The 97,004-nt window shown below is 71.2% G+C and carries 90 protein-coding genes, 2 tRNA genes and 2 pseudogenes (1 of these 94 running past the window's edge); 65 read left to right on the top strand and 29 right to left on the bottom strand.

The annotated features are described in order from the left end of the window. From ACFQ9V_RS02245 to ACFQ9V_RS02225, 5 genes and pseudogenes are all read left to right on the top strand, one after another. Positions 1–380 (top strand): annotated as a pseudogene (locus ACFQ9V_RS02245) (TetR/AcrR family transcriptional regulator); the annotation flags it as partial. Between the two features lie 179 nt (positions 381–559). Beyond that, positions 560–1,471 (top strand): ABC transporter ATP-binding protein, encoded by a 912-nt coding sequence (locus ACFQ9V_RS02240; RefSeq protein ID WP_382457543.1) that lies wholly within the window; start codon positions 560–562, stop codon positions 1,469–1,471. Then, entirely contained in the window at positions 1,468–2,157 is a 690-nt protein-coding gene (locus tag ACFQ9V_RS02235; RefSeq protein WP_382457542.1) for an ABC transporter permease, read from the top strand. The genes ACFQ9V_RS02240 and ACFQ9V_RS02235 overlap by 4 nt, the downstream gene beginning before the upstream one ends. Further along, positions 2,154–2,897, top strand: a complete 744-nt coding sequence (locus ACFQ9V_RS02230; protein WP_382457541.1) for an ABC transporter permease — start codon at positions 2,154–2,156, stop codon at positions 2,895–2,897. The genes ACFQ9V_RS02235 and ACFQ9V_RS02230 overlap by 4 nt, the downstream gene beginning before the upstream one ends. A 79-nt stretch (positions 2,898–2,976) precedes the next feature. Beyond that, complete coding sequence (locus ACFQ9V_RS02225; RefSeq protein ID WP_382457540.1) at positions 2,977–3,918, top strand: ABC transporter substrate-binding protein; 942 nt, start codon at positions 2,977–2,979, stop codon at positions 3,916–3,918. Positions 3,919–4,023: 105 nt separating this feature from the next. Here the strand turns inward: ACFQ9V_RS02225 and ACFQ9V_RS02220 are convergent, their stop codons facing one another. From ACFQ9V_RS02220 to ACFQ9V_RS02210, 3 genes are read right to left on the bottom strand one after another with little or no spacing between them, the layout of a single operon-like run. Further along, positions 4,024–4,605 carry a TetR/AcrR family transcriptional regulator gene (locus ACFQ9V_RS02220; RefSeq protein WP_382457539.1) on the bottom strand — a complete coding sequence of 194 codons (582 nt, stop codon included), beginning with the start codon at positions 4,603–4,605 and terminating at the stop codon, positions 4,024–4,026. Between the two features lie 27 nt (positions 4,606–4,632). Beyond that, the gene (locus ACFQ9V_RS02215; RefSeq protein ID WP_382457538.1) at positions 4,633–5,574 is read right to left on the bottom strand and encodes a M56 family metallopeptidase; all 942 of its coding nucleotides are present in this window, start codon (positions 5,572–5,574) and stop codon (positions 4,633–4,635) included. 5 nt (positions 5,575–5,579) lie between these two features. Beyond that, complete coding sequence (locus ACFQ9V_RS02210) at positions 5,580–5,945, bottom strand: BlaI/MecI/CopY family transcriptional regulator (RefSeq protein ID WP_345835012.1); 366 nt, start codon at positions 5,943–5,945, stop codon at positions 5,580–5,582. A 95-nt stretch (positions 5,946–6,040) separates the two neighbouring features. Here ACFQ9V_RS02210 and ACFQ9V_RS02205 point away from each other — a divergent pair, with 95 nt between their 5' ends. The 4 genes from ACFQ9V_RS02205 to cydC are packed head-to-tail and all read left to right on the top strand — an operon-like array spanning position 6,041 to position 11,829. Further along, complete coding sequence (locus tag ACFQ9V_RS02205) at positions 6,041–7,453, top strand: cytochrome ubiquinol oxidase subunit I (protein WP_382457537.1); 1,413 nt, start codon at positions 6,041–6,043, stop codon at positions 7,451–7,453. 12 nt (positions 7,454–7,465) lie between these two features. After that, positions 7,466–8,500 carry a cytochrome d ubiquinol oxidase subunit II gene (gene cydB, locus ACFQ9V_RS02200; RefSeq protein ID WP_382457536.1) on the top strand — a complete coding sequence of 345 codons (1,035 nt, stop codon included), beginning with the start codon at positions 7,466–7,468 and terminating at the stop codon, positions 8,498–8,500. Between the two features lies 1 nt (position 8,501). Continuing rightward, complete coding sequence (cydD, locus tag ACFQ9V_RS02195) at positions 8,502–10,127, top strand: thiol reductant ABC exporter subunit CydD (RefSeq protein ID WP_382457535.1); 1,626 nt, start codon at positions 8,502–8,504, stop codon at positions 10,125–10,127. Further along, positions 10,114–11,829 (top strand): thiol reductant ABC exporter subunit CydC, encoded by a 1,716-nt coding sequence (gene cydC / locus ACFQ9V_RS02190; protein ID WP_382457534.1) that lies wholly within the window; start codon positions 10,114–10,116, stop codon positions 11,827–11,829. The genes cydD and cydC overlap by 14 nt, the downstream gene beginning before the upstream one ends. Before the next feature lie 27 nt (positions 11,830–11,856). On the opposite strand, the gene ACFQ9V_RS02185 is transcribed toward cydC, so the two are convergent. After that, positions 11,857–12,642, bottom strand: coding sequence for an aminotransferase class IV (locus ACFQ9V_RS02185; protein ID WP_382457533.1), 786 nt, complete (start codon positions 12,640–12,642; stop codon positions 11,857–11,859). Positions 12,643–12,695: 53 nt separating this feature from the next. On the opposite strand from ACFQ9V_RS02185, the gene pabB reads away from it, so the two are divergent. From pabB to holA, 5 genes and pseudogenes are all read left to right on the top strand, one after another. After that, positions 12,696–14,063, top strand: coding sequence for an aminodeoxychorismate synthase component I (gene pabB, locus ACFQ9V_RS02180; RefSeq protein ID WP_382457532.1), 1,368 nt, complete (start codon positions 12,696–12,698; stop codon positions 14,061–14,063). 84 nt (positions 14,064–14,147) lie between these two features. Beyond that, the gene (gene leuS, locus ACFQ9V_RS02175; RefSeq protein WP_382457531.1) at positions 14,148–16,736 is read left to right on the top strand and encodes a leucine--tRNA ligase; all 2,589 of its coding nucleotides are present in this window, start codon (positions 14,148–14,150) and stop codon (positions 16,734–16,736) included. Positions 16,737–16,854: 118 nt separating this feature from the next. Further along, positions 16,855–17,496: a helix-hairpin-helix domain-containing protein gene (locus ACFQ9V_RS02170; protein WP_382457530.1), complete on the top strand. Its 642-nt coding sequence runs from the start codon at positions 16,855–16,857 to the stop codon at positions 17,494–17,496. Further along, positions 17,496–19,358 (top strand): annotated as a pseudogene (locus ACFQ9V_RS02165) (ComEC/Rec2 family competence protein); the annotation flags it as partial. The gene ACFQ9V_RS02170 and the pseudogene ACFQ9V_RS02165, both read left to right, overlap by 1 nt. 686 nt (positions 19,359–20,044) lie before the next feature. After that, entirely contained in the window at positions 20,045–21,025 is a 981-nt protein-coding gene (gene holA / locus ACFQ9V_RS02160; protein WP_382457554.1) for a DNA polymerase III subunit delta, read from the top strand. Between the two features lie 91 nt (positions 21,026–21,116). On the opposite strand, the gene rpsT is transcribed toward holA, so the two are convergent. Both rpsT and ACFQ9V_RS02150 read right to left on the bottom strand, forming a co-directional pair. Then, positions 21,117–21,377: a 30S ribosomal protein S20 gene (gene rpsT, locus ACFQ9V_RS02155; protein ID WP_370053339.1), complete on the bottom strand. Its 261-nt coding sequence runs from the start codon at positions 21,375–21,377 to the stop codon at positions 21,117–21,119. A gap of 161 nt (positions 21,378–21,538) precedes the next feature. Then, entirely contained in the window at positions 21,539–22,423 is an 885-nt protein-coding gene (locus tag ACFQ9V_RS02150; protein WP_382457529.1) for an NAD-dependent epimerase/dehydratase family protein, read from the bottom strand. A gap of 77 nt (positions 22,424–22,500) precedes the next feature. Here ACFQ9V_RS02150 and ACFQ9V_RS02145 point away from each other — a divergent pair, with 77 nt between their 5' ends. The 4 genes from ACFQ9V_RS02145 (at position 22,501) to hemW (ending at position 27,620) form a co-directional block, all read left to right on the top strand. Next, complete coding sequence (locus ACFQ9V_RS02145; protein ID WP_382457528.1) at positions 22,501–23,712, top strand: amidohydrolase; 1,212 nt, start codon at positions 22,501–22,503, stop codon at positions 23,710–23,712. Positions 23,713–23,836: 124 nt separating this feature from the next. Next, positions 23,837–25,687 carry a translation elongation factor 4 gene (gene lepA, locus ACFQ9V_RS02140; RefSeq protein WP_382457527.1) on the top strand — a complete coding sequence of 617 codons (1,851 nt, stop codon included), beginning with the start codon at positions 23,837–23,839 and terminating at the stop codon, positions 25,685–25,687. Between the two features lie 56 nt (positions 25,688–25,743). Continuing rightward, positions 25,744–26,391, top strand: coding sequence for a DUF1990 family protein (locus tag ACFQ9V_RS02135; protein WP_382457526.1), 648 nt, complete (start codon positions 25,744–25,746; stop codon positions 26,389–26,391). Then, positions 26,391–27,620 carry a radical SAM family heme chaperone HemW gene (hemW, locus tag ACFQ9V_RS02130; protein ID WP_382457525.1) on the top strand — a complete coding sequence of 410 codons (1,230 nt, stop codon included), beginning with the start codon at positions 26,391–26,393 and terminating at the stop codon, positions 27,618–27,620. The genes ACFQ9V_RS02135 and hemW overlap by 1 nt, the downstream gene beginning before the upstream one ends. Before the next feature lie 8 nt (positions 27,621–27,628). On the opposite strand, the gene ACFQ9V_RS02125 is transcribed toward hemW, so the two are convergent. Together ACFQ9V_RS02125 and ACFQ9V_RS02120 are read right to left on the bottom strand one after the other, a co-directional pair. Next, entirely contained in the window at positions 27,629–28,027 is a 399-nt protein-coding gene (locus ACFQ9V_RS02125; RefSeq protein ID WP_382457524.1) for a DUF4870 domain-containing protein, read from the bottom strand. Positions 28,028–28,149: 122 nt separating this feature from the next. After that, the gene (locus tag ACFQ9V_RS02120) at positions 28,150–28,761 is read right to left on the bottom strand and encodes a DUF4870 domain-containing protein (protein ID WP_382457523.1); all 612 of its coding nucleotides are present in this window, start codon (positions 28,759–28,761) and stop codon (positions 28,150–28,152) included. Positions 28,762–28,980: 219 nt separating this feature from the next. Between ACFQ9V_RS02120 and hrcA the strand changes: the two genes are divergently transcribed. The 8 genes from hrcA to era are packed head-to-tail and all read left to right on the top strand — an operon-like array spanning position 28,981 to position 36,140. After that, entirely contained in the window at positions 28,981–29,997 is a 1,017-nt protein-coding gene (hrcA, locus tag ACFQ9V_RS02115) for a heat-inducible transcriptional repressor HrcA (protein ID WP_370053325.1), read from the top strand. A gap of 49 nt (positions 29,998–30,046) precedes the next feature. Further along, positions 30,047–31,165, top strand: coding sequence for a molecular chaperone DnaJ (gene dnaJ, locus ACFQ9V_RS02110; RefSeq protein ID WP_382457522.1), 1,119 nt, complete (start codon positions 30,047–30,049; stop codon positions 31,163–31,165). Positions 31,166–31,175: 10 nt separating this feature from the next. Further along, positions 31,176–31,904, top strand: a complete 729-nt coding sequence (locus ACFQ9V_RS02105) for a 16S rRNA (uracil(1498)-N(3))-methyltransferase (protein WP_382457521.1) — start codon at positions 31,176–31,178, stop codon at positions 31,902–31,904. Between the two features lie 39 nt (positions 31,905–31,943). Next, positions 31,944–32,309 carry a histidine triad nucleotide-binding protein gene (locus ACFQ9V_RS02100; protein WP_382457520.1) on the top strand — a complete coding sequence of 122 codons (366 nt, stop codon included), beginning with the start codon at positions 31,944–31,946 and terminating at the stop codon, positions 32,307–32,309. After that, the gene (locus tag ACFQ9V_RS02095; protein ID WP_382457519.1) at positions 32,296–33,405 is read left to right on the top strand and encodes a PhoH family protein; all 1,110 of its coding nucleotides are present in this window, start codon (positions 32,296–32,298) and stop codon (positions 33,403–33,405) included. The genes ACFQ9V_RS02100 and ACFQ9V_RS02095 overlap by 14 nt, the downstream gene beginning before the upstream one ends. Beyond that, positions 33,402–33,863 carry an rRNA maturation RNase YbeY gene (ybeY, locus tag ACFQ9V_RS02090; protein WP_345835035.1) on the top strand — a complete coding sequence of 154 codons (462 nt, stop codon included), beginning with the start codon at positions 33,402–33,404 and terminating at the stop codon, positions 33,861–33,863. Before ACFQ9V_RS02095 ends, ybeY begins: the two co-directional genes overlap by 4 nt. 7 nt (positions 33,864–33,870) lie before the next feature. Continuing rightward, entirely contained in the window at positions 33,871–35,250 is a 1,380-nt protein-coding gene (locus ACFQ9V_RS02085; RefSeq protein WP_382457518.1) for a hemolysin family protein, read from the top strand. Beyond that, positions 35,247–36,140 (top strand): GTPase Era, encoded by an 894-nt coding sequence (era, locus tag ACFQ9V_RS02080; protein ID WP_382457517.1) that lies wholly within the window; start codon positions 35,247–35,249, stop codon positions 36,138–36,140. Before ACFQ9V_RS02085 ends, era begins: the two co-directional genes overlap by 4 nt. Before the next feature lie 12 nt (positions 36,141–36,152). On the opposite strand, the gene ACFQ9V_RS02075 is transcribed toward era, so the two are convergent. Together ACFQ9V_RS02075 and ACFQ9V_RS02070 are read right to left on the bottom strand one after the other, a co-directional pair. Beyond that, positions 36,153–36,509: a hypothetical protein gene (locus tag ACFQ9V_RS02075; RefSeq protein WP_382457516.1), complete on the bottom strand. Its 357-nt coding sequence runs from the start codon at positions 36,507–36,509 to the stop codon at positions 36,153–36,155. 149 nt (positions 36,510–36,658) lie between these two features. After that, positions 36,659–37,114 carry a Panacea domain-containing protein gene (locus ACFQ9V_RS02070; protein WP_382457515.1) on the bottom strand — a complete coding sequence of 152 codons (456 nt, stop codon included), beginning with the start codon at positions 37,112–37,114 and terminating at the stop codon, positions 36,659–36,661. A 181-nt stretch (positions 37,115–37,295) separates the two neighbouring features. Here ACFQ9V_RS02070 and ACFQ9V_RS02065 point away from each other — a divergent pair, with 181 nt between their 5' ends. The 7 genes from ACFQ9V_RS02065 to leuA all read left to right on the top strand — a co-directional run bounded on the left by ACFQ9V_RS02065 (position 37,296) and on the right by leuA (position 48,180). Beyond that, entirely contained in the window at positions 37,296–39,167 is a 1,872-nt protein-coding gene (locus tag ACFQ9V_RS02065) for a sensor histidine kinase (protein WP_382457514.1), read from the top strand. Then, on the top strand, positions 39,164–39,868 hold the full coding sequence (locus ACFQ9V_RS02060) for a response regulator (RefSeq protein WP_382457513.1): 705 nt from the start codon (positions 39,164–39,166) through the stop codon (positions 39,866–39,868). Before ACFQ9V_RS02065 ends, ACFQ9V_RS02060 begins: the two co-directional genes overlap by 4 nt. Before the next feature lie 97 nt (positions 39,869–39,965). Continuing rightward, positions 39,966–40,793 (top strand): ABC transporter ATP-binding protein, encoded by an 828-nt coding sequence (locus ACFQ9V_RS02055; RefSeq protein WP_382457512.1) that lies wholly within the window; start codon positions 39,966–39,968, stop codon positions 40,791–40,793. Then, on the top strand, positions 40,790–42,121 hold the full coding sequence (locus ACFQ9V_RS02050; protein WP_382457511.1) for an FtsX-like permease family protein: 1,332 nt from the start codon (positions 40,790–40,792) through the stop codon (positions 42,119–42,121). Before ACFQ9V_RS02055 ends, ACFQ9V_RS02050 begins: the two co-directional genes overlap by 4 nt. 259 nt (positions 42,122–42,380) lie before the next feature. Next, positions 42,381–43,661: an alpha/beta hydrolase gene (locus ACFQ9V_RS02045; RefSeq protein ID WP_382457510.1), complete on the top strand. Its 1,281-nt coding sequence runs from the start codon at positions 42,381–42,383 to the stop codon at positions 43,659–43,661. Continuing rightward, complete coding sequence (locus ACFQ9V_RS02040) at positions 43,658–46,264, top strand: bifunctional lysylphosphatidylglycerol flippase/synthetase MprF (protein ID WP_382457509.1); 2,607 nt, start codon at positions 43,658–43,660, stop codon at positions 46,262–46,264. Before ACFQ9V_RS02045 ends, ACFQ9V_RS02040 begins: the two co-directional genes overlap by 4 nt. A gap of 137 nt (positions 46,265–46,401) precedes the next feature. Further along, on the top strand, positions 46,402–48,180 hold the full coding sequence (leuA, locus tag ACFQ9V_RS02035; RefSeq protein ID WP_382457508.1) for a 2-isopropylmalate synthase: 1,779 nt from the start codon (positions 46,402–46,404) through the stop codon (positions 48,178–48,180). Positions 48,181–48,250: 70 nt separating this feature from the next. Here leuA and ACFQ9V_RS02030 read toward each other — a convergent pair whose 3' ends face one another. Then, positions 48,251–49,030: a trimeric intracellular cation channel family protein gene (locus ACFQ9V_RS02030; protein ID WP_382457507.1), complete on the bottom strand. Its 780-nt coding sequence runs from the start codon at positions 49,028–49,030 to the stop codon at positions 48,251–48,253. Positions 49,031–49,062: 32 nt separating this feature from the next. On the opposite strand from ACFQ9V_RS02030, the gene recO reads away from it, so the two are divergent. The 3 genes from recO to ACFQ9V_RS02015 are packed head-to-tail and all read left to right on the top strand — an operon-like array spanning position 49,063 to position 51,337. Further along, complete coding sequence (gene recO / locus ACFQ9V_RS02025; RefSeq protein WP_382457506.1) at positions 49,063–49,803, top strand: DNA repair protein RecO; 741 nt, start codon at positions 49,063–49,065, stop codon at positions 49,801–49,803. After that, complete coding sequence (locus ACFQ9V_RS02020) at positions 49,800–50,612, top strand: isoprenyl transferase (protein ID WP_370053296.1); 813 nt, start codon at positions 49,800–49,802, stop codon at positions 50,610–50,612. Before recO ends, ACFQ9V_RS02020 begins: the two co-directional genes overlap by 4 nt. Positions 50,613–50,653: 41 nt before the next feature. After that, a complete protein-coding gene (locus ACFQ9V_RS02015) occupies positions 50,654–51,337 on the top strand; it encodes a DsbA family protein (protein ID WP_382457505.1) in 684 nt (227 codons plus the stop codon). 167 nt (positions 51,338–51,504) lie between these two features. Here the strand turns inward: ACFQ9V_RS02015 and ACFQ9V_RS02010 are convergent, their stop codons facing one another. After that, positions 51,505–52,350 carry an endonuclease domain-containing protein gene (locus ACFQ9V_RS02010; RefSeq protein ID WP_382457504.1) on the bottom strand — a complete coding sequence of 282 codons (846 nt, stop codon included), beginning with the start codon at positions 52,348–52,350 and terminating at the stop codon, positions 51,505–51,507. Between the two features lie 167 nt (positions 52,351–52,517). After that, positions 52,518–53,015, bottom strand: a complete 498-nt coding sequence (locus ACFQ9V_RS02005; protein WP_382457503.1) for an aminoacyl-tRNA deacylase — start codon at positions 53,013–53,015, stop codon at positions 52,518–52,520. Between the two features lie 33 nt (positions 53,016–53,048). Here ACFQ9V_RS02005 and dusB point away from each other — a divergent pair, with 33 nt between their 5' ends. From dusB to ACFQ9V_RS01950, 11 genes are all read left to right on the top strand, one after another. Next, positions 53,049–54,251 (top strand): tRNA dihydrouridine synthase DusB, encoded by a 1,203-nt coding sequence (gene dusB, locus ACFQ9V_RS02000; RefSeq protein WP_382457502.1) that lies wholly within the window; start codon positions 53,049–53,051, stop codon positions 54,249–54,251. After that, on the top strand, positions 54,241–55,521 hold the full coding sequence (locus ACFQ9V_RS01995; protein WP_382457501.1) for a deoxyguanosinetriphosphate triphosphohydrolase: 1,281 nt from the start codon (positions 54,241–54,243) through the stop codon (positions 55,519–55,521). Before dusB ends, ACFQ9V_RS01995 begins: the two co-directional genes overlap by 11 nt. A 77-nt stretch (positions 55,522–55,598) precedes the next feature. Further along, on the top strand, positions 55,599–56,609 hold the full coding sequence (locus ACFQ9V_RS01990; protein ID WP_382457500.1) for a DUF4282 domain-containing protein: 1,011 nt from the start codon (positions 55,599–55,601) through the stop codon (positions 56,607–56,609). 28 nt (positions 56,610–56,637) lie between these two features. After that, a complete protein-coding gene (gene dnaG, locus ACFQ9V_RS01985; protein ID WP_382457499.1) occupies positions 56,638–58,545 on the top strand; it encodes a DNA primase in 1,908 nt (635 codons plus the stop codon). Positions 58,546–58,769: 224 nt separating this feature from the next. Continuing rightward, positions 58,770–60,401, top strand: coding sequence for an ABC transporter substrate-binding protein (locus ACFQ9V_RS01980; RefSeq protein ID WP_382457498.1), 1,632 nt, complete (start codon positions 58,770–58,772; stop codon positions 60,399–60,401). Between the two features lie 81 nt (positions 60,402–60,482). Further along, entirely contained in the window at positions 60,483–61,577 is a 1,095-nt protein-coding gene (locus ACFQ9V_RS01975; protein WP_382457497.1) for an ABC transporter permease, read from the top strand. 1 nt (position 61,578) lies between these two features. After that, positions 61,579–62,634, top strand: a complete 1,056-nt coding sequence (locus ACFQ9V_RS01970; protein WP_382457496.1) for an ABC transporter permease — start codon at positions 61,579–61,581, stop codon at positions 62,632–62,634. Beyond that, positions 62,631–64,319: a dipeptide ABC transporter ATP-binding protein gene (locus ACFQ9V_RS01965; RefSeq protein ID WP_382457495.1), complete on the top strand. Its 1,689-nt coding sequence runs from the start codon at positions 62,631–62,633 to the stop codon at positions 64,317–64,319. The genes ACFQ9V_RS01970 and ACFQ9V_RS01965 overlap by 4 nt, the downstream gene beginning before the upstream one ends. Before the next feature lie 10 nt (positions 64,320–64,329). After that, on the top strand, positions 64,330–65,178 hold the full coding sequence (locus ACFQ9V_RS01960; protein ID WP_382457494.1) for an ATP-binding cassette domain-containing protein: 849 nt from the start codon (positions 64,330–64,332) through the stop codon (positions 65,176–65,178). Between the two features lie 25 nt (positions 65,179–65,203). After that, positions 65,204–66,205: a D-isomer specific 2-hydroxyacid dehydrogenase family protein gene (locus ACFQ9V_RS01955; RefSeq protein ID WP_382457493.1), complete on the top strand. Its 1,002-nt coding sequence runs from the start codon at positions 65,204–65,206 to the stop codon at positions 66,203–66,205. Between the two features lie 78 nt (positions 66,206–66,283). Continuing rightward, positions 66,284–66,356, top strand: a tRNA-Asn gene (locus tag ACFQ9V_RS01950). On the opposite strand, the gene ACFQ9V_RS01945 is transcribed toward ACFQ9V_RS01950, so the two are convergent. Beyond that, positions 66,318–67,655 (bottom strand): acyltransferase family protein, encoded by a 1,338-nt coding sequence (locus tag ACFQ9V_RS01945; RefSeq protein WP_382457553.1) that lies wholly within the window; start codon positions 67,653–67,655, stop codon positions 66,318–66,320. The genes ACFQ9V_RS01950 and ACFQ9V_RS01945 overlap by 39 nt on opposite strands. Positions 67,656–67,759: 104 nt before the next feature. On the opposite strand from ACFQ9V_RS01945, the gene ACFQ9V_RS01940 reads away from it, so the two are divergent. The 8 genes from ACFQ9V_RS01940 to ACFQ9V_RS01905 all read left to right on the top strand — a co-directional run bounded on the left by ACFQ9V_RS01940 (position 67,760) and on the right by ACFQ9V_RS01905 (position 73,897). Further along, positions 67,760–67,960, top strand: coding sequence for a hypothetical protein (locus ACFQ9V_RS01940; RefSeq protein ID WP_382457492.1), 201 nt, complete (start codon positions 67,760–67,762; stop codon positions 67,958–67,960). A gap of 85 nt (positions 67,961–68,045) precedes the next feature. Further along, on the top strand, positions 68,046–69,236 hold the full coding sequence (locus ACFQ9V_RS01935) for a histidine kinase (RefSeq protein WP_382457491.1): 1,191 nt from the start codon (positions 68,046–68,048) through the stop codon (positions 69,234–69,236). Beyond that, positions 69,233–69,910: a response regulator gene (locus ACFQ9V_RS01930; RefSeq protein ID WP_382457490.1), complete on the top strand. Its 678-nt coding sequence runs from the start codon at positions 69,233–69,235 to the stop codon at positions 69,908–69,910. The genes ACFQ9V_RS01935 and ACFQ9V_RS01930 overlap by 4 nt, the downstream gene beginning before the upstream one ends. A gap of 137 nt (positions 69,911–70,047) precedes the next feature. Next, positions 70,048–70,365 (top strand): hypothetical protein, encoded by a 318-nt coding sequence (locus ACFQ9V_RS01925; RefSeq protein WP_382457489.1) that lies wholly within the window; start codon positions 70,048–70,050, stop codon positions 70,363–70,365. 85 nt (positions 70,366–70,450) lie between these two features. Beyond that, positions 70,451–71,326 (top strand): sensor histidine kinase, encoded by an 876-nt coding sequence (locus ACFQ9V_RS01920; protein WP_382457488.1) that lies wholly within the window; start codon positions 70,451–70,453, stop codon positions 71,324–71,326. A 56-nt stretch (positions 71,327–71,382) separates the two neighbouring features. After that, entirely contained in the window at positions 71,383–71,700 is a 318-nt protein-coding gene (locus ACFQ9V_RS01915) for a hypothetical protein (RefSeq protein WP_382457487.1), read from the top strand. A 14-nt stretch (positions 71,701–71,714) separates the two neighbouring features. Beyond that, positions 71,715–73,382, top strand: a complete 1,668-nt coding sequence (locus ACFQ9V_RS01910; protein ID WP_382457486.1) for an alpha/beta hydrolase — start codon at positions 71,715–71,717, stop codon at positions 73,380–73,382. A gap of 98 nt (positions 73,383–73,480) precedes the next feature. Beyond that, positions 73,481–73,897 (top strand): hypothetical protein, encoded by a 417-nt coding sequence (locus tag ACFQ9V_RS01905; protein ID WP_382457485.1) that lies wholly within the window; start codon positions 73,481–73,483, stop codon positions 73,895–73,897. A 25-nt stretch (positions 73,898–73,922) separates the two neighbouring features. On the opposite strand, the gene def is transcribed toward ACFQ9V_RS01905, so the two are convergent. After that, a complete protein-coding gene (def, locus tag ACFQ9V_RS01900) occupies positions 73,923–74,489 on the bottom strand; it encodes a peptide deformylase (protein WP_382457484.1) in 567 nt (188 codons plus the stop codon). Between the two features lie 40 nt (positions 74,490–74,529). On the opposite strand from def, the gene ACFQ9V_RS01895 reads away from it, so the two are divergent. From ACFQ9V_RS01895 to ACFQ9V_RS01880, 4 genes are all read left to right on the top strand, one after another. Next, the gene (locus ACFQ9V_RS01895; protein WP_382457483.1) at positions 74,530–75,495 is read left to right on the top strand and encodes a DMT family transporter; all 966 of its coding nucleotides are present in this window, start codon (positions 74,530–74,532) and stop codon (positions 75,493–75,495) included. An 89-nt stretch (positions 75,496–75,584) separates the two neighbouring features. Further along, positions 75,585–76,838 (top strand): glycosyltransferase, encoded by a 1,254-nt coding sequence (locus tag ACFQ9V_RS01890; protein ID WP_382457482.1) that lies wholly within the window; start codon positions 75,585–75,587, stop codon positions 76,836–76,838. Positions 76,839–76,854: 16 nt separating this feature from the next. Continuing rightward, a tRNA-Ile gene (locus ACFQ9V_RS01885) sits at positions 76,855–76,928 on the top strand. Positions 76,929–76,985: 57 nt separating this feature from the next. Further along, on the top strand, positions 76,986–77,252 hold the full coding sequence (locus ACFQ9V_RS01880) for a type II toxin-antitoxin system Phd/YefM family antitoxin (protein ID WP_382457481.1): 267 nt from the start codon (positions 76,986–76,988) through the stop codon (positions 77,250–77,252). A gap of 181 nt (positions 77,253–77,433) precedes the next feature. Here ACFQ9V_RS01880 and ACFQ9V_RS01875 read toward each other — a convergent pair whose 3' ends face one another. Continuing rightward, entirely contained in the window at positions 77,434–77,961 is a 528-nt protein-coding gene (locus ACFQ9V_RS01875; RefSeq protein WP_382457480.1) for an AAA family ATPase, read from the bottom strand. Between the two features lie 4 nt (positions 77,962–77,965). Then, the gene (locus ACFQ9V_RS01870; RefSeq protein WP_382457479.1) at positions 77,966–78,991 is read right to left on the bottom strand and encodes an aldo/keto reductase; all 1,026 of its coding nucleotides are present in this window, start codon (positions 78,989–78,991) and stop codon (positions 77,966–77,968) included. A gap of 184 nt (positions 78,992–79,175) precedes the next feature. Between ACFQ9V_RS01870 and ACFQ9V_RS01865 the strand changes: the two genes are divergently transcribed. After that, entirely contained in the window at positions 79,176–79,790 is a 615-nt protein-coding gene (locus tag ACFQ9V_RS01865) for a TetR/AcrR family transcriptional regulator (RefSeq protein WP_382457478.1), read from the top strand. On the opposite strand, the gene ACFQ9V_RS01860 is transcribed toward ACFQ9V_RS01865, so the two are convergent. Beyond that, on the bottom strand, positions 79,787–80,803 hold the full coding sequence (locus tag ACFQ9V_RS01860) for a hypothetical protein (protein ID WP_382457477.1): 1,017 nt from the start codon (positions 80,801–80,803) through the stop codon (positions 79,787–79,789). The two genes, ACFQ9V_RS01865 and ACFQ9V_RS01860, sit on opposite strands and share 4 nt — an antisense overlap. A 153-nt stretch (positions 80,804–80,956) precedes the next feature. Here ACFQ9V_RS01860 and ACFQ9V_RS01855 point away from each other — a divergent pair, with 153 nt between their 5' ends. Then, positions 80,957–81,478, top strand: coding sequence for a hypothetical protein (locus ACFQ9V_RS01855; RefSeq protein ID WP_382457476.1), 522 nt, complete (start codon positions 80,957–80,959; stop codon positions 81,476–81,478). An 18-nt stretch (positions 81,479–81,496) separates the two neighbouring features. Here ACFQ9V_RS01855 and ACFQ9V_RS01850 read toward each other — a convergent pair whose 3' ends face one another. The 5 genes from ACFQ9V_RS01850 to ACFQ9V_RS01830 all read right to left on the bottom strand — a co-directional run bounded on the left by ACFQ9V_RS01850 (position 81,497) and on the right by ACFQ9V_RS01830 (position 88,464). Then, the gene (locus tag ACFQ9V_RS01850) at positions 81,497–82,828 is read right to left on the bottom strand and encodes a M1 family metallopeptidase (RefSeq protein WP_382457475.1); all 1,332 of its coding nucleotides are present in this window, start codon (positions 82,826–82,828) and stop codon (positions 81,497–81,499) included. Next, on the bottom strand, positions 82,825–86,784 hold the full coding sequence (locus tag ACFQ9V_RS01845; protein ID WP_382457474.1) for a Pls/PosA family non-ribosomal peptide synthetase: 3,960 nt from the start codon (positions 86,782–86,784) through the stop codon (positions 82,825–82,827). Before ACFQ9V_RS01845 ends, ACFQ9V_RS01850 begins: the two co-directional genes overlap by 4 nt. A gap of 41 nt (positions 86,785–86,825) precedes the next feature. Next, positions 86,826–87,212 carry a hypothetical protein gene (locus ACFQ9V_RS01840; protein ID WP_382457473.1) on the bottom strand — a complete coding sequence of 129 codons (387 nt, stop codon included), beginning with the start codon at positions 87,210–87,212 and terminating at the stop codon, positions 86,826–86,828. 65 nt (positions 87,213–87,277) lie between these two features. Beyond that, positions 87,278–87,754, bottom strand: coding sequence for an NUDIX domain-containing protein (locus ACFQ9V_RS01835; RefSeq protein WP_382457472.1), 477 nt, complete (start codon positions 87,752–87,754; stop codon positions 87,278–87,280). Beyond that, positions 87,754–88,464 carry a potassium channel family protein gene (locus ACFQ9V_RS01830; RefSeq protein ID WP_382457471.1) on the bottom strand — a complete coding sequence of 237 codons (711 nt, stop codon included), beginning with the start codon at positions 88,462–88,464 and terminating at the stop codon, positions 87,754–87,756. The genes ACFQ9V_RS01835 and ACFQ9V_RS01830 overlap by 1 nt, the downstream gene beginning before the upstream one ends. 75 nt (positions 88,465–88,539) lie before the next feature. Here ACFQ9V_RS01830 and ACFQ9V_RS01825 point away from each other — a divergent pair, with 75 nt between their 5' ends. Beyond that, the gene (locus ACFQ9V_RS01825; RefSeq protein WP_382457470.1) at positions 88,540–88,998 is read left to right on the top strand and encodes an NUDIX domain-containing protein; all 459 of its coding nucleotides are present in this window, start codon (positions 88,540–88,542) and stop codon (positions 88,996–88,998) included. Between the two features lie 19 nt (positions 88,999–89,017). On the opposite strand, the gene ACFQ9V_RS01820 is transcribed toward ACFQ9V_RS01825, so the two are convergent. Further along, a complete protein-coding gene (locus ACFQ9V_RS01820) occupies positions 89,018–89,353 on the bottom strand; it encodes a hypothetical protein (protein WP_370053237.1) in 336 nt (111 codons plus the stop codon). An 88-nt stretch (positions 89,354–89,441) separates the two neighbouring features. On the opposite strand from ACFQ9V_RS01820, the gene ACFQ9V_RS01815 reads away from it, so the two are divergent. Continuing rightward, positions 89,442–91,115 carry a bifunctional 3'-5' exonuclease/DNA polymerase gene (locus ACFQ9V_RS01815; protein ID WP_382457469.1) on the top strand — a complete coding sequence of 558 codons (1,674 nt, stop codon included), beginning with the start codon at positions 89,442–89,444 and terminating at the stop codon, positions 91,113–91,115. Between the two features lie 79 nt (positions 91,116–91,194). Then, a complete protein-coding gene (locus tag ACFQ9V_RS01810) occupies positions 91,195–92,037 on the top strand; it encodes a DUF1684 domain-containing protein (RefSeq protein WP_382457468.1) in 843 nt (280 codons plus the stop codon). An 80-nt stretch (positions 92,038–92,117) separates the two neighbouring features. Here ACFQ9V_RS01810 and ACFQ9V_RS01805 read toward each other — a convergent pair whose 3' ends face one another. Continuing rightward, the gene (locus ACFQ9V_RS01805) at positions 92,118–92,684 is read right to left on the bottom strand and encodes a PadR family transcriptional regulator (protein ID WP_382457467.1); all 567 of its coding nucleotides are present in this window, start codon (positions 92,682–92,684) and stop codon (positions 92,118–92,120) included. Between the two features lie 167 nt (positions 92,685–92,851). Between ACFQ9V_RS01805 and ACFQ9V_RS01800 the strand changes: the two genes are divergently transcribed. Beyond that, a complete protein-coding gene (locus ACFQ9V_RS01800) occupies positions 92,852–93,355 on the top strand; it encodes a DUF3145 domain-containing protein (RefSeq protein WP_382457466.1) in 504 nt (167 codons plus the stop codon). A 93-nt stretch (positions 93,356–93,448) separates the two neighbouring features. Here ACFQ9V_RS01800 and ACFQ9V_RS01795 read toward each other — a convergent pair whose 3' ends face one another. The 4 genes from ACFQ9V_RS01795 to ACFQ9V_RS01780 all read right to left on the bottom strand — a co-directional run. Next, positions 93,449–94,684 carry a beta-ketoacyl-[acyl-carrier-protein] synthase family protein gene (locus ACFQ9V_RS01795; protein WP_382457465.1) on the bottom strand — a complete coding sequence of 412 codons (1,236 nt, stop codon included), beginning with the start codon at positions 94,682–94,684 and terminating at the stop codon, positions 93,449–93,451. Positions 94,685–94,798: 114 nt separating this feature from the next. Continuing rightward, complete coding sequence (locus tag ACFQ9V_RS01790; RefSeq protein ID WP_021765217.1) at positions 94,799–95,050, bottom strand: acyl carrier protein; 252 nt, start codon at positions 95,048–95,050, stop codon at positions 94,799–94,801. Between the two features lie 54 nt (positions 95,051–95,104). Beyond that, entirely contained in the window at positions 95,105–96,109 is a 1,005-nt protein-coding gene (locus ACFQ9V_RS01785; protein WP_382457464.1) for a beta-ketoacyl-ACP synthase III, read from the bottom strand. Between the two features lie 14 nt (positions 96,110–96,123). After that, positions 96,124–97,004: the 3' portion of an ACP S-malonyltransferase gene (locus ACFQ9V_RS01780; RefSeq protein ID WP_382457463.1), read on the bottom strand. 40 nt of this gene lie beyond the right edge of the window; 881 of the gene's 921 nt are visible here — the last part of the coding sequence; its start codon lies off the right edge, out of view — the gene reads right to left on this strand; it ends in the stop codon at positions 96,124–96,126.

The raw sequence follows: 97,004 nt of genomic DNA, 5'->3' as shown, positions 1-97,004 counted from the left end.
CCGCGATCCACGCCGAGAGCCCCGAGCACTGGTGGAACGCCGTGGAGTGCGCGATCGACGCGTTCGTCGCGATGTTCCGCACCGAGCCGGGCTTCCGGATCATCCGCTTCACCGACGCCGAGCGTGCAGGTCTTCCGGGTGAGGAGGAGCCGGAGCAGGCCGTGTCGTTCGCGTCGCAGTTCGCCTCCATCCTGTCCGAGGAGTACGGCCTCCCCGCCGGCGAGGAGCTGGGTTTCCGCCTCGAGATCGTCGTGGAGATCATGGACGGCCTGATCAACCGGGCCTTCCGCGACGACCCGATGGGAGACGCCCGCTACATCGACGAGGCGCGCGTCGTGGCCCGCGAGTACCTGGAGCGGCGGTACGACCCGAAGAGCTGAGGCTCTTCGGGGAATGTCGGCGGTAGGGGACAGTGTTGTCTCATGGTGTCTGCGTTTCCTGCCACAAACCGACTCAATTTAATGCATTCATTGCGAATTGGTCGAAACGCTGTTTGGGTGGAAGCGATGGCCATGCACACCGTGACCACGATGTTCCGCCGACCGAGAGCTGAGGACCGATGATCGAGTTCCGTTCGGTCACGAAACGGTTCCCTGACGGGACGGTGGCGGTCGACGATTTCTCGCTCGTCGTCCCGTCCCGCAAGATCACCGTGCTCGTCGGGTCGTCCGGCAGCGGCAAGACGACGATCCTGCGCATGGTGAACCGCATGGTCGACCCGACCAGCGGCACCGTCTCCATCGACGGCGAGGACGTGCAGAGCCTCAAGCCCGTGCACCTGCGCCGCCGCATCGGCTACGTCATGCAGAACTCCGGACTGCTGCCGCACCGCAAGGTCGTGGACAACATCGCCACCGTCCCGCTGCTCACCGGGGTGAAGAAGAAGGCTGCGCACGACCGTGCGCTCGAGCTGATGGACACGGTCGGGTTGGAGCGGTCGCTTGCCGACAAGTACCCCAGCCAGCTCTCCGGAGGCCAGCAGCAGCGCGTCGGCGTCGCCCGCGGCCTTGCGGTCGACCCGAACATCCTGCTGATGGACGAGCCGTTCGGCGCCGTCGACCCGATCGTGCGCGACGACCTCCAGAACGAGCTGCTGCGCCTGCAGCGCGACCTCGGCAAGACCGTGCTCTTCGTGACGCACGACATCGACGAGGCGTTCCGGCTGGGCGACCAGGTGGTCATCTTCCGCAAGGGCGGCATCGTCGCGCAGCAGGGCACGCCGGCCGACATCCTCGCGTCGCCCGCCGACGAGTTCGTCGCGAGCTTCGTCGGCGCCGACCGCGGCAAGCGGGCATTGCACATCGAACGGACCGAGACCGGTTCCGTGCTCGTCGACAGCGAAGGGCGCACTGCGGGCGTCCTCAGCGACGAGCGCCCCCTAACCGAAGAATCAAAGGCCGCGACGGTGTCCGTCGCGGGTGGTGCGGACGCCGTAACGCAGGGTGGCGCCCCTCCACGGCTGCCGCAGTGAACTTCCTGTGGTCGAACCTCGGCCTGGTCTGGACCCTCACGATCTCGCACGTGTGGCTGAGCGCCATCCCCATCGTGGTCGGGTTCGTGGTGTCGCTGCCGATCGGCTGGGTGGCGAACCGGTACAAGGTGAGCCGGCCGGTGCTGCTGACGATCGGCGGCATCCTCTACACGATCCCGTCGCTTCCGCTGTTCTTCGCGATGCCGGCGCTGATCGGCACCAAGATCCTCGATCCGGCGAACGTCGTCGTCGCGCTGAGCATCTACGCCGTGGCGCTGCTCGTGCGCACCACGACCGACGCCCTCGCGTCGGTGCCGGGTGACGTGGTGCAGTCCGCGACGGCGATCGGCTTCTCGGGCTGGCGGCGGTTCTGGGCGGTGGAGCTCCCGCTGGCCGGCCCCGTGCTACTCGCCGGGCTGCGCGTGGTGTCCGTGTCGACCGTGAGCCTGGTGAGCGTCGGCGCCCTGCTGGGCGTCCCGAACCTGGGCCAGCTGTTCACCGACGGCCTCAACCGGTCCTACACGGAGGAGGTCGCGGTGGGCATCATCCTCATCATGGTCGTCGCGCTCGTGTTCGACCTCGTCCTCGTGCTGCTCGGCCGCCTGCTGCTGCCGTGGTCGCGGCTCGACAAGCGAACGGGCCGGCTGCGCCGCTCCGCGGCGATGAAGGCGGTGACCGGCCCATGACCGATTTCGCGGCCGCCTTCGCCTGGCTCTTCGACCCGGTGAACTGGGTGGGGCCGGGCGGCATCCCCGTGCGCACAGGGGAGCACCTGCTGTACACGCTGCTGACCCTCCTGATCGCCTGCGCGATCGCGCTGCCGATCGGATTCGCGATCGGGCACAGCGGGCGCTTCCGCGGCCTCGCGGTCGCCGTCTCCGGCGCGCTGCGCGCCCTGCCGACGCTGGGACTGGTCGTCTACCTCGCGCTCATCATGTCGAACATCACGATCGTGCCGCCGCTGATCGCGCTGACCATCCTCGCCATCCCGCCGCTGCTCGCCGGCGCGTATTCGGGGCTGGAGTCGGTCAACCGCAGCACGATCGACGCCGCACGCGCGGTCGGGATGACCGAGTGGCAGATCTTCGCCAAGGTGGAGCTGCCGCTCTCACTCCCGCTCGTCATCGGCGGCATCCGCTCCGGCGCGCTGCAGGTGATCGCGACCTGGACGGTGGCCGCGATCCTCCCGGTCGGCGGCCTCGGGCGGTACCTGTTCGACGGGCTGTCGGTGCAGAACTACCCGGAGATGCTCGGCGGCTCGATCATCGTCGTCGTGCTCGCCCTGGTGGTCGACGGCCTGTTCGCGCTGACTCAGAAGCTCGTCGTGCCGCGCGGCGTCACGGCCGGCAAGGTCCGCGCGGACGTGGCCACAACGCCGCGGCGCACGATCGGCGCCCCGGTACCCGGGCGGCAGCCCGCTCCCTGACCTTCGATCCCTGGCTTTCCCCTCCTGGGGCTTCCCGATTCACCCGAGTCCCAACGCACACAGTAGAAAGAGAAATCACATGTTCGGATCAAAGAAAGGCCGCATCGCGGCCGGTGTGCTCGCGGCGGGGGCGCTCATCGCCCTCAGCGCCTGCTCGTCCGGCGGCGGCGGCGCGTTCAGTACCAGCAGCAGCGGCGGCAGCGGCTCCTCGAGCGACACCGTCACCGTCGGCTCCGCCGCGTTCGGCGAGTCCGAGATCCTGATGCAGATCTACGGCCAGGCCCTCGCGGCCAACGGCGTCAAGGTCAGCTACAAGCCGAGCATCGGCCAGCGCGACGTCTACCTGAAGGCGCTGCAGGACGGCTCGATCGACCTCGTCCCGGAGTACTCCGGCAACCTGCTGCAGTTCTACAACAAGACCAGCACGGCCTCCTCGAGCGCCGACGTCTACGCCGCGCTCAACGACGCCCTCCCCAAGGGCTTCGAGGTGCTCGACCAGGCCAAGGCGGAGGACGCCGACGCCTACAACGTCACCAAGGAGTTCTCCGACAAGTACAAGGTCACCAGCCTGGAGGACCTCAAGAAGGTCACCGTGCCGCTGACCGTGGGCGCGAACCCCGAGTTCGCCACCCGGCCGTACGGCATCCCGGGCCTCAAGTCGACCTACGGCGTGACGGCGACGCTCACCCCGATCAGCGACTCGGGCGGCCCGCTGACCGTCTCGGCGCTGAAGAACGGCAGCGTCCAGCTCGCGGACATCTACACCACGACCCCGGCCATCAAGGACAACGGCTTCGTCGTGCTGAAGGACCCGAAGAACCTGATCGCCGCGCAGAACATCGTGCCGCTGATCAACACCAAGAAGGCCTCCGACAAGGTGAAGTCGGTGCTCAACAAGGTCTCGGCCCTGCTGACCACGGACGACCTGATCACCATGAACAGCGAGAACCAGGGCGCCAGCAAGACCCAGCCGGACGCCGTGGCGAAGAAGTGGCTGCAGGAGCACCCGATCAAGGGGTGACGTCACTGACGGGAGGGTGACCTCCTGGCGGACACCGCGTGCGGCGGCTCGGGCGACCGGGCCGCCGCCTCCGACTGTGCTGGCTACTACTGCTGTGCGGGCTGCTTACTGCGTGCGGAGCAGCGACCAGAACGCCTCGATCGCGTCGCCCATGTCGGCGGACGGGTCGAGCATCCACTGCACCTGCATGCCGTCCGCCGCGGCCACGGCGAGGCGCGCGAGCATGCGCGCGTCGATGCCGTCGCGCACCCGGCCGGCCTCCTGCTCCGAGCGGATGTAGCCTTCCAGGCCGGCGACGATCTGCTGGTAGCGCGACACGAAGTACTCGTGACCGGGATGGTCGGGGTCGGCCGCCTCCGCGGAGATGGTCGCATAGAGCTGGACGAGCCCCGGCACCTCGGCGTTGTGCCGCACGATGCGGACCAGGCCGTCGGCCGCCTCCGTCCAGTCCCCGCCGAGCTCGCCGCCGGCGGAGTCCACCTCGTCGCGCTTGCGCAGCACCTCGGCGAACAGCTCCTCCTTCGACGAGAAGTGGTGCAGGAGGCCGGCCTGGCTGAGCCCGACCGACTCCGCGATCTCGCGCAGCGACGCCTTGCGGTAGCCCTTGTCGGCGAACACCTCCAGGGCGCGGGCGAGGATCTCCTCGCGTTTGGCGATTCCCTTGGCGTATCCCCGCTTCTCCGGCATGATTCCAGGCTAGTGGGCGACGGCCGGTCAGCTCGTCAGCACGAGTACCGGCGGCACCACGACGAGCAGGGCAGCGGCGACCACCACCAGGAGCCGGACCCCCGGGCCGACTGTGCGGTGGCCGGAGGTGAGGCGCTCCTCGCGAGCCACCAGGGCGGAGCGGCGCTGCTCTGGCGTGCGCGGGTCCTTCGGAGCGCCGAGGGCGGCGCCGGCAGACCCGGTCGCGTCCACGATGCGGATGGCCTCCGCGAGCACCGTGTCGCCGGACGTGCGCCGTGCGGTGTCGTCGGCGAGCATCTCGACCAGGAGCGCCACGGCGTCCTGCGCGCGCGTCGCGATCGGGAACCACGGCAGCGCCCGCTTCCATGACCGGAAGGCATCGAGCAAGAGGTGGTGCTTCTGGCGCAGGTGGGCGCGCTCATGGGCGATCACGGCCTCGAGTTGCTCGGCGGTGAGCAGCTCGATCATCCCCTCGGACAGCACGGTGACGCTGCGCGCGCCGGGGAGACAGTAGGCGGCGGGCGCCGGGTGGTCGATGATCCGGGTGGCCGGCTCGTCGGGCAGCGGCGAGCTGAGCAGCCGGAGCAGCTCCATGTGCCTGTGCCGCTGACGGCGGCTGCGGACCGAGGTGAGGGCGAGGTTCAGGACGAGGTGCGCCGTCAGCAGCACGGCGGCGCTGAGGAAGAAGGTGTGCAGCAGCGACACGCCGGCGGGGAGCGGTCCGCTGAAGAGTGTGGCGGCCGCGCCGGAGATGCGGCTCGGGAGGTCATAGCCGAACGGCTCCAGCCCGGCGAGCAGCAGCGACCCGATCATCGAGATGCCGCCGGCCAGCGCGATCGACTGCCAGAGCGCCAGCGCGAGCCCGGGCGCGGCGGGCGGCCACTTCGCGCGCGCCAGCAGCAGCGGCACGGGCCAGGCGAGGGCGACCGCCAGGACGCCGAGCAGGACGGCGGTCGGGTCGACGGCCATCGGTGTCAGCTGCGCGCGTCGAGCAGCCGGCGGAGCATCGCCGCCTCTGACTCGTCGACCGAGCCGACGAAGTAGGCGAGGGCCTCCGTGCGGTCGGTGGAGGTCTCCAGGACTTCGCGCATCAGGTCCGCGACGTGGTTGGCCCGCGTGAGGGAGGCGAAGTAGAGGTGGGGGCGCGCGTCGCGGTCGCGGTCGACGAACCCCTTCTGCTCCAGGCGGGAGAGCACCGTGAGCACGGTGGTGAGCGCCGGGGTCTTTCCGCCGTCCCTGGTGGCCGCTAGCTTGTCGCGCAACTCGTTGGCGGTGATCGGGGCGTCGCCCGACCAGAGGGCGTCCATCACCGCGCGTTCGAGTTCTCCGAGATTGGCCACGGATCCAGGGTAGCGCGAGAAGGCTGTGAATGTTCTACACTCTGTAGAAGTAGTCTTCTACACGCTGTAGAACAACGACCGGAAGGGTGGACTTCGTGCACGAGCTCCTCGATCCGCTGCTGCTGTCACGCTGGCAGTTCGGACTGACGACGATCTACCACTTCCTGTTCGTCCCGCTCACCATCGGCCTCGTCACGGTCGTCGCGATCTTCCAGACCGCGTGGTACCGCAGCGGCAAGGTCCACTACCTCCAGCTCACGCACTTCTTCGGCAAGCTCTTCCTGATCAACTTCGCGATGGGCGTCGTGACCGGCATCGTGCAGGAGTTCCAGTTCGGCATGAACTGGTCGAACTACTCCCGGTTCGTCGGCGACGTCTTCGGGGCGCCACTCGCGCTGGAGGGCCTGCTCGCGTTCTTCCTGGAGGCCACCTTCATCGGGCTGTGGATCTTCGGCTGGGACAAGCTGCCGCGCGGCCTCCACCTCGCCTGCATCTGGATCGTGGCCGTCGGCTCCATCCTGTCGGCGTACTTCATCCTCGCGGCCAACGCGTTCATGCAGCACCCGGTCGGCTACACGCTCAACCACGCGCGCGGCCGGGCCGAGCTCACCGATCTGTGGGCGGTGCTGACGAACAAGGTCGCACTTGCCGCGTTCCCGCACACGATCTTCGGCTGCTTCATGGTCTCGGCCGGCCTCATCATCGCGGTCGCCGCCTGGCACCTCTCGCGCACCAGGAACCTGGAGACCATGCGTCCCGCCCTCAAGTTCGGGCTCTGGATGATGGTCGTCGCCGGCATCGGCAGCGTCATCAGCGGCGACCAGCTCGGCCTCGCAATGGTGCAGACCCAGCCGATGAAGATGGCCGCGGCGGAGGCGCTCTACAAGACCTCCACCGGTGCGGACGCGTCGTTCTCGATCTTCACGCTCGGCACGCCGGACGGCGTCCACGAGCTGTTCTCGATCCGCATCCCGTACCTGCTGTCGTTCCTCTCGACGCACACGCTCACCGGCACGGTCGAGGGCATCAACGACCTCAACGCGCAATACCAGCAGCTCTACGGCCCCGGCGACTACACCCCGGTCATCTGGGTCACCTACTGGGCGTTCCGCTGGATGATCGGCCTCGGCCTCCTGCACGTCCTGATCGCCGTCGTCGGGCTCTGGTTCACCCGCAAGGGCCGGACGCCGCCGTGGGCGTGGATGTGGAAGGTCGCGATCTGGGCCATGCCGCTCTCGCTCGGCGCCATGATCGTCGGCTGGATCTTCACCGAGATGGGCAGGCAGCCCTGGCTGGTGTTCGGCCTGATGAAGACGCAGGACGGCGTCTCGCCCGGGACGACGGGGCTGGAGGTCCTGATCTCGCTGCTCGCCTTCACCGCGATCTACGGCACGCTCGCCGTGGTCGAGTTCAAGCTCATCAAGCGCGCGGCCCAGAAGGGACCGGCCCCCGCCGAGGAGCACCTCGACGACGAGGGCAACCACGTCCCGGTCGCCACGGTCTACTAGGAGAACATCGACATGGATCTCGCAGTCCTCTGGTTCGGCATCATCGCCTTCTTCTTCATCGGCTACTTCGTGCTCGACGGGTTCGACTTCGGCGTCGGGATGTCGCTGCCGTTCCTCGGCAGGGACGACACCGACCGCCGCGTGCTCATCAACACCATCGGCCCGGTCTGGGACCTCAACGAGACCTGGCTGATCGTCGGTGGCGCCGCGCTCTTCGCGGCGTTCCCGGACTGGTACGCGACGCTGTTCAGCGGCTTCTACCTGGCGCTGCTGCTCATCCTGCTCGCGCTGATCGTGCGCGGGGTGTCGTTCGAGTACCGGCATCAGCGCCCGGAGTCGCAGTGGAAGCGCTGGTTCGACGGGATGATCGTCGTCGGCTCTGCCGTGCCGGCCTTCCTGTGGGGCGTCGCCTTCGCGAACATCGTGCAGGGCGTCGCGCTCGACCACGGCCACAACTACACCGGGACGCTGTTCGACCTCCTGAACGGGTACGCGCTGCTCGGCGGCCTGACCACGCTGCTGCTGTTCTTCACGCACGGCGTCGTCTTCGTGTCGCTCAAGACGGACGGGGAGATCCGGGTGCGGGCGCGGAGGCTCGCGACACGCTCCGGCGTCCTCGCGATCGTCGTGGCCGCGGCCTTCCTGAGCTGGACCGTGATCGCGCACTTCTCGGTGGCGCTGCTGGTGCTCGCGGCGCTGGCCGCGGTCGCGCTCGTCGTGTCGTGGGTGCTGAATCTGCGCGGGGCGGAGGGCTGGTCGTTCGCGTTCATGGCCGTCACGATCGCCCTCGCGGTGGTGTCGCTGTTCGTCGCGCTGTTCCCGAACGTGATGCCGTCGTCGCCGAACCCGCAGAACAGCCTGACCATCGCCAACGCCTCCAGCACGGTGACCACCCTGACGATCATGACCTGGGTGGCGGTGATCTCGCTGCCGCTGATCCTGGCGTACCAGGCGTTCACCTACTGGGTGTTCCGCAAGCGGGTGACGCGCGCGAGCATCCCGGGGGAGCCCGCGGAGCCCGTCGATCCCGAACCGGTGGCCGCCTGACGTGCGCCCGCTCGATCCCCGCCTCCTCCGCTACGCGGCCGCGACCCGCATCACCCTCGCGACCGGCGCGCTCGTCACGGTGCTGCAGACCGCGGCCGTGGTGGCGTTCGCCTGGCTGGTCACCCGGCTCGTCGTCCGCGCGATCGCGGGGGCGCCGTTCGCCGAGCTGAGCGCGCTCTTCGCCGGGCTCGTGCTCGTGGTGATCGTGCGCGGCGTGCTGCTCTGGCTGGCCGAGTCCGTCGCGGCGCGCGGCGGGGCGACGGTCGTCGGACAGCTCCGCGAGCAGCTCGTCGACGCCTACGGCCGCCTCGGGCCGCAGGGCCTCGCCGGACGGAGCAGCGCGGACCTGACGCTCGTCGCCGGCCGGGGGATGGACGCGCTCGACGGCTACTTCGCCAAATACCTCCCGCAGCTCATCGGCACGGCGGTCGCCATGCCGCTGCTCGTGCTGGTGATCGGCTGGCAGGACCTCACCAGCGGCATCATCCTCGTGCTCACCCTCCCGCTCATCCCGCTGTTCATGGTGCTGGTCGGCTGGGCGACGCAGGCGGCGCAGAAGAAGCAGTGGGCGGCGCTCTCGACGCTCTCGCGCGGCTTCCTCGACGTCGTCGCCGGCCTCCCGACCCTCACGCTCTTCGGCCGGCAGCACCGGCAGGAGGCGCGGATCCGGCAGGTGAGCGAGGAGTACCGGGCCCGCACGATGGCGGTGCTGCGGATGTCGTTCCTCTCCGGGTTCGTGCTGGAGCTCGCGGCCAGCCTCTCCGTCGCCCTGATCGCCGTCGCCATCGGCCTGCGGCTGCTCGGCGGCTCGCTCGACCTGTCGGTCGGGCTGTTCGTGCTGCTGCTGGCGCCGGAGGCGTTCCTGCCGCTGCGGAACGTCGGCGCCAGCTACCACGCGGCGACCGAGGGGATGGAGGCCGCGTCGAAGGCGTTCGCGGTGCTGGACGCGGCGCAGGACGTCGTGCCGGAGCCGGCCGTCGCCGCGGCGGCCACCGGGCTGGTGTTCTCGGAGGTCGCCGTGTCGTACGACGGTCGCGCCGTGGTCGGGCCGTTCTCGGCTGCGGTGCGGCCGGGCGCGCTCGTGGTGCTGAGCGCGCCGAGCGGCGCAGGGAAGTCCAGCGTTGTCGCGGCGGCGCTGGGGTTCGCGGCGCACAGCGGGACGATCGCGGCGGGAGGCCGCGCCGACGCCGTGGGGCGACGGGAGGCCATCGCCTGGGCGGGTCAGAAGCCGGGCCTGCGCGCGGGCACGATCGCGGAGAACGTCGCGCTGGGCGACCCGGCGCCGGACCGTGAGCTCGTCGTCACGTCGCTGCGCGCGGCCGCCGCGCCCGAGCTCGACCCGGACCTCCCGGTCGGGGCCGGCGGCACTGGACTGTCGGGCGGCCAGGCGCAGCGGGTCGCCGTCGCGCGGGCGCTGTACCGGCTGCGGGCGCGGTCGTGCCGGGTGCTGATCCTGGACGAGCCGACCTCCGCCCTCGACGCGTCGACGGAGCGGGAGTTGCTGGAGTCGCTGCGCGCGGTCGCGGACGACGGAGCGGCCGTGCTGGTGGTCAGCCACCGGGAGGCGGTCGTGGCTGCTGCCGATGATGTGCTGGCGCTGGAGGTGCTGTCCGATGTCCGTCTCTGACGCTGTGCCGGCCGACCGGGACCGGACCCGCCGCATCCTTCGCCTGGCCCTGCCGCCTGCGCGGCGGCTGTGGGCGGCGATCGCCCTCGGCGCGCTGAGCGGCGGAAGCGCCGTGGCCCTGCTCGGCGTCTCGGCAGGGCTGATCACGCGCGCCTCCGAGCAGCCGGCGCTGCTGTACATCTCGGCGGCCGTTGTCGGCGTGCGCGCCTTCGCGCTCGGGCGCGCCTTCTTCCGCTACCTGGAGCGGCTCGCCGGCCACGACGCCGCCTTCCGCCGGCTCGGCGACATCCGCGCCGACCTGTTCGCGCGTCTGGTGCCGCTCGGTCCGGACGGGGTAGGCCCTGGCGACCGCGGCTCCGGGAAGGCCCGCGGCGGCGAGCTGCTCGCGCGGCTGGCGGACGATGTGGACGAGCTCCCCGACTTCGCGCTGCGGGTCGTCCAGCCGCTGGTGTCCGGAGGCATCGTCGTGCTGGCGAGCGCGGTGGCCGCGTTCGTGCTGCTGCCCGCCGCCGGGATCATACTGCTGCTGACGCTCGCCGCGGCCTTCGTCGTCGGCACGCTGGTCAACCGCTGGGCGGCCGGCTCGGCCGAGCGCCGGATCGCCCCGTTGCGCGCTGCGCTCGCCACCGCACTGCACGAGCTGGTGACCGGCCTGGACCTCCTGATCGCGTTCGACGCACTGCCCCAGGCGCGCGAGCGCCTCCGGGCGGCGAGCGCGCGACTCACCGCGGCGGCGCGCACCCGGGCGGCCGGGCTCGGCCTGACCGCGGGCGCCGTCTCGCTCCTCGCGGGCGTCGCGACCGTACTGGCGCTCGCGACCGGCATCCCCGCGCTGGAGGCCGGCCATCTGGACGCGCCGACCCTCGCGGTCGTCGCGCTGCTGCCGCTGGCGGTGTTCGAGGTGTTCGGCACCCTCCCGCTGGCCTTCGGCGCGCTGCGGCGGGTGCGCGCGAGCGCCGAGCGGATCGCGGACACCGTGCCCGCGACGATTCCGGACGGCGTGCCAGTGGACGCGCCCGCCGCGGCGTCGCTGACCGTGACGTCGGTGCCCGACGTGGCCCTGAGCCTCCGCACGGCGCACTGGCCGGGGGAGGACGCCCCGGTCCTGCGGTCCATCGACCTCGTGCTGCACGCCGGGGAGCGCGTGGTGCTCACCGGCCCGACCGGCGCGGGCAAGACGGCGCTCGCCCACGTGCTGACCCGGTTCCTCGACCTCGACGGCGGCTACGAGATCGACGGCGTGGACGTGCGCGGGGTGCGGCAGGACGACGTGCGGCGCGTGGTCGGCCTGGTCGAGCAGCAGCCGTACCTGTTCGACTCGGACCTCCGGCAGAACCTGCTGTTCGCGCGCGACACCGCCACCGACGAGGAACTGCTCGCCGTGCTGGACCGGGTGGGCCTGGGGGAGTGGAGCCGCTCCCGCGGCGGCCTCGCCAGCCCGGTCGGCGAGCGCGGCGCGCTGGTCTCGGGAGGTCAGGCGCAGCGGATCGCGCTCGCGCGGGCGCTGCTGGCGGACTTCCCGGTGCTGGTCGTCGACGAGCCGACGGCCAACGTGGACGCCGCCGTCGCCGGCCGGATCGTCCGCGACATCCTCACGACGGCCGCGGACGACGGCCGCACGGTGCTGCTGATCTCGCACACCGCTGTGCCGGACGGGCTGGTGACGCGGCGCATCCGGATGGAGGCGGGCACCCTCGCGTGAGCGCGCCGGCCGTCAGCGGATCGCCCGTCAGCGGATCGGCCGCGCCAGCGCCCCGAAGCGCGACCGCCACGCGGCCGTGCGCGCCGGGTCGTGGCCGAGCGCCGGGCCGTCCACCCACACCGTCACGTCGCGGATGCCGTGCAGGGCGTTGACCGCCCACAGCGCCACGCCGTCGAGCTCGGACGGCCGCACCGCCTCCTCCTCGACCGGCACACCGAGGGCGGCGGCGATCCCGCGGACGGTCCGCGCGGCCACGCTGTCCACGCGCGCCAGCGAGAACGGCGGCGCGCAGAGCGTGTCGCCGCGCCACCAGAGCAACGCGGAGGTCGTGCCGTCGGACACCCGCCCGTCGTCCAGGATGACCGCCTCCTGGGCGCCGACATGCTGGGCCTGCTGCCGGAGCGCGCTCAGCCGGTCGATGTCCGGGCCCTTCAGGTGCGGCACGCGGCGCGGGTCGGCCGCGGCCGTCGCCACCACCAGGTCGGAGCCGAGCGGCGGCGCCGTGCGGAGCCGGAAACGGAGCCGCATGGCATCCCTCACCCGCACCAGCTCGAACCGCGGGAACCAGCGCCCGTCGTCGGGAAGCTGCGCGACGCCCGCGTCCCAGAACGCGGCCAGCGAGCCGGCGTCCCGGAACCCCTGCTCGCGCGCCGTCTCGGCGAAACGCTCCCGGTGGAGTCCGAGCGCCAGGACGCGCCCCTCCGCCACCAGGTAGGAGTCGGCCGCGAGGAGCTCGGTCTCCACGACCTCGCAGTCGTCGCGGACGGTGAGCGCGCCGCCGGCCCAGTCGAAGAGGGTGGCCGAGGTGTCCATCCGCTCAGGCTAACGGAGCCGCGCTGTCCCGCCGCCTGGTGCAGACTGGTCCGGTGCTCCCCACCCTCCGAACACACCGCCTGCGCGCCCCCGTCGACCCGGCCGACGCCTTCGCGGCCCTGTTCGCGACCGGCGACGCGGTCTGGCTCGACAGCGGCCCCGACGCGGAGACCGGCCGCAGCGTCATCGGCACAGGAACGCGCCTCGCGACGGCGTCCGTGGCCGAGGGGACCGTGACGGTGGACGGCCGGAGGGTCGACGGCGGCATCCTGGAGGCTCTGCGCGTGGAGCCGATCCCCACGCACGGCCACCCGCTCGGCTGGATCGGCTGGCTCGGCTACGAGGCGGGCGCCGCGGAGCTCGGGGTGCCGTTCGCTGCGGGGCCGGGGCTGGACGCGGCGTTCCTGTACGTCGACCGGCTCGTGCTGTTCGACCACGCGGACGGGTCGGCGACCGTGATGGACGCGACGCCGGAGGGGGCGTGGCTGCGCGAGGCGGTCGACGTGCTCGCCGCGGCGGAGGGAGCGGCGGAGCGTCATGCGGCAGCGCATCCGATCCACCCCTCCACCCCGACCTGGCGCCACTCCGACCCCGCCTACCTCGCCATGATCGCCGCCTGCCAGGACGCGATCCGCGCCGGCGACGCCTACCAGCTCTGCCTCACCAACACCGCGACCGCCGCCACCACGGCCGACCCCCTCGCCGTGCACCTCCGCCTGCGCAGCGACAGCCCGGCCCACCACGCCGGGTTCCTCCGGATCGCCGGCGAGTCCCTGGTCAGCTCCTCGCCCGAGCAGTTCCTCCTCGTCACCGCAGACGGCCACGTCCGCACCAAGCCGATCAAGGGCACCCGCCCGCGCGGCACGACCGTCGCCGAGGACCTCCGGCTGCGCGCCGAGCTGGAGGCCAGCGAGAAGGAGCAGGCCGAGAACGTCATGATCGTGGACCTCATGCGCAACGACCTCGGGCGCGTGTGCGAGGTCGGCAGCGTCGGCGTCCGGCACCTGCTGGAGGTCGAGAGCTATGCGCAGGTGCACCAGCTCGTCAGCACGGTCGAGGGGAGGCTGCGCTCCGGCCTGACCGCGGTGGACGCGCTTGCCGCCGCCTTCCCGGCCGGCTCGATGACCGGCGCGCCCAAACTGTCCGCCATGCGCATCCTCGCCGGGCTGGAGGAGGGCCCGCGCGGGGTCTACTCGGGCTGCTTCGGCTCCCTCGCCGCTGACGGCTCCGCCGACGTCGCGATGGTGATCCGCAGCCTGCGCTTCCGCGACGGCGTGGTCACGATCGGCGCGGGCGGCGGGATCACCGCCCTCTCGGTCCCGGAGGAGGAGCTCGAGGAGGTCGCCATCAAGGCCGCCGCCCTCTTCCGTGCCGCCGGCCTGCGCCCTCCCGGGAACGGACCGGACCCCTCCAACGTTTAGTAACCTGGAACCTCGGGCCGCGCGCCCGACGCCTTCTCGTCGCGACGCCCCTCCCGGCCGCGGCGACATTCGAGAGAGAGTCCAGTGGCACACGAGCACGATGCAGCACCCGCACCGGTCCGCGAGGCCGGTGCGCACTACGACTTCACCGAGATCCAGAACACCTGGCTCCCGGTCTGGGACGAGCTGAAGCCGTTCTCCACGGCCGACCCCGACGACAAGCGCCCGCGCAAGTACGTGCTCGACATGTTCCCGTACCCCTCCGGCGACCTGCACATGGGCCACGCGGAGGCGTATGCGCTGGGCGACGTCATCGCCCGGTACTGGCGGCAGCAGGGCTTCAACGTGCTGCACCCGATCGGCTGGGACTCCTTCGGCCTGCCCGCGGAGAACGCCGCGATCAAGCGCGGACTCGACCCGGCCGGCTGGACCAACGACAACATCGCCCAGCAGAAGGCGTCGATGCGCCGCTACGCGCCCAGCTTCGACTGGGACCGCGTGCTGCAGACCAGCGACCCCGGCTACTACCGCTGGAACCAGTGGCTGTTCCTGAAGCTGCACGAGAAGGGGCTGGCCTACCGCAAGGCCTCGCAGGTCAACTGGTGCCCCTTCGACCAGACGGTTCTGGCGAACGAGCAGGTCGTCAACGGCCGCTGCGAGCGCTGCGACAACCTGGTCACCAAGAAGAAGCTGACCCAGTGGTACTTCCGCATCACCGACTACGCGGACCGCCTGCTGGACGACCTGAACCAGCTGGAGGGCGCCTGGCCGTCCAAGGTGCTGTCCATGCAGCGCAACTGGATCGGCCGCTCCACCGGCGCCGACGTGCAGTTCGCGATCGAGGGCCGCGAGGAGCCGGTGACGGTCTACACGACCCGTCCCGACACGCTGTACGGCGTGACTTTCATGGTGGTCGCTCCCGACTCCGACCTGGCGACGGAGCTGGTGGCCGACGTGCGCCCGGAGGTCAAGGCGCGGTTCGACGAGTACCTGGAGGCCGTGCGCGGCACCACCGAGATGGACCGTCTGAGCACCGACCGCGAGAAGACCGGCGTCTTCCTGGAGCGGCACGCGGTCAACCCGCTGACCGGGGAGCGCATCCCGATCTGGGCGGCCGACTACGTGCTGAGCGACTACGGCCACGGCGCGATCATGGCCGTGCCCGCGCACGACCAGCGCGACCTGGACTTCGCGCGCGCCTTCGACCTGCCCGTGCGGGTCGTCGTCGACACGACGCAGCCGGTCACCGGCGCCATCCCGATCATCCACACCGACCCGGAGACCGGCGAGCCGATCCTGCCGGAGGACGCCCCGCTGGAGAGCCCGGCCGAGACCGGCGTCGCGCTGAACGGTGAAGGGCGCCTGATCAACTCGGGGCCGTTCAACGGGCTGAGCAAGTCGAACGCGATCCGCCGCATCACCGAGGCGCTGCAGGGCTCCGGCCTGGGCGCTCCGGCGAAGAACTTCCGGCTGCGGGACTGGCTGATCTCGCGTCAGCGCTACTGGGGCACGCCCATCCCGATCATCCACTGCGAGGAGTGCGGCGAGGTCCGCGTGCCCGAGTCCGACCTCCCGGTGCTGCTGCCGCCCGCGGAGGGCCTGGACCTGCAGCCCAAGGGCACCAGCCCGCTGGGCGGCGCGACCGACTGGGTCAACGTGTCCTGCCCGAACTGCGGCGGCCCTGCGAAGCGCGACACCGACACGATGGACACCTTCGTGGACAGCTCGTGGTACTTCCTGCGCTTCCTGAACCCGAACGACGCCACGCAGGCGTTCGACCCCCGCGAGGCGGAGAAGTGGGCGCCGGTCGACCAGTACGTGGGAGGCGTGACGCACGCCATCCTGCACCTGCTGTACGCGCGGTTCATCACGAAGGTGCTGTTCGACCAGGGCTCGATCAGCTTCACCGAGCCCTTCACGGCGCTGCTGAACCAGGGCATGGTCCAGATGGACGGCTCCGCGATGAGCAAGTCGCGCGGCAACCTGGTGAAGCTGTCCGAGCAGCTGGACGAGCACGGCGTCGACGCGGTGCGCCTGACCATGTCGTTCGCAGGTCCGCCGGAGGACGACATCGACTGGGCAGACGTCTCGCCGTCCGGGAGCGCGAAGTTCCTGGCGCGGGCCTGGCGTGTGGCGCACGACGTCACGAGCGCGCCGGACGTGGTCTGGAAGACCGGCGACCCGGCGCTGCGCCGCGTCACGCACCGCTTCCTGGCCGACGCCCCCGGGCTGATCGAGGCGTTCAAGTTCAACGTGGTCGTCGCGCGCCTGATGGAGCTGGTCAACGCGACCCGCAAGGCGATCGACGGCGCCGCCGGCCCGGCCGACGCCGCGGTCCGCGAGGCCGCCGAGGTCACCGCGATGGCGCTGAACCTGTTCGCGCCGTACACGGCGGAGGACATGTGGGCGATCCTGGGCTACGAGCCTTCCGTCGCGCTGGTGCAGTGGCGCAAGCCCGACCCGACGCTGCTGATCGAGGAGTCCGTGACCGCGGTCTTCCAGGTGGACGGGAAGGTCCGCGACCGCGCGGAGGTGTCCCCGAAGATCGCGACCGACGACCTGGAGTCGCTGGCCCGCGGGTCGGAGGCCGTGGTCCGCTCGATCGGTGAGCGCGAGATCGCGAACGTGATCGTGCGGGCGCCGCGACTGGTGAACATCGCGACGCGAGGCTGACGTCCTCGTTCTGTTCGTTTCGCGGCGGCGGTCCTCCACAGGAGGGCCGCCGCTGTCGGTTGTCCACTGATTCGTCCTTCGTCCGTTCGTGCGCGTGCGTCGTTCGTAGCGTGAGGGGATGCGACATCGGGACGAGGACACGGAACGGGCGCCGTCGCGCCGGCTGAAGGTCGGCATCGGGGCGGCGACGGTGCTGCTGGTTGTGGCGTTCGTGGTGGCGGCGGTCATCTCGGGACTGAGCAGCGGACGGGAACTGCCGGTGGCAGCCGTGACGCCTCCGGTCTCGCCGTCCGCCGTGCCGACGGCCGGCGCTGCCGTGGACGGCCCCGAGGCCGAGCTCTTCGTGCACGTCTCCGGTGCGGTGAACAAGCCGGGACTGATCCGGCTCGCACCTGGCGCGCGGGTGGTCGACGCGGTGGAGGCGGCGGGCGGCTTCGCCGAAGGAGCCGACCCCGCCGGGCTGAACCTAGCGCGCCGCCTCCACGACGGCGAGCAGCTGCGGGCTCCGCAGGTCGGGGAGCCCGCCGCGGAAGTTGCTGCGGAGACAGCCGGCGATGCTGCGACGGGCGCACTGGTCGACCTGAACACGGCCTCCGCCACACAGCTCGAGTCCCTCCCGCGGATCGGGCCCGCGATGGCCCAGCGCATCGTCGACTGGCGGACCTCGAACGGCCGCTTCGGAGCGGTGACCGACCTCCTGAAGGTCACCGGCATCGGCCAGAAGCTCTTCGACGGCCTCAAGGACAAGGTGACGGTCTGATGCCCGACCTTCGACTGGCGATCCCTGCGTCGGCGCTGTGGGTGTGCTGCGGGGTGGGGGTGGGTGTCGTGGGGGCGATGCTGGGAGTGGCGCTGGTCGCGGGGATGGGGGCGGTGGCGGCGTTGGCGGTGGCGCTTGTGGCCGGTCGCCGCAGTGGGATGCCGGGCCGTCCCGCGCGCCATCATGCGGCCTGGGGCCCACGCCTACGGGCAGAGCGCCGACCCTGGCCCTCCGCCGCCATCTCCCTGGCGGCGGTCGCACTCGGCGCCGCCTCCATCGCGGCTCTCGCGCCAGGCCGCACGGACGCGACGCTCGACGCCGCCTCCAGCCACCACGCGACCGTCGAGGTCGCCCTGCGCGTCGAGAGCGCCCCGAAGCGGTCGGCGCCCGGGCTGGACGGCGCAGAGCGCTGGCGCCTCCTCGGCACCACCGTCGCCGTCTCCACAGCCCCGCCAGGCAGCGCCCGCGACACCCGCCCTGCTGTCCACGCCGGTGTCCCGGTCTCGGTCCTCGTCCCCGGCACCGCCCACTCCGTCCGCGCCTACACCCTCGGGACGGTCATCGCCGGCAGCATGAGCGTCCGTCCGAACGATCCGGGGGAGGCCACCACCTTCACCCTCCGCGGCGCCGCGGCGCCGGAGGTCCGCGCCGCCCCGCCGTGGTGGCTCGCGTGGCCGTCGCCGGTCCGCGCGGCCTTCGCCGACGCGGCCGCTACGACCCCCGGCGACGGCGGCGCCCTCCTGCCCGGACTCGCGATCGGGGACGAGACGAACGTCGGCGCGGACCTCGACGACGCCATGAAGGTGAGCGCTCTCAGCCACCTGACCGCCGTCTCCGGGGCCAACTGCGCGCTGGTGACCGGGCTCGTCTTCCTGCTCGCACGCCTGGCCGGCCTCGGCCGTCGCGGGCGCATCCTCGTGGCGGGCGCGTCGTTGGTGGCGTTCGTCGTGCTGGTCGGGCCGGGGGCGAGCGTGATCCGTGCCGCGACGATGGCCGTCGTGGTGCTCGTGGGCCTCGCGCGCGGCCGCGTCGCCGACGGCCTCCCCGCCCTCGCCCTCGCGGTCGTCGTGCTGCTCGTCCGCGACCCCTGGCTCGCGCGCGACTACGGCTTCGCGCTCTCGGTGCTCGCCACCGCTGGCCTCCTGGTCCTCGCCCGGCCGCTCGCGGGCATCCTCGGGAGGTGGCTGCCACGGGGTGCGGCGTTCGCGCTCGCGGTGCCGCTGGCCGCGCAGCTCGCGTGCCAGCCGGTGCTCATCCTGCTGACGCCGACGCTGCCGCTGTTCGGCGTCCTGGCCAACCTGGTGGCCGAGCCGGCCGCTCCCGTCGCGACGGTGCTGGGCTGCGTCGCCTGCCTGGTGCTGACCTGGGCGCCGGCTCTCGGGCAGCTCGTCGTGTGGCTGGCCTGGCTGCCCTCCGCCCTGATCGCGGCCGTCGCCCGGTTCACGGCCGACCTGCCAGGAGCGGCGCTGCCGTGGCCGGACGGGGTCGTGGGCGTGACGCTGTGCGCGCTGACCCTCGTCGCGGTCGCGCTCCTCGCCGCCCGCGCGCGGCTCCCGCGGGTCGTGGTCGCCGTGGCCGCGGTGGCGCTCCTCAGTGGGGCGACCGTCTACGCGGGGGCGCTCGGAGGGATCGGCGCCGGGCGCTCCTGGGGGAGGCCCGCGGACTGGGTCTACGCCGCGTGCGACGTCGGCCAGGGCGACGCCGTTCTGCTGCGCGACGGCGACCACGTCGGCCTCATCGACGCGGGGCGGCACACCCAGCCGGTGACGGACTGCCTCGACACCCTGGGGATCGCCCGGCTCGACTGGGTGCTCCTGACGCACTTCGACATCGATCACGTGGGCGGCGCCGACGCGGTGCTCGGCCGGACCGGCCGCGCGATCGTCGGCCAGGCGGGCCGGCCGTCCGATCACGGCCTCGTCGACCGGTTGGCGGCGGCCGGGATCGCGGTGGAGCAGGGCCACGCGGGCACCGAAGGCGCTCTCGGCGCGCTGCGCTGGTGGATCGTCTGGCCGCCGCCGGCCGGGCCAGGGGAGGTCGCGCTGAGCGGGAATCCCGGAAGCCTCGTCGTCCGCGCGGAGGGGACCGGCCTCAGCGGGCTGTTCCTCGGCGACCTCGGTGAACGCGAACAGGAGCAGCTCCAGCAGTCGGGCGCACTCGGCGCGATCGACGTGGTGAAGGTCGCCCACCACGGGTCGGCCGACCAGAGCCCGGCGCTCTACGACGGCATCCACGCGCGGCTCGGCCTGCTCTCGGTCGGGGCGGACAACGGCTACGGGCACCCGACCCGCCGGGCCTTCGAGCTGCTCGCCCACTCCGGCACCGCCACGGCGCGTACCGACCGGTCGGGCCTCCTGCTGGTGTCGGCCGGCGTGGACGGCCCGCGGCTCTGGGGCGAGCGGGAAGACGCCCCGGCCGCGGCGGGCTCTGCCGGTGGTCCCCTCTATCCTTTATACGGACGAGGAGGAACGTGGCGACACGAAGCAACAGCAGAGGCGGGTCCGGCGGCTCGCGAGGCCGGGCGGGCGGCGCAGCCGTCAAGAGCGCGATCCCGCAGCTCGCCTGGAACCAGATCCGCCCGGCTCCGGTGGTCCTCGTCTCCGGCACGGAGGGCTTCCTCGCCGACCGGGCCACGCGGCTGCTGCGCGACCTCCTCAAGCAGGAGGATCCGAGCCTGGAGGTCAGCGACCTCTCGGCGGCGGACTACGCGCCGGGGGAGCTGCTCACGCTCGCGAGCCCCTCCCTGTTCGGCGAGCCGCGGCTCATCCGGGTGGACGCGGTGGAGAAGACCGGCGACGGGTTCCTCACCGAGATGCTCGACTACCTCGCGGCTCCGGCCGACGGCACGGTCGTCGTCCTGCGGCACGCGGGCGGGGTCCGCGGCAAGAAGCTGCTCGACGCGATCCGCGCGGGCGGCGGCGGGGGCGTGGAGGTCGTCTGCACCGAGCTCAAGCGGGACACCGAGAAGTACGACTTCGCCCAGGCGGAGTTCGCCGCCGCCGGTCGCAAGATCGCTCCGGGCGCGCTCCGGGCGCTCACGTCCGCGTTCACGGACGATCTGGCGGAGCTCGCCGCGGCCTGCCAGCAGCTCATCTCGGACGCGGCCGAGCAGATCACCGAGGCCACGGTCGACAAGTACTACGGAGGACGGGTCGAGACCAACGCATTCCAGGTGGCCGACCAGGCGATCGCCGGCCGCTACGGCGAAGCGCTCGTGACGATGCGGCACGCGCTGGCGTCCGGGGCCGACCCGGTGCCGATGGTCGCCGCGTTCGCGAGCAAGATCCGGACGATGGCCAAGATCTCGGGCGCGCGCGGCGGGTCCGGCCAGCTCGCGCAGCAGTTCGGGCTCGCGCCGTGGCAGGTCGACCGCGCCAGGCGCGACCTGTCCGGCTGGACGGAGGACGGCCTCGGCCGCTGCATCGAGGTGCTCGCCGAGACCGACGCCAACGTGAAGGGCGGCGGCCGCGACCCGGTGTTCGCGCTGGAGCGGATGATCCGCATCGTCAGCGCCCGCGGCCGCGCCTGACCCGCCCGCACATGCAGCGAGCCCCCGCTCCCGTGGGTACGGGGCGGGGGCTCGTCGCGGCGCGGGACAGGTCCCGCGAGCGGTCACTGCGTCAGAGCGCGGCGACCTGCTTGGCGATGGCCGACTTGCGGTTCGCCGCCTGGTTCTTGTGGATGACGCCCTTGCTGGCAGCCTTGTCGATCCGCTTGGCGGCGAGACGCAGCGCCGCGGTCGCCTTCTCCTTGTCGCCGGCGACGACGGCCTCGCGCGTGGCGCGGATGGCGGTCTTCAGCTGGCTCTTGACCGCCTTGTTGCGCTCCAGCGCCTTCTTGTTGGTCTTGTTGCGCTTGATCTGCGACTTGATGTTTGCCACGAATGGTTACTTTCGTTCGAAGTGAGTAGTTCGGATGTTGCCGCTCAGCGAGAGAGGGCGCCTTGCGGCGTTCGTGCGGTATACCCACACGCAAGCCAACAAACCACTTTACCAGCGGAGGACAGTTCCGCCAAAACGCCGGAGAGCGGAGCCCCGCCCGCTCAGGCGCGCGCGAACTCCGGTGCGTAGCTTCCGGTCGCGATCTCGTCGGCGAGCGACGGACCGTTGGGCTCCCAGCCGAGGTCGATCCGCGCCTTGGTGCCGCGCGACTGCTGGTCGAGCAGCAGCGCCTCGGTGAGGCCTTCGCCCAGTCGCGCCTCGGTCTCGGCGACGGTCTCCGACGCGACCCCGGAGGCTCCCGCGGCGGCCGCGGCGAGCTCCCCGAGCTCCCGAACGGTCGGGTTGGCGCCGCTCGCGCCGATGTATACGGAGCCGGCCGTCCCGTTCTCGAGCGCAAGCACGTACAGGGCGCCGAGGTCGTCTACGTGCACAGTCGGCCAGTGCTGCGAGCCGTCGCCGATCAGCCGCAGCGGCGCGCCGTCGCCCGAGCCCCGCGGCGCGTCCACGATCACCCGGGCGAGCCCGGCGCCGTGACCGTAGACGATCGACGGGACGACGACCGTCCCGCGCACGCCGGCCGCTCCGAGCACCAGCGCCTCCGTCGCACCGCGCCACGCGGTGATGGCCGGCGGCGCCGCGGGGGAGTCCTCGGCGATGTCGGCGTTTGTGCCGTACGTCCAGACGCCGCCGGTGTGCACGAACGGCTTGCCCGAGCCGGCGAGGCCCTCCAGCACGGCCGGGATGAACTCGGGGTCGACGTCAGAGCCGGAGGCCAGGTGGATGACCCCGTCGCTCTCGCGCGCCAGCCGGGTCACGAGCTCCACGTCGGTCGCGTCGCCGACTACGGCGGAGGCGCCGGCGGCCCGCACGGCGTCGGCCTTCGCCTCGTCGCGGACGAGCGCGGTGACGCTGTGGCCTTCCTCGAGGAGGCGGGGGAGGACGGAGGAACCGATGTAGCCGGTCGAGCCGGTCAGGAGAATGGTCATGCCAGGGGACAACGCAGCAGGCGCGCGCCCATTCCCGCCGCCGCGGCGCCGCTCCCGCGGAGCGTAGGCTCGAACCCATGACTCGTGCCAGCATCGCCATCGTCAACGCCTACGTCGTCCCGGTCGCCGGAGACCCGATCGAGAAGGGCACGGTGATCGTCGAGGACGGCACCATCACGGCGCTCGGCCCGTCGGCGGAGGTCACGGTCCCGGACGGCGTCCGGGTGGTCGACGCGAGCGGCAAGTGGGTGCTCCCCGGCTTCGTGGAGGCGCACGGGCACGTCGGCATCCACGAGGAGGCCAACGGTCCGGCCGGCGACGACACCAACGAGATGACCACGCCGAACACGGCCGCCGTGCGCGCGATCGACGCCATCAACATCGACGACGAGGGCTTCCGCGACGCGCTCGCGGGCGGGGTGACCGCGATCGTCGTGAAGCCGGGCTCCGGCAACCCGATCGGCGGCCAGACCGTCGCGATCAAGAGCTGGGGCGGCCGGACGATCGACGAGCAGGTGATCAAGGAGGCCGTCAGCGTCAAGTCCGCGCTCGGCGAGAACCCGAAGCGCGTCTACGGCGGCAAGAACCAGACGCCGAGCACGCGCCTCGGCGTCGCCATGATCATCCGCGAGGCGTTCGTCGACGCGCAGAACTACGCCGCGTCCCGGGCCGAGGCCGAGCGCGACGGCAAGCCGTTCGCGCGCGACCTGACCAAGGAGACCCTGGCGCGCGTCCTGGACGGCGAACTGGTCTGGGACCAGCACACCCACCGCCACGACGACATCGCGACCGCGATCCGGCTCGCCGACGAGTTCGGCTACAAGCTCGTCGTCAACCACGGCACCGAGGCGCACAAGATCGCCGACGTGCTCGCCGAGCGCGACATCCCGGTCATCTTCGGCCCGATGTTCACCTCCCGCTCCAAGGTCGAGCTGCGCGACCGCGCCATCGGCAACCTCGCGCTCATCGCCGCCGCGGGCGTCCGCGTCGCGATCACGACGGACCACCCGGTCGTGCCGATCAACTTCCTCGTGCACCAGGCGTCGTTCGCCGTCAAGGAGGGACTGCCGCGCGAGACCGCGCTGGAGGCCCTGACCGTGAACCCGGCGTCGTTCCTCGGTCTCGACGACCGGGTCGGCGCCCTGAAGCCCGGCCTCGACGGCGACATCGTCGTCTGGTCCGGCGACCCCCTCGACGTCAACTCCCGAGCCGAGCTCGTCGTCATCGACGGCGCCGAGGTCTACCGCTGGGCCGACGGCGCCCCCCACATCACCGAACGCTTCGCCTGACCCACCCACCCGCCGGCAACCGCCGAGTACGCGAACAGTCCGCGTACTCGGCGGTTTTCGCCTGATTTCGCGCGTACTCGGCGGTTGGGGGCCGGGGTGCGGTTCGTGGGAGAATGAGCGCACAATGTCACCACGAGCCCTGAAGCCCCTCGAGCCCGCCGCGACCGACCCGGCCTCCATCCGCAACTTCTGCATCATTGCGCACATCGACCACGGCAAGTCCACGCTGGCCGACCGGATGCTGCAGATCACCGGGGTGGTCTCCGACCGCGACATGCGGGCGCAGTACCTCGACCGCATGGACATCGAGCGCGAGCGCGGCATCACGATCAAGAGCCAGGCCGTGCGGATGCCGTGGGCGGCCGACGGCGGCACGTTCGCCCTCAACATGATCGACACCCCCGGGCACGTGGACTTCACCTACGAGGTGTCCCGGTCGCTCGCCGCCTGCGAGGGCGCCATCCTGCTCGTGGACGCGGCGCAGGGCATCGAGGCCCAGACGCTCGCGAACCTCTACCTGGCGCTGGAGAACGACCTCACGATCATCCCGGTGCTCAACAAGATCGACCTCCCCGCCGCCGACCCGGAGAAGTACGCGCAGGAGCTCGCCAGCCTCATCGGCGGCCGACCGGAGGACGTGCTGCGCGTCTCCGGCAAGACCGGCATGGGCGTGGAGGCGCTGCTCGACCGGGTCGTGCAGGAGATCCCCGCGCCGGTGGGCGCTGCCGACGCTCCCGCGCGCGCCATGATCTTCGACTCGGTCTACGACAGCTACCGCGGCGTTGTCACGTACGTCCGCATGATCGACGGCAAGCTGAGCCCGCGCGAGCGCATCCAGATGATGTCGACCAAGGCCACGCACGAGATCCTGGAGATCGGCGTCTCCGCCCCCGAGCCGACCCCGTCCAAGGGGCTCGGCGTCGGCGAGGTGGGCTATCTGATCACCGGCGTGAAGGACGTCCGCCAGTCCAAGGTCGGCGACACCATCACCACAGCGGCGAAGCCCGCGAAGGACGCCCTCCCCGGCTACACCGAGCCGAAGCCGATGGTGTTCTCCGGCCTGTACCCGATCGACGGCAGCGACTATCCGGAGCTCCGCGAGGCGCTCGACAAGCTCAAGCTGTCCGACGCCGCGCTCGTCTACGAGCCGGAGACCTCGGTCGCGCTCGGCTTCGGTTTCCGCTGCGGCTTCCTCGGCCTCCTGCACCTGGAGATCGTCACCGAACGCCTGGAACGCGAGTTCGGCCTCGACCTGATCACCACCGCGCCGAGCGTGGTCTACGAGGTGACCACCGAGGACAAGAAGGTCATCACGGTCACCAACCCGAGCGAGTTTCCCGGCGGCAAGATCGCCAAGGTCGAGGAGCCGATGGTGAAGGCCGCGATCCTGGCGCCCAAGGACTACGTCGGCGTGATCATGGAGCTCTGCCAGAGCCGACGCGGCGCGCTCCTCGGCATGGAGTACCTCGGCGAGGACCGTGTCGAGATCCGCTACACGATGCCGCTCGGCGAGATCGTCTTCGACTTCTTCGACCAGCTGAAGAGCCGCACCGCAGGCTACGCCTCCCTCGACTACGAGCCCACCGGCCAGCAGGAGGCCGACCTCGTGAAGGTCGACATCCTGCTCCAGGGCGAGCAGGTGGATGCGTTCAGCGCGATCGTCCACCGCGACAAGGCGTACGCGTACGGCGTCCTGATGACCGGCCGGCTGCGCGAGCTAATCCCGCGCCAGCAGTTCGAGGTCCCCATCCAGGCGGCGATCGGCGCCCGCATCATCGCCCGCGAGAGCATCAGGGCGATGCGCAAGGACGTCCTCGCCAAGTGCTACGGCGGCGACATCACCCGCAAGCGCAAGCTCCTCGAGAAGCAGAAGGAGGGCAAGAAGCGCATGAAGATGGTCGGTCGCGTCGAGGTCCCCCAGGAGGCCTTCATCGCCGCGCTCTCCGGCGACACCGAGAAGAAGGACAAGAAGTAGCGGACGCTGTCCGACCGGGTTCGCGGTTGGGGCGCGTTTGACGCAGGATAGAAGCCATGCGCCGCACCAGCTTCACCGACCAGCCCGTCACGTACGGGTTCATCGGCGGCACGCAGGCCGCTGATCTGCTCTACTATCCGCCGAAGGGGTACCGGCCGCTGGAGCGGAAGGTGCGGCTGGGCAGCGGCGAGGAGCGGTTCGAGACCGCGGCGGCCGTGCTGATGACCTGGGGCGTGCAGCGAAACAGCGGCATCCGGGTGACCGACGTCAACGAGGGCACCGGCGTCCAGTACGAGGGCATCGAGTTCGATGAGGACGGCACCCCGAAGCGGATGCGCGAGCACAAGGCGGCGGAGGACGTGTTCGCCGACGACGGCACCCCCTTCATCCAGAACGGGATGACCGCGGTGCTCAAGATTCCGTTCGGGCCGTTCAAGGTGTCGGCGCCGTGCCGCGTGGTCTACGTGGTCGACGAGCCGCACCGGCGCGGGTTCGCGTACGGCACGCTGAAGGGGCACCCCGAGAGCGGCGAGGAGGCCTTCCTGGTCGAGATGCGCGACGACGGAACGGTGTGGTTCGTGCTGCGCGCGTTCTCCCGGCCCTCCAACGCGTTCTACCGGCTCACCTCGCCCGTCCTGCGCGCCATGCAGGCGCGGTTCACCAAGCGGTACCTGCGCTCGCTGCTGCCCGCGCGGGCGGCCTGATGCCCGGCCCCCTCCCGCTCGGCGACCCGGCTCCCGCGGACGGCCTCCTCCCGGCGAGCACGGCCGCGGGCGCCGCCGAGCGCGACTTCGGCGTGTACCTGCACGTGCCGTTCTGCCGGGTGCGCTGCGGCTACTGCGACTTCAACACCTACACCGCCACCGAGCTGCGCGGCGTCGCGCAGTCCGACTACGCCGGCCACGCGGTCCGGGAGGTCGGCTTCGCGCGGGAGGCGCTGGAGCGCAGCGGCGTCCCGGCCCGCGAGGTGTCCACCGTGTTCTTCGGCGGCGGCACACCCACCCTGCTGCCACCCGACGACCTCGGCGCCATGCTCGGCGCGGTGCGCGACGCGTGGGGCATCGCGGAGGGCGCGGAGGTCACCACGGAGGCCAACCCCGACTCGGTCGACGCCGACGACCTCCGGCGGCTGGCCGACGCCGGCTTCACGCGCGTGTCGTTCGGGATGCAGTCCGCGGTGCCGAGCGTGCTCGCCACGCTGGAGCGCACCCATGACCCGGAGCGCGTCCCGCTCGTCGTCCGGTGGGCGCGGGAGGCCGGCCTCCAGGTCAGCCTCGACCTGATCTACGGCACCCCGGGCGAGACCCTGGACGACTGGTCGCGGTCGCTGGAGGCTGCGCTGGCGTGCGAGCCCGACCACGTGTCGGCGTACGCGCTGATCGTCGAGCCCGGCACGAAGCTGGCGCGGCAGATCCACTCGGGCGCCGTCCAGGAGCCGGACGACGACCTGGAGGCCGACATGTACGAGCTCGCCGACGCGCGGCTCGGCGCGGCGGGCTACGGCTGGTACGAGGTCAGCAACTGGGCGACCGACGACGCGCACCGCTCCCGGCACAACCTGGCCTACTGGCTCGGCCACGACTGGTGGGGTGTCGGACCCGGCGCGCACAGCCACGTCGGCGGCGTGCGCTGGTGGAACGTGAAGCATCCCGCTGCGTACGCGCAGCGCGTGCTGGCGGGGGAGTCGCCCGCCGCCGGCCGCGAGACGCTCGACGCCGAGACCCGGCGGGTGGAGCGCGTGCTGCTGCTCACCCGCATCCGTGAGGGCCTGCGCACCGAGGAGCTGACCGGGGAGGGGCGCCGCGCCGTCGCCGGGCTGATCGCCGACGGCCTGGTGGACGCGAAAGCCGCCCTCGCCGGGTCGGTGGTGCTGACCCTGCGAGGGCGGCTGCTGGCGGACGCCGTCGTGCGACGGCTGCTCGCCGAGGTGTAGCGAAAGGGCTAGCTGAGGAACCGGATCGCGATCGGGTACGTGTAGAACGCGCCCTGGTTGGCCCGCACGGCCGCGATGATGCTGAAGACGATGTTCAGCACCCACACGGCGAGGAAGATCAGCACGCCGATGCCGACGATGCTCAGGATGATGCCGACCACGTAGGCGATCGCGAGCGTGATCTGGAAGTTCAGCGCCGTCGCGGTGTGCGAGCGGATGAACGGGCCGCGGTCCTTGAGCACGAGGTAGCCGACGAGCGCGGGGATGAAGCTGAACAGGATGCCGCCGACGTGGATGAGCGTCGCCCACAGCTTCTCGTCGGCCGGGCTGAGCTGCGGCTGCTGACCTCCGTACGGCTGCTGCGGCGGCTGCTGCGGCGGCGGCGGGGGCGGGGGCGTTGCGGACATGGTCGGTTTCTCCTCCGGTGAGTGGGAATGACGGGTCCCAGCCTAGGGGGCGGACGGTGATCCTGAGAAGGAGCCGAGAGACCTTTCCCGGGATCGGCCGCCCGTCCCGCGGCTGCGGCGCGCTACTTGATGAAGCGGAAGTTCACCGGGTACCGGTACGTCCCACCGCTGTTCACGCGCACGAAGCCGAGGATCGAGAACACCAGGTTGACGATGTAGAGGACCCACGGGATGAGGAGGCTGAACAGCAGGTAGCCGATGCCGAAGGTGAACGATCCGATGATCACGCCGAGGATCTGGGAGACGACCCAGACCAGGATCCACGTGATCTGCCAGTTGAGGGCCTCCTTGGCCTCCTGGTTGGTGAGGGCGCCCCTGTCCTTGAACACGAGCCAGATGATGAGGGAGGGCAGGAACCACAGGATCCCGCCGAGGTGGGCGAACGACGCCCACTGCTTGTCCTGCGCGGGGTCGAGGGGAGCGGCGGCGGCGCTCGCGTACTGCTGGGGCGGCGGGACGGCGCCGGCGGGCTGACCGGCCGGGGCCGCGTAGGGCTGCTGGGGAGGCACCGCTCCGGCGGGCTGACCGGGTGCGGCTCCGTAGGGCTGCTGCGCGGGAGGCTGCTGCGCGGGAGGCTGCTGCCCATAGGGCTGTGCCGGAGGCTGCTGCCCGTACGGCTGTTGCGGAGGCTGTTCGCCCTGGCCGTCGGCCGCGGGCTGGTTCGGGTCTGACATGAGGAGAACCCTTTCGTGGGCGGCTGCGGGGGCTTACCTGAGCCGGTGCGCACAGGGTACTGCTCGGGAGCCGCGCGGTAAATGATCCGTGTCGCGTCATGACCGCCCTCCCACGCCGACGCGATATGATTAGCACTCAGGTTCATCGAGTGCCAGCGCGCGCGATGTCCTCCCGTGCTCGATCCTCGGGTGCCGAAGCGACGACAGGAGGCGGTTCGCGTGGTCTCGGAACGCAGTCTGGAAGTGCTCCGCGTCATCGTGCAGGACTATGTCGCCTCGCGGGAGCCTGTGGGCTCGAAGAGCATCGTGGAGCGGCACGCGTTCGGCGTCTCGGCCGCGACCATCCGCAACGACATGGCACTCCTCGAGGAGGAGGAGCTGATCGTCGCCCCGCACACCTCCTCCGGCCGGGTGCCGACCGACAAGGGCTACCGGCTGTTCGTCGACCACCTCGCCGAGGCCCGGCCGCTGTCGGCGGCGCAGCGCACCGCGATCGAGGCCTTCCTCGGCCAGTCGGTCGACGTGGACGACGTGCTGTCACGCACGGTCCGGCTGCTGTCGCAGCTCACCAACCAGGTCGCGTTGGTGCAGTACCCGTCGGTGGCGCGCTCGCGCATCCGGCACATCGAGCTGGTGGCGCTCGGCTCCCGGCGGCTGCTGAGCGTGCTCATCACCGACTCCGGCGCGGTCGAGCAGCGCGTGATCGAGCTGCAGGAGGAGCTGGACGACGCCGAGATCGCCGAGATCCGCGGCGCGATCAACGGTGCGGCCGCCGGCCTCTCGCTCGCCGACGCGGCGGTGCGGCTGCGCGACCTCCCGGGCCACCTGACCGACCGCACGCGCGCGCTCGTGGCGCCGGTCGCCGGCGCCCTGCTCGACCAGATCGCCGCCAACCGGCAGGACAAGCTGGTCATGGCGGGCGCGGCCAACCTGGCGCGCACCGAGACCGACTTCCCCGGGTCCATCACGCCGGTGCTGGAGGCCATCGAGGAGCAGGTCGTCCTGCTGCGGCTCTTCGACGAGATGGCGCTCGACCAGCACGGCGTCGCGGTCAGCATCGGCCGCGAGAACGCCGTCATCGGCCTGACCGAGACCTCGGTCATGTCGAGCGGCTACAGTTCCGGTTCCGACCTGGCCCGCGTCGGCCTGCTCGGCCCGCTCCGAATGGACTACTCGGGGAACATGGCGGCGGTCCGCGCCGTTGCACGTTACCTCTCCCGCCTCCTGGGCGACTGACCCCACGAACTCCGAACACCGACGCACCGAACAGAAGGAACAGCCTTACGTGGCCGACCACTACGAAGTCCTCGGCGTTGACCGCAACGCCACCCCCGACGAGATCAAGAAGGCGTACCGCCGCCTCGCGCGCGAGCTGCACCCGGACGTCAACCCGAGCTCCGACGCGCAGGAGCGCTTCAAGCTCGTCACCCACGCCTACGACGTCCTGAGCGACCCGCAGCAGCGGCAGCAGTACGACCTGGGCGGCTCCGGCGGCTTCGGCGGCGGCGCCGGGGGAGCGGGCGACTTCGCCGGCTTCGGCGACATCTTCGAGACGTTCTTCGGCGGCGGAGGCGGCGCCACCCGCGGCCCGCGCTCCCGGCGCGAGCGCGGCCAGGACGCCCTGCTGCGCGTGGAGGTCGACCTCGACGAGGTCGTCTTCGGGACGCACCGCGACCTGGACGTCGACACCGCGGTCGTCTGCGAGACCTGCGGCGGCTCCTGCTGCCAGCCCGGCACCGCGCCCGTCACCTGCGACATCTGCCACGGCACCGGCAGCATCCAGCGGTCGGTGCGCTCGCTGCTCGGCAACGTGATGACCTCCAGCCCGTGCGGGAGCTGCCGCGGCTACGGCACCGTCATCGCCACGCCGTGCGTCACCTGCCAGGGCCAGGGCCGCGTCCGCGCGCGCCGCTCGGTGCCGGTGGACATCCCCGCCGGCGTCGACACGGGCCTGCGGCTGCAGATGCCGGGCTCTGGCGAGGCCGGTCCCGCCGGCGGCCCGAACGGCGACCTGTACCTGGAGATCAAGGTCAAGCACCACGACGTGTTCAGCCGCGACGGCGACGACCTGCTCTGCACGCTGGAGGTGTCGATGACCGACGCCATCCTCGGCACCACGGCGACACTGAAGGCGCTGGACGGCGACATCCGCCTGGAGCTGAAGCCCGGCATCCAGAGCGCGGACATCGTCTCGGTGAAGGACCGCGGCATCACGCACCTGCGCGGCAGCGGCCGCGGCGACCTGCGGGTGGGCATCCAGGTGGTCACGCCGACGAAGCTCGACCACAAGGAGAAGGAGCTGATCAAGAAGTTCGCCGAGACGCACCACAACCCGGATCCGTCGCTCGCGCGCTTCCAGCAGGGCCTCTTCGCGAAGCTCCGCGACCGGTTCCTCAACCTCTGACGGGACGACGATGAGCTCGCTCTACCTGCGCGAAGACCTCGCCGATGTCGAGGTGGGCGCCCGGCTGACGCTGACGGGCGCGGAGGCCAAGCACGCCGCGACGGTCAACCGCACGCGCCCGGGCGAGAGCGTCCTGATCGGCAACGGCCGCGGCCTGGTCGCCTCGGGCGAGGTGCTGGTCGCGACCAGCACCGAGCTGACCATCGACGTGGAGGCCGTGGAGCGCGTCCCGCGCGCCGAGCCGGCGATCACCCTCGTGCAGGCGCTGGCGAAGGGCGACCGCGACGAGCTCGCCGTCCAGGCCGCGACCGAGCTCGGGGTGGACGCGGTGGTGCCGTGGTCGGCCTCCCGGTCGGTGTCGCGTTGGGAGGGCGCCAAAGTGGCGAAGGGCCGCGACCGCTGGGCGGCGATCGTGCGCGAGGCGAGCAAGCAGTCGATCCGGGCGTGGACGCCGGAGGTCGGCGAGCTGGCCACGACGAAGCAGGTGGCGGCGCTGGCGGCGACGCACCGGGTGCTGGTGCTGGAGCCGGGCGCGACCGACGCGCTGACCGCAGTGCGCCCCGACGGGCGGCCGTTGGTGCTCGTGGTGGGGCCTGAGGGCGGGATCTCACCGCAGGAGCTGGAGGCGTTCCGCGCAGCGGGGGCCGAGGTGGTGCGGCTCGGGGACACGGTGCTGCGCACGTCGACAGCGGGTCCCTCGGCCCTCGCCGTGCTCAACGCGGCGCTGGGGCGCTGGTAGCCCGCTACGGTGTCGCACCGGACGAATAGGATGGACCACATGGAGACAGGGGAGCGCTCGATCTTCTCGCGCATCATCGCGGGGGAGATCCCGGCCGACGTCGTGTACGACAGCGAACGCATCATCGCGTTCCGCGACATCGCGCCCAAGGCGCCGGTGCACCTGCTGGTCGTGCCCAAGACCGAGCGCTACCGCGACGTCGTGGAGCTGGCCGCCGGCGACCCTGCGCTGCTCGCGGAGCTGGTGGCGACCTCCAAGAAGCTTGCCGACGAGCACGCGGACGGCGACTTCCGTCTCATCTTCAACACTGGCGCCGGCGCGGGGCAGACCGTGTTCCACGTCCACGCGCACATTCTGGGCTCGCCTTCCGGCGGGCTCGAGGAAGGAAGCCTTGGCAGCGAGTGACCCGACGACCCCGGATGGAGCGACCACGCCGGGAGGTTCGGCCGAGGCGCGCCTGAGCGTCGACGGGATCCAGATGGTGCGGCTGCTCGGCCCCCAGGACCGCCTGCTCACCACGCTGGAGCGCCAGTATCCGCTGGTCGACGTCCACGTGCGCGGCAACGAGATCAGCCTCGCCGGCGACCCGGCGCAGGTCGCCGCGGCGCGCGCGCTGCTGGAGGAGCTGCTGCAGATGGTCCGCAACGGCCAGGACCTCGGCCCGGCCGAGGTCGCGAGCTCGGCGCGGATGATGCGCAGCGACCTGAACCTCAGTCCGTCCGACGTGCTGAGCCAGGCGATCCTCACCGCGCGCGGCAAGAGCATCCGGCCGAAGACCCTCGGCCAGAGCCAGTACGTCGAGGCCATCGACCACAACACCATCGTGTTCGGCATCGGCCCCGCCGGAACGGGCAAGACCTACCTGGCGATGGCGAAGGCCGTCCAGGCTCTGCAGCGCAAAGAGGTCAGCCGCATCATCCTGACCCGCCCTGCGGTGGAGGCCGGCGAACGACTCGGCTACCTGCCCGGCACGCTCACCGACAAGATCGACCCGTACCTGCGCCCGCTGTACGACGCGCTCAACGAGATGCTCGACCCGGAGGTCGTGCCGAAGCTGCTCGCGGCCGGCACCATCGAGGTCGCGCCGCTGGCGTACATGCGCGGTCGCACGCTCAACGACTCCTTCATCATCCTGGACGAGGCGCAGAACACCACGCCCGAGCAGATGAAGATGTTCCTCACCCGGCTCGGCTTCAACTCCCAGATGGTCGTCACCGGCGACATCACGCAGATCGACCTCCCGAACGCGGCGAGCGGCCTGCGGCTGGTGACGCGCGTTCTCAACGACATCGACGACATCCACTTCTCGCGGCTGACCAGCGACGACGTGGTGCGGCACAGCCTCGTCGGCCGGATCGTGGACGCCTACACCGAGTTCGACGCCAAGCAGCAGGCGCGGCAGTACGAGCGCGAGGAGGCCCGCGAGTTCGCGAACCGTGCCGAGCGCCGTGCCGGCGGGCCGCGCGACCACCTCCCGAAACGACAGGGCCCGACACGATGAGCATCGAGATCAACAACGAGTCCTCCATCGAGGTCGACGAGTCCGCGCTGCAGCGGCTGGCGGGCTACGCGCTCGACATCATGCACGTGCACCCGGACGCCGAGCTCGCGATCGTGCTGGTGGACGAGGCCGCGATGGAGCAGCTCCACGTGCAGTGGATGGACGAGCCGGGCCCGACCGACGTCCTCAGCTTCCCGATGGACGAGTTGCGCCCCGGCACGGAGGAGGAGCCGGCCCCCGCCGGGCTGCTCGGAGACGTCGTGCTCTGCCCGCAGGTCGCGCAGGTGCAGGCGGAGACCGCCGGCCACACCCTGCAGGAAGAACTGCTGCTGCTGACCACGCACGGCATCCTCCACCTGCTCGGCTTCGACCACGCGGAGCCGGCGGAGGAGCGCGAGATGTTCGGCATCCAGCGCGACATCCTGGTGGGCTTCGCCCGCTACGACCGACAGCGCTAGGCACCGGATGCTCGCAACGCTGTTCTTCATCGTCGCGTTCCTCCTGGTCGCGTTCGGCGGGCTCATGGCCGCCGTCGACTCGGCGCTGGCGGTGCAGTCGCGCGGCGACATCGCGGACCTCGCGGAGACCTCCCGGGCGAAGACATCGCTGGCGGCCATCGCGGAGGATCCGGGCGCGTACTTCAACGCCATCAACTTCAGCCGCATCATCGCGGAGACCACCGCAGCCGTGCTCGTGACGCTCGCCTTCACGCAGATCTTCGAGGAGTGGTGGATCTCGCTGATCCTGTCGGCGGCGATCATGACCGGCGTCTCGTTCGTGCTGGTCGGCGCCAGCCCGCGCAGTGTCGGGCGCGCCAACTCGCGGGCGCTGCTGCAGCTCACCGCGCCGCTGGTGCACGGCATCCGCGTGGTGCTCGGCCCGATCCCGGGCGGGCTGGTCGCGCTCGGCAACCGGGTGACGCCGTCCCGCGCCCGCTCGGCGCCGGTGACCAGCGAGGAGCAGCTCCTCAGCATCGTCGACGAGGCGACCGAGTTCGACGTGCTGGAGGAGGACGACCGCGAGCTCATCCACTCGATCTTCGAGTTCAGCGACACGGTTGTGCGCGAGGTGATGGTGCCGCGCACCGACATGATCACGATCGACAGCTCGGCGGGGCTCGGCACGGCGATGGGGATGTTCTTCTCCACCGGCGTCTCGCGCATGCCCGTGATCGTCGGCGACCCCGACGAGGTGGCCGGCATCCTCTACCTGAAGGACGTCGCCAAGCTCAGCTACGAGAGCGCGCTCGGCGCCGACACACTGACGATGGGCGAGCTGGCGCGGCCCGCGCTGTTCGTGCCGGAGTCGCAGAAGGCCGACGCGCTGCTGCGGCAGATGCAGCTCGAGTCCAACCACCTGGCGATGGTGGTGGACGAGTACGGCGGCATCGCCGGCCTGGTCACGCTGGAGGACCTCATCGAGGAGCTCATCGGCGACATCTCCGACGAGTACGACCACGAGGTCGAGCTGGTGCAGCAGCTCGGCGGCGGCCGGCTCCGGGTCGCGACCCGGCTGCCCATCGACGACCTCGGCGAGCTGTTCGACATCGAGATCGAAGACGAGGACGTCGACAGCGTCGGCGGCCTCGTCGCGAAGGCGCTCGGCCGCCTGCCGGAGGTCGGCTCCACGGTCGCCGTGCACGGTCTCCGCTTCACCGTCGACCGGATGGACGGCCGGCACAAGCACGTGAGCACGGTGCTGGTTGAGCGCGACACCGCGCTGCTGCCGGAGCCGCACCAGGATGCCGCGCCGGAGAAGCACGAGAAGCACGAGAAGCGCGACAAACCCCACAAGTCCCAGAAGCACCCCAAATCCGATCGCCAGCACAAGGAGGCCCGCGCATGAGCGAGTACCACGCAGGATTCGTCTCGTTCGTCGGCCGCCCCAACGTGGGCAAGTCGACCCTCACCAACGCGCTCGTCGGCGAGAAGGTGGCGATCACCAGCTCGAAGCCGCAGACCACGCGCCGCGCCATCCGCGGCATCGTGCACCAGCGCGACGGCCAGCTCATCCTGGTCGACACCCCTGGCATCCACCGGCCGCGGACGCTGCTCGGCGAGCGGCTCAACAACCTTGTCCAGTCCACGCTGGGCGATGTGGACGTGATCGGGTTCTGCGTCCCCGCGGACGAGAAAATCGGCCCGGGCGACCGCTTCATCAACGACCAGCTCGACGACTACCCGAACGCGAAGAAGGTGGCGATCGTCACCAAGATCGACGTCGCAGGCAAGACCCAGGTCGCCGAGCAGCTCCTCGCCGTCTCGGCGCTGCGCGAGTGGGAGGCGATCATCCCGCTCTCCGCGACGAGCCACATCCAGCTCGACACCCTCACGACCGAACTGATGAAGCTGCTGCCGGAGTCGCCCGGCCCGCTCTACCCGGAGGACGCGATCACCGACGAGGCCCTCGAGGACCGCATCGCCGAGTACATCCGGGAGGCCGTGCTGGAGGGCGTGGAGGACGAGCTGCCGCACTCGCTCGCCGTGACCATCGACGACATCATCGAACGCGACGACAAGGACCTGGTCGAGGTCTACGCCAACCTGTTCGTCGAGCGCGACAGCCAGAAGGCGATCGTCATCGGCAAGGGCGGCTCCCGCATCCGCGACGTCGGCGCCGAGGCTCGGAAGCCGATCGAGGAGCTGCTCGGGCGCAAGGTCTTCCTGTCGCTGCGGGTGAAGGTGGCGAAGGACTGGCAGCGCGACCCGAAGCAGCTGGGGCGGCTGGGGTTCTAGGGGCGACGACGGTTATCTGTCTGCCGACGGGCAGACGTTGTGGTGTTCGTCCCACCAGAGCAGATAGAACATGTGGTCGTCGGGGAGGATCACGCCCCACAAACGCTTGAGATTTCCGAGCCGGAATCGGAAGAGCTGATCCTGGTCGTCCAGCTCGATCTCCGCGAGCCGGGTCTGAGCCTCTTTACAGAGGCTCGCCAGTGGGATGAACTTGTGCTTCTCCCCGCGACGGCGGTTGCCGCCTGCCATGTCGCGTCGGATCTCCGACCACGTCCTCTTCTCCATTTCGGAGAGGAACGCCATGATCTCCATCATGTCGGAGCGGTCAATGTCCCACGTCCACGCTCCGGTGGCCTCGTGGTCCAGCACCTGGAATCCCCAGGCGGGTCGCGCGTCCATCCAGCGTTCAGCACGGCGGTTGCTGCCGCGGCTCGCGAGCTTGCGCGGTACCCGTCCTGACGAAGCGACGGCGGCAGCAGGGACGGCCTTGCCTTGTGTTCCCCCCACAGCTCTGCCCGCTAGACGGGCTCGGAGTCTGTCGACTCGAGAAGGCTGGCATAGAAGGTCTTGATGGCGTGATCGGTGATCGCGTTCTGGCTTCGCTCACCGTCCGCTAGGCCCGCGCGGGCGTCCCTCCACGGCGACTCGCGATGGGTAAGCTCGCTCAACTCGATGGCCGATTTGTCGCCGTACGCATCGAGGACTGCGTCGATCGTCATCTTCTGATCGCGGGACAGGCTCGCCGACGATCCAGCCACCGGTTTCGCGATCAAGTACTCGCGGTGGTACGTCGCGTACAGCGACCGGCAAACAGGTCCGTTGGCCCACGCTTCGATCCGTTCGCCGAAGAGCGGATCCTCGTCCCACACCAGCGACCACGCTTTGGCGTAATACACGAGTTTGTGAAGCTTCATAGCCTCGGTGAGGCCGCGCTTCTCCAGGATGTACGCTGCCACGTCCTGAGCGGTTGCCATTTCGTCGTTCCCCCGATGCAGACGGCTTCTTCGATCTCGAGAAGTTTAGAGTACGGCGGTGACATTGTGTGGGACTCGCCCACAGGGAAACCAGCTGCGTCTGCCTGCCCGACGTACATCCCCAGGATGATTCCGCCCCCAGGATGCCGGCGAGCGGCCCGTGGCCCCGTAACGTAGAGATATGCCAGATCGCACCCGCGTCCTGAGCGCACTCGCGCCGCACCGTTGGGTGCTGGAGCCCGCGCTGGCCGTCGTGCTGTTCGGGGTGTGGCTGGTCACCGGCCTTCCGTTCGACCTGGCCGGCGCCCTCGCCGTGCTGCTCTACTGCGCGGCCGTCGCGCTCTCGCGGGTGCTGCCGGTGGTGGCGCTGGAGATCGCATGGCTCGCGGTCGTCGCCGAGCTGAGCGAGTCGTCGTCGCTGCCGTTGCCGCACCGGCTGATCTCCGCTGTCGCCGTCGTGATCGCGCTGTTCGGGATCGCGTCGCACGGCGGGACGGTCGTCCGGTGGTTCGGGTTCGCCTCCGCGATCCTGTGGGCGCCGGCGATGGCCTACCTCTTCACCGTGCGCGGCGACCTCAAGTTCCCGCAGTTCGGGCCGGTGATCGGCGGCTACTACACGAGCCAGGGCGTCGGACTGCTGATGATGAGCCTGCTGCTGGCCGTCGTCTTCGTCAGCGCCTGGCTGCTCGGCTTCCTCGTCGCACGGCAGCGGGCGACCGCGACCTCCGGCCCCGTCCCGTCGCTGCTGGTCTGGCTGGCGTCGCCCGGCGGGGGCGCGGAGGCAGCGGGAGCCGTGGAGGGCGACAGCCCGAGGCTCGTGCGGCGGCTGACCCGGCCGCAACTCACCTTCGACATCGCGGGCGCCGTCGCCTACGTCTTCTTCTGCCTGGTGACCGACTTCACCTCCAGCCTGGTGCCGGATGCGAGCGGGCGGTCGACGTTCCTCGTCCTGATCGTGTTCGCGGTCGCCGTCGCGCTGCGCAGGATGTCGCCGGCGGTCTCGCTCGCGATCGCGTGGCTCGCGGCCGCGGTGCAGATGACGACCGGGCACAACATCCTGGTCAGCGACATCGCGGTGCTCATCGTGCTCTACGCCACTGCGCTCTACGGCGACAAGGTGGTCCGTTACGCCGGGCTGATCTCGGCCGGGGTCGGCGCCCTCGTCGCCTCGCTCTACCTGACGCTGACCTCCGCGCTCGCGCAGGGCTACTTCGACCTGCTGTCGTCCCAGCTCACCGGGATGGCGCTCCAGTTCGCCTTCCTCTTCGTCGTGAGCGCGACCGTGCTCGGGCTGTCCTGGGTGCTCGGCCTCCTGGTCCGCACCTGGAAGAACGCCCGGGCGTCCCGGCACGCCCAGATCGCGGCGGAGCTCGACCGCAACCGCGCCGAGGAGGTCGTGGTGGTCGAGCAGGAGCGCACCCGCATCGCGCGCGACATGCACGACGTGGTCGCGCACTCGCTCGCCGTCGTCATCGCGCAGGCGGACGGCGCCCGCTACGCCAGGCACGCCGACCCTGACGCGGTCGACACCGCGCTGGAGACCATCGCGGCGACCGCGCGCTCGGCGCTGGTCGACGTGCGAGTGCTTTTGGCCGAGCTCCGGCAGAGTCAGCCGGAGGGCCCGCAGCCGTCGCTCGCCGACGTCGACCAGACGGTCGAGCAGGTGCGCGCGGCCGGCCTGCCCGTCGTCATGGAGCGTCGCGGCGAGCTCGACGGACTCGGCTCCGCGCAGCAGATCGCCGCGTACCGCATCGTGCAGGAGGCGCTGACCAACGCCCTCCGGCACGGGGACACCACCCGCCCGGTCTCCGTCGTGCTCGCCCAGGCGGGCGGCGCCGACGCGGGCCCTGGCATCGTCATCACCGTGAGGAACAGCATGAAGACACCGACACCGGAACCCCTGGCCACCGGCGGCCTCCCGCGCATCGGGCACGGCCTGCCCGGGATGCGCGAGCGTGCGACCCTGGCGGGCGGCTCGCTGTCCGCGGGGCCGGCCGACGACGGCTTCGTGGTCACGGCGTTCCTGCCGGTGGTCTCGGGGGTGCGCGCATGAACGGTGGCAACACCGTCGGGCCGATCACGGTCGCCCTCGTCGACGACCAGGCGCTGTTCCGCGCGGGCATCCGCATGCTGATCGGCTCGCAGGCCGACCTGGAGTTCGTCGGCGAGGCGTCGGACGGCCGGGAGGGCGTGGCGCTGGTGCGCGAGAAGCGCCCGGACGTCGTGCTCATGGACATCCGGATGCCGGTGATGGACGGCATCGCCGCCACCGCCCGGATCATGGAGGAGGCCGAGCGGGAGGGCCGTGCGCCTGCCCGCATCATCGTGCTCACCACCTTCGACCTGGACGAGGCCGCGGCGCGCGCCATCCGCAGCGGCGCCAGCGGCTTCGTGCTGAAGGACGCCGAGCCGGAGTTCCTGCTCGCCGCCATCCGCACCGTCCATGCCGGCAGCGCGGTCATCGCGGCCGGGGCGACCCGCGAGCTGTTCGAGTACTTCTCGGACACCCAGCGGGCCAAGCAGGCGCCTCCGGCGTTCGAGACGCTCACCAGCCGCGAGCGGGAGATCTTCGTGCTCGCCTCGCGCGGGCTCAGCAACTCGGAGATCGCCGGGTCGGAGTTCCTCAGCGAGGCGACGGTCAAGACGCACATCAGCCGCATCCTGGCGAAGCTCGGGCTGCGCGACCGCGTGCAGATGGTGGTCTACGCGTTCGAGCACGGGCTGACCGGGGGAGCGGCCGAGCGGGCGGAGTGACGGTCGCGGGATTTCACCCGCAGATCATCCTCTGGACTGATCCCCTGTGGATCCCCAGCCCGATCCGCCGGCGCCTCCGGCTTCCTAGCCTGGGGACATGGACAACCCCGACATCATGGTGGCTCGCGTCGACGGCGCGACGAAGACCTACGGCTCCGGCACCAACCGGGTCATCGCCCTCGACGACGTGACGGTCGGCATCCCGGCCGGCCGGTTCACCGCGATCATGGGGCCGAGCGGATCGGGCAAGTCGACGCTCATGCACGTGATGGCCGGGCTCGACACGGTCACCGGCGGGCGCGTCTTCCTCGGGGACACCGAGATCAGCGGGATGGGCGACGGCGAGCTGACCGTCCTGCGCCGCCGCAGGGTCGGCTTCGTCTTCCAGTCGTTCAACCTCGTCCCGACGCTCGACGTGCGGGCCAACATCATGCTCCCGTTCGAGATCGACGGCCGCCGGCCGACCGTCGTGCAGCGCGAGTGGATCGACGGCCTGATCGACCTCCTGGGGCTGACGGACCGGCTCACCCATCGTCCGCACGAGCTGTCCGGCGGCCAGCAGCAGCGCGTCGCGATCGTGCGCGCGCTGGCCACGCGTCCCGACCTGGTGTTCGCGGACGAGCCGACGGGCAACCTCGACTCGCGCACCGGCCGGGAGGTCCTCGGCGTCCTGCAGGAGGCCTCCCGCAGCTACGGCCAGAGCATCGCGATGGTCACCCACGACCCGATCGCGGCCAGTTACGCCGACCGGATCGTGTTCCTCGCCGACGGCCGCGTGGTCGCCGAGCGGGAGCGCTCGACGGCGGAGGAGATCTCCGCGTTCATGCTCGGCATGGAGGCTGAGGGCATCCAGGCGCAGGGCATCCAGGCGCAGGGCATCCAGGCGCAAGGCCTCGGGGTTCAGGGCACGGAGGCGCGCGCGTGATCCGGGCGTTCCGGGCGAACGCGCGCGACCACCGCGCCAGCCTCCTCGTCTCGGCCCTCAGCTCCGCCTTCGGCGTCGCGCTGCTGGCCTGCACCAACGTCCTCGGCGCCTACATCGAGGCGTCGCCGATGGGCGCGCACGGCTCGGCACGGTTCGCGCTCGCGCTGGTCGCCGGCATCTTCTTCGTGATCGCGGTGTTCGTCGGCGCCATCGTCACCACGAACACGTTCGCGACCGTCATCGCCGGGCGCACCCGCACCATCGCGCTGATGCGCCTGCTCGGATCGAGCTCGAAGGCGCAGCGCCGCTCGGTCGCGGGGGAGGGCCTCGCCGTCGGCGTGGTCGGCGCGCTCACGGGCGGCGTCATCGCCGTGGTGCTCGCGCTCGTCGCCGTGCGCCTGCTTCTGCTGTGGGACGTCCTCCCGAGCGCGCTGTACCCGGTCGTCACCCCGTCGCTGATCGCGCCCCCGGTCGTCGTGGTGCTCACCACCTGGGCGGCGTCCTGGATCGGCAGCCGCCGCGTGCTGACCGTCGCGCCCGTGGAGGCGCTGGGGGCGGCGCAGGAGCGTCCGTCCGCGGCCGTGCGCAGCACGGGACGTATCGTGGCGTCGGCCCTGCTCATCCTGCCCGGCGCCGCGCTGCTCGGCTTCGGCCTGCTGCTCGGCCTGGGCGCCTTCGCGAAGTCGGCGAACTCCGGGCTCGTCGAGTTCGGCCGCTACGGCGTGCTGATCGCGATGCTCGGCGGACTGCTGTCCTTCACCGGCGTCATCGTCGCCGCGCCGCTCTTCCTCCCCAGCGTGCTGCGCGGGGTCGGCCTGCTCTTCGGCGCCGGTGCGGCCGGGAGGCTCGCGGCGGCGAACGCGGTGCGGAACCCGGAGCGCAGCTCGCGCACTGCGATCGGCCTCGTCATCGGCGTCACGCTGATCACGATGTTCGTCGTCGCGACGCAGACGTGGCTCACGATCATCCGCAGCGCCGCCGCGAAGGACCCGGAGCTCTACCAGGGCGCTGAGAGTGTGCTCACGGTCATCATGCTGGTGTTCAGCGGGCTGGTCGGCTTCTCCGCGGTGATCGCGGCGGTCGGTGTCGTCAACAGCCTGTCGCTGAGCGTGCTGCAGCGCCGCAGGGAGCTCGGCCTGCTCCGAGCGCTCGGGCTGAGCGCCGCGCAGGTGCGCAGGATGATCCTGGCCGAGAGCGCGCAGCTGACCGTCGCCGCAGTGCTCTCCGGGCTGGTGCTCGGTACGCTGTACGGCTGGATCGGCGCCCAGACCTTGCTGGGGCAGCTGCCGGGCGGCGGCCTCGTCCCGCCGGCGATCCCGTGGCTGTAAATCGGCCTGATCGTCGTGGCGGCGGCCGTGCTCGCCGTCGGCGCCTCGGTGGCGCCGACCCGCCGGGCCACCCGCGTCGCCCCGGTTGAGGCCCTGGCGGTCGAGTAGCGAGCCTCCAGGTTTCCTGGACGCTCATCAAGCCTCAGCTATCCGCAGGCTGGGTATCCGATACTGAGGGACTGGCGCACCGGTGACCGTGCCCACCATCCGTGCCGGAGCGCCTCCTGCACTTTCGAGAGGAACCACCCTGAACTGGCTCATGACTTTGAGGATCGACAAACCGCCGTTCCTCATCGCTATCGACGTCGTCGCCGCCATCCTCGCGGTGTACCTGCTCGTGCGTCCGACGTGGAAGCGCGTGCTCGCCGGGGCGATCGCGGCCGTCGGCGGCGCGTTGATCGGCTGGTTCGTGGTGTGGCTGACGGACGACGTCTACAACCTCTTCGGCGTCGGGCTCACGCCGGTCACGACGATGTGGGTGGCCCTCGGGTTCGCCGGCATCAGCCTCGCGATCGCCAACTTCTTCCGGTCGCGGTGGTGGCGCAAGGTGATCGCGGGCGTCAGCATCCCGGTGTTCCTGATCGCGGCCTTCGCGGGTGTGAACGTCGACTTCGGCGCGTACCGCAACCTCAACGACGCCATCGGCGTCGTCCCGTACAAGGCGCTGAACCTGCACCACGAGCGCGGCGAGGTCGTCAAGGGCACCGCCTGGTCGGCCTCCACCACCCAGGCGGACCCGCCGGTGAAGGGCGAGATCGGCAAGGTCAAGATCCCCGCGACGCTGTCGAACTTCCCGGCGCGGGAGGCTGTCGTCTACCTGCCGCCGGTCGCCCTCGGCCCGAACCCGCCCGCGCTCCCTGTGCTGTACGCGCTCTCCGGCCAGCCCGGGGCTCCCGCCGACATGTTCACGGCCGGCCGGATCGGCACCTACCTCGACGCCTACGCGGCCAAGCACAACGGTTACGCGCCGATCGTCGTGGCGCCCGACCAGCTCGGCGGCCCCGGTCGCAACCCGATGTGCATCGACTCCCGGGCCTTCGGCGACTCCGCCACGTACCTGCTCAAGGATGTCCGCTCCTGGATCACCTCGCACCTGCGGGTGAGCAGCGACCCGGCGGCGTGGGGCGCGTTCGGCTATTCGCAAGGCGCCACCTGCGCCGCGCAGTTCGCCGCGAGCCGGCCGGACCTGTTCGGCTCGGCGCTGGCCTCCTCCAGCGAGCTGGGCCCGACGCTCGGCAACGTGACGCTCACGATCGCGACCGGCTTCGCGGGCTCGCACAGCGCCTTCGAGGACGCCCAGCTCGGGCCTACGATGAAGGCGCACGCCCCATACGCGAACACGCTGATGGTCTTCGGCGCGGGTCAGAACGACGCCAAGTACACTGCTTTCGCGAAGACGCTGCACTCGGCTGCCGTCTCCGCCGGGATCCGCAGCGAGCTCCTCATCTCGCCCGGGACGGCACACGATTGGAACACGGTGCGCTACACGCTGACGAACGGCTTCCCCGCGGTCGCCGCTCACATGGGGCTGGCTCCGTGACCGATGCTGTGACCACGGGGGGCGGCGCGCCGGCGAACGGCGGCGCACCGGAGGACACGGCCGTGCGCACGCAGGAGCCTCCCGCGCGCCCGCCCGAGCCTCCCGCGCGGGCCGGCGGCTTCGCCGGCGCGGTGGGGCGGCTCGGCGGCCTGATCGCGACGCACCCCTTCACCACTGGGCTGACGGGACTGATCCTCGCGCTCGCGCTGGTCACCGGCCCGATCCACGGCCCGCACCGCCCGTTGCGCGTGTGGCTCGGCGTCGGCCCGGACCAGCTCATCGACGGCCACTGGTGGGCGCCGGTCACCGCCGTGCTGTTCACGAACAACCTCGCCGAGCTGATCGTGGTGCTCGTGCTCACGGTGCTGCTCGTCGGCGTCTCCGAGCGGCTGATGGGCGCGTGGCGCACGGCGCTCGCCTTCTTCGCGACGTCCGCTGCGGGGATCGCCGCGGGCGTCGGCCTCCAGCTCCTCGGCTCGCAGACGGGGGAGATGTGGGCGCGCAACGTCCACCACCTCGTCATCCTCGACGTGTTCACGGGCGTCGCCGGCACGATCATGACCGCGAGCGCGTTCGCCGGCGCGTTCTGGCGCCGCCGCATCCGCGTCATCACGATGCTGATCGCGATCATGTACCTGCTGTACTCGGGCGACCCGTCCGACCTGTACCGGCTGCTCGCGGTCCTCGCCGGCTTCGGGCTGGGCGTGCTGCTGCGGCCGCACGAGCGCCTCCTCGGCTGGCGCCGCTCGTCCCATCACGAGGTCAGGGTGCTGCTCGCGTCCGCCGTGACGATCAGCGCGCTCGGTCCCGTCATCGGCCTGCTGTCCCAGTCGCGGTACGGGATGCTGTCGCCGATCGGCCTGCTGTTCTCCAGCGACGTGCCCGCAACCGGCAGTGTGCTGGAGCGCTGCCAGGCGTTCGCGGTCACCCGCGACTGCGTGCACGACCTCACCCTGGAGCGGATCAACGGCATCGGCCCCGTCCTCATCTCGGTGCTGCCGCTGCTCGCGCTGCTGGTCGCCGCGTACGGCCTCCTGCGCGGACGGCGCTTCGCGGTCTGGCTGGCCGTGTCGGTCAACACGCTGCTCGCCGTGCTCTCCGCGCTCTACTTCGGCATCCTCCCGTTCGCCGACCCGCGCCCCACCGTGTCGTCGCGGTACTGGGAGGTCACCTTCATCCTGGCGCTGTCGGCGCTGGTGCCCGTCACGATGGCGATCCTGCTGGTCGTCTACCGCCGGCACTTCACGGTGCTCGCCACCGCCCGGTCGGTGCGCCGGTACGGGCTCACGGTGGCGCTGACCGGCCTCGGGCTGATCGGGCTGTACGTGCTGGTCGGCTGGCTGCAGAAGGACACCGGCTTCACCCGGCCGATCGACATCACCGACCTCCTCAACGACGTGCTGGAGCGCTTCATCCCGGTGAGCTTCCTCCGCCGTGAGCCGCTGCAGTACCTGCCCACCACGCCGCTGGCGACCGTGGTCTACCACAACATCGGCACCGTGTTCTGGCTGGTCGTCATCCTCGCGGCCGTCCCGTTCATGGTCGGCCGCGGCGCATGGCGGCGCTCGATCGGTGACGCCGGGCGCGTCCGCACGCTGCTGGAGCGCGGCGGCGGAGACGCCATCTCGTTCATGGCGACCTGGCCGGGCAACAGCTACTGGTTCGACTCCGCGACCGGAGGCGCCGTGGCGTATCGCGTCGTCGGGCGCGTGGCGCTCACGACCGGCGCGCCGTTCGGAACGGACGAGGCCGTGCACGACGGCATCATCGAGCGCTTCGCGCGGTTCTGCGACGACAGCGGCTGGATCCCGGTCTTCTACAGCGTCGACTCCCAGTACCAGACCGTCTTCGAGGGCATGGGCTGGTCGACGATGACGGTCGCGGAGGAGACGGTCATCCGGCCGCAGCAGTGGGCGACCACCGGCAAGAAGTGGCAGGACGTCCGCAGCTCGATCAACCGCGCCCAGCGCGCGGGCATCCGCTCGGAGTGGACCAGCTTCGGCGCGCTGCCGCTGAGCGCAGCGGTGCAGCTCTCGGACATCTCCGAGCAGTGGGTCGCGGAGAAGGACCTGCCCGAGATGGGGTTCACCCTCGGCGGGCTGGACGAGCTGCGCGACCCGGCCGTGCGGCTGATGCTCGCGATCGACGAGTCCGGCCGCATCGAGGGCGTGACCTCCTGGCTGCCGAGCTACCGCGACGGTCACGTCGTGGGCTGGACGCTGGACTTCATGCGCCGCCGCCCCGGCAGCATCAACGGCGTCATGGAGTTCCTGATCGCGGAGGCCGCCACCCGGATGAAGGAGGACGGCGTCGAGTTCATGAGCCTCTCCGCCGCGCCGCTCGCCCACACCGCGGGGACGCCCGCCGACGAGAAGAGCGGGATGGACCGCGTGCTCGGCTACCTCAGCACGTCGCTGGAGCCGGTGTACGGGTTCCGCTCGCTGCTCAAGTTCAAGCAGAAGTTCCAGCCGGAGCTGCACCCGCTGATCATGGCCTACCCGGATCCGGTCGCCCTCCCGGCGATCGGCGTGGGCCTGGTGCGCGCGTACCTGCCCGACCTGTCCGTGCGCCAGGCTGCCGCGCTGGCGGTGGGACGCGGCTGATGCAGCGCCGTGGTAGCGTGGTTTCTGTGTACGGTCTGCTCCTTCTTAGCTGCCGCGACGAGTCCTAGTTCTGGGCCTCCCTCGTCGCGGAGTTCGTCGTTGGCTCTCCACACCACACCGCGAGGAGAAGACAGACCATGAAGAACACGCAGGCGCCGAGCGCCATGCCGATCCATAAGTACCGGCCCTTCCACGAGCAGATCACCGTCGACCTGCCCGACCGCACCTGGCCGTCCAAGCGCATCACGCAGGCGCCGCGCTGGTGCGCCGTCGATCTGCGCGACGGCAACCAGGCCCTCATCGACCCGATGAGCCCCGAGCGCAAGCGCATCATGTTCGACCTGCTGGTGCGGCTGGGCTACAAGGAGATCGAGGTCGGCTTCCCGTCGGCCAGCCAGACGGACTTCGACTTCGTCCGGAGCCTGATTGAAGAGGGCGCCATCCCCGATGACGTCACCATCCAGGTTCTGACCCAGTCACGCGAGCACCTGATCAAGCGCACCTACGAGTCGCTGGTCGGCGCCAAGCAGGCGATCGTGCACCTCTACAACTCCACGAGCATCCTGCAGCGCGACGTCGTCTTCCGCACCGACCAGCAGGGCATCGTCGACATCGCCCTGGCCGGAGCGCGGCTGTGCCGCCAGTACGAGTCGCTGGTCCCCGGCACCGAGATCTACTACGAGTACTCGCCCGAGTCGTACACCGGCACCGAGCTGGAGTTCGCGGTCGACATCTGCAACCAGGTGCTGGAGGTCTTCGAGCCGACACCCGAGCGCAAGGTCATCGTCAACCTGCCCGCCACCGTCGAGATGGCGACGCCGAACGTCTACGCCGACTCGATCGAGTGGATGTCGCGCCACCTGAACCACCGCGAGAACGTCATCCTGTCGCTGCACCCGCACAACGACCGCGGCACCGCCGTGGCCGCCGCGGAGCTCGGCTACATGGCCGGCGCTGACCGCATCGAGGGCTGCCTGTTCGGCAACGGCGAGCGCACCGGCAACGTCGACCTGGTGACGCTGGGCGTCAACCTGTTCACGCAGGGCATCGACCCGCAGATCGACTTCAGCGACATCGACCAGATCAAGCGCACCGTCGAGCACTGCAACCAGCTGCCGGTCGGCGAGCGCAGCCCGTGGGGCGGCGACCTGGTGTTCACCGCGTTCAGCGGCTCGCACCAGGACGCCATCAAGAAGGGCTTCGAGGCGATGGCCGCGCGCGCCGAGCGCGAGGGCGTGTCCGTGGACGACCTGGTCTGGGCCGTCCCGTACCTGCCGGTCGACCCGAAGGACCTGGGCCGCAGCTACGAGGCGGTCATCCGGGTGAACTCGCAGTCCGGCAAGGGCGGCGTGGCCTACCTGCTGAAGAGCGACCACGCGCTGGATCTGCCGCGCAAGCTGCAGATCGAGTTCTCCGGTGTCGTGCAGGCCAAGACCGACGCCGAGGGCGGCGAGGTCACGAGCGCGCAGATCTGGGACATCTTCCAGGACGAGTACCTGCCGGCCCCTGTCACGCACCCCGACGCCAAGTGGGGGCGGTTCGAGCTGGGCAGCACGAGCACGACGAACGAGACCGGCGAGCACGTCACCCTCACGGTGGCGCTGCGCGACGGCGACACCGTGGCGAAGGCGACCGGCGAGGGCAACGGGCCGATCGCGGCGTTCTTCGACATCCTGAACTCGCGCGGGATCAACGTGCACCTGTACGACTACTCGCAGCACACGCTGTCGGCGAGCGAGTCGGCGCAGGCCGCCGCCTACGTCGAGGTGGATGTCGACGGCGTGCGGCTGTGGGGCGTCGGGATCGACGGCGACACGACGACCGCGTCGTTCAAGGCTGTGGTGTCGGCCGTGAACCGGGCTGTGCGGGCTTCGGCCGGCCACACCAGCGAGAAGGCCGAGCTGGTCGGGGCCTGACCCACGCAACAACGGAGGAGATCCCGGTCCATTCGACCGGGATCTCCTCCGTTAACCGTTATTCAGGCGGTCACGCGCGCAGATCTCCTCCGTTGTCCCCGGGCCGGTCCTCGATGCGGTAGCGCGGGATCGCGCCCGTGTCGGTCCGCTCGTTCGTCCGTTCGACGCTCGGGCGGCGGCCGAAGCCGAACGCCATCCAGCTGGGGGCGCGGAGCCGGCCGAGCTCGCGCTGCTCCGGGAGGCTCCAGCCGAAGCGGACGGCCAGGAGGCGGATGATCAGCGTCACGATGACGCAGACCAGGACGGCCACCGCGAAGGGCACCTTCAGGTCGACCAGCACGACGAGCACGATCGTTCCGGCGCCGGCGGCGACCGCGTAGAGCGAGCCGACGTGCATCAGCGCGATGGGGAGGTTGAGCAGCACGTCGCGCAGGATCGACCCGCCGACCGCCGAGACCACGCCGACGAACACCGCGGGCACCTCCGGGAGTCCGAGTGCGAGCGCCTTGGTCGCGCCGATCGCCCCGAACAAGCCGATCGTGAGCGCGTCCAGGAACGTGATGATCGGGTCCAGCCTCCGGAACAGCCGCACCAGCAGCATCCCGAGCAGCGCCGAGACGACGGTGGCCGGCAGGTACCAGTTCGACTGGAGGGCCACCGGTGTCACGTTCAGCAGGATGTCGCGCAGGAGGCCGCCGCCGAGCCCCGTGGCCACGCCGATGATCGCGATGCCCAGCAGGTCGAGCCTCCGGTCCCGGAACCCGGAGGCGAACATGGCGCCCTGCAGGCTGCCGACGCCGACGGCGACCAGGTCGCCCCAGAGGGGGATCGTGAAGGTCGCGGATGTCACCAGTCACTTGTATCACGCGGGATACTGGAGTCGTGCCTGTCTACCGTGATGAAGTCGTCGTGCTGCGCACCCACAAGCTGGGTGAGGCCGACCGCATCGTCACCATGCTCAGCCGGCAGCACGGCAAGATCCGCGCGGTGGCGAAGGGGGTGCGGCGCACGGCCTCCAAGTTCGGCGCGCGGCTGGAGCCGTTCATGGTCGCCGACGTGCAGCTCTACGAGGGTCGCACGCTCGACGTCGTCACCCAGGCCGAGACGATCGGCTCGTACGGCGCGCTGATCGCGGACGACTACGCCAGCTATACCGCCGCCAACGCGATGGTGGAGGCCGCCGACCGGCTCACCGAGGCCGAGGCGTCCCTGCAGCAGTACCTGTTGCTGGTCGGCGCCCTCCGGTCGCTGTCGCGGCACGAGCACGGCCCGCAGCTCACCCTCGACTCGTACCTGCTGCGTGCGCTGTCGCTCGCGGGCTGGGCGCCGAGCTTCCTGGACTGCTCGCGCTGCGGAGCCCCGGGCCCGCACGAGCACGTGGTGGTTCAGCTCGGTGGTGTGGTGTGCGACGACTGCGCGCCGCAGGGCGCGCCACGGATCGACCCCGCGACCATCGCGCTGCTCGGCGCGCTGCTGAGCGGCGACTGGGCGCTGGCCGACGCGTCCGATGACACGACCCGCTCGAAGGCGAACGGCCTCGTCGCCGCGTACACCCAATGGCATCTGGAGCGCGGCCTGCGCTCCCTGCAGCACGTCCAGCACGATCAGAAGGCGAGTGAATGACGCCCAAGCCGTACACGCACAAGGACGCGGTCGCCTACCGGCCGGTCGATTGGACGGGGCTCTACCCGCCCGCGTTCCCGCCGAAGGCCGTGCCGGAGCACGTCGCCATCGTGATGGACGGCAACGGCCGCTGGGCGAACCGCCAGGGCCTCACCCGCATCGAGGGGCACCGGGCTGGGGAAGCCTCCCTCCTCGACGTCGTCGCCGGCGCCATCCAGGTCGGCGTCAAGCACCTCAGCGTCTACGCGTTCTCCACCGAGAACTGGAAGCGCTCGCCCGACGAGGTCCGCTTCCTGATGGGCTTCAACCGGGAGGTGCTGCATCGCAGGCGCGACCAGCTCAACGAGTGGGGCGTGCGGGTGCGCTGGGCCGGCCGCACGCCGCGGCTCTGGTCGTCGGTCATCAAGGAGCTGCAGTACGCCGAGCGCCTGACGGCGGGCAACGACGTCCTGACCCTCACGATGTGCGTCAACTACGGCGGCCGCACCGAGATCGCGGACGCCGTGCGGGAGATCGCCGCGGAGGTCGCTGCCGGGCGACTGAAGCCGTCCGCGGTGGGGGAGAAGACCATCCAGCGGCACCTCTACCTCCCGGACATGCCCGACGTCGACCTGTTCGTGCGCAGTTCGGGGGAGCAGCGGACCAGCAACTTCCTGCTCTGGCAGAGCGCGTACGCGGAGATGGTGTTCCTCGACACGCTCTGGCCGGACTTCTCGCGGACCGACCTGTGGGAGGCCGTCGAGCTTTTCGCTCGGCGCAACCGTCGGTTCGGGGGAGCGGTGGACACGCCGGACGACGTGGCGCTGTAGCCGCGGAATAACTGCAGCGCTGCACACCGTTGTTCCTTGACGTGAGCGAACCCATCAAGATCGACATCTGGTCCGACATCGCGTGCCCGTGGTGCTACATCGGCAAGCGCAAGTTCGAGTCGGGCACCGGCCTGTTCTCCGGTGCAGGCGAGGGCCGGGCGGTGGAGGTCGAGTACCACTCCTTCGAGCTGTCGCCGGACACCCCGGTGGACTTCGACGGCAGCGAAGTGGACTTCCTCGCCGGCCACAAGGGCATCCCCGCTGAGCAGGTGCACGGGATGCTCGAGCGCGTGACCGGGATCGCCTCCTCGGTCGGCCTCGACTACGACTTCGACGCCCTCCAGCACACCAACACCGTGAAGGCGCACGAGCTCCTGCACTTCGCCAAGGCGCAGGGCAAGCAGCTCGAGCTGGCGGAGCGACTCTTCCAGGCTTACTTCATCGAGGGCGGGCACGTCGGCCGCGCCGAATCGCTGGCGGACCTCGCGGCCTCCGTCGGGCTGTCCCGGGATGACGCGCTGGCCGCGATGGAGTCCGGCGAGTACCTGGCGGCGGTGCGCGAGGATCAGCGCACGGCGGCCGAGTACGGCATCAACGGCGTCCCCTTCTTCGTCATCGAGGGAAAGTACGGCGTCTCGGGCGCGCAGGACGCCGCGACGTTCGCGCAGGTCCTGGAGCAGGTCTGGTCCGAGCGCGCCGCCGCTCCGGCGGAGGCGCGCTCGTGAGCGCCGCGCCCGACGCGCCGGCGCCTGCATCGGTCGCGCCGCGCCCGACGCTCGCGCTCCTCGGCGACCCGGCCGCCGCCGCCTGCGACGGCGACGCCTGCGCCGTCCCGCGCTGACCTATCTGACAGAACACGCCGTCTGGACACGCGGCCAGACGGCGTGTTCTGTCAGTTGGATGGGAGCGCTGCGCGGATGCGGCGGAGGGCCTCGCGCGCGCCGTCGGCGAGGTGCGAGCTGTTGATGCGTATGACGCGCCAGCCTTGCGCTTCGATCTGCCAGAGGCGGTCGATATCGAGGCGATACTGATCGCGGTCCGTGCGGTGATGATCGCCGTCGTACTCCACGGCGAGTCGGCAGTGCGGATAGGCGAGGTCGAGGTGGTAGGTGCGCGCCGGACCGGCGATGACGTAGTTGACCATCGGTTCCGGCAACCCGGCGCGCACGATCGCCAGTCGGAGCCGGGACTCCATGGGCGAGTCGGTGCGCGCCCTGATGAGTTCGATCGCCTGACGCAGCCTCCTCACCCCGGGGCGGAAGCCTGCACCGTCGACCGCCTCCTGGAGTTCGTGCGGGTCCGCGAGCGGGTCGGTTCGCCTGGAGAGGGCGTCGCCGACGATCACGAGTTCATCGACACCGAGCACGATTCCGAGCTGGCACCACACCTCCGGGGGACTCGGCACCGGGAGTCCCCGAAGGGTTCGAGTCCGCGGTGGTGCGTTCAGCAGATGACCGCGGACACCGCGCATCCGCGGAGCCCGTGCCGGTGCGATCACGGCCACATCGATGACGGGATCGGCCGTGACTCTCGCCGGGAGCGGCAGTTCGAGCAACCGTGCAGCCGTGCCGTGGCTGAAGAGGGCTCCCGGCGGCATCAGTGACCGGTAGGCGCGACAGAGCTCCCACAGCTCCGTCGGCGCACTGTCGGCCGGAACGCGCACGCCGCGGAACGGGGCGTGAAGATCCGAGCGGCGCAGGCATTGTCTCGGCACGCCGGCCTGCTGCGCGGCGCCCACGCTGAACGCGTCAGAACGGAGGATCGGCGGAAGCGGTCGTGGCTGCATCGCCTCACCCTGCCAGACCCGGTCCGCCTGTCCCGCAGTTGTCCACAGGCAGACGACCTATCTGACAGAACACGCCGTCTGGGGTGACGAAGAGACGGCGTGTTCTGTCAGATAGATGGCTATTCGGGGTCGGTGATGTCGGCGAGGGTGGCGGCGAAGCCGGCGAGCAGCGCGTCGGCGTCGACGAACAGCGAGTAGCCGTGCTCGCCCGCGCCCATCGAGACCGTGCGGCCCGCGACGGTCGTGTCGGCGACGACGGGCCACGCGGTCGTGCTGCCGAAGGGCGTGATGGTCCCGCGCTCGTAGCCGGTCGCGGCGAACGCCACCGACGCGTCCGGGAGCTGCAGCTTGTTGACGTGGAGGACGGCGCGAAGCTTCGGCCAGGAGATCTTGCGCCCGCCCGGCACCAGCGCGAACACGAACGTGTCGTCGCTGCGCTTGACCACGAGGGTCTTGACGATGTCGCCCGGCTGGATCCCGAGCAGCGTCGCGGCCTCCTCCAGGCTCCGGGCAGCGGGCCGCTCGATGATCCGTACGGGGATGCCGCGGGCCCTGGCATCGTCCTCCACACGTCGGCGTCCGCCGCCGGTTTCCACAGCTTCGGGGCTCTCGGCCATGTATCAGCACGCTTTCTGGGAGAATCGATGCAGATGTCTACTACCGCAACCCTAGCTCCCCGCACGGAGACGAGCCCCGCGCTGTCCATCGGCCCGCTCGCCCTCGACGTGCCGGTCGTCCTCGCGCCCATGGCCGGGATCACGAACACCGCCTTCCGCCGGCTCTGCCGCGAGTTCGGCGCCGGGCTCTACGTGAGCGAGATGATCACGTCCCGCGCGCTGGTCGAGCGCACCCCGGAGTCGCTGCGCCTCATCACCCACCACGAGTCGGAGACGCCGCGCAGCATCCAGCTCTACGGCGTCGACCCCAAGACGGTCCGCGAGGCCGTCACGATGCTGGTCGCGGAGGACCGCGCCGACCACATCGACCTCAACTTCGGCTGCCCGGTGCCCAAGGTCACCCGCAAGGGCGGTGGGGCCGCGCTGCCGTGGAAGCTGAACCACTTCCGCGAGATCGTGGAGAGCGCCGTCGCGGCGGCGGGCGACATCCCGCTCACCGTCAAGATGCGCAAGGGCATCGACAGCGACCACCTCACCTACCTGGAGGCCGGCAAGGCCGCGGAGGGCGCCGGCGTCGCCTCGATCGCACTGCACGCCCGCACGGCCGCCGAGTTCTACTCCGGCCACGCCGACTGGTCCGCCATCGCCAAGCTCAAGGAGACCATCACCGGCACGCCGGTGCTCGGCAACGGCGATATCTGGTCGACGGCCGACGCGCTCCGCATGGTGGAGGAGACCGGCTGCGACGGCGTCGTGGTCGGGCGCGGCTGCCTCGGGAGGCCGTGGCTGTTCGGCGACCTGGCGGCGGCGTTCCGTGCCCGCGCGGGCGAGATCACCGCCGAGGAGGCCGCGCTCGCGCAGGCCCACCCCACGCTCGGCCAGGTGGCGGGGACGTTCCGCCGGCACGCCGAGCTGCTGGTCGAGTTCTTCGAGAGCGAGGAGCGCGGCTGCCGCGACATCCGCAAGCACGTCGCCTGGTACTTCAAGGGCTACCCGGTCGGCGGCGACCTGCGCGCGAGCCTCGCGACGGTCGACACGCTCGCGCACCTCGACGACCTGCTGGCGACGCTCGACTGGAGCCAGGAGTACCCGGGCGAGGCCGCGGAGGGCCAGCGCGGCCGCGCCGGCACGCCCAAGCGTCCCGCCCTCCCGGAGGGCTGGCTCGACAGCCGCGAGCTCGCGGGCAGCGCCCGTGCGGAGGTCGCCGAGGCGGAGGTGCACAACAGTGGTGGATAGTGCGACGGCGACGCTCGACAGCGTCCCGGCCGACGGTTACACCGAGCGCGACCGGGAGCGCTGGCTCCCCGAGCACCACTCGAGCCGCCGCAGCGACTTCGCCCGCGACCGGGCGCGCCTGCTGCACTCCAGCGCCCTGCGCCGGCTCGCCGCGAAGACCCAGGTGCTCAGCCCCACGGCCGGCCTCGACTTCGCCCGCAACCGGCTCACGCACTCCCTGGAGGTCGCGCAGGTCGGCCGCGAGCTCGCGGCGAGCCTCGGGCTCGACCCCGACATCGTCGACACCGCGTGCCTGGCGCACGACATCGGCCACCCTCCGTTCGGCCACAACGGCGAGCGGGCGCTGAACTCCTGGTCCGAGGACATCGGCGGCTTCGAGGGCAACGCCCAGACGCTGCGGCTGCTCACCCGCCTGGAGCCGAAGGTGTTCGGCCGCGACGGACGGGCGTACGGGCTCAACCTGACCCGCGCGAGCCTCGACGCGAGCTGCAAGTACCCGTGGCCGGAGACCAGCTCGGTCGCCGATCCCAGCGGGCGCGCGAAATTCGGCTTCTACGCCGACGACCACGGCGTGTTCGAGTGGATGCGCGCCGACGCCCCCGAGCGCCAGCGCTGCATCGAGGCGCAGGTGATGGACCTGTCCGACGACATCGCCTACTCCGTGCACGACTTCGAGGACGCCGTGGTCAACGGCTACATCGACGTGGCGGCGCTCGGCAGCCGCGTCGACCACGACGACCTGGTCCGCTCGATGTACGAGTGGGTGGGCGGCGAGTTCAGCCACGACGAGCTGATCGCGGCGTTCGACCGCCTCGACACCCTCGACATCTGGCTCGACCGCTGGGACGGCAGCCGGCGAGCGCAGGCGCACCTGAAGAACCTCACGAGCCAGCTCATCGGCCGGTTCGCGCACGCCGCGGTTCACGAGACGAAGCACCGCGCGGGTGGCGTGGAGCTGCGCCGGTTCGGCGCGGACGTCGTCGTGCCCGACGCCATCCGGGCGGAGATCGCCGTCTTGAAGGGGATCGTCGCCACGTTCGTGATGTCGCGCAACACGCGCCAGCCGATCTACGCGCAGCAACGGCAGGTGCTGATGGCGCTGGCCGATGTGCTGCTCGCGCGCGGGCCGGAGGAGCTGGATCCGGGATTCCAGGAGGACTGGCGACTCGCCGGCAGCGACGCTGCGCGCAAGCGCGTGGTGGTCGACCAGGTCGCGAGCCTGACCGACCAGTCGGCGCTGAGCTGGTTCGAGCGTCTCGTGCAGCACTGATCCGGCGCGCCGGGCACGGGCTTGAATAGACAGCCCTGGTGCAGAATGCTTGAGGGACGGCGACGGAGGAGAGACGCATGAGCAGCCCACAGCCCCCCGCGGGCGGCGACCGGCCGACAGAGGCCGAGCCCGGCGCGGCGGCGGAGCACGCGCCCGCCCCCGATCAAGCGGCGCCCGCCACGCGGCCCGCGGCTGCGAAGCGCGCGCCATCGCCGCGCAAGCGCACCCCGAAGACGGAGCCCATCTCGCCGAACGGGGAGGCCCCGGAGATCCTCGACGCCATGCTCGGCAAGGCCGTGACGGAGGACACGGTGGAGGCGACGACGCCCGCGAAGCCGCGTCGACGCCCGGCGACGTCGCGCAGCAAAGCGGCCGCGGCGCCCGACACCTCCACCTCGCCGGCCGAGCCCGTCGTCGCGGCGGACGCCGCCGAGCCGCACGAGGGGGAGGCCGCGACAGCGGTCCTCCCTACCGCGGACGACTTCTACCGCGTCCCGACCGCCGAGACCGAGATCCTGAAGCCCGCCGAGGCGAACGAGGAGGCCGAGGTCGAGACCGAGATCCTGCCCGCGTCGCCCGCAGCCGAGCCGGTGCCGGTCGGAGCGGTCTCCGAAGACACCACGGCGGACGCCTCCGCGGGGGCCACGACAGCGGCCGCCGCCGCGCACGCGAACGGCGCTCACGCCGGCGAGGACGCCCCACCGCCTCCCGCCGCCGGCCCGCACGCCCCGCGGCCCGGTCGCACCATGAACGACCTCGCCGACCGCCTCGACGACTCGCGGTTCTTCTCGTCGCTGTTCGACTTCACCTTCACCAGCTACGTGACGCGCAAGCTCGCCGGCCCCGTCTACGTCGTCGGGCTCGTGCTGATCGGCCTCGGGATCGTCGTGGGCTTCGCCAACAGCCTCGGTATCGCGATCGCGACCCGGTCGCCGGGAGGCGGCGCGTTCGTCTTCCTGCTGGGCGTCCTGGTGACGCTCGTGGCCGCCATCCTGAGCGTGCTGCTGCTCCGGGTGACCATCGAGGTCTTCTGCGCGATCATCGAGATCGCCCAGAACACCCGGCGCAGGCGCCCCCCGCGCGACTGACGTCGGCCCCGCTCACTAGACTCGTCGTATGGCGGGCCGGATACGACAGAGCGACATCGAAGAGGTCAAGGCCCGTACCAACATCGCCGACATCATCGGCGACTACGTCAGCCTGAAGCCGGGCGGCGTCGGCTCGCTCAAGGGCCTGTGCCCGTTCCACGACGAGAAGAGCCCGAGCTTCAACGTCCGGCCCGGCGTCGGCCGTTACCACTGCTTCGGCTGCGGCGAGGGCGGCGACGTCTACGCGTTCCTGGTGAAGCTCGACCACGTCTCCTTCACCGAGGCGGTGGAGCGGCTCGCCGGCCGGATCGGCTACCAGCTCCACTACGAGGAGGGCGGGGGAGGCCCCAGCGAGTCGAGCGGCAACCGCGCCAGGCTGCTGGCTGCGAACAACGCCGCGGAGGAGTTCTTCCGCGAGCGGCTGGCCGCTCCCGACGCCGACCCCGGCCGCCGGTTCCTGGGCGAGCGCGGCTTCGACGCAGCGGCCGCCACGCACTTCGGCGTCGGCTTCGCCCCGAAGAGCTGGGACGAGCTCACCAACCACCTGCGCGGCAAGGGCTTCAGCCCCGACGAGCTGCTGGCCTCCGGCCTCGTGTCGCAGCGCGACCGCGGCGTCTACGACCGGTTCCGCGGCCGCCTGGTGTGGCCGATCCGCGACGTGACCGGCCAGACGATCGGCTTCGGCGCCCGCCGGCTGCTGGAGGACGACAACGGCCCGAAGTACCTGAACACCCCCGAGACGGCGGTCTACAAGAAGGCGCAGGTGCTGTACGGCCTCGACCTCGCCAAGCGGGACATCTCCCGCAACGACCAGGTCGTGGTCGTGGAGGGCTACACCGACGTGATGGCCTGCCATCTCGCGGGCATCACGACCGCCGTCGCCACCTGCGGCACGGCGTTCGGCGTCGACCACATCAAGGTCATCCGCCGGATCATGGGCGACGACAGCAGCACCGGCTCGGTGATCTTCACGTTCGATCCGGACGCGGCGGGGCAGAAGGCGGCCGCCAGGGCGTTCGGCGAGGAGCAGCGCTTCTCGGCCCAGACCTACGTGGCCGTCGGCCCGGACGGGCTCGACCCGTGCGACCTGCGGATCTCGGGCGGCGACGAGGCCGTGCGCCGGATGATCGACGCCCGGAAGCCCATGTTCGAGTTCATGATCCGCCAGGTGGTCGACCGGTTCGACCTCGACACGGTGGAGGGCCGCACCGCCGCCCTCCGCGCCGGGGCGCCGATCGTGGCGACCATCCGCGACCCCGCCTCGCAGAACGGCTACACGCGCGAGCTCGCACGGCTCTCCGGCGGCGACCTCCAGGACGCCTTGCGCGCCGTGCGGTCGGCGCAGCGCAGCGGTCGCGGCGACGACGGTCCCCGCCAGGGCGGCGGATACCAGGGCGGCGGACACCAGGGCGGCGGACGCGATCGCGCGGCGCAGCAGTACCAGGAGCCGACCTCCGACGCGCCGGCGCCGCTCCGCGAGCCCGACCCCAGCGACCCCACGCAGCGCACCGAGCGCGAGAGCCTCATGGTGCTGCTCCAGTTCCCCGACGAGGTCGGCGCCGAGCGCGCCGCCCGCGTCGTGCAGGTGCCGTTCGTGAACCCGACCCACGCGGTCGTCCGCGACGCGATCGCCATCCAGCTCCCATCCATCGCCGACCCCGGCTGGGTGGACCGCATCCTCGCCGAGGTGCCGCAGGCGTACGCGCCGACCGTGAACGCCCTCGCCGTCGGCGCCCTGCCGCAGACCGGGACCGATGTCGGCCGCTACGCCCGCTCCATCCTGGACGGCCTGATCGACCGCGATCTGCTGCGGGAGAAGGCCGAGCTGACGTCCCGTCTGGCGCGCACCGACCCGCAGAACGCCGAGCTGCGGCGGTCGCTCCAGGTGGCGCTGGCGTCGATCGATCACGAGCGCATGCGGCTGCGCGGCGAGTAGCGCGGCACAATAGATCATCGCTACGTCCCGACGACGGAATCCATAGCACTGTGCGCAAATGCGCGCGGAATTGTTGCGCCGATGTAAAGATTGCGCCGCGATCCGCGGCAACATGCGCATCGGGCGCGGCATTCGTGCTAGGACTGTGGCTACACGATTCGGCGATGTGGCACGCGTGTGCGCTCCGCCGATCGGTGACCCCACCAAGGAAGAGGTAATCGGATATGAGATCCGTAAAAATCGGCGGACGGCGCCTGCTCGCCGTGTCGGCCGCATTCGCGGCCGCGGCGCTGGTGCTCGCGGGCTGCTCGGGGAGCAACAACAGCTCCGGTGGCAGCGGCGGCACGCTGACCATCGGCACGACCGACAAGATCACGTCGATCGACCCGGCCGGCTCCTACGACAACGGCTCCTTCGCCGTGATGAACCAGGTGTACCCGTTCCTGATGAACTCGCCGTACGGCAGCCCGGACGTCAAGCCGGACATCGCCGCCAGCGCTGCGTTCACCTCGCCGACCGAGTACACCGTGAAGCTGAAGCCGAACCTGAAGTTCGCGAACGGTCACCCGCTGACCTCCGAGGACGTCAAGTTCACCTTCGACCGCCAGCTCAAGATCAACGACCCCAACGGTCCCGCGTCGCTGCTCGGTAACCTCGACAGCGTCAGCACGCCGGACAAGACGACCGCGGTCTTCAAGCTCAAGGTCCCGAACGACCAGACCTTCGCACAGGTGCTCTCCAGCCCGGCCGGCCCGATCGTCGACCACCAGGTCTTCTCGGCCGACAAGGTCACCCCGGACAACACCATCGTCAAGGGTCACGCGTTCGCCGGTCAGTACGACATCACGAGTTACGACTTCAACAACCTGATCGCGTACAAGGCGAACCCGAACTACCAGGGCCTGCTCGGCAAGCCGGCCACGGACAAGATCAACGTCAAGTACTACGCGGAGTCGTCGAACCTGAAGCTCGACATCCAGAAGGGCGCGATCGACGTCGCGTTCCGCAGCCTGTCGGCGACCGACGTCGAGAGCCTCGGCACGGACAAGAACGTCAAGGTCGTCAAGGGACCGGGTGGTGAGCTCCGCTACATCGTCTGGAACTTCAACACGCAGCCGTACGGCGCCACCACGCCGCAGGCCGACGCCAAGAAGGCCCTCGCCGTGCGCCAGGCCGCTGCCGACCTCGTCGACCGCGCCACCATCGCCAAGCAGGTCTACAAGGACACCTACACCCCGGCGTACTCCTACGTCCCGCAGGGCCTGACCGGCGCCACCACGGTGCTGAAGGACCTCTACGGCGACGGCAACGGAGGCCCGAGCCTCGACAAGGCGAAGGCTGCCCTGCAGGCCGCGGGCGTGACCACTCCGGTCGCCCTCAACCTGCAGTACAACGCGGACCACTACGGCCCGTCCTCCGGCGACGAGTACGCGCTCGTCAAGGAGCAGCTCGAGAACGGCGGCCTGTTCAAGGTCAACCTGCAGTCGACCGAGTGGGTCCAGTACTCCAAGGACCGCGTGAAGGACCTGTACCCGGCCTACCAGCTCGGCTGGTTCCCGGACTACTCCGACGCGGACAACTACCTGTCGCCGTTCTTCAGCAAGGACAACTTCCTCGCGAACCACTACGACAACCCCGAGGTGCAGTCGCTGATCACCCAGCAGCTCGGCACCACCGACAAGGCCGCGCGCACCAAGCTGATCGAGGAGATCCAGGCGAAGGTGGGCGCCGACCTGTCCACCCTGCCCCTGCTCCAGGGATCGCAGGTCGCCGTGGTGGGCAAGAATGTGAACGGCGCCGACAAGACGCTCGACCCGTCGTTCAAGTTCCGCTACGCAGCTCTCTCGAAGGGCTAGGCCGCACCTAGGGCCGAAAGGGGGGCGGCTCGCGTCTGACGCGAGCCGCCCTCACCCACGAACCACCCACGATTGGCTTTCATGACAGCGACGGTCAGTACCCCGGCAGCCCCCACTGCCGGGCCAGAACGCACCAAGGCGCGTCGACGGACGGGGGGCGGTCTCACCCGCTACCTCATCATCCGCGCCCTCCTCATCATCCCGACGATCTTCATCCTCGTCACGGTCGTCTTCTTCCTGATGCGGTCCACCGGTGACCCCATCACGGCGGCACTCGGCGGCAAGCTCCCTCCCGCGCAGCTTCAGGAGCGCATCCACCAGGCCGGTTACGACCGGCCGCTCATCGTGCAGTACATCGAATACCTCGGGCAGTTGCTGCGTGGCGACTTCGGCACGACCTTCACCGACAACCAGCCCGTGACGCAGGTGCTGATCCACTACGGCGCCGCCACGCTCGAGCTCGCGTTCTACGCGCTGATCGTGGCGTTCATCGTCGGAATCCCGCTCGGCCTGGTCGCCGCCTACTTCCGCGACCGCGCAGGCGACGCGTCCCTGCGCATCTTCGCGATCCTCTGCTACGCCACGCCGGTGTTCTTCGTCGGAATGGTGCTCAAGCTCGTGTTCTCGATCTGGCTGAACGTGCTCCCCGTCGCGGGCCGCGCCTCGACCAGCTCCGAGATCGAGATGCAGACCCTCCCGAACAAGACGGGCATCTACCTGATCGACGCGTTCATGACGGGCGATCCGGCCGTGGTCGGCGACGTGCTGCTGCACGCTGTGCTGCCGGCCGTGACGCTCGGCCTCCTGACCGCAGGAATCTTCCTGCGGCTGGTGCGCACGAACGTGATCGGCACGCTCTCGACCGACTATGTGGACGCCGCCCGCTCGCGCGGCGTGAGCGAGAGCCGGCTGGTGCGCAAGCACGCCTACCGCCCCGCGCTCATCCCGATCATCACGGTCATCGGCCTCCAGATCGCCCTGCTGCTCGGCGGCGCGATCCTGACCGAGACGACCTTCGAGTGGAAGGGCCTCGGCTTCCAGCTCGAGCACTATCTGCAGGCGCGCGACTTCGTGGCGGTCCAGGGCATGGTCGTCCTGCTTGCCGTGATCGTCGCCGTCACCAACTTCATCGTCGACGTCATCGCGGCGCTCATCGACCCGAGAGTGAGGTACTGACATGGCCTCGGGCAAACGAACCATCTGGAGTCGGCTCCCCGTCGTGCACCAGCTCCGCCAGTCCGTCGGGCTGCAGCGCGGGATGCTCGTCGTGGGCCTCGTGCTCACCGGCATCTTCATCCTGACCGCGATCTTCGCACCGGTCATCGCCCCGTACGGCTTCGCGCAGCTCAAGGACGCGCACGGCCAGTTCGGGTCCCAGCAACCGCCGAGCCCGGCGCACATCTGGGGCACCACCGTCGGCGGCTACGACGTTTTCTCGCGCGTGATCTGGGGAGCGCAGACCGCGATCCTGGTGATCGTCGTCGCGGTCATCCTGTCGATCTTCGCCGGCGTCGTGCTCGGCCTCGTCTCCGGCTACTTCGGTGGCTGGGTCGACCGGGTCGTCGTGGTGATCGCGGACGCGGTCTACGCGTTCCCGTCGCTGCTGCTCGCGATCGTGATGGCGATCGTCATCTCGGGCGGCCAGTCCAGCCTGCTCGGCGGCATCCTCGCGGCGGCGATCTCGATCACGGTGGTCTACATCCCGCAGTACTTCCGGGTGATCCGCTCGGAGGTCGTCCGGATCAAGGCGGAGGCCTACGTCGAGTCGGCGAAGGTCGTCGGCGCCAGCAACAGCCGGATCATGTTCCGCCACGTGCTGCGCAACTCCACGCGCACGCTGCCGCTGATCTTCACCCTGAACTCCTCGGAGGCCATCCTGACGCTCGCGGCGCTCGGCTTCCTCGGCTTCGGCATCGAGCCGACGTCGGCGGCGGAGTGGGGCTACGACCTCAACAAGGCGCTGTCCGACGTCACCAGCGGCATCTGGTGGACATCCATCTACCCGGGTCTGGCGATCGTGCTCGTCGTGCTCGGCATCACGCTCGTCGGCGAGAGCCTCAACGACCTCGCCGACCCGCGCCTGCGCGGCCGGCGCCGCGCCGCAGAGGCGTCGGGACTGGTCGCAGAGACGTCGGTCGTCCCCGGCGGTCCGCTGGAGGCGGGCCCCGGCGGCATCGACGGCCTCGAAGGCGGAGAGTCGTTCGACGAGCACGGAATCGAGGTCAAGCCATGAGCGACGTCGTCACCATCGACAACCTGTCGGTGACGTTCTCCACCGACGCCGGAGCCGTGAAAGCGGTCGACGATGTGAGCCTGCGGGTCTCGCCCGGCGAGGTGCTGGCGATCGTCGGCGAGTCCGGTTCGGGCAAGACCGTCACCGCCAAGACCATCCTGGGCCTGCTGCCGGAGACCGCGACCGCTTCGGGCGCCGTGGTGCTGCGCAGCAAGGACGGCGCCAGCGAGGCGGACGTCATCTCGCTGAACAAGAAGGAGCTCAGGGAGGTGCGCGGCACCGACGTGGCGATGGTCTTCCAGGAGCCGTCCACCGCGCTGAACCCCGTCTACCAGGTGGGCTGGCAGATCGCGGAGGGCCTGCGCGCCCACAGCAAGCTGTCCAAGAAGGACGCCCAGAAGCAGGCGGTCGACATCCTCCGCCGGGTCGGCATCCCGGAGCCGGAGAAGCGGGTCAAGTACTATCCGCACCAGTTCTCCGGCGGCCAGAAGCAGCGCATCGTCATAGCGATGGCGCTGGTGCTGAACCCGGGGCTGATCGTCGCCGACGAGCCGACCACCGCGCTCGACGTGACCGTGCAGGCCGAGATCCTCGACCTGCTGCGGCGCTGCCGCGACGAGTTCGGCGCGGCCATCGTGCTGATCACGCACAACATGGGCGTGGTCGCGGACCTGGCGGACCGGGTCGCGGTCATGTACCAGGGCAAGGTCGTGGAGGAGGCCGACGCGCGCACGCTGTTCGCCTCGCCCAAGGACGAGTACACGCGGAAGCTCCTGTCCTCCGTGCCGCGCATCGGCCAGGGCGCCGTCGCGACGCAGGACCGGGCCATCGCCCGCGCCGAGCGTCCGGACGTGGCTCCGGTGGTCAAGGCGCGCGACCTGCGCATCCAGTACCCCGGGCGGCTCGGGCAACCGGGCTTCGTGGCGGTCGACGGCGTGAGCTTCGACATCCGTCCAGGCGAGGTCCTCGGACTGGTGGGGGAGTCCGGCTCGGGCAAGACCACCATCGGGCGCGCCATCGCGGGGCTCGGCAAGGTCACCGACGGCTCGCTCGAGGTGCTCGGGATCGAGATGAACGGCGTCAAGGAGCGGCAGTTCCGCAAGGTGCGCAGCGACATCGGCTTCGTGTTCCAGGACCCGGCGTCGAGCTTCAACCCGCTGCTCACGATCGCGGACTGCGTGGCGGAGCCGCTCGTCGTGCACGGCAGGGCGTCCTCGCCCGCTGCCGCGCGCGGCAGGGTGGACGAGCTGCTGGAGGCCGTGCAGCTTCCGCGCAGCTACGGCGACCGGTTCCCGCACGAGCTCTCCGGCGGCCAGAGACAGCGGGCGAGCCTCGCGCGCGCCCTCGCCCTGGAGCCCACCCTGCTGATCGCGGACGAGCCGACCTCGGCGCTCGACGTCTCGGTGCAGGCGCGGGTGCTGGAGCTGTTCGCCGACCTCCAGCGCGAGTTCGGCTTCGCAGCGCTGTTCATCAGCCACGACCTCGCCGTCGTCGACCTCCTCGCCGACCGGATCGCGGTGCTGCACCGCGGCAAGCTGGTGGAGGAGGGCACGGGCGCCGAGGTGCTCGGCAACCCGCGCGAGGCGTACACGCAGCGGCTGCTGGCCTCCCTGCCGGTGCCGGACCCGGTGGAACAGGCCGACCGGCGGGAGGCGCTGCGCGCTCTCCAAGCCGACAGCGCCTAGGGTCGAACATGTGAGTTCCGAACCTGCCATCCTCGTCAGCGACCTGTCCGTCGAATATCCCGCCAGGGGCGTCAGCCCTTCGTGCGTCGCCCTCCGCGGGGTGAGCTTCCGTCTGGAGGCCGGACAGTCGCTGGGGGTCCTGGGCGAGACGGGTTCGGGCAAGAGCACGCTGGCCGCGGTGCTCGCCGGGCGGGGGCTTCCCCTCCGCTCCGGCGAGCCCGGCCCGCGGATCAGCGGCGGCGACGCGACCGTGCTCGGGCACTCGCTGCGGCACGCGCGCAAGCGGGACCTGGCCGAGGTGACCTTCCACGTCGGCTACCTGCCGCAGGAGGCCGCGGCCACGCTGGAGCCGTCGCTGTCCGTGCAGGACAACGTCTCGCTGCCGATCTTCGAGCGCGACGAGCACTACGACCGCCGGGCGGCGGGGGAGCGGGCAGCGCTCATGCTGGACACCGTCCACCTGCCGCTCAGCGTGCTCAACAAGTACCCCTACCAGCTCAGCGCCGGACAGCGGCAGCGCGTCGCTCTCGCCAAGGCGCTGGTGCTGGGCCCGCAGGTGCTGGTCGTGGACGAGCCGACTGCCGGCATCGACGCGACGGTCCGGGACGCGGTGATCGACCTGCTGGCCCAGCTCAGGACGCACGACGGCTTCACCGCCGTGATCGTCAGCCACGACCTGTCCGTGCTGCGCCGCGCGACGGACAACTCGCTGGTGCTCCAGGGCGGCCGTCCTATCGCCTACGGGCCGATCGAGGATGTGCTGGCCGACCCGTCGCATCCGTTCGTGCGCGGGCTGGCGGACGCGCTGAAGCCGCCGCCGCGCCGGCGGGAGCGCCGGCCGCAGATCGCGGCGAAGTAGCAGACCGTCCCCGACAGGAGGAATCGTGACCGAATCCACCCCGCAGCACCGCGCCGTCCTCGCTCCGGGCGGAGTCCCGCTCGCGCCGGGTGAGCGCCCGGAGCCGGGTCCCATCGCAGTGCTCCCGACCGCCGAGCCGTCGTTCGTCGCCGCTGTGGAGGCCGCGGGCGGCACCGTCGAGCCGCTCTCGGACCGCACCCGCGGCGTCGTCTGGCTGTCCAACAAAGACGCCGCAGCCTTCCCGCCGGTCCTGGAGGCGCATCCCGGCATCGGCTGGGTGCAGCTCCCGTTCGCGGGCGTCGACGCCTTCTCCGGCATCATCCAGTCGGAGGCCCGCCCCGGCCTGATCTGGACCAGCGCGAAGGGCGCGTACGCGCAGCCCGTGGCCGAGCACGCGCTGGCGCTCACCCTCGCGCTGCTGCGCGTCCTCCCGAAGCGCGTGCGGGCGACCTCCTGGTCGACCGTCGAGGAGGGCCGTTCGCTCTACGGCAGGAACGTCGTGATCATCGGCGCCGGCGGGATCGCACTGGAGCTGATGGTGCTGCTCGCGCCGTTCGACGCCCGCGTGACCATCGTGCGCCGCTCGCCGGAGGCCGTGCCCGGCGCCGAGCGCACCGTCGGCTCCGACCGGCTGCGGGAGGTCCTCCCGGACGCCGACGTGGTGATCGTCGCCGCCGCCCTCACCGGCGGGACCCGCCATCTGCTCGGCGACGCGGAGTTCGCCGCCATGAAGAGCACCGCGTACCTGGTGAACATCGCCCGCGGCGGCCTGGTCGACAGCGAGGCGCTGCTGCGCGCCCTCCGCACCGGGGAGATCGCCGGGGCGGGCATCGACGTCACCGACCCTGAGCCGCTCCCGGACGGCCACCCGCTGTGGTCGGAGGACGCCTGCCTGATCACGCCGCACCAGGCCGACACGTCCGAGATGGTCGCTCCGCTGCTCGCCGAGCGGGTCCGTGCGAATGTCCGCGCGTTCCTCGGCGACGGCGATTTCGTGGGCCGCGTGGACCCGGATGCCGGGTACTGACGGCGACGCGCGCGGGATGCGGAGCGGATTTCACTCGGCGCTCGAAGTCTTGCTAGAGTAGCTTCGCTGATCAAGCATTCCTCGATAGCTCAATTGGCAGAGCAGCCGGCTGTTAACCGGCAGGTTCTTGGTTCGAGTCCAAGTCGGGGAGCGGAAACACAGGCGAAGGCCCGGAGGTGAAGACCTCCGGGCCTTCGTCGTTTCCGGGGGCGTTCACGTGCTGTTCACCCGGCTCGGCGTCGCCGCGCCGCTCCGGGAGCGCCGCGGCGATGAGGCGACCGACGCGGCGGGACAGGGCGATCGACGGCCGCTCGACCGCGTCGTAGAAGCCGTGCGCGATCAGGAGCACGACCGGGACGAGCAGGACGGCGATGCCGAGCCACGGCCGCCATCCCGAGACGCCGACGACGAGCGCGGTCGCGACGATGATCGGCTCGTGCACGAGGTAGATGCTGAACGAGCGCCGACCGGCCCACTGCACCGGCCGGGCCTCCAAGGGCCTCCGGAGCGGGCCGGCGAAGGCGAGCGCGACGATGAGCGCGACGCCCACGAGGCTCAGCACGTAGCCGACGGCCTGACGCCCGCCCCACCCCGGCGGAGCGATGAGCGTGGGGGAGACCGTGAGCGCGAGGGCGCCGACCACGATCGGCCACCAGACCCGGACACGGGAGGCGGCCGCCCGGATCCGGTCCTTCTGGAAGGCCAGCAGCATCCCGATGCCGAAGACCGGCAGGTACTCCAGCATGTCCGCGGTCAGCCAGGACAGCGGCAGGCTCGCACGCACCGCGTCGAAGCGGGCGAGCGTCGAGAGACCGATCAGCACCGGGATGGCCCCCCACCACCAGCGCTGCGCCCGTGTCACGCGGATCAGCACGAACATCAGCGGCATCAGCAGCGAGAACCAGACCTCCCAGGTGAGCGACCACAGCGGGCTGTCGAGGTTCGACGTCCCGAACAGCAGCACCGCGTCCTGCCGCAGGTCGTGTGGGGTGGGCGGAAGGTGCGAGCCGAGCCAGCCTCCCACCGACGGATCGCGCGGCACGGCGAGAGCGAGCGCCAGGGCGAAGAGCAGCGCGCCCCAGACCGGGAGGTAGAGCCGCACCACGCGCCGCCCGTAGTACGCGACCGTGGACCGCGCCGTCGGCGGCCGTACCAGGAGCGGCAGCGTCAGCACGAAGCCGGAGAGCACGAAGAACACCAGGACGGCCTCGTGCCCGGCGAACAGCAGCCGCAGAGGCGTGGCGTACAGCCACCACTCGGGCGTGAAGGCGTCGGGCGCGACCTTGTCGACGTAGATCGCGGACACCGCAGGCACAACGAGGAGCGCGTGGTAGCCGACGACGATGAGGGCGGCCACCCCGCGGAGGCCGTCGAGGGAGGCGTAGCGGGATTCGGCGGTGCGGGAGGATTCCGGGACCACGGTGCTTAACTGAGCATCACTCACATTCATAGTGAACTACTCGTTCTACTCCACCGCAAGCGTCTCCGGTCGAATGATCGCATGCCGCGAACGGAATACACCCCAACCCACCCGCGAATCGCTACTATGCGGCCATGAAACACAGGGAGCGGGACGAGCGCGACTCCGAGCAGCCGGACGACGCGGTCGAGGAGTACGAGAACGACGCCGACGAACGGCGCGCGTCGCTGGAGCGCGAGGCCGGACTGACCAGCTTCGGCGGGCCGGCCTTCGGGCCGCTGTTCCCGAAAGGCGACGACGACGGAGAGGTCTTCGACGCCGAGCACAATCCGTGATCGTTCGCTGCGTACTCCCGGGGGAGTAGCCGGAAGACTCCCCTCGGGCCAAGCCACGCCCCTGTGCGCTCGTTAGCATGAGGAGATGCCCTGGAACCCGTCCGCCGACTCCCGTCAGAGCGGGCCGGGCTGGGCCGACGGCCGGGGCTGGTCCGGGCGGCGGCCGCGCGGGACGATCTGGTTCCCGGTGGTCCTGTCCGTCCTCCTGCAGCTCCCCGGCGTCCTCATCGCCGCGCACACGGCGGCTGCCGATCCGCTGACGCTGGCGGCGGTCCTCGTCGCGTTCGCTGCGTCGTTCCTGCTGCTGCTCGCCCGCGCGTACCCCGGCCCGGTGCTGGTCGCGATCGCGGTGCTCTGCACCCCGGCCATCGCCCTCACGATGGGGCCGCCGCTCGCGGCCGTCCCGCTGGCGTTCGCCGTCGTCGGCGCGGTGGTGCGCTCGGCGCGGGTGTGGGCCTGGTGGACGGTGGCCGGCGTCGCCGTCGTCGGGCCGCTCGGCGCGTACCTGCTGGTGGGGAGGCCGGAGGCCGTCATCCGGCCGCTCGTCATCGCACTGGTGCTCACCCTCCTGGTGGGCGTCGGTGAGGCGATCCGCGGGCGGCGCGAGCGCTACCGGGAGGTCTCCCGCCAGGTCGCCGCACGCCGGGAGTCCGCTGCGGAGGCCGAGCGGCTGCGGATCGCGCGCGAGCTGCACGACGTGCTCGCGCACTCGCTGTCCCAGATCAGCGTGCAGGCGGGCGTCGGCCTCCACCTCTTCGAGAGCCGGCCCGACAAGGCGCGGGAGAGCCTGGAGGCGATCAAGTCCGTGAGCAGTCAGGCGCTGGAGGAGGTGCGCGGCGTGCTCGGCTTCCTGCGCGCAGAAGGGTATCCGGCGGCACGGGCGCCGGAGCCGGACCTGGCGCGCGTCCCCGTGCTGGTCGAGACGTATCGGCGCGCCGGGCTCGACGTGCGGTACGACGACGCGCTGACCTCGGCGCCGTCCGCCGCATCCCAGCTCGCGCTCTACCGGATCGTGCAGGAGTCCCTGACCAACATCGGCCGGCACGCGCAGGCGCGCACGGTCGTCATCCGGCTCGGCGAGGACGGCGGCGAGTACGTGCTCACGGTCGCCGACGACGGCCGCGGGCTCCCCGAAGGCGAGACCGACGGCAAGGGGATGATCGGGATGCGCGAGCGCGCCGAACTGCTCGGCGGCCGGTTCGAGACGCGCGCGACGGAGGGCGGCGGCCTGACGGTGGAGGCCCGCCTCCCGCTGCGGAAGGCGGAGGACGCATGACCGAGGCCGGCAGGATCAGCGTGCTGCTGGCGGACGACCAGCACCTCGTCCGCGCGGGTTTCCGCGCGCTGCTGGAGGCCGAGGACGACCTGGACGTGGTCGGCGAGGCCGCGACCGGGCGGGACGCCGTCGACCTCGCGCGGCGGACGCATCCCGACGTCGTCCTGATGGACATCCGGATGCCGGACGGCGACGGTCTGTGGGCGACAGGTGAGCTGACCGCCGACCCGGCGCTCGCGGGCACGCGGATCGTGATGGTGACCACGTTCGAGCTGGACGACTACGTCGCGCAGGCCATCCTCGCCGGCGCGAGCGGCTTCCTGGTCAAGGACACCGAGCCCGTGGAGCTGCTGCGCGCCGTGCGCGTGGTGGCCGCGGGCGACGCCCTGCTGTCGCCCGGCGCGACGCGGCGGCTTCTCGAGCGCGTGGCGGGCGGGCTCCGGCCGGCGCCGGACCCGGAGGCGCTGCGCGAGCTGACCGAGCGCGAGCGGGAGGTGCTGGCGCTGGTGGGCCACGGGCTGACCAACACGGAGATCGGGGAGCGGCTGTTCCTCAGCCCGCTGACCGCGAAGACGCACGTCTCGCGGATCATGACCAAGCTGGCCGCGCGCGACCGCGTGCATCTCGTCGTGGTCGCCTACGAGACGGGGCTGGTGCAGCCGGGCCAAAGGTGAGCGCCCTGCTGCCAGGGGAAGTGCTCCCAGGGGAGTAGCGGAAGTGTCTCCCGGTGGCGGATTCGCCCCGCGGCCCGCACGGCGAGGCTGAGTGTGGTTCCGCGAAAGCCGCGGACCGCTCACCGATTGGATGCACCATGTTCAGTTCGCTCGCAGCCGCCGCCCCCTGCGCCGTCGTCGCCTGGGGTGGCGGCCCCTGGTTCGGCTGGTGGTGGTTCCTGATCCCGCTCTTCTGGATCGGGATCTTCTTCCTCATCTTCGGCGTCTTCGGCCGCCGCTGGCGTCGCGCGGCCGCCGCGCGCGGAGGCTACGGCTGGGGCCCGAACGGCCCGCACGGCGCCACCCGCGCCGCCGAGCAGACCCTCGCCGAGCGCTACGCCAACGGCGACATCGACGAGAAGGAGTACCGCGCCCGCCTGGAGGTGCTGCGCGCCAACCGCGGCGACGGTGCCTGACCGCTGCGGTCCTCCCTGGTGCGCGGCCCGGATATGATCGTCCGGGCCGCGCACCGGTCGTCTCCACCGGCCCGGAAGGACCAGCATGACCCCGCTCGCCACCACCCTCGCGGCCGCGCTCCTCGCGGCCGCCGTCGTGTTCGCGGTGCTCTGGCTCCTCGAGCGGGCCCGCCGGCGCCGCGTGCAGAATGCGCGCGAGGAGCGCGAGTGGGACCGCATCGACCGCGAGCTGGAGCTGGCGGAGCAGTCCGGCCGGTTCCGGATCATCGGCGAGCTCGGCGATGTCGCGGTCGCCGCCGTCTCCCGGCTCGTGAACCAGGCCGAGGGGATGCGCTACGCGACCGGCGCCGACCCGCAGGCGGCCTCCCGCTCGGCCGCCGCGATCGAGACTTCGGCCCGCGACGCGCTGGCCGACCTCCGCCGCCTGCAGAACGCCGTCGCCGACGGGAGCCGCGAGGTGCTTCCGGCGCCGGACCTGCACTCGGCGCGCGACCTGTTCCGGGTGATGCGCGAGGCGGGACTGGAGGTGACGTTCAGCGAGACCGGCGAGCGCTACGACCTGCGCCAGGGCGCGGAGCTCGTCGTCTTCCGCATCCTGCAGACCAGCCTCGGTAACGCCCTGGACCACGGCGGGCCCGGCACGGCGGCCGTCGTGGCGATGGCGTGGACGCCGGACGGCCTCCAGGTCACGGTCGACGACGACGGCATCCGCGCCGCCGCACGCCGCCGCGGCCTCGACCGCGCGGGCGTCGACCAGGCGACCGCCTACAGCGCCGACGACGACCTGCGCGCGGTGACCGAGTTCGTGGAGGGCGCCGACCTCAACGAACTGCGCGAGCGCGCCGCGCTGTTCGGGGGAGTGCTGGACGCGAAGCCGGTCCCCGGGGTCGGGTTCTCGCTGTCCGTGGTGTTCCCTGCGCTGCGGCACCACAATGGCGTGCACGGGGTGCCGTTGAGATAGCTCCGAGTGTCCGTGCGGCCGAGCCAGTAGAATGTGCACCACTAGTATGTGACGCTATGGCAGACATCGAGGTTCGACCCGACGAGGCGCGGGCAGCGACGGCGCGGGTCACGGCGGCAGCGGAAGGCATCGCGAGCACGGGAGCCGTCTTCCGGGCTGCGGGTGCAGAGGTCGTCTACGCGATGCGGTGTGCGTCGGTGCGGTCGGCGTTGAGCGAGGTCGTTGAAGACATCGTGGGCGTCCCGGCTGAGACGAGCGAGGCCTTCCGGAAGCTGGCGCAGATCGGGGAGAGCGCGGTGGACCGGGCGGTTGAGGCAGACCAGTGGGGCGCGAAGCTGCTGGGTGCTGTTCCGCTCCCGGTGGAGGCGCCGTGATCGGGGAGAGCGACGTGCGCGATCTGGCGGAGTCGGACCCGATCCGCGTGGCCGGGGCCGCCGTCGCCTTTCGCGACACGGCGGCGCAGATGGTCGGGTTCGCGCGGGAGGCGGAGTCGGCGCAGACCGCGTTCGCGGAGAGCTTCCGGTCGAGGAGGATGCCGGACGTCGTCGCCCGGTACGTGAAGCCGGGCCGGGAGGCCCTGGAGAATGCGCACACGACGGCGCAGGAGCTCTGCCGCGCGGTCGAGGCCGCGTGGCAGGCGCATGGCGAGTTGGCCAGGCGGCGGGACACGCTGCTGGTCTCGGTGGACGAGATGTACGCGCGCGACATCCCCACGGTGATCGAGGCATGGATGATGGTGCACGGTGCGACGCACTATCCGGAGATCCACGAGGTCCCGGCGGCGGTGGAGCTCGAGGAGGACGCGCGCTGGCAGGTGAGCGCGTTCAACCGGGCGGCCGAGGAATTCGTGGAGGAGTTCGAACGCGCGATCCGGGCTGTGCGCGTCGCCGCGCGCGACCGGGTGGCCCGGCCGTCCGCTGCAGGCGTGTCGGCGCCGATGGTGCCGGCGAAGAGATTGCGTTCGATGACCCCGGCGCAGGTCGAGGAGTGGTGGTCGTCGCTGACCTCGGCCGCCCGACAGAAGTACGTGACGGAGCTGCCCGGCGTGATCGGGACTCTGGACGGAGTGGACGCGGCCTCCCGCTCGGCGGCGAACCGGGCCGAGCTGGCCCGCTTCGCCGCAGAACTGAAGACCATCGCGACGGATGACCCCGGCTACGCGGCCGCACAGGTGAAATTGCGGGCGGTCGAGGCGATCCAGGAGACCCTCGGCCCCCACCCGGAGCACCGGAAGCCACCACGGCAACTGCTCCTGCTGGACCTGACCGGCGCGAATCCGAAGGCCGCAGTGTCGGTCGGAGACCTGGACACCGCCGATCACGTCACCTACAGCATTCCCGGGATGATGACCACGGTCGCCAAAGACATGAGCGCGTGGACCAGCGCGAGCCAGAACCTCCACTTCAAGCAGCAACAGATTGCTCGCGAGCGCGGAGCATCGGAACGGATCGCGGTCGTGGCATGGCTGGGGTATGACGCACCGCAGAATGCCGCACAGGTGAGCGCGAGTGATTCCGCTCGCGCAGGAGGAAAGTCGTTGGCGGCGTCCTTGGAAGGCACGCTTGCATCCCGCGGTTGGCCGGCGAAGTCCGAGCGCCTGTCCGTCGTGGGCTTCTCCTACGGTTCGACGGTCGCCGCGGAAGCGTTGAAGCTGGCGTCCGCCGGCACGTTCGCGTCCGTCGGATCGGCAGGCATCCGCCTGGAGAGTGCGCCATCTACGGGTGTGCCACGGGATCGAACCGACTTGATCCCACGCCCGACGCCGTTGAACGTGCCCCGGGGCGGCATCTCGGCCGGGCAGTCGAGCGGAGACGCTGTCGCTACCGTGGGCCGGCTTGCCAGCGGTCGCGCGGACCCCGCTGACTTCGGCGCCGTGCCGTTCAGCACAGACAATGCCCGAACCCCCGAGGGGATGGACACGGCCGGGACCACCGAGCACGAAGCGACGGTCCACGCGAGCAACCCCGACGCGTACGGGTACTACGACGCGGAGACCAGCGCTCTCCACAACCTGGCTGCGCACACCATGGGCTATCCGAACGCGGTGGCGAAATGACCAGGCGGGCACCAGTTCTCGCAACCCTTGTCTCCGCCGGGCTGTCCCTCGCCGGCTGTGCAACAGCGGAACCTTCTACTGGAAAGGCGACCTCCTCCATGACCTCTGTATACCCGACCGCGAGTGAATCGAGGGCAACCCTCCTCGCGCTGTTCGAAGCGACGAAGGAGGTCATCGGTGGAACGAGCTGGGAAATCCACGGATCGGACTATGGGCTGTGCTACCTCCCCGACGGGAGCGAGGGGGCAGAGTACATACGGCAAGAGGCCACGGAACCGACGTTCGAGCCGCTGACCATGGCGAAGGAAATAGCCGCGTTGTGGGAGTCCGAGGGCTACCAGGGGGTGACCATCGAACCGTTGCCGGATGTGGCCGGTTTCGAGATCAAGTATCCCAAGGATGCCGACCGAGTGTACTTTCGTGCGTCGACCACCGTCTTCGCGTCGTTGCTCTACATGTCGGGCCCGTGCATTCCGGGCGACGCCGACGAACTCGCAATCGACCTCCTGGAGTGACGGCAAACCGCCGCGAACCGATGCTTCAGTCCTCGAGGTGGTCCCGCCCCGGCAGCCAGCTCAGCCCCGGCACGCCCCACGAGTTCTTCCGCTGCGCCTTCAGCGCGGCCTTCCCGTACGGGTGCTCCAGCCGGTCGACGTAGAGCACACCGTCCAGGTGGTCGTACTCGTGCTGGAAGATGCGCGCGAGCCAGCCGCCGGCGCGGACCGTGAACGGCTCGCCCTCCAGGTCGACCGCCTTCAGGATGACGTACTCGGCGCGTCGCAGCGGGAAGCGCTCGCCAGGGAACGACAGGCAGCCCTCCGACTCGGTGTCCTCGTCCGGCTCGCCGACCGCCAGCGGGCTGAGCCACAGCACCGGGTTGATCGCGACGCCGCGGTGCAGCACGTCCTCGTCGTCCGTCCAGCCGTAGACGAACAGGCGCAGCGGCACGCCGACCTGCGGGCCGGCGAGGCCGACACCCGGCGCCTTGTCCATCGTCTCGAACATGTCCGCGACGAGCGCGCGGAGGTCGTCGTCGAACTCCGTCACCTCCGCTGCGCGGGTGTGCAGGACGGAGTCTCCGGTGATCCGGATGGGAAGGACGGCCATTCGGCAAGACTATCGGGATCATGTTGGGTAGGGTCGTGGCGTGGCAACGGAACTGATGGACGCGCTCGAGCTGGCTTATCAGCCCAGTCAGCTCCTGGGCATCCCGGTGGCGCTGGTCGGCGCGGTGTTCCTGTCCATCGGGGCCCAGCTGCAGCACCACGGAGTCGCCAAGGTGGAGGCGCAGACCCAGGATGCGAAGGGCGGCCTCAGCGTCCGCCAGCTCGGGCTGCTGCTCGCGCGGCCCTCCTGGGTGATCGGCACGCTGCTGCTCGGGCTCGCGATCGTGTTCCAGCTCGTCAGTCTGAAGCTCTCGCCGATCATCCTGGTGCAGCCGCTCGGCGTGGTCGGCCTGGTCATCACGAGCGTGCTGAACGCGCGGGTGAGCGGCGTGAAGCTCAACCGGAAGTCCGTCATCGCCATCTCGCTGTGCGTCGGGGGCGTCGGCGCGTTCGTCATCATCGCCGCGATCTTCGCGCGCGACCAACCGGTGACCACCCAGGCGCTCGTCGTCATCCTGATCATCCTCGCCGTGGTCCTCATCGTGTTCGGGCTGCTGTTCGCGTTCCTGCGGCACAGGTTCAAGGCGATCATGTACATCGTCGGGGCGGGCGTCCTCTACGGTTTCGTCGCCACGCTCGCCAAGGTGGTCATCGACCGCATCTCCAACCAGGAGTGGGACTGGCTGCTCGTGCTGTGCATCCTCGCGCTGCTCGCGGCGGCGATACTCGGCGCGTACTTCGTCCAGAACGCGTACTCGTCCGGGCCTCCGGACCTGGTCATCGCCGGCCTGACCGTGATCGACCCGCTCGTCGCCGTGACCATCGGCATCGTGGTCCTCAACGAGGCGGCGGGGGCGCCGTGGTGGGCGATGCTCGGCTTCGCGATCACCGGCGCCGTGGCGATCTACGGCGTGTTCCAGCTCGCCAAGCACCACCCGCAGTCGAACCTCGACGCGCCACTCACCGAGAGGCTTGCGGACCCCGTGCGGGAATCCGGCCTAGACTGAATCGATGAATCGCCGGTCCGACCCGTCCGGCGCGCTCAGACCGTCGCCGGGCGAACCGCCCCGGCCGAAGACCGTGAGGGACTCACCACGTGCCTGATACGAGCGGAACGCACGACCTCCCGCCCGCCCCGGCCGAGCACAGGCCGATGACCATCCTCATGGGCTGCGACACCTTCGCTCCGGATGTCAACGGCGCCGCCCGCTTCGCCGAGCGGCTCGCCGCCGGCCTGGTCGCGCGCGGCCACGACATGCACGTCGTCGCGCCCGCCGCCGGCCGTCGCCACGGGACGTGGATCGAGGAGCACGAGGGCGAGAAGCTCACCGCGCACCGCCTGCGGAGCTGGCGCTGGTACCCGCACGACTGGCTGCGGTTCGCCCTCCCGTGGATGAGCAAGGCGAACGCCCGGCGCGTCCTCGACGAGGTCAAGCCCGACGTCGTGCACTTCCAATCGCACATCGTCGTCGGGCGCGGGCTCGCCTACGAGGCCCAGAAGCGCGGCATCCGGATCGTCGCGACGAACCACGTGATGCCCGAGAACATCATCGAGTTCACGCGGCTGCCGAAGTTCCTGCACCACACCTTCGTGACCCTGGCCTGGCGGGACGCGCGCAAGAGCTTCGACCGCGCAGAGGCGATCACGACCCCGACCCGCCGCGCGGCCGAGTTCCTGGAGAAGGCGACCGGCCTCCGCGGCGTCCACGCCATCTCCTGCGGCATCGACGCCCACAACTACACGCCCGACTTCACGCCGCGCACCGGCAACCGCATCCTCTTCGTCGGCCGGATCACCGGCGAGAAGCAGATCGACGTGCTGCTGAACGCGATCAAGCTGCTGCCGGAGTCGCTGGACGCCCAGCTCGAGATCGTGGGCGGCGGCGACCAGTTCAAGAACCTCCAGTCCCTGGCCGAGAGCCTGGGCATCGCCGGCCGGGTGAAATTCCTCGGCTACGTCACGGACGAGGAGCTCCGCCAGGCGTACACCCGCGCAACGGTCTTCGCGATGCCGTCGATCGCCGAGCTGCAGTCCATCGCGACGATGGAGGCGATGGCCTCGGCGCTCCCGGTCGTGGCGGCCGACGCGATGGCGCTCCCGCACTTGGTGCACGACGGCGAGAACGGCTACCTGTTCCGGCCCGGCGACGCGCAGGACCTGGCGGACAAGCTGGAGAACGTGCTCACCCTCCCGCAGGAGGAGCTCGACGTCCTCAAGAACGCGTCGCTGCGGATCGTGGCGACGCACGACATCCAGACCACGATCAGCACCTTCGAGAGCCTGTATCGTGGAGAGCCGGTGGCCGACCCGGTGACGGCGGCGGCCCCCAGCGTGCCCACCCCGGAGTAGCCGGAGCGGGACGCACGGGGCGGTAGCTCAGCTGGTTAGAGCATCGGACTCATAATCCGCCGGTCACGGGTTCAAGTCCCGTCCGCCCTACCGAGACGACGTGATGGGCGCTGCGCATCCGTGAGACGGCGAGCTACGCTCGCATGCATGGAAACCGTGACGCACAGCGAGATGCGCAACCGCAGTCGCGAGATCCTGCGCCGTGTCGAGGCGGGCGAGTCGGTGGGGGTCAGCAACAACGGCCACCTAGCCGCCATCATCATTCCCGCGCCCGGTGATCCGCTCGACAGCCTCGTCGCGCGCGGGGCGGCTCGCGCCGCACTCACTGGGGCAGGCGCCCTGGCAAGGATCACGCGAGCTGTCTCGCCGCTGAGCTCCGAGCAGATCATGGGGGATAGCAGGGGCCACTGGTGACGGCCGCCTACCGGACACCGCTGCAGCGATGAAGCTTGTGGTCGAGGAGCGGAGTCCAAGGAGCCAGTCGTCGCCCTCTCCGTTCCGGGTCGCGCGCTACGGCAGGAGCCGCGGCTGCGGCACGCGCCGAAAGTGCTGCTGAAGGCGCATCCGCAGGAGATGTGGGCGATTCGTCCTGTCATCAGCGCCCCGCGACAGCGGCCTCCAGCGCCGCGAGCGCCCCGTCCTCAGCCGGAATTCGTACGGCCTCCGGCCGCGACTGCAGGAACTTCTCGAACTCCGGCACCACCACCTCCATCTCACTGGGCAACGTCGAGTAGATATCCCCGGATCCCAACTCCGCCGCGCGCCCCTCGAACCGCTCAGCCGCGACCCCGGCGTCGATCCGCAACGCCGTCTCCACGAACACCGCCCCGCACTCCTCCGCCGTCGCCTCCAACCGCTCGATGAACTCCTCCCGCCGCAGGTACTGAGGCACCACGACGTCGCGGCCGCTGCCGAGGTGCGCCGAGATCGCCGCGATCGCGAGGTCGCGGGCGGCGAGGCCCGCCGAGTGGAGGTCCTGGTGCCAGCCGCCCAGCATCGCGCGCAGCACGTCGATGTCGAGGGCGAGCGGGAGGCCGGACGCGTGCCGCGCGCACCAGGCGCGGGCGAGGGTGGTCTTGCCGCTGGCGGGGACGCCGTTGATCAGGATCAGGCGGGGCGGCACCGTCTCAGGCCGCCGACCGCTCCGCCGCCGGGCGCCGTCGCGCCGCCGGGTCGCCGACCTCCGGCCCGCGGTACACCATGTCCATCGCCCCGATGCTCTCGCCGGGCGGGACGATCGCGTCGATGCGGTCGAGGACCTCGTCGGACAGCGTCACGTCCACGCCGGCGAGGGTGTCCTCGAGCTGTTCCATCGTGCGCGGGCCGGCGATCGCGGAGGTGACCCCGGGGTGCGCGATCACGAAGGCCATCGCCAGGTGGGTGAGCGGGACGCCGACCTCCTCGGAGAGCGCGATCAGCTCCTCCACGGCCGCGAGCCGGCGCTCGTCGCGGAAGTGGCGCATCCCGGTCCGGGTGGAGCGGAAGTTGTCGTTCTCGCCGCCCGCCCGGTACCGGCCGGTGAGCGTGCCGCCGGCGAGCGGGCTGTAGACGAGCGTCCCCATGCCGTAGCGCTGCGCGACGGGCAGGATCTCGCGTTCGATCTCCCGGTCGAGGAGGGAGTAGTTGGGCTGCTCGGTGCGGAGCCGCTCGTAGCCGCGGCGCTCGGACATCCACTGCGCCTCCACGATCTCGGAGCCGCGCATCGAGGAGGAGCCGATCGCGCGCACCTTTCCCTGCCGGACCAGGTCGGTGAGCGCCGAGAGCGTCTCGTCGATGTCGGTGTCCGGGTCGGGGCGGTGCAGCTGGTACAGGTCGATGTGGTCGGTCTGCAGGCGGCGGAGGGAGCGCTCGACCGCCTGCATGATCCAGCGGCGGGAGGCGCCGCGGTGGCTGAGGTCGTCGTCCACCGGCCCCCAGAACTTGGTCGCGAGCACGACGTCGTCGCGGCGGCCCTTGAGCGCCTCGCCGACGACCTCCTCGGAGTCGCCGTAGCGGTCGGCGGTGTCCACGAAGTTGATGCCCGCGTCGAGCGCGCGGTGGATGATGCGCACGCCCTCCGCGCGGTCGGGGTTGCCCAGCGAGCCGAGCATCATCGCGCCGAGCGCGTACGGGGTGACCTTGATGCCGGTGCGGCCGAGAGTGCGGTGCTGCATGACTTTCTCTCCTGAGTCGAGGGGTTCGTGGTCTGGCGCCGGGACGACGGCAGGCCTAAGATCGAGCAATCGGAACATGATTCCGGATCGGTGGGATTCCAAACGGAACGCTGTTCCGGTTACTCCTTCGACGCTACACCGATCATCGGCGAATCACCAGAGGAAGGACACCGGGGACAGCCGCATGCCCGCGAACCCGAGCAGCCTCAGCGCAGGGGAGCCTGCGACCCGGCCCCGTCGCGCCGACGCCCGCCAGAACGCCGATGCGCTCGTGGAGGCCGCCACGGCGCTGTTCGCGGAGGCCGGGGTCGACGTGCCCGCGCGGGTGATCGCCGCGCGCGCCGGTGTCGGTGTCGGCACGCTCTACCGGCACTTCCCGCTGCGGTCCGACCTGATCTCGGCCGTGTTCCGGCGCGAGCTGGATGCTTGCGTCACCGCTGCGGCCCCGCTCGCGGCGGCGCACCCGCCGGGGGAGGCCCTCGACCGCTGGATCATGCGCTACACCCGGTTCGTGGCCGCCAAGCGCGGGCTGGCGGGTGCCCTGCACTCCGGAGACCCGGCCTACGAGCCGCTGGCGGCCTACTTCTCGACCCACCTCACGCCGACGCTCGCCGGCCTCCTCACGGCGGCACAGCAGTCCGGCGACATCGCCCAGGACGTCGACGCGGGGGAGTTTCTCGGCGCCGTCGCCGATCTGTGCCACGGCGTCCGCCCGGACGGCGCGACCTCCGGGCGCGCGGAGCGGATGGTGGGCCTGCTGCTCGCCGGACTACGATCGGCGGAGGCGACGGAGGGCTAGGCCGGTAACTGCGGCGGCGCCGGGTCTTGCCCAGGGTGGAGCTTCACCCACCAGAAGTAGACCTCCTCGTAGAACCGGTCGGCGAACTCCTCAGGGGGCGCAGACACGTCGACGCCGATCGTGTACGGGCGATCGGGCTCCACGGGTACGAGCCGGCCGCTCGCGTCGGTCAGCGGATGCACCGCCCACATCGGGCCGGTGTGCATCGCTTCGAGGACCACGTGGTCGGAGACCCGCACGCGCACGTTCTCCAGCTGGTCGGGGGAGTCCGGCGACAGTGCGAAGTCGACCTGCGCATCCGGCCAGTGCGCCCGGAGTCGCCCGAGCACTCGGGCGACGGTCTGAGAACCCACGGACTCTGACATGGCGGCGGCGCCTTTCGACGGGGTGCGGGGATGGGTGAACTGAGGAACGACGGCAACGACCGCCAGCACGATCGCGAGGCACGCCAGCAGCTGGACGACGAGAGGGCGCCAGTGCATGCGCAGCGGGACGCGCTTGGTGAAGAACAGCCGGCTGACGGGCACGGCGAGCGCCAGCGCCCAGCCCGCTGCCGCCAGGGAGAGGAGCGGCACCCACCAGGAGGTCAGCAGCGCCACGATGGTGAGCGGAAGCGCCCAGGTCCCTCGGCGCAGCGTCCGGCCCGCGCGCGCCCCCTCGCTGTCCGGGTCGACCGGGATGGCGTAGTCACCGGACCGTTCGGATCGGGGGCCCGTCGAGGTGCCGACAGCGTACGGCCCGAACGCCGCGGGGCGTGGCCCGGCGACCTCCCGATCCCCTTCGGCGGCGTCGACGAGCTCCGGGACCAGCGCGGGCGTGCCCATCAGCCGGAGCGACGAGTCCGCCGGGTAGGCACGCAACGCCTCCAGCCAGTGATCGTAGAAGGCGCGGAGTCGGCGCGAATCCGCTTCGATCCGGGCGGCCGCGGCATTGTCGATGACGATCCCGAGCTCCCGCCGTCCCCAATACGTCGCCCAGGCGGCGACGAACGCGTCGTGATCGACCTCTCGCATCCATCCCCCCGGTGCAGCCCTCCGGCCAGCCTAGGCACCGCGATCGCCGTTCCGTCGCCCCCAGTTCTTGGCGCGGACGGCCGCTCCCTGCACCCTCGGTCCCCGAGCGCAAGGCCCTGACGGCGCCCCGTGCCGCGCGTACCGTGCCGCGGCATGAACGCAATCGGATGGATCGTGCTGATCGTCGTCATCGTGGTCATCGTCGTGGGGATCGTGATCGTCGTCTCCATGATGGGACGACGGCGCAAAGTGGAGGCCGACCGGCAGCGGGCGGCCGAGCTGCGGGAGGCCGCCTCCCGCGACGAGCTGGCCGCGCGCGAACGCGAGGCGAAGTCCGCCAGGGCCGCCGCTGACGCCAAGCAGGCCGAGGTCGACGCGGAGCGGCTGCGCCGGGAGGCCGACGAGCGCGAACGCGCCGCGGCGGCCGCCCGCGACGAGCAGCAGGACAAGCTGAGCCGCGCCGACGACGTCGACCCGGACGTCGAGACCGACCGGCACGGCAACCGCGTGGTCGCCGACGGCGCGGCGGACGACACCCGCCGCGACGACGTCCCGCCGCCCCGTCCTGCCGCCGAGACCGCCGAGCCGGCGCCCGCCACCGCGGCGCCCGCGCACGACGCGCCGCGCATCGACGGGATCACCGGCGAGGAGCGCCGCCCGGAGGATCGGCCCTAGCGGGCAGGCGCTGCGCGCTCACTCGCTGAGCGACGGCAACCGCGTCTCGCGCAGCCATGCGTCGAAGAACGCGTCAAGCGGCTCGTCCGAGAACCCGGCCGCGAACGCCTCGAAGTCCGCCGTCGACGCCGTCCCGAAGCGGTGCGCGGCCGACCAGCCGCGCACCAGGTCGAAGAACGTGTCGTCGCCGAGCCTCCGGCGCAGCGCGTGGAGGAGGCACGCGCCGCGCTTGTAGACCCGGTCGTCGAACATGCTGTCGACGCCCGGGTCGGCGAGCACCAGGTCCTTCGGCTTCACGCGCAGGACGGCGTGGTGAGTGCGCGCGAGCGTGTTCGCCGAGTGGCTCCCGGAGTACTCCGACCAGATCCACTCGGCGTAGCAGGCGAAGCCCTCGTTCAGCCAGATGTCCGACCAGCGGGCCAGGCCGACGCTGTTGCCGAACCACTGGTGGGCGAGCTCGTGCGCGATCAGCCGCTCCGAGCCGCCGCGGCCGTCGACGTGCGACGAGCCGAACGTGGCCATGCCCTGCGACTCGAGCGGGATCTCCAGCGGGTCCTCGGTCACCACGACCGTGTAGGACGGGAACGGGTACGGGCCGAAGCGCTCCTGGAAGCACTCGATCATCCGCCCGACCGGCGCGAAGTCGGCCAGCACGCGGGCGGCGAGCGCGGGCGGATAGGCGATCACCCACTCCACGCCGCCTGTGCGCCGGGGCTCCAGCACGTAGCGGCCGATCTGCACAGCGGCGAGGTAGGTCGCCGTCGGCTCCGGACGCTCGTACGTCCAGGTGCCGCGGCCTCCGCTGACGCTGTGGCCGGCGAGCTCGCCGGTCGCGAGCACGGTGTACGGCTGCTCGGTCGTGATCGTGATCCGGTACGCGGCCTTGTCGGACGGCCGGTCGTTGCACGGGAACCAGGTCGGCGCCCCGGAGGGCTGCGAGGCGACGATGACGCCGTCGGTCAGCTCCTCCCAGCCGAGGGTGCCCCAGCGGGTCCGGCGCGGAACAGGGGAGCCGTCGTAGGCGACCTCGACCGTGAACTCCGCCCCTGCCGGGATCGGCTTCGCCGGCTTCACCCGCAGGTGGGTGGGGGACTGCGTGAACCGGGTGCGCTTGTCGCCGTCCAGCTTGACCCGCTTGGCGCGCAGGTGCACGAGGTCGAGCGAGACCGCCGAGAGGACGACGTTCGTGCGTCCCCGGATCACGGCCGTCCCGTCGAGCCGGTTCGTGGCGACCTTGTACGACAGCTCCAGGTCGTAGGAGAGCACGGAGAAGTCGTGGGTGCCGGAGCGCGGGAGGTAGACGTGGGACGCGGCGGGGACGGCGTCAGTGTCGAAGGTGGCCTCGGTCATCGCACCGCACGGTACTCGCGTACCACGACATCCCGCCACGGGCCGATCGGATTTCCGCTCCACCTGCTGCGGTCCGGCACCGTCTCGCCGCGCATCACCAGGGAGGCCGGTCCGACCGTGGCGTTGGAGCCGATCGCGGCCGCGGGCAGGATGACGCTGTGCGGCCCGAGGGTCCCGCCGCGCTCGATGATCACCTGGTCCATGCTCATGATTCGATCATGGAACAGGTGCGTCTGCACGACGCAGCCCCGGTTGACGGTGGATGCGTCGCCCAGCTCGACCAGGTCGGCCTCCGGGAGCCAGTAGCTGTCGATCCAGACGCCGTGCCCGATGCGCGCGCCCAGGCTGCGCAGCCACCAGACCAGCGCGGGCGTACCGGCGGCGGCCCAGGCGAACCAGGGCGCCGCGACCATCTCGGTGAAGGTGTCGGAGACCTCGCTGCGCCAGATGAACGACGACCAGAGCGGATGCTCGCCCGGCTTCAGCCGCCCGAGCAGCGCCCACTTCGCCGCGGTGCTGACGGCCGCGCTGACCGCGCCGGCGACCAGGAGCACCGGACCGCTGAGGACGATCGCCCAGCCGACGCCCCAGGCCTCGGAGAGCGCCGCGAGGGTCAGCAGCACGGCGAGTCCGATGGCGCAGGTCACGAACACCGGGACGATGCGCAGCAGCTCCCAGGCGGTGCGGGCGACGCGCAGCGAGGCTTTCGGCTCGAAAGTGCGGGAGAGGTCGGCGTCCTGCGCACGCCGGCGGAGCTTCACCGGCGGCGAGCCCAGCCAGGACGACCCCGCCTTGGCCTTGCGCGGGGCGACGGACAGCACGGCGACCAGCCCGTCGCGCGGCACCCGGTTGCCGCCGCCGGCCATCCCCGAGTTGCCGAGGAAGGCGCGGGCGCCGATCTCCGCCTCCGCGACGCGCACGTAGCCGCCGCCGAGCTCGTAGGAGGCCACCAGCGTGTCATCGGCCAGGAACGCGCCGTCGCGGATCTTGGTCATCGCCGGCAGCAGGAGCACGGTCGAGGCCTCCACGTCGCGCCCGACGCGCGCGCCGAGCATCCGCAGCCAGACCGGGGTGAACAGGCTGGAGTAGAGCGGGAAGAGCAGCGTCCTGGCCATGTCGAGCAGCCGCTCCGTCGACCACACCTGCCAGCCCACGCGGCTGCGCACCGGGTAGACGCCCTCCCTCAGTTGGAGGCCGAGGAGGCGCACGAGGACCACGACCACGCCCGCGAGCACGAGGCCCGCCGCCAGCGTCGCAGGGACGAGCGCGGCGGCAGCGCCGGGGATCGCAGCGACGATCGTGGTCGCGCCGCGCGTGAACGCCGCCACGATCAGCCCGCCGACGCCGAGCGCGACGACCGGCACGAGTGAGACGACGAGGGAGGCCACGGCGTACGCTGCGACCCACCTGGTGCGGCGCAGCGGCCGCTCGCCCGGCCACCACTCGCGTGCCTTGCCGACCCGGACGGCGGGGGAGCCCGCCCAGTTCTGGCCGGCGGGCACCCGGCCGAACACGGCAGAGCCCGGCGCCACGGTCGCGTCGCGGCCGATCTTCGCGCCGGGCATCAGCGAGCTGCGGGCGCCGACCGCGCTCCCTGCACCGATGCGGATCTCGCCGATGCGCACGAGGTCGCCGTCGATCCAGTACCCGGCGAGGTCGACCTCCGGCTCGATGGACGCGCCGGCGCCGATCCGCAGCATGCCCGTCACCGGCGGCAGCGCGTGGAGGTCGACGCCGCGGTCGATCGTCGCGCCCAGCGCCCTGGCGTAGTAGCTGATCCACGGGGCGCCGGCGAGGCTGGCCGCGCCGATCTGGTGGGCGACCTGCTCGGCGAGCCAGAGCCGCAGGTGCACGCCGCCGCCGCGCGGGTAGTCGCCGGCAGCGACCCCGAGCAGCAGCAGCCGTGCGGCGGCCACGGCGATGGCCATCCGGCCCCACGGCGTGACGAACACGATCAGCCCGACGATCAGCCACACCAGGTTCACGTCGGGGAGGAACCCGAACCCGCCGAACGGCCGCAGGATGCCCGCCGCCGTCAGCAGGTAGAGCAGCCAGCGGATGCCGTTCAGGATGAACAGCGGCACGGCGAGCACGGTCTGCAGCACCTGCATCCGCCGCGGCGTCGGCGGGACGACGTGCGTGGAGGCGGCGGAGGCCGACGGCGAGCTCTCCGCGAGCGCGGAGGCGAGCGAGCCGAAGCGCGGGTGCGCGTAGATGTCGGCGACCGTGATGTCCGGATGCCGCCTGCGCACCAGCGAGACGAGCTGCGCGGCCGCGAGCGAGCCGCCGCCGAGGTCGAAGAAGTTGTCGTCCAGTCCGCCCAGCGCCAGGCCGAGCACGCCGCGCCAGTCGGCGGCGAGCAGCTCCGAGACCGGGTCGAGGACCGGCGCGTCCTCGTCGGCCTCCTCCAGTGGCCAGGGGAGCGCCGCACGGTCGACCTTGCCGGAGGTGCGCACCGGGAGGTCGTCCACCACCGCCAGCAGCGGCACCAGCGCGGCGGGGAGCTCGGCGCGCAGCTCCGCCAGCGCGGCACGCCGGTCGAAGGCCGCCCGCTCCGGGACGGCGAGGTAGCCGACCAGCACGTCGTTCCCCGCCGCGCTCCTGCGCACCGCCGCGGCCGCCCCTGACACGCCGGGGAGCTGTTGGAGGGCGGCCTCCACCTCCCCGAGCTCGATGCGGCGGCCGCCGACCTTGACCTGGTCGTCGGCACGGCCGAGGTAGAACAGGCCGGCCGGGTCGAAGCGCACCAGGTCTCCGCTGCGGTAGGCGCGCCGCCAGCCGAGCGAGGGGAGTGGCGCGTACTTCTCGGCGTCCTTCGCCGGGTCGAGGTAGCGGGCGAGGCCGACGCCGCCGATGATCAGCTCGCCGGGCTCGCCGACCGATACCGGGGAGCCGTCGGGGCCGACGACTGCGAGGTCCCAGCCGTCGAGGGGGAGGCCGATCCGCACCGGTTCGCCCGCGGTGAGCAGGCTCGCGCAGGCGACGACCGTCGCCTCGGTCGGCCCGTAGGTGTTCCAGACCTCGCGGCCCTCCACGGCGAGCCGGTTGACCAGCTCGGGAGGGCAGGCCTCGCCGCCGAAGATCAGCAGTCGCACGGTGTCGAGCGCGTCGGTCGGCCAGAGCGCCGCGAGCGTCGGAACGGTCGAGACGACGGTGATGCGGCGCGCCGCCAGCCACGGACCGAGGTCCATGCCCGTGCGCACCAGCGACCGCGGCGCGGGAACCAGGCACGCGCCGTGCCCCCAGGCCAGCCACATCTCCTCGCAGGAGGCGTCGAACGCCACCGAGAGCCCCGCGAGCACGCGGTCGCCGGGGCCGATCGGCTCCTCCCGCAGGAACAGCCGCGACTCGGCGTCCACGAACGCTGCGGCCGAGCGGTGCCGCACCGCAACGCCCTTCGGAGTCCCTGTCGAGCCGGAGGTGAAGATGATCCAGGCGTCGTCCTCGGGTGTCGGCGGGTCGATGACGGGGAGGGCGGAGGTGCTCGGGTGCGGCTCCTGGCCCTGCACCGCGAGCGGTCCGGCCGGCACGTCGACGGCGTCCGTGCCGTCAGCGGCGGCCGTGGCGAGATAGCCGTCGTCCGTGATGACCCCGCGCACCTCCGCCTCGCCGAAGACGACATCGGCGCGCTCCTGCGGGTCGTCGGCGTCCACCGGCACGTAGGCGGCGCCCGCCGCGAGCACGCCGAGGATCGCCAGGTAGAGGTCTCGGCTGCCGGAGGTCATCCGCACGCCGACGCGGTCGCCGCGGCGCACCCCTGCCTCGCGAAGCCGCGCCGCCGTGGCGAGCACGCGGGCGAGCAGCTCGCGGTAGCTCAGCGCGCCGCGGGCGTCCTCGATCGCCGAGCCCTGCGGGTTGGCGGCGGCGGACTCCCGCAGGATGTCGATGAGCGTCCGCGGCGCGGGCGCGCGGTCCAGCGCCGAGAGGATCGCGGGCTCGGCGGTGGTGTCAGTCACGGCGGCAACCGTAGAAGCAGCCGGTTACCGGCCGGTGAACGTCAGCCCTCACCGAGCGCGTGCAGGAGCTGGGCCTTGTTCATCCGCGAGTAGCCTTGGATGCCCTGCGCCTTCGCCCGGTCGCGCAGGTCGCGGAATGTGGGGATGCCCGTGCTCGCCGCCGGGGCCGACGCGGCCGTGCGCGCCCGCTCGCGGGCCGTCTGGGCCTTCGCCTTGGCGTCCTTGGCCGCCTGCTCCGCCGACTTGCGGGCCCGCTGCGAGGCCTTCTTCGCGTCCTTCGCCGCTTGCTCCAGCGCAGCGGCGAGGTCCTCGGCCTCCTTGCGGGTCTTCTTGTCGAGCTTCTTGACCAGCCGCTGCGCCTCGTCGACAGCGGCCCTCGCGGTGATCAGGGCCTTCTCGGCGTCCTTCTCCGCCTTCTTCTTCGCCACCTGCTCCTCCTTCGTCCCGTCCGGCACGTGCAGCCAACCATACGACCGAGGGGGTGCCCTGCGCGCTAGTCGGATCCGTATTCGCCGAGGAGCCGCACGAGCGCGTCCAGAATGGGCCGCTGCCCCTTGGCGAGCTTCTCGTGCGCGACAGCGACCGGATGCCAGCCGGCGTCGTCCACCTCGGGGTACGTCCGGACGACGCCGGAGTGCGGCGGCCACTCCAGCTCGAACTCGTTGCTGACCAGCTCCGCGAGCTCGAAGTCGGCCTCCGCCGCGAACACCACGAAGGTCTTGCTCGACGCGCGGAACTCGCCGAGCGGGACGTACACGGCGTCGGGAGAGGGCGTACCCATCTCCTCGGCGAACTCGCGCCGGGCCGCGGCGAGGTCGTCGACATCGTCCTCCTCGACCAGTCCCTTCGGCAGCGTCCAGGCGCCCTCGTCCTTGCGCGCCCAGAACGGGCCGCCCATGTGCGCGATCCACACCTCACGGGCGGCCGTCCCGCGGCGGTGCAGCAGGATCGCCGCACTGCGAACCGCCATCAGGCCGACCTCTCCTCGAGCAGGGTCTTCAGCTCCGCCACCTGGCGGGACAGCTCCCGGATCTGCCCGCGGGTGGCCGCCCGCATGTCGATCTCGGTCTGCGCGACCCGCTCGACGATCCAGGAGGCCAGCGTCGCCGTCACGATGCCGAGCGTCGCGATGCCGCCGATCATCAGGCCGACCGCGACGAGCCTGCCCACCTCGGTGACCGGGACGTAGTCGCCGTAGCCGACCGTCGAGATGGTCTCGAAGGCCCACCAGATGGCCTGCGGGAAGGTCTCGATGTGCGCGTGCGGGCTCCCGCGCTCGGCGTCCAGCGCCGCCAAGGCGGCCGTGAACACCAGCAGGGCGACCGCGCCCGCGACATAGACGATCACGCGCCCACGGAACGCGGCGCCTGCGCTTCGCTGCAGGATGGCGAGGATCGTCACCAGCCGCAGCAGCCGCAGGGGCCGCAGCATCGGCAGCACGACGATGGCGAGATCGAACAGGTGCGTGTAGAACCAGCGCCATCGCTGCGGGGCGAGGGCGAGGCACACGAAGTAGTCGAGCAGGAAGACGACCCAGGTGATCCAGATCACTGTCTCAGCGACGACGAGCTGTGCCCCGTGGAGGTCGCCGATGACCTCCCAGGCGTAGGCGGCGAGGAACACCGCGGCGGCGGCAGTGAGTGGCCACTCGGTGAGGTGGCGCCAGCGTTGGAGTGTCATGTCCACACAGTAGGACCGTCTGCGAGAACCGTCACGCGGCGTCACCGGCTTCTGCCGTGCGGCTAACGTGGAGACGTGAACTCCGGCGACGCATGGGTGGAAGGTCCGAACGGCGAGCGCTTCTGGGGCCGCTTCGGCGCCGCTGGTCTGCTCGTCCACGACCTACGGCGCGGCGTGCTGCTCCAGCACCGCGCCGACTGGAGCCACTTCGGCGGCACCTGGGGCCTCCCGGGCGGCGCCAGGCACGAGGGCGAGACCGCCGTGGAGGGCGCCCTGCGGGAGGCCGCGGAGGAGGCGGCCGTGCCCGCGGACGCGGTGCAGGTGCTGTTCGAGAGCGTGCTCGACCTCGGCTTCTGGTCGTACACGACCGTGGTCGCTCAGGCGGTGCGCGCGTTCGAGCCGCACATGGCCGACGTGGAGAGCATCGAACTGCGCTGGGTGTCGGTTCCGGAGGTCGCTGACCTGCCGTTGCATCCCGGCTTCGGCGCGGCCTGGCCGGAACTGCGGTCGCGGCTGGCGGCGCTGGCGGGCTGAGAGCCGTAGCTCCGAGCCCTCAGGACGCGATGCGCGGCCAGAGCAGCGCAGGTGCGACGTCGTCGCAGCCGTCCGGCAGCCCGACGTACGGCCCTGCGCCCGGATACGGCGCCTGACCCGGATAGCCCGGCGCGCCCGGGTAGCCCGGATTCCCCCGGTACGGGTGCTCGTCGTCCATGAACAGGCGGTCGCCGTGCACGGTTCCGAGGTAGGAGCCGCCCGGGGTCACCGCGATGTCGTCGGACCAGGGGAACCAGCCGATCCAGTCGCCCTCGGAGTTGAACAGCCAGCGCGATTGCGGATCGGGTCGGTACGCGATCCACACTCCCTGGGAGTCGTGCAGGTACTCTGTCATCGTCGCTCGCCTTTCGGGTCGGCATCGCTTAAAGTGACGTTTCCTCACTATAGCGGGAAGTGTCGTCCGCTGCATGCAGAATTAGGGAGTGCAACTCCTACTCGACCGCGTCGCTCCTGGCCTAGTCGTGGTGATCCGTCCGGACGGTGACGACCCCGGGCGCACCGAGCTCGCGGAGGCCGACCTGCCGGAGTTCATCCGGCGCGAGGAGGCGGCGTCGCGGCCGCGCTGGGTCTGGGACGACACCCGCGCCTGGTACCCGCGGCTGTTGCAGGCGGGCGTCCGTGTCGAGCGCTGCGTGGACCTGCGGCTCAGCCACGCGATCCTGCGGGCCTCGACGCTCACCGCGGGCTCCGCGCTCGCAACGGCCGCGCCGGGGCCGTGGGACGCCGCCCGCGTGCTGGAGGACGCGCCCGAGCCTTCGGCCGCGACTCTCTTCGACCTCGACCACCCGGCCGAGACGACCCGGCCCTCCATCGAGCACGAGTTCGCCGCGCAGCAGGAGGCCGTCGCGGGCAGCGCGGAGCCCGGCCGGCTCCGCCTCCTGCTCGCCGCCGAGTCGGCCGGAGCGCTGATCGCGGCAGAGATGCAGCACGCGGGCCTCCCGTACAGCGTCGAGCGGCACGACGAGCTGCTGCGCGCCGTCCTCGGCCCGCGCCCGCGCTACGGGCGGCCGGAGGCGCTCGAGGCCGTGGCGGCGGAGATCCGCACGGCCCTGGAGTCGCCCGACCTCAATCCCGACAGCCCGCCCGAGCTCCTCAAGGCGCTCCAGCGCGCTGGCCTGATGGTGACCTCGACCCGGTCGTGGGAGCTGCGCGAGCTCGACCACCCCGCGATCCCGGCGGTGCTGAAGTTCAAGAAGCTCGCCAGGCTGCACGCGGCGAACGGCTGGAGCTGGCTCGACGCCTGGGTGCGCGACGGGCGCTTCCGGCCGGACTACATCCCGGGCGGCGTCGTCACCGGTCGCTGGGCCACGCGCGGCGGCGGCGCCCTCCAGCTCCCCAAGGAGGTCCGCGGCGCGGTCGTCGCCGACCCCGGCTGGAAGCTCGTGGTCGCCGACGCCGCCCAGCTCGAGCCGCGCATCCTCACCGGACTCGCCGGTGACACCGCGATGGCGGAGGCCGGACGCGGCCGCGACCTCTACGCGGGCATCGTGGCGAGCGGGGCGGTGGAGGAGCGCGCCCAGGCCAAGGTGGCCATGCTCGGCGCCATGTACGGCGCGACGACGGGCGACAGCGGCCGGCTGATGCCGCGGCTGGCGCGTGCTTACCCGCGAGCCGTGCGGCTCGTGGAGGACGCCGCGCGCACGGGGGAGCGGGGCGACATCGTGACCTCCCGGCTCGGCCGCAGCTCCCCGCGGCCCGGCGGGAGCTGGCAGGCCGCCCAGTCGGCGGCCTCCGGAGCCGAGTCCACCCCGGCCGAGGAACGCAGGGCGCGCAGCCAGGCGCGCGACTGGGGCCGCTTCACGCGCAACTTCGTCGTGCAGGCCAGCGCCGCCGAGTGGGCGCTGTGCTGGATGGCTGAGCTGCGCAACCGGCTCGCCCGGCTGACCCCGGCGGGCGCGGACTTCACCGCCGGCCCGCACCTGGTGTACTTCCTGCACGACGAGGTCATCGTCCACACCCCCGCGGAGTCGGCGGAGGCCGTCGCCGCCGAGGTCCGCGCCTCGGCCGAGGCCGCCGGGCGGCTGCTCTTCGGCGGCTTCCCCGTCGACTTCCCGGTCACCGCCGCCGTGGTCGACAGCTACGGCGAGGCCAAGTAGGCGCGGAGGCCGAGTAGGCGCGGGAATGGGGGAGTGTCGCGCTTGGTTGCACCCACCGACCTGACAGAGGATGGAGACCATGACCGACACCGCAGCCCTCGCCGACCCCGACGCCGTCCTCGCGCGCTACCACTCCCGCCGCGAGCAGGCCGTCACGGCCCCGCAGGGCAACCTGGCGCTCGTGAACACCCAGTCGATCACCGGTGAGCCGAGCTCCGAGCAGCCGGTCTGGGGCGTTCCCGGACTCTGGTCGCCGCTTCCGGCGGGCCAGTCCGGCCTGAAGGTCACCGCGATCGCCACGGACAACGTCTTCGTGGACGAGGTGCTGGTCGACGGCTCCGCGATCGTGCGCGGCAAGGACGACCCGCACCCGGGCGCCGTCCGCTTCAGCGACACCGTCACCGCCTTCGTCATCGCGAACGAGCAGGGCGAGTACGCGCTGCGGGTGTGGGACGCCCAGTCGGAGGACATCCAGAACTTCGGCACGATCGACGCCTTCCCGTTCAGCCCCGAGTGGATCATCACCGCGACGTTCTCGCCGATCGAGGGCGGCAAGACGGTCGGCTTCGAGCACCTCAAGGACGACGGCGCGACCCGGGACATGGTCATCCCGGGCGAGATCACCTTCAGCAAGGACGGCGTCGACTACAATCTCGCCGCCTTCAAGGCGGGCCGCGCGCTGCAGCTCGTCTTCTCGGACACCACGAACGGCGACAGCACCTACTCGGTCGGCCGCTTCCTGTTCGTCGTCCCGAACGAGGACGGCACGGTGACGCTCGACTTCAACCTCGCCGTGCTGCCGCCGTGCGCGTTCAGCTACAACTTCAACTGCCCGCTGCCTCCCGCGCAGAACCGCTTCGCGGTGCCGATCGAGGCCGGCGAGAAGAACGTCCTGAACAAGGACGGCGCCCTCCTCCACTGACAGCTGGTCGAAGGGCACGTAAACGCCCCTAAAACGCGGTTTTAGGGGCGTTTACGTGCCCTTCGGCGTCAGGAGTCGGGTCAGTCGAGGGCGGCGGCGGGCTTGCGGCCGCGGCGGGGGCGCTCGGGGCAGCGCGGCTGCACCAGCGCGCCGGGGTGCGCAGCGAGGGCCTTGGCGACCTCGTCCAGCCACTCGATCGCGGCGCGCGCGCCGAGCTCGGCCGCGCGGTTGGCGGCGAGCACCGCCCGCGAGTCCGCGTCGTGCGTCAGCTCCCGGATGCGCTCGGCGAAGGCCGCGCGGTAGTCCGCGACGACCACGGCCGCGTCCGCGCCGTCGAGCGAGGCGGCGACGAGCACCTGGTCCTGCATCTCGTCCCAGTCCGGACGCACGTCCCGCGGACCGGCGGTCAGCCACGTCCTGGCCTCATCGGCTCCCGCGTCCGTGAGCCGATAGAGCGGGAGGCCGTCGTCCGTCTCACCCGCCGGCTCGACCAGCCCCTGCTCGGTCATCCGGTCGAGCGTGGAGTACACCTGCCCGGCGTTGAGAGTGCGGCGGTTGGCCGCGCGCAGGAGGAACTCGTTCTGGAGCTGGGAACCGTAGGCGGGGCCCTGGGTCAGCACCGCGAGGAAACCATACTGAACCGACATACCCGGTATGCTATTCCGCTCTCTGCCGTGTGGCACGCAGGAATCGCCGAATCACAATCTTGTAACTCGGGCGCGTTGTCCGGCATAATCGCGGTAGTCAACTTCATAGGAGTCATGGCACTCGTTCGCGGTCGTAGGGGAAGACGTACCGACGAAGGAGGAAAACCATGACGGCTCACGCAGCTCGAGGAGTGCTCTACGTGCACTCCTCTCCCGGCGCGCTCTGCCCTCACATCGAGTGGGCGGCGGGACGCGCTCTCGGTCGCGCCGTCAACTTCACCTGGGAGACGCAGCCGGTGCTCAGGGGCGCCCAGCGCACCGAGTTCTTCTGGGACGGCCCCCAGGGCACCGGAGCGCGCCTGGCGACCGCCCTGCGCGGCTGGGAGCACCTCCGTTACGAGGTGACGGAGGACGCCGGACTCGGCACCGACGGCGGCCGCTGGATGCACACCCCCGATCTCGGCATCTTCTTCGCCCAGACCGACACCGCGGGCAACACCGTGGTGCCGGAGGACCGCGTCCGCTACGCGATGGAGGTCGCCGGCTCCAACCCGCTCGAACTGCACCGCGAGCTGCGGCTCGCGCTCGGCCAGGCGTGGGACGACGAGCTGGAGCCGTTCCGGCGCGCCCACGACGACACCTCGGTGATCTGGCTGCACAAGGTCGGCTAGCAGACTCCCGCGACGGGCCAGGCTACGCCGTCCGCACGCGGTGACAGAAGAAGGCCCCGGTCATCCGACCGGGGCCTTCTTCAACGCCTGCGCTCAGACGGAGCGGATCGCGACGACGGCGTTGTGGCCGCCGAAGCCGAAGGAGTTGCTGATCGCGAGCTGCGGGCCCTCGCCGAGCGGCTGCGGCTCGCGGGAGACCTTCAGCGGGATCGCCGGGTCTTGCTCCGTGATGTTGATCGTCGGGGGAGCGACGCGGTCGCGCAGCGCGAAGATCGTGAAGACGGCCTCCAGCGCGCCGGTGCCGCCGAGCAGGTGACCGGTCGACGCCTTCGTGGCCGACACCGGGATGTCGTGCACCCGCTCGCCGAACACCTCGCGGAGAGCGACATACTCGGCAGGGTCGCCGACCGGAGTGCTGGTGGCGTGTGCGTTGATGTGGGTCACCTCGTCGGGGGAGGCGCCCGCCTTCTCTAGGGCGAGCCGCAGCGCGCGGATGGCCCCGCGGCCCTCCGGGTCGTTCGCGGTGATGTGGTAGGAGTCGGCCGTCACGCCGCCGCCGACGATCTCCGCGTAGATGTGGGCGCCGCGGGCGAGCGCGTGCTCCTCGGTCTCCAGCACCAGGCTGGCCGCTCCCTCGCCCATGACGAAGCCGTCGCGGTCGACGCTGTACGGACGGGAGGCCGTCGCCGGGTCGTCGTTGCGGCGCGACAGCGCCTGCATCGACGCGAACGACGCGACCGTGATCGGGTGGATGGCGGACTCGGTGCCGCCGGCGATGACGACATCGGCGAGACCGGCCTGGAGGTGCTCGTACGCGTTGACGAGCGACTCGGTGCTCGACGCGCAGGCGGAGGCGACGGTGCGGGCGAACGCACGGGCCTCGAAGTGCATGGAGACCGCGGCGGACGCGGCGTTGGGCATGAGCATCGGCACGGTCATCGGCAGGACGCGGCGGGGGCCGCGCTCGCGCAGGGTGTCCCAGGCGTCGAGGAGGGTCCACACGCCGCCGATGCCGGTGGCGTAGTCGACGCCGAGGCGCTCGGGGGCGACCTCGGGGGCGCCGGCGTCGGCCCAGGCCTCCATCGCCGAGACCAGCGCGAACTGGCTGGACGGGTCGAGCCGCTTGGCGGTCGGCCGGTCGAGGATGGTGTCGGGCCGCACGAGCGCCTCGGCGGCGAAGGTGACGGGCAGCTCCAGCTCGGCCACCCAGTCGTGGGTGAGGCTGCGGGCGCCGGACTTCCCGGCCAGCAGGCCGGCCCAGCTCTCGGGGGCGGTGCCACCGAGCGGGGAGGATGCGCCCACGCCAGTGACGACGATCTTCTTGGTCATAACGGCAACTCCGTGTAGTAGGAACAACGGTGCAACGCGCAGCGCGCTGCTCCCCGCGCGGGCGCAACCTCGGGGGAGGCCCGCCCGCGCGTAGGAAGTTTCTTCGTGCGGTGCTTAGGCGTCCTGCGCCTTGACGATGAACTCGACAGCGTCACCGACGGTCTTCAGGTTCTTGACCTCTTCGTCCGGGATCTTCACATCGAACTTGTCCTCGGCGTTGACCACGATGGTCATCATCGAGATCGAGTCGATGTCGAGGTCGTCGGTGAACGACTTGTCCAGCTCAACCGTGTCGGTCGCGATGCCGGTCTCGTCGTTGATCAGCTCGGCCAGGCCGGCAAGAACTTCTTCGGTGGACAATGCCATTGTTTTCTCCTTGAGGGGGTGTCGTTTTGACCGTTGATCAGTCTAGGGCAGGCCCTAGGGGAGCACGACGACCTGCGCGCCGAATACCAGACCGGCGCCGAAGCCGATCTGGAGCGCGAGGCCGCCGGACAGTTCGGGGTGCTCCTGCAGGAGCCGGTGCGTGGCGAGCGGGATCGAGGCCGCGGACGTGTTGCCCGTCGTCTCGATGTCGCGCGCGATCGCGACCGTCTCCGGCAGCTTGAGCTGCTTGGCGAACTCGTCGACGATGCGCATGTTCGCCTGGTGCGGGATGAAGGCCGCGAGCTGGTCCGGGGTGACGCCGGCGGCGTCGAGCGCCTGCTTGGCGACCTTCGCCATCTCCCAGACCGCCCAGCGGAAGACGGTCTGGCCGTCCTGGCGGAGGGTCGGCCACGGGGCCTCGCCGTCGCGGAACTCGGTGAGCGTTCCGTCCATCCCGACGGCGCCGGCCTTGGAGCCGTCGGAGCCCCAGACCGTCTTGGCGATGCCCGGGTACTCGCTCGGGCCGATGACCACGGCGCCCGCGCCGTCGCCGAGCAGGAACGAGATGGTGCGGTCGGTCGGGTCGACCACGTCGGAGAGCTTCTCCGCGCCGACGACGAGCGCGTAGTGCGCCTGCCCGGTGCGGATGAGCGCGTCGGCCTGGGCGACGGCGTACGCGTACCCGGCGCAGGCCGCGTTCATGTCGTAGGCGGCGGCCGGGTTGGCGCCGACGTTGTCGGCGAGCACGGCGGCAAGCGACGGGGTCTGCCGCGGGTTGGAGATCGTCGCGACGATGACCGCGTCGATCAGCTTCGGGTCGACGCCGGACTTCTCGATCGCCTCCTTCGACGCCTCGGTCGCGAGGTCGACGGCGCCGACGTCATGGCTGGCCCTGGTGCGGGTGATGATGCCGGTGCGCTGCCGGATCCACTCGTCGGACGAGTCGATCGGCCCGATCAGGTCGTCATTGGGCACCACCAGGTCGCCGCGGGCGGCGCCGATGGAGAGGATGCGGGTGTATTGCGGCCCGTGGGACTGCTGCAGGGTGGGGTGGGTCATGATCTGCGGTCCTCCTAGGCGGCCTGGTCGATGAGGTCGAACGCGGCGGGCAGGTCGTCGGGGGTCTTCACCGCGACGGCGGGGACGCCCTTCAGCCCGCGCTTGGCGAGCCCGACGAGGGCGCCGGCGGGCGCGACCTCGATGATGCCGGTGACGCCGGCCTCCTGGAAGGCCGCCATGTCGAGGTCCCAGCGCACCGGCGAGGAGACCTGGCCGACGAGCATGCGCAGGAACTCGGCGCCGTCGGTGACCTCTGAGCCGTCCTTGTTCGTCCAGAGCCGCAGCGTCGGGTCGTTCGTGGCGAGGCCGGCGGCGAACTCCTCCAGCGCCGGGACGGCCGGGGCCATGTAGCGCGTGTGGAACGCGCCGGCGACCTGCAGCGGGATGACCCTGGCGCGGGCGGGCGGCTCCTCGGCGAGCTTCGCGAGCGCGTCGAGGTCGCCCGCGACGACGATCTGGCCGCCGCCGTTGTAGTTGGCGGGGGAGAGGCCGAGTGCGTCGAGCTTCGCGAGCAGCTCGTCCTCGTCGGCGCCGATCACGGCGCTCATGCCCGTGCGCACCTTTGCGGCGGCGCGGGCCATCGCGGCGCCGCGCTCCCGGACGAACGCGACAGCGTCGGTCTCGGACAGCACACCGGCGCCTGCAGCGGCCGTGAGCTCGCCGACCGAGTGACCGGCGATGCCGCCGACCTTCTCGCGGCGGCCGTCGGCGAGGAGCGCAGAGAGCGTCAGCAGCCCGGCGGACACGATCAGCGGCTGGGCCACCGCGGTGTCGCGGATGGTGTCCGCGTCACTCACCGTGCCGTGCGCGACGAGGTCGATGCCGACCGCGTCGGAGATGCGGGTGAGCTGGTCACGGAACGACGGTTCGGTGAGCCACGGGTCGAGGAAGCCGG

Origin of the sequence: Leifsonia sp. NPDC056665, assembly GCF_042791795.1 — a bacterium.
In the GTDB taxonomy this organism is placed as follows: domain Bacteria; phylum Actinomycetota; class Actinomycetes; order Actinomycetales; family Microbacteriaceae; genus Leifsonia.
The sequence above is the reverse complement of the archived record's forward strand: the minus strand, read 5'-3'. Positions and strand labels throughout refer to the sequence as shown.

Bases quoted from the DNA above. Each gene is read 5' to 3' on its own strand.
- ACFQ9V_RS02240 (WP_382457543.1), top strand. From the start codon at position 560: ATGATCGAGTTCCGTTCGGTCACGAAACGGTTCCCTGACGGGACGGTG.
- ACFQ9V_RS02230 (WP_382457541.1), top strand. From the start codon at position 2,154: ATGACCGATTTCGCGGCCGCCTTCGCCTGGCTCTTCGACCCGGTGAAC.
- ACFQ9V_RS02225 (WP_382457540.1), top strand. From the start codon at position 2,977: ATGTTCGGATCAAAGAAAGGCCGCATCGCGGCCGGTGTGCTCGCGGCG.
- ACFQ9V_RS02220 (WP_382457539.1), bottom strand. From the start codon at position 4,605: ATGCCGGAGAAGCGGGGATACGCCAAGGGAATCGCCAAACGCGAGGAG.
- ACFQ9V_RS02215 (WP_382457538.1), bottom strand. From the start codon at position 5,574: ATGGCCGTCGACCCGACCGCCGTCCTGCTCGGCGTCCTGGCGGTCGCC.
- cydB (WP_382457536.1), top strand. From the start codon at position 7,466: ATGGATCTCGCAGTCCTCTGGTTCGGCATCATCGCCTTCTTCTTCATC.
- cydC (WP_382457534.1), top strand. From the start codon at position 10,114: ATGTCCGTCTCTGACGCTGTGCCGGCCGACCGGGACCGGACCCGCCGC.
- ACFQ9V_RS02185 (WP_382457533.1), bottom strand. From the start codon at position 12,642: ATGGACACCTCGGCCACCCTCTTCGACTGGGCCGGCGGCGCGCTCACC.
- ACFQ9V_RS02170 (WP_382457530.1), top strand. From the start codon at position 16,855: ATGCGACATCGGGACGAGGACACGGAACGGGCGCCGTCGCGCCGGCTG.
- ACFQ9V_RS02150 (WP_382457529.1), bottom strand. From the start codon at position 22,423: ATGACCATTCTCCTGACCGGCTCGACCGGCTACATCGGTTCCTCCGTC.
- ACFQ9V_RS02145 (WP_382457528.1), top strand. From the start codon at position 22,501: ATGACTCGTGCCAGCATCGCCATCGTCAACGCCTACGTCGTCCCGGTC.
- lepA (WP_382457527.1), top strand. From the start codon at position 23,837: ATGTCACCACGAGCCCTGAAGCCCCTCGAGCCCGCCGCGACCGACCCG.
- ACFQ9V_RS02135 (WP_382457526.1), top strand. From the start codon at position 25,744: ATGCGCCGCACCAGCTTCACCGACCAGCCCGTCACGTACGGGTTCATC.
- hemW (WP_382457525.1), top strand. From the start codon at position 26,391: ATGCCCGGCCCCCTCCCGCTCGGCGACCCGGCTCCCGCGGACGGCCTC.
- ACFQ9V_RS02125 (WP_382457524.1), bottom strand. From the start codon at position 28,027: ATGTCCGCAACGCCCCCGCCCCCGCCGCCGCCGCAGCAGCCGCCGCAG.
- ACFQ9V_RS02120 (WP_382457523.1), bottom strand. From the start codon at position 28,761: ATGTCAGACCCGAACCAGCCCGCGGCCGACGGCCAGGGCGAACAGCCT.
- ACFQ9V_RS02105 (WP_382457521.1), top strand. From the start codon at position 31,176: ATGAGCTCGCTCTACCTGCGCGAAGACCTCGCCGATGTCGAGGTGGGC.
- ACFQ9V_RS02100 (WP_382457520.1), top strand. From the start codon at position 31,944: ATGGAGACAGGGGAGCGCTCGATCTTCTCGCGCATCATCGCGGGGGAG.
- ybeY (WP_345835035.1), top strand. From the start codon at position 33,402: ATGAGCATCGAGATCAACAACGAGTCCTCCATCGAGGTCGACGAGTCC.
- ACFQ9V_RS02085 (WP_382457518.1), top strand. From the start codon at position 33,871: ATGCTCGCAACGCTGTTCTTCATCGTCGCGTTCCTCCTGGTCGCGTTC.
- era (WP_382457517.1), top strand. From the start codon at position 35,247: ATGAGCGAGTACCACGCAGGATTCGTCTCGTTCGTCGGCCGCCCCAAC.
- ACFQ9V_RS02070 (WP_382457515.1), bottom strand. From the start codon at position 37,114: ATGGCAACCGCTCAGGACGTGGCAGCGTACATCCTGGAGAAGCGCGGC.
- ACFQ9V_RS02065 (WP_382457514.1), top strand. From the start codon at position 37,296: ATGCCAGATCGCACCCGCGTCCTGAGCGCACTCGCGCCGCACCGTTGG.
- ACFQ9V_RS02060 (WP_382457513.1), top strand. From the start codon at position 39,164: ATGAACGGTGGCAACACCGTCGGGCCGATCACGGTCGCCCTCGTCGAC.
- ACFQ9V_RS02055 (WP_382457512.1), top strand. From the start codon at position 39,966: ATGGACAACCCCGACATCATGGTGGCTCGCGTCGACGGCGCGACGAAG.
- ACFQ9V_RS02045 (WP_382457510.1), top strand. From the start codon at position 42,381: ATGACTTTGAGGATCGACAAACCGCCGTTCCTCATCGCTATCGACGTC.
- leuA (WP_382457508.1), top strand. From the start codon at position 46,402: ATGAAGAACACGCAGGCGCCGAGCGCCATGCCGATCCATAAGTACCGG.
- ACFQ9V_RS02020 (WP_370053296.1), top strand. From the start codon at position 49,800: ATGACGCCCAAGCCGTACACGCACAAGGACGCGGTCGCCTACCGGCCG.
- ACFQ9V_RS02005 (WP_382457503.1), bottom strand. From the start codon at position 53,015: ATGGCCGAGAGCCCCGAAGCTGTGGAAACCGGCGGCGGACGCCGACGT.
- dusB (WP_382457502.1), top strand. From the start codon at position 53,049: ATGTCTACTACCGCAACCCTAGCTCCCCGCACGGAGACGAGCCCCGCG.
- ACFQ9V_RS01990 (WP_382457500.1), top strand. From the start codon at position 55,599: ATGAGCAGCCCACAGCCCCCCGCGGGCGGCGACCGGCCGACAGAGGCC.
- dnaG (WP_382457499.1), top strand. From the start codon at position 56,638: ATGGCGGGCCGGATACGACAGAGCGACATCGAAGAGGTCAAGGCCCGT.
- ACFQ9V_RS01980 (WP_382457498.1), top strand. From the start codon at position 58,770: ATGAGATCCGTAAAAATCGGCGGACGGCGCCTGCTCGCCGTGTCGGCC.
- ACFQ9V_RS01975 (WP_382457497.1), top strand. From the start codon at position 60,483: ATGACAGCGACGGTCAGTACCCCGGCAGCCCCCACTGCCGGGCCAGAA.
- ACFQ9V_RS01970 (WP_382457496.1), top strand. From the start codon at position 61,579: ATGGCCTCGGGCAAACGAACCATCTGGAGTCGGCTCCCCGTCGTGCAC.
- ACFQ9V_RS01965 (WP_382457495.1), top strand. From the start codon at position 62,631: ATGAGCGACGTCGTCACCATCGACAACCTGTCGGTGACGTTCTCCACC.
- ACFQ9V_RS01945 (WP_382457553.1), bottom strand. From the start codon at position 67,655: ATGAATGTGAGTGATGCTCAGTTAAGCACCGTGGTCCCGGAATCCTCC.
- ACFQ9V_RS01940 (WP_382457492.1), top strand. From the start codon at position 67,760: ATGAAACACAGGGAGCGGGACGAGCGCGACTCCGAGCAGCCGGACGAC.
- ACFQ9V_RS01935 (WP_382457491.1), top strand. From the start codon at position 68,046: ATGCCCTGGAACCCGTCCGCCGACTCCCGTCAGAGCGGGCCGGGCTGG.
- ACFQ9V_RS01930 (WP_382457490.1), top strand. From the start codon at position 69,233: ATGACCGAGGCCGGCAGGATCAGCGTGCTGCTGGCGGACGACCAGCAC.
- ACFQ9V_RS01925 (WP_382457489.1), top strand. From the start codon at position 70,048: ATGTTCAGTTCGCTCGCAGCCGCCGCCCCCTGCGCCGTCGTCGCCTGG.
- ACFQ9V_RS01920 (WP_382457488.1), top strand. From the start codon at position 70,451: ATGACCCCGCTCGCCACCACCCTCGCGGCCGCGCTCCTCGCGGCCGCC.
- ACFQ9V_RS01915 (WP_382457487.1), top strand. From the start codon at position 71,383: ATGGCAGACATCGAGGTTCGACCCGACGAGGCGCGGGCAGCGACGGCG.
- ACFQ9V_RS01905 (WP_382457485.1), top strand. From the start codon at position 73,481: ATGACCTCTGTATACCCGACCGCGAGTGAATCGAGGGCAACCCTCCTC.
- def (WP_382457484.1), bottom strand. From the start codon at position 74,489: ATGGCCGTCCTTCCCATCCGGATCACCGGAGACTCCGTCCTGCACACC.
- ACFQ9V_RS01880 (WP_382457481.1), top strand. From the start codon at position 76,986: ATGGAAACCGTGACGCACAGCGAGATGCGCAACCGCAGTCGCGAGATC.
- ACFQ9V_RS01870 (WP_382457479.1), bottom strand. From the start codon at position 78,991: ATGCAGCACCGCACTCTCGGCCGCACCGGCATCAAGGTCACCCCGTAC.
- ACFQ9V_RS01865 (WP_382457478.1), top strand. From the start codon at position 79,176: ATGCCCGCGAACCCGAGCAGCCTCAGCGCAGGGGAGCCTGCGACCCGG.
- ACFQ9V_RS01860 (WP_382457477.1), bottom strand. From the start codon at position 80,803: ATGCGAGAGGTCGATCACGACGCGTTCGTCGCCGCCTGGGCGACGTAT.
- ACFQ9V_RS01855 (WP_382457476.1), top strand. From the start codon at position 80,957: ATGAACGCAATCGGATGGATCGTGCTGATCGTCGTCATCGTGGTCATC.
- ACFQ9V_RS01850 (WP_382457475.1), bottom strand. From the start codon at position 82,828: ATGACCGAGGCCACCTTCGACACTGACGCCGTCCCCGCCGCGTCCCAC.
- ACFQ9V_RS01835 (WP_382457472.1), bottom strand. From the start codon at position 87,754: ATGGCGGTTCGCAGTGCGGCGATCCTGCTGCACCGCCGCGGGACGGCC.
- ACFQ9V_RS01830 (WP_382457471.1), bottom strand. From the start codon at position 88,464: ATGACACTCCAACGCTGGCGCCACCTCACCGAGTGGCCACTCACTGCC.
- ACFQ9V_RS01820 (WP_370053237.1), bottom strand. From the start codon at position 89,353: ATGACAGAGTACCTGCACGACTCCCAGGGAGTGTGGATCGCGTACCGA.
- ACFQ9V_RS01810 (WP_382457468.1), top strand. From the start codon at position 91,195: ATGACCGACACCGCAGCCCTCGCCGACCCCGACGCCGTCCTCGCGCGC.
- ACFQ9V_RS01805 (WP_382457467.1), bottom strand. From the start codon at position 92,684: ATGTCGGTTCAGTATGGTTTCCTCGCGGTGCTGACCCAGGGCCCCGCC.
- ACFQ9V_RS01800 (WP_382457466.1), top strand. From the start codon at position 92,852: ATGACGGCTCACGCAGCTCGAGGAGTGCTCTACGTGCACTCCTCTCCC.
- ACFQ9V_RS01795 (WP_382457465.1), bottom strand. From the start codon at position 94,684: ATGACCAAGAAGATCGTCGTCACTGGCGTGGGCGCATCCTCCCCGCTC.
- ACFQ9V_RS01790 (WP_021765217.1), bottom strand. From the start codon at position 95,050: ATGGCATTGTCCACCGAAGAAGTTCTTGCCGGCCTGGCCGAGCTGATC.
- ACFQ9V_RS01785 (WP_382457464.1), bottom strand. From the start codon at position 96,109: ATGACCCACCCCACCCTGCAGCAGTCCCACGGGCCGCAATACACCCGC.